The organism is Nostoc sp. (assembly GCF_036917615.1).
Classification (GTDB): Bacteria; Cyanobacteriota; Cyanobacteriia; order Cyanobacteriales; family Nostocaceae; genus Nostoc.
Map to the genome: position 1 here is coordinate 1 of NZ_JBALCZ010000078.1, position 108608 is coordinate 108608.

85 protein-coding genes and 7 pseudogenes are annotated in these 108608 nt (G+C 42.5%); 46 read left to right on the top strand and 46 right to left on the bottom strand.

Features of this window, described 5'->3' with window-relative positions; translation table 11 throughout:
* From V7K85_RS36695 to V7K85_RS28285, 4 genes are all read right to left on the bottom strand, one after another.
* Nucleotides 1–132 (bottom strand): FG-GAP repeat protein (locus tag V7K85_RS36695; protein WP_442940630.1); only part of this gene is annotated, 132 nt, incomplete at its 3' end.
* 506 nt (nucleotides 133–638) lie between these two features.
* Nucleotides 639–1577, bottom strand: a complete 939-nt coding sequence (locus V7K85_RS28275) for a methylenetetrahydrofolate reductase (RefSeq protein ID WP_442940629.1) — start codon at nucleotides 1575–1577, stop codon at nucleotides 639–641.
* A gap of 39 nt (nucleotides 1578–1616) precedes the next feature.
* Complete coding sequence (gene trpS / locus V7K85_RS28280; RefSeq protein WP_334818735.1) at nucleotides 1617–2627, bottom strand: tryptophan--tRNA ligase; 1011 nt, start codon at nucleotides 2625–2627, stop codon at nucleotides 1617–1619.
* Nucleotides 2628–3516: 889 nt separating this feature from the next.
* The gene (locus tag V7K85_RS28285) at nucleotides 3517–3642 is read right to left on the bottom strand and encodes a hypothetical protein (RefSeq protein WP_334818737.1); all 126 of its coding nucleotides are present in this window, start codon (nucleotides 3640–3642) and stop codon (nucleotides 3517–3519) included.
* 475 nt (nucleotides 3643–4117) lie between these two features.
* Here V7K85_RS28285 and V7K85_RS28290 point away from each other — a divergent pair, with 475 nt between their 5' ends.
* On the top strand, nucleotides 4118–4876 hold the full coding sequence (locus tag V7K85_RS28290) for an acyl-CoA desaturase (protein ID WP_334818880.1): 759 nt from the start codon (nucleotides 4118–4120) through the stop codon (nucleotides 4874–4876).
* 203 nt (nucleotides 4877–5079) lie between these two features.
* Here the strand turns inward: V7K85_RS28290 and V7K85_RS28295 are convergent.
* Together V7K85_RS28295 and V7K85_RS28300 are read right to left on the bottom strand one after the other, a co-directional pair.
* Nucleotides 5080–5208 (bottom strand): annotated as a pseudogene (locus tag V7K85_RS28295) (chorismate synthase); the annotation flags it as partial.
* A gap of 85 nt (nucleotides 5209–5293) precedes the next feature.
* A complete protein-coding gene (locus V7K85_RS28300; RefSeq protein ID WP_334818741.1) occupies nucleotides 5294–6427 on the bottom strand; it encodes an SAM-dependent methyltransferase in 1134 nt (377 codons plus the stop codon).
* Between the two features lie 209 nt (nucleotides 6428–6636).
* Between V7K85_RS28300 and V7K85_RS28305 the strand changes: the two genes are divergently transcribed.
* Nucleotides 6637–6921: a DUF4070 domain-containing protein gene (locus tag V7K85_RS28305; RefSeq protein WP_334818882.1), complete on the top strand. Its 285-nt coding sequence runs from the start codon at nucleotides 6637–6639 to the stop codon at nucleotides 6919–6921.
* 33 nt (nucleotides 6922–6954) lie between these two features.
* Here V7K85_RS28305 and V7K85_RS28310 read toward each other — a convergent pair whose 3' ends face one another.
* Nucleotides 6955–7821: a calcium-binding protein gene (locus V7K85_RS28310; RefSeq protein ID WP_334818743.1), complete on the bottom strand. Its 867-nt coding sequence runs from the start codon at nucleotides 7819–7821 to the stop codon at nucleotides 6955–6957.
* A gap of 76 nt (nucleotides 7822–7897) precedes the next feature.
* Nucleotides 7898–9157, bottom strand: coding sequence for a glycosyltransferase family 4 protein (locus tag V7K85_RS28315; RefSeq protein ID WP_334818745.1), 1260 nt, complete (start codon nucleotides 9155–9157; stop codon nucleotides 7898–7900).
* A gap of 151 nt (nucleotides 9158–9308) precedes the next feature.
* On the opposite strand from V7K85_RS28315, the pseudogene V7K85_RS28320 reads away from it, so the two are divergent.
* A pseudogene (locus V7K85_RS28320) lies at nucleotides 9309–9413 on the top strand (DUF429 domain-containing protein); the annotation flags it as partial.
* A gap of 299 nt (nucleotides 9414–9712) precedes the next feature.
* Complete coding sequence (locus V7K85_RS28325) at nucleotides 9713–10216, top strand: hypothetical protein (RefSeq protein ID WP_334818747.1); 504 nt, start codon at nucleotides 9713–9715, stop codon at nucleotides 10214–10216.
* 339 nt (nucleotides 10217–10555) lie between these two features.
* Here V7K85_RS28325 and glgP read toward each other — a convergent pair whose 3' ends face one another.
* Nucleotides 10556–13120: an alpha-glucan family phosphorylase gene (gene glgP, locus V7K85_RS28330; RefSeq protein ID WP_334818749.1), complete on the bottom strand. Its 2565-nt coding sequence runs from the start codon at nucleotides 13118–13120 to the stop codon at nucleotides 10556–10558.
* A gap of 562 nt (nucleotides 13121–13682) precedes the next feature.
* A complete protein-coding gene (locus tag V7K85_RS28335) occupies nucleotides 13683–14006 on the bottom strand; it encodes a hypothetical protein (protein ID WP_334818751.1) in 324 nt (107 codons plus the stop codon).
* Nucleotides 14007–14616: 610 nt separating this feature from the next.
* Between V7K85_RS28335 and V7K85_RS28340 the strand changes: the two genes are divergently transcribed.
* The 4 genes from V7K85_RS28340 (at nucleotide 14617) to V7K85_RS28355 (ending at nucleotide 19828) form a co-directional block, all read left to right on the top strand.
* Nucleotides 14617–14745 carry a hypothetical protein gene (locus tag V7K85_RS28340; RefSeq protein WP_256091202.1) on the top strand — a complete coding sequence of 43 codons (129 nt, stop codon included), beginning with the start codon at nucleotides 14617–14619 and terminating at the stop codon, nucleotides 14743–14745.
* 656 nt (nucleotides 14746–15401) lie between these two features.
* Nucleotides 15402–16097: an acyltransferase gene (locus tag V7K85_RS28345; RefSeq protein WP_334818753.1), complete on the top strand. Its 696-nt coding sequence runs from the start codon at nucleotides 15402–15404 to the stop codon at nucleotides 16095–16097.
* A gap of 366 nt (nucleotides 16098–16463) precedes the next feature.
* Entirely contained in the window at nucleotides 16464–16580 is a 117-nt protein-coding gene (locus V7K85_RS28350; RefSeq protein ID WP_334818884.1) for a photosystem II reaction center protein I, read from the top strand.
* Nucleotides 16581–16717: 137 nt separating this feature from the next.
* A complete protein-coding gene (locus V7K85_RS28355) occupies nucleotides 16718–19828 on the top strand; it encodes a DUF3769 domain-containing protein (RefSeq protein ID WP_334818755.1) in 3111 nt (1036 codons plus the stop codon).
* Between the two features lie 277 nt (nucleotides 19829–20105).
* Here V7K85_RS28355 and V7K85_RS28360 read toward each other — a convergent pair whose 3' ends face one another.
* The 3 genes from V7K85_RS28360 to murJ all read right to left on the bottom strand — a co-directional run bounded on the left by V7K85_RS28360 (nucleotide 20106) and on the right by murJ (nucleotide 23068).
* Nucleotides 20106–20390: a hypothetical protein gene (locus V7K85_RS28360; protein ID WP_334818757.1), complete on the bottom strand. Its 285-nt coding sequence runs from the start codon at nucleotides 20388–20390 to the stop codon at nucleotides 20106–20108.
* Nucleotides 20391–20797: 407 nt separating this feature from the next.
* Nucleotides 20798–21310, bottom strand: a complete 513-nt coding sequence (locus V7K85_RS28365; protein WP_334818759.1) for an outer membrane beta-barrel protein — start codon at nucleotides 21308–21310, stop codon at nucleotides 20798–20800.
* A gap of 153 nt (nucleotides 21311–21463) precedes the next feature.
* On the bottom strand, nucleotides 21464–23068 hold the full coding sequence (murJ, locus tag V7K85_RS28370; protein WP_334818762.1) for a murein biosynthesis integral membrane protein MurJ: 1605 nt from the start codon (nucleotides 23066–23068) through the stop codon (nucleotides 21464–21466).
* 745 nt (nucleotides 23069–23813) lie between these two features.
* On the opposite strand from murJ, the gene V7K85_RS28375 reads away from it, so the two are divergent.
* Nucleotides 23814–26831: a GAF domain-containing sensor histidine kinase gene (locus V7K85_RS28375; RefSeq protein WP_334818764.1), complete on the top strand. Its 3018-nt coding sequence runs from the start codon at nucleotides 23814–23816 to the stop codon at nucleotides 26829–26831.
* A gap of 360 nt (nucleotides 26832–27191) precedes the next feature.
* On the opposite strand, the gene V7K85_RS28380 is transcribed toward V7K85_RS28375, so the two are convergent.
* On the bottom strand, nucleotides 27192–27698 hold the full coding sequence (locus V7K85_RS28380) for a pentapeptide repeat-containing protein (RefSeq protein ID WP_334818767.1): 507 nt from the start codon (nucleotides 27696–27698) through the stop codon (nucleotides 27192–27194).
* Between the two features lie 25 nt (nucleotides 27699–27723).
* Here V7K85_RS28380 and V7K85_RS28385 point away from each other — a divergent pair, with 25 nt between their 5' ends.
* Nucleotides 27724–27879: a hypothetical protein gene (locus V7K85_RS28385; protein WP_334818769.1), complete on the top strand. Its 156-nt coding sequence runs from the start codon at nucleotides 27724–27726 to the stop codon at nucleotides 27877–27879.
* Between the two features lie 10 nt (nucleotides 27880–27889).
* On the opposite strand, the gene V7K85_RS28390 is transcribed toward V7K85_RS28385, so the two are convergent.
* Nucleotides 27890–29407: an LCP family protein gene (locus V7K85_RS28390; protein WP_334818771.1), complete on the bottom strand. Its 1518-nt coding sequence runs from the start codon at nucleotides 29405–29407 to the stop codon at nucleotides 27890–27892.
* A 115-nt stretch (nucleotides 29408–29522) separates the two neighbouring features.
* On the opposite strand from V7K85_RS28390, the gene V7K85_RS28395 reads away from it, so the two are divergent.
* The 5 genes from V7K85_RS28395 to V7K85_RS28415 all read left to right on the top strand — a co-directional run bounded on the left by V7K85_RS28395 (nucleotide 29523) and on the right by V7K85_RS28415 (nucleotide 34695).
* A complete protein-coding gene (locus tag V7K85_RS28395) occupies nucleotides 29523–30587 on the top strand; it encodes a mannose-1-phosphate guanylyltransferase (protein WP_334818773.1) in 1065 nt (354 codons plus the stop codon).
* Between the two features lie 114 nt (nucleotides 30588–30701).
* A complete protein-coding gene (gene yidD, locus V7K85_RS28400; RefSeq protein ID WP_334818886.1) occupies nucleotides 30702–30917 on the top strand; it encodes a membrane protein insertion efficiency factor YidD in 216 nt (71 codons plus the stop codon).
* A 77-nt stretch (nucleotides 30918–30994) separates the two neighbouring features.
* Nucleotides 30995–32641 carry an ABC1 kinase family protein gene (locus V7K85_RS28405; RefSeq protein WP_334818775.1) on the top strand — a complete coding sequence of 549 codons (1647 nt, stop codon included), beginning with the start codon at nucleotides 30995–30997 and terminating at the stop codon, nucleotides 32639–32641.
* A gap of 256 nt (nucleotides 32642–32897) precedes the next feature.
* Nucleotides 32898–33878 carry an ABC transporter ATP-binding protein gene (locus V7K85_RS28410; protein ID WP_334818777.1) on the top strand — a complete coding sequence of 327 codons (981 nt, stop codon included), beginning with the start codon at nucleotides 32898–32900 and terminating at the stop codon, nucleotides 33876–33878.
* A gap of 28 nt (nucleotides 33879–33906) precedes the next feature.
* Entirely contained in the window at nucleotides 33907–34695 is a 789-nt protein-coding gene (locus tag V7K85_RS28415; protein ID WP_334818779.1) for an ABC transporter permease, read from the top strand.
* A 148-nt stretch (nucleotides 34696–34843) separates the two neighbouring features.
* Here V7K85_RS28415 and V7K85_RS28420 read toward each other — a convergent pair.
* The 8 genes and pseudogenes from V7K85_RS28420 to V7K85_RS28460 all read right to left on the bottom strand — a co-directional run.
* Nucleotides 34844–35446, bottom strand: a pseudogene (locus tag V7K85_RS28420) (hypothetical protein).
* Nucleotides 35447–35541: 95 nt separating this feature from the next.
* Nucleotides 35542–37269 carry a serine/threonine-protein kinase gene (locus V7K85_RS28425; RefSeq protein WP_334818781.1) on the bottom strand — a complete coding sequence of 576 codons (1728 nt, stop codon included), beginning with the start codon at nucleotides 37267–37269 and terminating at the stop codon, nucleotides 35542–35544.
* 118 nt (nucleotides 37270–37387) lie between these two features.
* Nucleotides 37388–38224: an alpha/beta fold hydrolase gene (locus tag V7K85_RS28430; RefSeq protein WP_334818888.1), complete on the bottom strand. Its 837-nt coding sequence runs from the start codon at nucleotides 38222–38224 to the stop codon at nucleotides 37388–37390.
* A 102-nt stretch (nucleotides 38225–38326) separates the two neighbouring features.
* On the bottom strand, nucleotides 38327–39247 hold the full coding sequence (locus V7K85_RS28435) for a bestrophin family protein (RefSeq protein WP_334818783.1): 921 nt from the start codon (nucleotides 39245–39247) through the stop codon (nucleotides 38327–38329).
* A 546-nt stretch (nucleotides 39248–39793) separates the two neighbouring features.
* Nucleotides 39794–40237: a VOC family protein gene (locus V7K85_RS28440; protein ID WP_334818785.1), complete on the bottom strand. Its 444-nt coding sequence runs from the start codon at nucleotides 40235–40237 to the stop codon at nucleotides 39794–39796.
* Nucleotides 40238–41140: 903 nt separating this feature from the next.
* On the bottom strand, nucleotides 41141–42001 hold the full coding sequence (locus V7K85_RS28445; protein ID WP_334818787.1) for an SIMPL domain-containing protein: 861 nt from the start codon (nucleotides 41999–42001) through the stop codon (nucleotides 41141–41143).
* A 669-nt stretch (nucleotides 42002–42670) separates the two neighbouring features.
* Nucleotides 42671–43048, bottom strand: a complete 378-nt coding sequence (locus tag V7K85_RS28450; protein WP_334818789.1) for a hypothetical protein — start codon at nucleotides 43046–43048, stop codon at nucleotides 42671–42673.
* 672 nt (nucleotides 43049–43720) lie between these two features.
* Nucleotides 43721–43837, bottom strand: a pseudogene (locus tag V7K85_RS28460) (NAD(P)-binding protein); the annotation flags it as partial.
* 116 nt (nucleotides 43838–43953) lie between these two features.
* Here V7K85_RS28460 and V7K85_RS28465 point away from each other — a divergent pair.
* The 7 genes from V7K85_RS28465 (at nucleotide 43954) to V7K85_RS28495 (ending at nucleotide 51236) form a co-directional block, all read left to right on the top strand.
* Complete coding sequence (locus V7K85_RS28465) at nucleotides 43954–44796, top strand: YaaW family protein (protein WP_334818793.1); 843 nt, start codon at nucleotides 43954–43956, stop codon at nucleotides 44794–44796.
* Nucleotides 44778–46145 (top strand): O-antigen ligase family protein, encoded by a 1368-nt coding sequence (locus V7K85_RS28470; RefSeq protein ID WP_334818795.1) that lies wholly within the window; start codon nucleotides 44778–44780, stop codon nucleotides 46143–46145. The genes V7K85_RS28465 and V7K85_RS28470 overlap by 19 nt, the downstream gene beginning before the upstream one ends.
* 438 nt (nucleotides 46146–46583) lie before the next feature.
* The gene (locus tag V7K85_RS28475; protein ID WP_334818797.1) at nucleotides 46584–46970 is read left to right on the top strand and encodes a hypothetical protein; all 387 of its coding nucleotides are present in this window, start codon (nucleotides 46584–46586) and stop codon (nucleotides 46968–46970) included.
* A gap of 597 nt (nucleotides 46971–47567) precedes the next feature.
* Nucleotides 47568–48089 (top strand): Ycf51 family protein, encoded by a 522-nt coding sequence (locus tag V7K85_RS28480; protein WP_334818798.1) that lies wholly within the window; start codon nucleotides 47568–47570, stop codon nucleotides 48087–48089.
* Nucleotides 48090–48287: 198 nt separating this feature from the next.
* On the top strand, nucleotides 48288–48413 hold the full coding sequence (locus V7K85_RS28485) for a hypothetical protein (RefSeq protein ID WP_334818799.1): 126 nt from the start codon (nucleotides 48288–48290) through the stop codon (nucleotides 48411–48413).
* 349 nt (nucleotides 48414–48762) lie between these two features.
* Nucleotides 48763–50028, top strand: coding sequence for an iron-containing alcohol dehydrogenase family protein (locus V7K85_RS28490; RefSeq protein ID WP_334818801.1), 1266 nt, complete (start codon nucleotides 48763–48765; stop codon nucleotides 50026–50028).
* Nucleotides 50025–51236: an aspartate aminotransferase gene (locus V7K85_RS28495; RefSeq protein ID WP_334818803.1), complete on the top strand. Its 1212-nt coding sequence runs from the start codon at nucleotides 50025–50027 to the stop codon at nucleotides 51234–51236. The genes V7K85_RS28490 and V7K85_RS28495 overlap by 4 nt, the downstream gene beginning before the upstream one ends.
* Nucleotides 51237–51444: 208 nt before the next feature.
* On the opposite strand, the gene V7K85_RS28500 is transcribed toward V7K85_RS28495, so the two are convergent.
* From V7K85_RS28500 to V7K85_RS28510, 3 genes are all read right to left on the bottom strand, one after another.
* Nucleotides 51445–52254, bottom strand: a complete 810-nt coding sequence (locus V7K85_RS28500; RefSeq protein ID WP_334818805.1) for a metallophosphoesterase family protein — start codon at nucleotides 52252–52254, stop codon at nucleotides 51445–51447.
* Between the two features lie 178 nt (nucleotides 52255–52432).
* Nucleotides 52433–56485 carry a PAS domain S-box protein gene (locus tag V7K85_RS28505; RefSeq protein WP_334818807.1) on the bottom strand — a complete coding sequence of 1351 codons (4053 nt, stop codon included), beginning with the start codon at nucleotides 56483–56485 and terminating at the stop codon, nucleotides 52433–52435.
* A 1-nt stretch (nucleotide 56486) separates the two neighbouring features.
* Nucleotides 56487–56807: a helix-turn-helix domain-containing protein gene (locus V7K85_RS28510; RefSeq protein WP_334818809.1), complete on the bottom strand. Its 321-nt coding sequence runs from the start codon at nucleotides 56805–56807 to the stop codon at nucleotides 56487–56489.
* A gap of 517 nt (nucleotides 56808–57324) precedes the next feature.
* On the opposite strand from V7K85_RS28510, the gene V7K85_RS28515 reads away from it, so the two are divergent.
* A complete protein-coding gene (locus V7K85_RS28515) occupies nucleotides 57325–58383 on the top strand; it encodes a 1-acyl-sn-glycerol-3-phosphate acyltransferase (protein ID WP_334818811.1) in 1059 nt (352 codons plus the stop codon).
* On the opposite strand, the gene V7K85_RS28520 is transcribed toward V7K85_RS28515, so the two are convergent.
* The 3 genes from V7K85_RS28520 to V7K85_RS28530 all read right to left on the bottom strand — a co-directional run bounded on the left by V7K85_RS28520 (nucleotide 58331) and on the right by V7K85_RS28530 (nucleotide 62667).
* Nucleotides 58331–58690, bottom strand: coding sequence for a hypothetical protein (locus V7K85_RS28520; RefSeq protein ID WP_334818813.1), 360 nt, complete (start codon nucleotides 58688–58690; stop codon nucleotides 58331–58333). The two genes, V7K85_RS28515 and V7K85_RS28520, sit on opposite strands and share 53 nt — an antisense overlap.
* 755 nt (nucleotides 58691–59445) lie before the next feature.
* Complete coding sequence (locus tag V7K85_RS28525; RefSeq protein ID WP_334818814.1) at nucleotides 59446–61335, bottom strand: transketolase; 1890 nt, start codon at nucleotides 61333–61335, stop codon at nucleotides 59446–59448.
* An 870-nt stretch (nucleotides 61336–62205) separates the two neighbouring features.
* Nucleotides 62206–62667, bottom strand: coding sequence for a GNAT family N-acetyltransferase (locus V7K85_RS28530; RefSeq protein ID WP_334818816.1), 462 nt, complete (start codon nucleotides 62665–62667; stop codon nucleotides 62206–62208).
* Nucleotides 62668–62994: 327 nt separating this feature from the next.
* On the opposite strand from V7K85_RS28530, the gene V7K85_RS28535 reads away from it, so the two are divergent.
* Complete coding sequence (locus V7K85_RS28535) at nucleotides 62995–63393, top strand: helix-turn-helix domain-containing protein (RefSeq protein WP_334818819.1); 399 nt, start codon at nucleotides 62995–62997, stop codon at nucleotides 63391–63393.
* Nucleotides 63394–63501: 108 nt separating this feature from the next.
* Nucleotides 63502–63948: a transposase gene (locus tag V7K85_RS28540; RefSeq protein ID WP_334818821.1), complete on the top strand. Its 447-nt coding sequence runs from the start codon at nucleotides 63502–63504 to the stop codon at nucleotides 63946–63948.
* A 124-nt stretch (nucleotides 63949–64072) separates the two neighbouring features.
* On the opposite strand, the gene V7K85_RS28545 is transcribed toward V7K85_RS28540, so the two are convergent.
* A complete protein-coding gene (locus V7K85_RS28545) occupies nucleotides 64073–64246 on the bottom strand; it encodes a hypothetical protein (protein ID WP_334818822.1) in 174 nt (57 codons plus the stop codon).
* Nucleotides 64247–64494: 248 nt separating this feature from the next.
* On the opposite strand from V7K85_RS28545, the gene V7K85_RS28550 reads away from it, so the two are divergent.
* The 11 genes and pseudogenes from V7K85_RS28550 to V7K85_RS28600 all read left to right on the top strand — a co-directional run.
* The gene (locus V7K85_RS28550; protein WP_334818824.1) at nucleotides 64495–65175 is read left to right on the top strand and encodes an SDR family oxidoreductase; all 681 of its coding nucleotides are present in this window, start codon (nucleotides 64495–64497) and stop codon (nucleotides 65173–65175) included.
* A 113-nt stretch (nucleotides 65176–65288) separates the two neighbouring features.
* On the top strand, nucleotides 65289–65909 hold the full coding sequence (locus V7K85_RS28555) for an alpha/beta hydrolase (protein WP_334818890.1): 621 nt from the start codon (nucleotides 65289–65291) through the stop codon (nucleotides 65907–65909).
* Between the two features lie 153 nt (nucleotides 65910–66062).
* Complete coding sequence (gene isiD, locus V7K85_RS28560; RefSeq protein WP_334818826.1) at nucleotides 66063–66275, top strand: protein IsiD; 213 nt, start codon at nucleotides 66063–66065, stop codon at nucleotides 66273–66275.
* A gap of 193 nt (nucleotides 66276–66468) precedes the next feature.
* The gene (gene coaBC, locus V7K85_RS28565) at nucleotides 66469–67659 is read left to right on the top strand and encodes a bifunctional phosphopantothenoylcysteine decarboxylase/phosphopantothenate--cysteine ligase CoaBC (protein WP_334818828.1); all 1191 of its coding nucleotides are present in this window, start codon (nucleotides 66469–66471) and stop codon (nucleotides 67657–67659) included.
* Between the two features lie 146 nt (nucleotides 67660–67805).
* Entirely contained in the window at nucleotides 67806–69326 is a 1521-nt protein-coding gene (locus V7K85_RS28570) for a restriction endonuclease-related protein (RefSeq protein WP_334818830.1), read from the top strand.
* Nucleotides 69310–72723, top strand: coding sequence for a hypothetical protein (locus V7K85_RS28575; protein ID WP_334818832.1), 3414 nt, complete (start codon nucleotides 69310–69312; stop codon nucleotides 72721–72723). The genes V7K85_RS28570 and V7K85_RS28575 overlap by 17 nt, the downstream gene beginning before the upstream one ends.
* A gap of 2 nt (nucleotides 72724–72725) precedes the next feature.
* A complete protein-coding gene (locus V7K85_RS28580) occupies nucleotides 72726–75872 on the top strand; it encodes an RNaseH domain-containing protein (RefSeq protein WP_334818834.1) in 3147 nt (1048 codons plus the stop codon).
* Between the two features lie 525 nt (nucleotides 75873–76397).
* Nucleotides 76398–76754, top strand: coding sequence for a hypothetical protein (locus tag V7K85_RS28585; RefSeq protein WP_273767601.1), 357 nt, complete (start codon nucleotides 76398–76400; stop codon nucleotides 76752–76754).
* Between the two features lie 104 nt (nucleotides 76755–76858).
* Nucleotides 76859–77881 carry a spore photoproduct lyase family protein gene (locus V7K85_RS28590; protein WP_334818892.1) on the top strand — a complete coding sequence of 341 codons (1023 nt, stop codon included), beginning with the start codon at nucleotides 76859–76861 and terminating at the stop codon, nucleotides 77879–77881.
* Between the two features lie 815 nt (nucleotides 77882–78696).
* Nucleotides 78697–80178: a site-2 protease family protein gene (locus tag V7K85_RS28595; protein ID WP_334818836.1), complete on the top strand. Its 1482-nt coding sequence runs from the start codon at nucleotides 78697–78699 to the stop codon at nucleotides 80176–80178.
* Nucleotides 80179–80187: 9 nt separating this feature from the next.
* Nucleotides 80188–80808 (top strand): annotated as a pseudogene (locus V7K85_RS28600) (TonB-dependent siderophore receptor); the annotation flags it as partial.
* Nucleotides 80809–81188: 380 nt separating this feature from the next.
* Here V7K85_RS28600 and V7K85_RS28605 read toward each other — a convergent pair.
* The 3 genes from V7K85_RS28605 to V7K85_RS28615 form a co-directional block, all read right to left on the bottom strand.
* Nucleotides 81189–82451 carry a glycoside hydrolase family 10 protein gene (locus V7K85_RS28605; protein WP_334818838.1) on the bottom strand — a complete coding sequence of 421 codons (1263 nt, stop codon included), beginning with the start codon at nucleotides 82449–82451 and terminating at the stop codon, nucleotides 81189–81191.
* 100 nt (nucleotides 82452–82551) lie between these two features.
* Nucleotides 82552–83682, bottom strand: coding sequence for a hypothetical protein (locus V7K85_RS28610; RefSeq protein ID WP_334818840.1), 1131 nt, complete (start codon nucleotides 83680–83682; stop codon nucleotides 82552–82554).
* Nucleotides 83683–84279: 597 nt separating this feature from the next.
* Entirely contained in the window at nucleotides 84280–84783 is a 504-nt protein-coding gene (locus tag V7K85_RS28615; RefSeq protein ID WP_334818842.1) for a hypothetical protein, read from the bottom strand.
* Between the two features lie 647 nt (nucleotides 84784–85430).
* Here V7K85_RS28615 and V7K85_RS28620 point away from each other — a divergent pair.
* The gene (locus V7K85_RS28620) at nucleotides 85431–85820 is read left to right on the top strand and encodes a DUF2267 domain-containing protein (RefSeq protein WP_334818844.1); all 390 of its coding nucleotides are present in this window, start codon (nucleotides 85431–85433) and stop codon (nucleotides 85818–85820) included.
* Nucleotides 85821–85870: 50 nt separating this feature from the next.
* Entirely contained in the window at nucleotides 85871–86536 is a 666-nt protein-coding gene (locus V7K85_RS28625) for a phosphoribosyltransferase (protein ID WP_334818846.1), read from the top strand.
* A gap of 88 nt (nucleotides 86537–86624) precedes the next feature.
* Here V7K85_RS28625 and V7K85_RS28630 read toward each other — a convergent pair whose 3' ends face one another.
* The 8 genes and pseudogenes from V7K85_RS28630 to V7K85_RS28665 all read right to left on the bottom strand — a co-directional run bounded on the left by V7K85_RS28630 (nucleotide 86625) and on the right by V7K85_RS28665 (nucleotide 91820).
* Nucleotides 86625–86828: a hypothetical protein gene (locus tag V7K85_RS28630; protein WP_334818848.1), complete on the bottom strand. Its 204-nt coding sequence runs from the start codon at nucleotides 86826–86828 to the stop codon at nucleotides 86625–86627.
* A gap of 302 nt (nucleotides 86829–87130) precedes the next feature.
* Nucleotides 87131–87532 (bottom strand): hypothetical protein, encoded by a 402-nt coding sequence (locus tag V7K85_RS28635; protein ID WP_334818850.1) that lies wholly within the window; start codon nucleotides 87530–87532, stop codon nucleotides 87131–87133.
* A gap of 30 nt (nucleotides 87533–87562) precedes the next feature.
* Nucleotides 87563–87811, bottom strand: coding sequence for a tetratricopeptide repeat protein (locus tag V7K85_RS28640; RefSeq protein ID WP_334818894.1), 249 nt, complete (start codon nucleotides 87809–87811; stop codon nucleotides 87563–87565).
* Nucleotides 87812–87901: 90 nt separating this feature from the next.
* Nucleotides 87902–88318 (bottom strand): annotated as a pseudogene (locus V7K85_RS28645) (Uma2 family endonuclease); the annotation flags it as partial.
* A gap of 45 nt (nucleotides 88319–88363) precedes the next feature.
* Entirely contained in the window at nucleotides 88364–89407 is a 1044-nt protein-coding gene (gene speB, locus V7K85_RS28650; protein WP_334818852.1) for an agmatinase SpeB, read from the bottom strand.
* An 86-nt stretch (nucleotides 89408–89493) separates the two neighbouring features.
* A complete protein-coding gene (locus tag V7K85_RS28655) occupies nucleotides 89494–91086 on the bottom strand; it encodes an FAD-dependent oxidoreductase (protein WP_334818853.1) in 1593 nt (530 codons plus the stop codon).
* A gap of 105 nt (nucleotides 91087–91191) precedes the next feature.
* Nucleotides 91192–91609 (bottom strand): annotated as a pseudogene (locus V7K85_RS28660) (retroviral-like aspartic protease).
* On the bottom strand, nucleotides 91602–91820 hold the full coding sequence (locus tag V7K85_RS28665) for a hypothetical protein (RefSeq protein WP_334818855.1): 219 nt from the start codon (nucleotides 91818–91820) through the stop codon (nucleotides 91602–91604). Before V7K85_RS28665 ends, V7K85_RS28660 begins: the two are co-directional and overlap by 8 nt.
* A gap of 224 nt (nucleotides 91821–92044) precedes the next feature.
* Between V7K85_RS28665 and V7K85_RS28670 the strand changes: the two genes are divergently transcribed.
* Together V7K85_RS28670 and V7K85_RS28675 are read left to right on the top strand one after the other, a co-directional pair.
* Nucleotides 92045–92377, top strand: a complete 333-nt coding sequence (locus V7K85_RS28670; protein ID WP_334818856.1) for a hypothetical protein — start codon at nucleotides 92045–92047, stop codon at nucleotides 92375–92377.
* A 272-nt stretch (nucleotides 92378–92649) separates the two neighbouring features.
* The gene (locus V7K85_RS28675) at nucleotides 92650–95541 is read left to right on the top strand and encodes a COR domain-containing protein (RefSeq protein ID WP_334818858.1); all 2892 of its coding nucleotides are present in this window, start codon (nucleotides 92650–92652) and stop codon (nucleotides 95539–95541) included.
* Nucleotides 95542–95772: 231 nt separating this feature from the next.
* Here V7K85_RS28675 and V7K85_RS28680 read toward each other — a convergent pair whose 3' ends face one another.
* Entirely contained in the window at nucleotides 95773–98073 is a 2301-nt protein-coding gene (locus V7K85_RS28680) for a glycoside hydrolase family 65 protein (RefSeq protein WP_334818860.1), read from the bottom strand.
* 727 nt (nucleotides 98074–98800) lie between these two features.
* On the opposite strand from V7K85_RS28680, the gene V7K85_RS28685 reads away from it, so the two are divergent.
* Nucleotides 98801–101482: an ATP-binding protein gene (locus V7K85_RS28685; RefSeq protein ID WP_334818861.1), complete on the top strand. Its 2682-nt coding sequence runs from the start codon at nucleotides 98801–98803 to the stop codon at nucleotides 101480–101482.
* A gap of 176 nt (nucleotides 101483–101658) precedes the next feature.
* Here the strand turns inward: V7K85_RS28685 and V7K85_RS28690 are convergent, their stop codons facing one another.
* Both V7K85_RS28690 and V7K85_RS28695 read right to left on the bottom strand, forming a co-directional pair.
* The gene (locus tag V7K85_RS28690; RefSeq protein WP_334818863.1) at nucleotides 101659–102003 is read right to left on the bottom strand and encodes an STAS domain-containing protein; all 345 of its coding nucleotides are present in this window, start codon (nucleotides 102001–102003) and stop codon (nucleotides 101659–101661) included.
* 192 nt (nucleotides 102004–102195) lie between these two features.
* The gene (locus V7K85_RS28695) at nucleotides 102196–102591 is read right to left on the bottom strand and encodes a hypothetical protein (protein ID WP_334818865.1); all 396 of its coding nucleotides are present in this window, start codon (nucleotides 102589–102591) and stop codon (nucleotides 102196–102198) included.
* Nucleotides 102592–102692: 101 nt separating this feature from the next.
* Between V7K85_RS28695 and V7K85_RS28700 the strand changes: the two genes are divergently transcribed.
* The 5 genes from V7K85_RS28700 (at nucleotide 102693) to V7K85_RS28720 (ending at nucleotide 107273) form a co-directional block, all read left to right on the top strand.
* Nucleotides 102693–102950 carry a hypothetical protein gene (locus V7K85_RS28700; RefSeq protein WP_334818867.1) on the top strand — a complete coding sequence of 86 codons (258 nt, stop codon included), beginning with the start codon at nucleotides 102693–102695 and terminating at the stop codon, nucleotides 102948–102950.
* A 505-nt stretch (nucleotides 102951–103455) separates the two neighbouring features.
* A complete protein-coding gene (locus tag V7K85_RS28705; protein ID WP_334818869.1) occupies nucleotides 103456–103596 on the top strand; it encodes a hypothetical protein in 141 nt (46 codons plus the stop codon).
* A 164-nt stretch (nucleotides 103597–103760) separates the two neighbouring features.
* Nucleotides 103761–104114, top strand: coding sequence for a hypothetical protein (locus V7K85_RS28710; RefSeq protein ID WP_334818871.1), 354 nt, complete (start codon nucleotides 103761–103763; stop codon nucleotides 104112–104114).
* A 265-nt stretch (nucleotides 104115–104379) separates the two neighbouring features.
* Nucleotides 104380–105732 (top strand): histidine phosphatase family protein, encoded by a 1353-nt coding sequence (locus V7K85_RS28715; RefSeq protein ID WP_334818873.1) that lies wholly within the window; start codon nucleotides 104380–104382, stop codon nucleotides 105730–105732.
* Between the two features lie 203 nt (nucleotides 105733–105935).
* Nucleotides 105936–107273: a dihydroorotase gene (locus V7K85_RS28720; RefSeq protein WP_334818875.1), complete on the top strand. Its 1338-nt coding sequence runs from the start codon at nucleotides 105936–105938 to the stop codon at nucleotides 107271–107273.
* 220 nt (nucleotides 107274–107493) lie between these two features.
* Here V7K85_RS28720 and V7K85_RS28725 read toward each other — a convergent pair whose 3' ends face one another.
* Together V7K85_RS28725 and budA are read right to left on the bottom strand one after the other, a co-directional pair.
* Nucleotides 107494–107895, bottom strand: coding sequence for a VOC family protein (locus V7K85_RS28725; protein ID WP_334818876.1), 402 nt, complete (start codon nucleotides 107893–107895; stop codon nucleotides 107494–107496).
* 23 nt (nucleotides 107896–107918) lie between these two features.
* A complete protein-coding gene (gene budA / locus V7K85_RS28730) occupies nucleotides 107919–108539 on the bottom strand; it encodes an acetolactate decarboxylase (RefSeq protein ID WP_334818895.1) in 621 nt (206 codons plus the stop codon).
* Nucleotides 108540–108608 lie beyond the last annotated feature (69 nt).

The following is a 108608-nucleotide window of genomic DNA, read 5'->3' on the forward strand; positions in this document are numbered from 1 at the left end:
ATTAATATTGCCTGTTTCGTTCCAAATTAAGTCGGTTAATCCATCGCCATTCACATCGCCTGTTAGAGTTTTATAACCATTCCATCCACCTTCTGGGCGGTCTTGTGCTGGTAAAAAAGTAAAAGTAGACATAGCTTTCAATAGTGTTGATTTTTGTATGCAAGTGTGACTGACGTAAAGTATCCCAACCGGCTAGGCTCTCAGTTGGGGTTTGCAATCTCCTTGAAATTTAATATACAGCAGAGTGTTTCCAAAGATAAAGCGCAAGACTCAAGCAGCACCCAATATCAGCCAGACTGATTCTCAGCTACTTGCTGTACTTGCTACATTGTCAAATCTAGAGCTACCGCCACTTGTTCTACACTCAACGCCAAGGCTAACAGTCGGGGTACAGTTTCTAAAGATGTTTTAAAAATCTAAATTTATACTTGCCTTGGCGATTGGAAATCGCGGCTACACAGACAAAACCCATCTCCGTAGGTTTAAAACCGTTGATTTTTCATTAGTCCGCGCAGGCGGACTTCGCTTTTGTAGCCGCGACTAAAGTCGTTAGGTATTTTTGCAAGAAGTCTAATAAGGAGATTAAAAAAAGCAGATGGTTGCTTCCATCTGCTTTAATAATAGATTCGTTATTTCCTTTACTTGGATACCAACTGATTAACTGGAGCAACCCCAGCTAAATCTAAAATTGACGCGATCGCATCTTCACGCTTCACCGCCATCATATGGACTCCCTGACATAATTGCCGCGCTATTTGCACTTGCTCGGCGGCAATTTTTATCCCTTCCTCAAAAGGGTCTTTGGCTTTCGCCAATCTATCAATAATATGTTGGGGAATATTTACACCCGGAACACACCTATTAATAAACTGAGCATTTTTCGCCGATTTCAACAGAAAAATTCCTGCCAAAATCGGTTTTTTATAGCCAGCGGCAATGGTGTCCATAAACTTTTCTAGCATGTCAAAATCGGTAATCAATTGACTTTGGAAAAACTGCGCTCCTGCTTCGATTTTGCGTTCAAATCGACTTTGCAAACCAGACCAACTCTTACATTGCGGGTCTACCGCTGCACCAACAAATAAATCTAGCGCTCCATCAGTCAAAGGTTTCTCGTTGCAATCAACGCCTTGATTCATCTTCCGAATTAGTTGCAGCAGTCGCACAGCTTCCAAATCAAATACTGCTTTGGCATCTACATGATCGCCTGCTTTTACTGGGTCACCAGTCAAAGCTAAAATGTTACGTATGCCCAAAGCATCAGCGCCCATTAAATCAGCTTGTAAACCAATGCGATTGCGATCGCGGCAAGCAACTTGACAAATTGGCTCTACGCCGTTTTGTAATAAAATCACCGACGCCATTAACGAAGACATCCGTAACATTGCACGGCTACCATCAGTAACATTGACAGCATGAACCCTCCCCTTAAGAGTCGCCGCCATTTGAATCATGTGCGCTGGATCTCCCCCTTTCGGAGGTGCTACCTCGGCGGTAACTAGAAATTCACCTGCTTGTACAGCTCTCTTGAAGGCTGTGGAGCGATGGGTGTGATGCATAAAATTAAGACTTTCCATTTCTTCAATGGTATAGCAAATCACACCTGAAGGGAAAACTTATAGAGGAAGAGAGTAGCCTAAAGCAGCCTTTACTTGTGATAAAGTTTGATTTGCGATCGCTCTAGCTTTTTCCCCTCCATCGCGTAACACAGACTCCAAATAGGCTTTGTCTGCCGTTATCGCCTGATATTTTTCTTGAATTGGTTTCAGGGACTCAATTATCGTGTCCGTCAACAATGGCTTAAATTGCCCCCACCCCATATCTTGACACTCAACTGCTACATCTTCCTTTCTCTTGCCAGAAAGCAATGTATAGAGCGTTAACAAGTTATTACACTCTGGACGCGCTGGATCATCAAAAGTCAAACCACGAATCGGATCGGTTTTACAACGCTTAATCTTGTATTGAATCTGTTCTGGTGAATCTAGCAAACTGATCCGGCTTAACTCTGAAGGATCAGACTTCGACATTTTGCGTGTACCGTCCGCTAAACTCATCACCCTTGCCCCTTCCTTGCGAATCAAAGGGTCTGGTAACTTTAGAACTGGTTGATCTGGTTTACCAAATTGGTGATTTAACCGAGCTGCAATATCCCGTGTCAATTCCAAGTGTTGCTTTTGGTCTTCACCCACTGGCACTTTATCGGCTTGGTAAAGCAAAATATCAGCTGCCATTAGCACAGGGTAATCTAATAAACCTGCACTCACATTTTCTCCCTGCTTGACAGCTTTTTCCTTGAACTGGATCATATCTTGCAGCCAGTTTAGAGGTGTAATGCAGTTGAGCAACCAGGTGAGTTCACTGTGGGCCGAAACGTGGGATTGGACAAAGATGGTAGAGTGATTTAAATCAAGACCACAAGCTAGATAGAGAGCAGCGAGGGTGTAGGTATCAGCGGCCAACTGTTTTGGGTCGTGTGGCACTGTAATCGCGTGCAAATCAGCTACAAAAAGGTAATTTTCGTATTCGCTCTGACCTTCTACCCAGTTGCGAATGGCTCCCAAGTAGTTGCCTAGATGGTAATTGCCCGTTGGTTGAACTCCAGAAAGAACACGTTGCTTGCCCATAAATTTCAACTTAGTTATCTCAAATCCGCGCTATGTAAAGTGGCGATATCTGGCGACAAGTCGCTTCTCTACGAGACGCTACGGGTAGCTTGCTTCTCGGTAGGAGTATGCGCCTACGCAAAACTCATTTAATTTTGACATTTTCCAAGTCAACTCGCCGTTGTGGATTAGAGATTTTAACTCAACTCCGATTCCTATAGAAACTCTTCACGAAAAAAAACGACAACTTAGTGTAGTAATGGCACAACTTTGTGTAGTAACAATAGATTGTGGGGTGGGCATTGTAATGTCTTACTGTAGTCTGCTGTAAATAAAAAGTCGATACAATCGCATTGTAAGTCGATACAATCGCATTGTAAATCGATGCATTAAGAATGCAGAAGGTTGCGTTTAGATGGCACGGCAATAGAAATACTAAACCGCAAGACCCTGTAAATAACAATACTTTTTCTCTTCATCTGAGCGCTTTATGTATCTTTAATTTATAGAAATAGACAAAATTTAAGTTTTTGTCAGAGGAAGTAAGATTAACTTAGAAATTGTAAGTTAATTTTTCCACTCCGGGAAATCTGTTAATGAAAGCTTTACTACTCTAGTCCATAATGGAATGGCACTGAGAGAAGGTGAAACCTTTGTCTGGACTGGCTGTAGGGTGTAGGGAATAATAAAGAAAAATATAAATAAGTGCAAACATCAATAAATCTTTGACTCACTACACCTCAAACCCTCTCATCCCTCTAGATAATGGATTCGCTCAAATTTTAGTGCTATTTGCTCATCAGCTTGTTTCCAGCTTGTTATCGAATCCAATCACATATCTAAAATTGTTTGAATTTGCTGGTATAAATAGCCTTGATAAACCAACTTTACCGCTAGGTCTTTTCTCAGTTTACGCATATTTTGACGCAGAGTGATAAATTCTTGCACTTGATGCGATCGCATCAAGTGTGTCTTTGACTATTGTTCGCTGAACAACTTCAGAAGTAGCTGTTGCGGTTTGTAGATGCTGATTCATTATTGTTTGCTGTTTGACTTGTATACCCCACAGTATTTTGGCTAGTCAAACCTGGGATGGGATTCAAAATCAATTCCTTTTTCAAGGAGTTTTCTGACCTCAACAAGTTTTTGCAACACAACCCCCGATAACCCATAGAGCGCAAACAGTCTAAGCTTAAAGGATTGTAAGTGTAACCAATGGCTAGACAAAAATTTCAAGCGAATTGTGCCAAGATATGCCTGTAGTGTTAACGCTGGCAACGGTGGGCGTTATGCTGTCCGCGAGCTTGACTGCGGTGAAAATGTGGTGCATTTCTATTTTGAAGCTTAAGGACATTAAAAGACTAATGAAGCAGTACTCTCAGCTGACGATTATTTCTTACATATTAGGGCCTACTTTGATCGTCGTGAGTCATTTAGGATCACTACTCATTATTGTTACTGGCTTATCGTGGGGTGCTGCCTTGTGGGCCCTATTGTTATATGTAATACGAATGCTTGCAACTACTGGCATCTACCATAGGTTACTCACCCACAAGAGCTACCAGGCTCCAACCTCAGTTCTATGCGTTGGAAGCATCGTGGCTGCTTCAGCTGGGCAGATGGGGCCAAGTTGGTGGAAAGCTCACCATATGGTCCATCATCAATGCTCAGACCAAGAAAAAGATCCTCATTCCCCCTATATGCCTTTCAAAGGGATAAAAGGATTCTGGTGGTCTCAAGCTGGATGGCTATTCTCGCCACAGTTTTTTCCCTCGAAGCTTCCCACCGATGTTGAGAGTAATGTGGTTTTGAAGATTGTTGACCGTTTGCACTTCATTCCCACCGTTGCTCTCGGTGCGCTCTCGTACTACATCGGTGGAACTGAATATCTCGGCGCTTTTTTCCTCAGCACGACTGTCCTCTTCCACTGTGTCGCCACGGTCAACTCACTCAGCCACATACTCGGTGAGCAACCGTTCATAACCAACGACTATAGTAAGAACCATTGGCTCGTCGCGTTTCTGACTTTGGGTGAAGGCTGGCATAATCTTCATCATGCATTCCAGTCGTCAGCCCGGCATGGCATAACCGTGCGAGAGGGTCAGGTTGCCTATCTTCCAGACCCAACATTTTGGTTTATCAGAATGCTTCAGTTCCTAAAGCTAGCGTCAAAGATTAGAGTGCCTTCTGAAACAGAACTTCTCGCTCGCGCCAGAAACCGAAACTGTCATAACTCAGTGTTCAAGGCGGAAGCAAAGATATCCGTCTGATATTCTGGTTGACAGATTGGTCAAAAGAAAAGTCTCTTCCTTGGCGTCTCAGTCAAGAATCCAAGGGCTTAACACAATGAAGATGTTTTTCTGAAGAAGGCATCTTCAGCCAATTAAATAAGGACGGACAAGATGTCCATCCCTCAACATACCATCTTTGAAGCGTGGGCATTACGTCGGAGCGCTTCCCAGCATTCGAGTTATCAGCTCAGTACCCCACACTCACCTTGATGCCGCAATAAATGATCGCAAAGCACCAGCGCCACCATCGCTTCCACCATCGGCACCGCTCTGGGCAAGACACAGGGGTGATGCCGTCCTTTCGCTGCCAGCTAGAGGTGTCAAACTAAGCGAGGAGGAATGTAATTGACACTATGCCCTTCAACCCCTAGCAGGAGAAACTCTAGCTTTGTCCGGCTAGGCATGAACCATTAAAAATTGACCATTACCATTATATTCTCCATCACAACTAGCAAAATTGCGAATAAACCATATCAAATAAAACCTCCATATCCGGCGAAACCTGGCATAGTCCATGCCATAGTTTAATGTTTTTATTGTTGTCTGGTTGTCGTCAAAATTTTGTAACCAGTTAGTTAGTGTTTTAGAGTAATTAAAGCCATTGAGATACCATTTTTGAATTGTTTTGAGGTCTTGGTTATGGCTGGGAACTGCATTGTAATTCCAGTAACGACCGTGTGGAAAAATATATTTGTGGGTGTAAACGCTGGACATATTGTTAGGGATGCGGACTGTGATGATGTGAATCAAAACTTTGCCATCATCTTTCAGAAACGAAGCTAATTTTTTAAAGGCTTCTGTTAAGTTACCAACATGACAAAAAACACCAATCGAGAGGATTTTATCAAACTTTATCTCGAAATTTGCATTATTCAAATCACCTTCATATAGGGTAAACCGATCTGAACTGAGATAACTCTCAGGATCTTGCATTTTGTGGCGGATATATTCACATTGCTCGTGGCTCAAATTCAGACCCGTAAACTTGACATTGGGGAACTTAGAAAGAATGTAATTAGGAACACATCCCCACCCGCACCCAAAGTCTAAGATATTGTCTCCGTCTTTGATGTCTAGCTTTTCAATTACATCATCAATCATCTGCATCTGGGATTGCTCAAGGTTTAATGCTCCTTTTTCCCACAATCCCATGCTGTACTTAGGATAAATGAGTTTCCCGTCCCCCAACATAGTATTCAGCATGGCTTGAGGCAAGTCGTACTGAATTTTCATTAGTTCTCGTGCTCCTACGGCGACATGATCAGTTTCTTTTAATACCCATTCATACGGTGCCAGGAGGGATGGAAAATACTGAAATAAAATTGGCATACAGGTATCAAAAAGCGATTCTAGGACGGAATCAGGAACTTCTAATCCGTTGATATAAGCCTCTGCCACTGCCATCTGGACTGTGTTGACTACCTCAACCGCCCCACGAGTTGCTTGGTATGCTAATGGACTCTTGATATTTATATCTCCCACAATAGGGATATACTTTTCTATTTCTTGCAGCAGGGTACTAGTAGTCATAGTCACACTCCGTAACAATCATTAAAATAACGCTAGATTAGCTACATTAGTATTAGTCTAAGAATTGGATTGTTTTAGTTTTTTAATCCTAAAGTGTTATAAGTTTTAACATACATTTATGAATATTTATCTTCAAGACACCTTCCGGCACTTTAACTTGATGGAAGTAACGTCCTATAACTTGGCATGAACTGCGTTTATTTCCGATAATTTTTTGGCGTCAGGGTGTTGTTCGCTCAACTCCTTTCCGTTTCTGGTGGCAGTTGGTTGCGATCGCCCTCCAAAAACCGCATTTATTGTATGATTACTTTGTAGCATTGAGTTTAGGTGAACACTTCTTCAGCTTCCGTCATCAGGTGAAGGTGCAACTGGAAACACAACTGGAAGCGTTAAAGCAACACCAGCAAACACAGGAGACAGAAAAAGCAAGTTATCAGTTGTCACCTGTTAATCGGTTTTACGAAAGTGACTCTAGCAGTTTGCAATTGAGTTAACGATAATTATTCAGCTAAACTCTTAAATTCGATTTACCTTTCTGCTAAACCCACCTGTCCTCCAATTAGCCCCAGAAATCCGGTTCCAAAGTGCTGAATCTCCAAAAAACTTGCTTGCTCCGGTGAGGTTTTGTAAATTCGGAATGTCTTCATAATTCCCAAAGTAGCAGCACTTTCTAGAGGCCCAACAAAGCTAATATCGCGGTCAAGAAAATAAGTTTGACTAGCCCATTGAGCCATCTGATTTGCATTCAAAAAGTAGCAGCCTGCATGAGGATTGAGGGCACGACGAAAGGTAATTGGTGCATTCATAATTGTACCGCTGAGTTCTTGTTGCTCCTGTACCTTTTGAAAGGGAGCAGTTACTCGTAAAGCCAAATCCCCATCAATGTAAGCTTTGTCAACCAAACCGTGGGGCGAGACTTCATAACGATTTGGCTGGAGCAAGTTTAAGTCACCAGCTTGTTGGGTAAACCAGTTTAATTTTATAAAAAACCAAGGGTCATAGATAATTAGATCATCTTCCAGAAAGCAGTAGTAATCATACTGACCGAGACAACTTTGCAGAACAGCTTGGCACTCAAACCCCAAAAGTAGAGGTTCTGCATTGCTAGAATGATGCCTATATAAATGGGATGGTAGGGGAAGCTGATTTAGAAGATGATTATCTTTGGTTGTACAAATAACAATATCTAGTTCGTGCGACTGCGGCTGATTAGCAGGAAAAGCTAGTCGTTGAGCAATGTTGATGATACTTTGAGATTTACCAAATGATTGGTGTAAAGCGGTAAGGCTTTTAGTTAACGCCTGCAAGCGGGGTTGCGGGTCTTTGCGTTGGGAAGCATGACGACCCTCACTGCTAGGTTGGAAAAAATGGGCAATGGTAAAAATAATTCGCATTTTAAATATCGCTTTTATATTTTTCTGTTATTTGTCCTTTTGTTGGTTGTAACTAATGACTAATGACTAATATCATCTAATTTCTGCCAAATCCTTTAGAATTTGGCCGCTTTTTCAAGCTATTAGAACTTTTTCCAGCAAACATCCATTGCAAATGCTGTGGTAACAGTTTCGCTAAATCATAACGCTTCAGAATTGTCTCTCGCGCATTCGCACGAATTGCTTTCATCTCCTGAGGATAATTCAGCGCCTCTTCAACCCGATTAGCAATATTCTGGGGAGAAAAGAAATCTACCAGCAGTCCATTCACCCCATCCTGTACGACCTCCAATACTGGCGGAGTCTTAGAAGCTACTAGTAAACATCCTGCTGCCATTACTTCTAACATCGACCAGGATAAAACAAAAGGACGGGTTAAATAAATATGAGCAGAAGAAGCTTGCAAAACCTGAAGGTACTCATTGTAAGGAAGCCTATCTGTAAAGTGCAGTCTCGATAAATCCAAAGATAATTTTTCTAGCATTAATTGTTTATAAGTTTGACCATCGGGGAGATTCTTCCCATAAGCCACCCTATCTTCTCCCACAACTACCACATGACACTTAGGTCGTCGCTGCTGAATTAGCGCCACCGCTTCCATAAACTGCGGAAAACCTCTATAAGGTTCCATCCCCCGTCCCACATAAGTTACCAACTCTTCAACATGGGAAAGGTCAAGATTTATTCTTGGTAAAACTAATTTTGCGCCTGGTTTGGGAGCAAAAAATTTGGTATCAACACCATCATGAATTACAGTCAGTTTGCTATGATACTCTTTAGGAAACTGCTGCCGCTGCCAATTCGTCGGAGAAAGACCGCGATCGCAACTATATAAATCAGTCAAAATCGGCGTATTTTTCACACGGATGCGGCATTCATCATCAGCAGTCATTGGTTCATTGGGATCAAAGTCTGCATCCGAACCGTGAGCATGGTAAAACCACTCGAAATAACACAATAATTCTGCTTTCGGGAAAACATCTTTCATAAATAAAGTTGGCCCCCAACCAGAATGACCATAAACTATATCTGGAACGAAACCCTCGGCTTTTAATTTTTCTGCCACGCGATAGACAGCCTGCGCGGTGAGAACAGCATTTTCCAGATTGCGAACATAATGGTGGGTTTGGGGAGCAGCTTCACGAGAAGGAGTGTAAATAGCTTTATAAACGCCAGGTATTTCCCCTTCACGACGATTTGTCCCAAAGACAACTTGGTAATTAGCATCTTTACCTAAAACTATCGCTAGGTTGCGAAATTGCGAGGGAAAATTGGGATGTAAAAATAAAATTTTCATTGGAATAATCTTGATTAATTTATTGCCAGATAAAATAAATTAAGACAAGCTACTTAAGATTATAAGATTATTTATCACAATTTTTAGCAAGTAAATTTAGGTAAATAGTTGCCCGAAAATGCGAAAATAATCGCAAATTTGTGTTATGAAAATCAAATTTCTTGGTATTGATTTAGGCTGAAAATCGCAACCAAGTGGACTGTGCTGCTTAGAATGGATAGATGGACAACTGCAACTACTTAATTTAGATCGCAAATAAGCCATTGCAGACATCCTCACCTGGATCGCTCAGAGCGTACAATAGACATCTGGGAAAATTAATTATGCGTTCACTCAAACCCTTGTAGAGACGCGAAATTTCGCGTCTCTACTTTTCACAGGATGTAGAAAGTCAGAAAGTATCACAGATGACAAAACTTTTCTCAATCACCGCACCCAAGAAAACTTTTCGAGTTACTCAAGACTGATAAGATTGATTCAAAGATTTGTGGAATCTGCTTTTCCTAAACAGACTGGACTTGTATAAATTACTATCAACAACTTTCGACTCACATCATGAACCGCTTTACCTCTATTTTTCTCGCAGGCTTGATAGCATCTGCTTCTGCTTTGGCGATTTCTCCAAAAGCTGATGCTAAGACACCAGTGTCTTATATTGCTGAGTTAGATAACTACAGCTATGATCGCAACGATGATGGTAACTACGAACTTCAGAGTCGTCATCACAGAGATGATGATTATGACCGCGAGAACAACCTTCGCAACATTCGTGACAATAACTATCGCAACATTCGTGACCATAACTATCGCTATGAGCGCGATCATAACCGCCGCTATGAGCGTGATCATAACTATCGCTATGAACGCGATAATAACCGTCGCTATGAGCGTGAAAATAATCGCCACTATGACCGCGATAATAACCTTCGCAACATTCGTGACAATAATTATCGCTATGAGCGTGACAATAACCGCCGCTATGAGCGTGAAAATAATCGCCGCTATGACCGCGACAATAACCGTCGCTATGAGCGCGAGCGCGATTGGGGTCGTGGTTAATCCTCCGCCTTCATTTATTAAGCTTGGTTCCAGGTGAACTGAGCATTGATTCTACTTGGCGGTAGGATAGACACAATCTCTTTTTCCACTCATTCCAAAACCTGACTTTTCACTCGTATCTGGAAAACCTGGCTTCCATTCCCTAGTAAGAAACCTTGCTCAGGGATTAGGTTTAGCGTTAACTTTTCTACATGACGTGAAAAGTCAGAATATTGTACTTATATTTTAGAACAGCTACTAAATATTAATTATCTACCTGAAAACTTATAACATAAAAGGCGTTGCTAAACTTAAATCAGCAACGCCTGCTCTTGAGTATTCAATAACTACTCAGCACTCTTATTCTGCCCAAGCAATTAATCTTGGTTCATAGGGATTAGCCAGGTATTGATTTTTCGGCAATACACGCAACGACAAGCCTTGCAAACCAGAGGCGGTATAGGTGATATTACCCGTGTAAATACCCAATTGCTGTGCATCCTCCCCTTGGTAATCCATCACCACTGGCACAGCATTGACAATCTCACCATTAGGATCGATCGCACCTTGATATAGCTCCACCTGCACATCATCATTCGTCAAAGTTGCCAAGTCAACCTTGACTTTGACAGCAACGGTTTGATTAACCTCAATCTCTGAAACTGCAGATACGTCAATATCTTTGATTTTGATGTTGAACCAGTGTTCGCCTAGTTTTGCTTTCCAAGCAGCTAGTTCTTTAGCTGGGGCATAGTTATCAACAGTCAGGGTATGATAGCGATCGCTGGCCGGGAAATAAGCCCGCCCGGAATATTCTCCTACCATCCGCGCTGTATTAAAGAATGGACAATTCAACCGAATTGCATCCTTCATTTTGGCAACCCACGGACGAGGCAAGCCATCACTATCCCGATGGTCATAAAATAGCGGTACAACTTCCTTCTCTAACAACTCGTAGAGAGCGTTTGCTTCTACTTCATCCTGGTAGTTAGGATCGTCGTAATTCTCTCCGTGTCCAATTGCCCAGCCCGTGCGGACGTAATCAGCTTCATCCCACCAGCCATCTAGTACACTTAAATTTGGCAATCCATTCATTGCTGCTTTCATCCCACTGGTACCAGAGGCTTCCCGTGGACGACGCGGTGTATTTAACCAGATATCGCAACCTGCAACCATCAGCCGGGATATGTGAATGTCGTAATTGGGAACAAACACTACCTGTTTTTCTAAATGTTGTTCGCGGATAAAGTGATTGATCTCGCGGATCAGTTCTTTACCGGGAATATCCTTGGGATGTGCTTTACCAGCAATCACGAATTGCACTTTCCGGTCTTTGTTAGCCAGTAAAAGCCGCTTAATGCGTTCCAAATCACGCATCCAGAGGGTAGCGCGTTTATAGGTGGCAAAGCGACGGGCAAAGCCAATGGTGAAAGCGTAAGGATCTAAAACTTCTTGGGCTTGGGTAATTTCGGAGGCGGAAGCGCCGCGATCGCGCAAATGCTTGACCAAATGCTCCCGGACAAACAAAATCATATCTAAGCGGCAGCGTTCATGATTGCGCCACAACTCCTCATCGGGTATGGCGTCCATCCGCTCCCACAATGGGCTATCTGGTGGTGCTGATGACCAGTTTGGCCCCAGGTAGCGATCGTACAATTCTTGAGTCGATTTCGCAACACAACTCCGAGCATGGACACCGTTAGTAATTGCTGCGATCGGCACTTCCTCTACGGGCACATTCTTCCACAAGCCCTGGAACATTTGCCGTGATACCACACCATGCAGTTGTGCTACACCGTTAGAAAATGTTGCCATCTTCAGCGCCAGCACCGCCATACTGAAAGGCCCAGATAAATCGCCTGTATTTTCGCGTCCCAGTCCTAAAAATTGCTCTTTAGGCAACCCAAATATCTCTGCATAGTACCCCAGGTAGTACAACATTTTGTCGGGAGCGAACAAGTCAATTCCCGCTGGTACTGGTGTGTGAGTTGTAAAGATATTACTGGAAGCCACCACCTGTTTAGCTTGGGCATAATTCAATCCCTCTTCCTGAATCAGCAAGCGGATGCGTTCTAGGGCGGAGAAGGCGGCGTGACCTTCATTCATGTGGTAAGCGGTGACTTTCAGCCCCAAAGCTTTGAGCATTTGCACACCACCGATCCCCAGCATGATTTCCTGGTGGATACGCATATCGATGTCGCCACCGTACAGTTGATCTGTGATGTCGTGGTCGTAAACATTGTTGGGTTCAATGTTGGTGTCCATCAAATATAGGGGCACCGTTCCTACCTGTACACGCCAAACTCTGGCATACACCTTGCGTCCTGGATAATCTACCGCAATCCGCAGTTCTGAACCATCGGGATTGCGCTCTAGATGCAAGGGCATATTGTAGAAATCGTTGCTCAGGTAGCGTTCCTGCTGCCAGCCATCGGCATTGAGATACTGGGCAAAGTAGCCTTGCTGATACAGTAAACCTACACCTACAAGCGGTAGACCCAAGTCACTGGCAGATTTGAGGTGATCCCCCGCCAGAACGCCCAAGCCCCCAGAATAGACGGGCAAACAATCTACAAGTCCAAATTCTGCGGAAAAATAGGCGTAGGTTTCTTTTGGTTTCTGCTCCCGTTGTTTCTGATACCAGGTGCGCTCTTGCAAATAATCTTCTAACTGACGGTCAGCTCGATCCATTTGCGCTAGAAAGCCTTCATCTTCCACAACTTCCAGAAGCCGCGATTGAGAGATAGTACCCAACATTAACACCGGGTTATGATGGCTAGACTCCCAGAGGTCAGAGTCTAAGCGACGAAATAAATCTTTAGTATCAACGTTCCAATCCCAGTGCAAGTTATATGCCAGCCGCCGTAGTGGTTCGAGTCGCGGCGGTAGTGAAGGGGATACGTTAAATGTGCGAATTGGCTGCATAGGTTGGCAAAACTCCAAGTTTAGCTATGGTTATTGTTTACTCTCTTTACCAATGTTGCCAATTCTTTATACTGTATTTTGTGAAAAAGCGATGACTTTGTTAAGCATTGAGAATTATTTTTAACCTCGTTGCTAAAGTTTACACCAAGGTGTTTCTAATTCTATGCTTACCTTCAGCCATGTACTTGGTATATTAAGATTTAATCATTTACTGGCATCTATCACTTAAAAAAATCCAGTTCTGAATAAATAATTTATATTTTTTTTAGTATTGCTTCCGGGGATCAATTCTACGATCTTGGCTGAGGGTGAAAATTCCTCATAGCTGTTTGCAGTCAAGTTAAATTTTTAATTATTTTTTAATAAAATGGCGCTGGTAAAGAAGCAGTGTAAGAAGGCAGGGGGCAGAAGGCAGAAAGTAAATCCCATAAATAATCGGATGAAAATCGTACCAAGCAGTTAACCAGGAAAAGCGATGCCTGCTGTTCTTGCTAGCCGACGCTAACTACTTGGTATTAAACATTGATACTAAATCAGGTAAATAACATGTCACGGTGTAATTTTAAGCACCTAATGAAGGCTGATCTTTAGTATTTTTTGTCATCGTCAGAGCTACAGCTGCTGCATAAGCAATCTCCGCTGCCATTTGATAAGCAAGTTTGATACTCGATGAAGCGTCTTTAGCTTTAGGAGAGAGGGAAGCTTTTTTTCGGCGCGACTCTTGTTTGACATCACCTGCCACAATGGCTCGTTGTAAAATGATCCAGGCATCTAGGTCTTCTGAGTCATAATTACTTTGAAGTTGCGATCGCAGTTTATCTTCGGCTACAACACTCAAATAGCCGGTAGTTAGAGCTTCTTCGACAATTTCTTTAATTAAAGCCATAATTTGAACCAAGTATGTGAGTTAAAACCGATACCTCAATTTGGGCAGTTGATGTTGTTTTGTGGACTTCTCCTGGAAAATAAGCTACGTTTTAGCTTTCTTTCAATAAAATTTATAATAAGTAGTGCCAAGCACGCATCACCCGCTTGGCTCACCCGAATGGGTGATTTACAAACTTTTAGATATAAGTAATGGGGAAGAGGAATATTTTTAGCTTTTTTTATAAAGAGGTGTCATAAGTATAGTAGATATTATTCTGAATTTAACGCAAAATCATAAAATTATTTGGACAAGCAACAGTAGAAATATGAACATAAATGCCAATTAACTGTTTACAGCATTTTTTCTCGGCTCGTCCTAAATAGATTTTATCTAAGTGTATAAAATTAATAGATAGTAGTGTAGGCTTTGCCCGCCGTAGGCATCGCACCAGTAAAAAACTTAACTGATTTCCAGCATTCTAATCAACAAGCAACCTGGAAATAAACTTATTTCATCAGAGTGTTCCACTAAAAATAAAATGTGTTATCGTTAGAAACAATTGTTATTAAAAGCAATTCATGTAATTACAAGCGTGAATTGGTTCGTCTGTAAATCATCCGTGTGCAACATGATTGGAGCAGCATACTCTAGAAATTCGTTGCAAGAAAGCCGTCATAGCAGTCGGGGAAGCGCTTACTTGTTTGCACCGATGGTTAACTTCAATGTGATGGCTGATGTGGGAGATAATCCACCCTAATTGGGTTTTGTTTGGGCAAAAATACCCAGAAAAATCCAACAATAATTACATTGTCATGCTAGGCATAAATTTTATCTAAATCTTTGAAATAGTCTAGTTAAATGTATTTTTTGTTGCAAAATAGCTTGTGGAACTGAGTTGTTTCAAAAGACTAAAATCGCTTGAGAAAAAGTAGCCTCAAGCTAAATAACTCTATCCCTAGTTGCGTAACAAGCTTTGCAAATTTGCCGGATAACCAAAACAGTAGCCTATCTAAACCAGCAAATTTTCCCATCAGACAATTTAATAGTCTGAGTTTTGAACCTGCAATGCACTGAAATTGTTTTGTTAATTTAGCTAGTGAAAAAGAAGCAAAATTTTTTCGTACCCTGACTGGTACAAAAGCTTTTAGCGACTTAACGCAATTGTGCATATCAATTGAGTGATTCTACCAAACTTCAGTTAAAGAATTGCTCACATAGTCAAAGCCAGATTTTTAGATGGTTTTTCAAATGTTGAAAAACCATCTAAAAATCTGGGGAGATTTCGGTGATACTGCCAATTAGCTATGTACGTATTAATACATGCATAAATAATTGGGATTGGTAGAAGATTAGGATACAGCCAAAAAAAGTTTCAATACTGTCAACAACAATTGATTGAAGAGATATGTAGCTATGCATAACGAGCAATATTTTTCAAAATTGCAGCGCGTGCAAGAACTTTTAGTAACTACTGTGTTAGGAGATATTCCGACACTGATTCTGGGACCGAAGTTGCGTAATTTGGGATATCGTAGTATTTTTGCCCAGATAGGCAGCCTAGTGTATATTCAAAATGGTGTTGAATTTAACGGTACTTCTTGTATTGAGATAGGCAGTGGAGTCTATATTTTCAAGGGTGTACGGATGGATGCAAGAGGACATAAAAATAATAGAATTCATCTAGGAAATAGAGTCGCTATTGAGCGTAACGTTGATATAGGGTCTTTGGAAGATACATGTATATATATTGATGAAGACACCTTCATTGGCCCTAACGTGTCTATTGAGGGGCCAGGAGACATTAAAATTGGTAAACACTGCATGATTGCCGCCCACTCAGGGATATATGCCAATAATCATAATTTTGCCGATCCGATGGAGCCGATTAAATACCAAGGTGTTACTCGTAAGGGAATCGTGATTGAGGATGATTGTTGGCTAGGGCATGGAGTAACAGTATTAGATGGCGTTACTATCGGCAAAGGCAGTGTTATTGGTGCTGGAGCAGTTGTCAATAGAGATATTTCTCCTTTCTCTGTTGCTGTAGGCATACCTGCACGAGTAATCAAAAACCGAATTGGCAAAGACTTAAGCATTACTTCAAACTGAGAAATAGGACATTGGGCATAGTAACTATCTTCTATAACCTGTAACCTGTTCCCTTTTTTGGGAAACTTTTGCCGTCAGTCAACGTCACAGGAGTAAACGAGTCTGTGAGTTATTTCTTAAGGGCATCTAAAAGTCAGACAACTGACATTTTGCACCATTCTCAATAACTCTAGGGTAGGCACTGCTAGTCCCTAATCTCCAAGTCCCCATGTCCCTAATCCCCACTCCCTGGGGGCCCCGAGTTCCCCAGTCCCCAGAGTCCTCTAAAAAAGGGACGAGATTTGGGTAATATAAAGGAGCTATCTTTTCTGCATGGCAGATCCTGAAAGAAAAGATATCTTTGTCTTACCCGTTGGAGATATTTCTATGCTGACTTTAAAAATCGCTGTTTATATTGTTGTTGCCTTCTTCGTAAGTATCTTCATCTTCGGATTTTTGTCGAACGATCCAGCTCGTAACCCCGGCCGTCGCGACTTAGAGTAAAAGGGCGATAAATCATCCGCAACTCCGGAAGGCGGAAGATACTAAACGCCACGGAAACTTACTAAACTTTCACCTAGTAAGTTTCCTCCTCCAAGTGGCTTGCTGCAAGTAGCAGAAGGCGACAGTCGGAAGGCAAAATGTGTGATTTATCCTTCCGTCCGTCATTTGGCTGTTTGTTAGCCCGATTTTGCTCAAATATGCTTCATCCAGTTCTGCCGCCCGCGCCGCCTCCTATCGTCGAATCTTCACAACCAGTAAATCCCCCCTCATCTGCTAGTCATACAAAGTTTCTTTCAGGTGTAGAGACTGGAATACAGCAAAAGACAGACAAATCCAAGCAGCCTAAGGATTTGGCTCAATTGGCAATTGCGACTGACACCAAGAGTGATCGATTATTGCCAACTTTGATCAACTCAAGTCAGGATGACTTGGTAGTTGCCGAAACTTCCTCTGTACCTGATTTACCAGAAACCTTTCCACCAGCAATTTCCCCGATCATCGGCTCTGGAAGTGCTGCACTTTTGGGACAACCGCTGGTGATTGGTTATCCCACGCAAGAGGTTAAAACCTCTAATCGCCAAGAGAAAGAGGACACAAAGACAAGTCCGAGCGTAGGCATCCGCCGCTCGGAACTTCTCCTCAGATCGGCGCTGCACAAAGGGGAGACGCAAAGAGAAACCACTGCGTTGCCAAGAAAAGTTGGAGCGGAGCGCAAAGTCGAGCCAGCACGAATAAAGCCTTTCCCGTCGCTCTGGTCTGGCGTCAGAGGGGAGGCTTCCGACGCTCACGGACTCGTTGGCGCAGCCCAAGGTAGAGAAGAGGCTGCGCCAACGGATAGCGCAGCCCGCCGCAGGCATCTGAACTTTGTAACAGAGGCTTCCGACCTAGAGGCAAAGCGTGAACCTGCTGAAAAACTCGGTGAGCGCTCGCAAGATCCAAACTCTAGTGGTGAAGAAAAACAAACCTTTTTGGACTCTGGTAGCTTTAGCTATAGAGTTTCCCCAAGTCCCCTTGTCGCCCAATCTCCGCGTCTTCTTCAAGTTGCCCCAAATGTCACAAATAGCCACAAGTTAGTCGAGTCCAAAGCTGAAATTTTAGCTGAGAAGTTAACCCAACGAAAACAGCAAAGTCATATTACTGCACAACAGTCTCTAGGAGGAGACAATATATCTGTATCTGCTGCTGATCTGGCACCGAGTTCTCAATCAGTACAAAATTTTATCACATTCAAGTCTCGCAGCCCGACAAACCAACTCTCAACGCCGATCACTGTAGAATTCAATTCCCAAGTCCAACAACAAACTCAAGCACCAACACCAACACCAGAGGTAAATACCACTAATAATCCACAAGGTCAACCATCTAGTACAACTGCGCCAGCTAGCACGCCCCCAGCCAGACCGAAAATTGTGGAAGTCACTTCAGATCGGCAAGAATATGACGAGCAAAGGCGAATTATTACAGCTGTTGGTAATGTAGTTGTGCGATTTGATGGGGCGGTGGTGGATGCCGATCGCCTGCAAGTCAATTTGGACAACTTGATCGCTGCGGGGGAAGGCAACGTAACTTTAACACGGGGTGATCAGGTACTGCGTGGACAACGCTTTACCTATAACTTTGTTCAAGATAGTGGGGAACTGGAAAATGGTAGAGGAGAAATTTACGTACCCTCAGCCCAAACAGATTTTGCTTTCTTACCCACGGATGTAAGTGCTGGTGGAGTCCCAAAACGTCCGCCCAGCGATCGCATTCGAGCCAATCAGCCCGTTTCCGGTGTGAGCAGCCCTGGAGGACTTGATGTGACAATTGGTGGTCAGACAGGCGCTACCAACATCCCGCCGCCGAAAACAGGGGGTATAGTCAAGCGGCTCAGGTTTGAAGCTGAACACATTGACTTTTATCCCCAAGGCTGGCAAGCAAGCGATGTTCGGATCACCAATGATCCTTTTTCGCCCCCAGAACTAGAATTACGCGCAGATAAAGTAACTCTGACACGAGAATCACCCTTAGTAGACCGGATTAGGACACAGCGACAGCGTTTGGTATTTGATCAAAAGCTCTCCTTACCAATTCCTATGAATGAGCAGACTATTGACCGCCGGGAGCGGGACGTTACACCTGCAATAGTCTCCCCCGGCTATGATGGAGACAAGCGGGGTGGTTTGTATATTGAGCGTGGCTTTCCAGTGATCACTACAGATCAGACTCGCTGGACGATCACACCCCAGTTATTAATACAGAGAGCTGTACAAGAAGGCACAGGTGACTTAGGCGGATTGTTTGCTGTGAAGACAAAGATAAATTCTATTTTGAGTCCACGGGCAGTAGTTGAGGGGACTGGGGAGTTAACCAGTTTTGACTTAAACAAGGTGGAAGACAATTTGCGAGTGAATTTGGGATTGCGCCAAATATTAGGGACTTCCCTTCCCCATATCTTGAATCTGCAATATAACTACCGCGATCGCCTCTACAACGGTACTCTCGGCTTTCAAACCGTCCAGAGCAGTCTTGGCGGCATTATTACCTCTCCTGTGATTCCTTTAGGAAAAAGTGGTATCAACCTTACCTATCAGGCAAGCGCTCGATATATCGATGCCAACACCGATCGCCAAGACTTACTAGAACCACAGCGGGAAAACGATCGCATCTCACTAGGTCGTTTACAAGCCAGTGCTTCTCTGAGTAAAGGGCTGTTGCTATGGCGAGGAAAACCATTACCACCCACTGCCACTGAGGGATTACGATACACAGCTAACCCTGTAGTTCCTTACTTGCAAGCGATCGCTGTTCTTACAGGCACTACCAGTTATTACACCAATAGTGATAACCAAAGCACCCTAACTGCTACAATTGGACTACAAGGGCAAATTGGTCATTTTTCTCGACCTTTTTTAGACTATACTGCTTTTAATATTAGTTATTCTCAAGGCTTAAATAACGGATTATCACCCTTTTTGTTTGATCGCTTCGTTGATAGCAAAGTGTTGAGCGCTGGGATATCACAGCAAATCTACGGGCCTTTTCGCTTAGGCTTTCAAACATCTGTTAACTTGGATACTGGTAGAGAAGCTAGCACCGACTACATTTTGGAATATAGCCGTCGCACCTATGGCATCACCTTACGTTACAATCCAGTGCTGGAGTTAGGTGGCTTCAGCATCCGAATTAGTGATTTTAACTGGGGTGGTGGCACTGATCCATTTTCGGAAGTTAAGCCAGTAGTAGGCGGCGTGCAACAGGATTATTAGTCAATCGATTTTGGATTTTAAATTTTGGATTTTAGATTTATTCCGCCCACTCTTTTACGGGGCATGGGAATGCGATGATTTTGGATTTTGGATTTATTCCGCCCACTCTTTTACGGGGCATGAACCAAATAATTCTTTCTTCTTTAATTTAAAATCTAAAATCTAAAATCTAAAATTGGCAGTCAAACAGTTATCAGTTAGTTGCCCTACTTGATACTTGATTCTCTAACCCCAATGGATACTTTCTATTTACAGATTTTCTATCTTTTGCCCAGGCTTAAGGACTTGGGACGACTCGACAGCCGATTGCAGAATTGGTTGATGCACGACCAGGTATTCTCAGGTTGGCATAGTCGCCGCTTAGTTGAACACCTGACGGTGGTTGGTGTAGGGTTGCACAGCATCTTTGCACTGCGGCTTGGTACTCTCGCCATTGCTTACGGATTGCTATACTGGCGGCATCGTTACCTAAGTCTGAAAATCTTAGCCCAGCTCGAATCAGCCAAGATTCCACGTCAGTTGTTTCACCAAATATTTCTGGAATGGGATTAATCTTTTCCATAAGGAATATTTTTTATGCATATTCAAAATTAGTTATTTAACTTTAAGAAAAACTACTGATAATAGCCAATATAATTGGTTATCAAAATCATAAATAAAAATGATTAAAAAAAATATAGCGCTTCTGGGTTGAGTCCAATACAGACCTAACAAGAACAGCCCCTTCCCTACAAGGGAAGGGGGGTAAGATTCAAAGCCTCTGACGCCACGTGCTTCAAGTCGGCAGAGCCGCCCAACGCAGTGGCTCCTCCTTTTAGGAGAGAGGTCAAAGTGTATTGCATACAAACGAGAAGCGCTATAGTTCATATCTGAGTATCCATACTCAGATATGACAGAAGGAATTACTATTACGGCTGGCAAACATCATTGCTTTAGCTTGCAAATAAGCTGTTTTTTAGCTCGTAATTACTAGAAGCGATAGCCTAATCCAGCTTGGAAGCTGACGGCATCAGCATCACTATTTCTGTAAGCGTCAATGCCCCATTTAGTATCGCCATAGGCAATGACATTGTTGCTAACTTCTGATTCAACACCAAGGGTAACTACAGGTGCATTCTGATTGCCCAATGGGGTTTTTTGACCTTCATCAGTTACAAAAGAATAACCACCACCGATGTAGACGTTAGTATTTTTGGCGATCGGCGCATCGTAAGTCACTATGGGCATAATTGCGGCAGCATCACCACCATACAGCACAGAACCCCGCAGAGAAAGAGGTGTTTTGGGAACGGCGTATCGTCCTTGGATATTGCCACCAACTTGTGCCTCATCGTTTCCTTGTCCGCCACTGGTTGCACCAACTGCAATACCAGCACCGATGTAGTTACCGTTTGTACCCGCAGTTTGAGCAGAAGCAATTCCGGCTGAAAGGACAATGGAAGCAACAGCAAGGAAAGAGGCAGCTAATTTTGTAAGTTTCATAGAATTATTCTCACCAGAGTTAAGTAAAATCAATGTTCTCTAGTACTAGAATCTCTTTTTTTACAAAATGTAACCTCGCACACCTGGCTCACCCAAGTGGCTGAATTATTTATCACCCACTTGGGTGTACCAACTGAAAAATTCAAATAACAGTTATTTCTTCAAAAAGCGCTGACGTAGACGAGATATAAAAATATTCATCTCTGGTATTTTCATCAATGAAGCGATCGCAGCAAACACCGCAATCCCCACGAAGCCAGATACACACAACTGCAACACCAGAATCAGTAAACCTTCTTTACCTAAGAATTGCTGAGAAGCAACCAAAGTCCCATAGCTTGCTATCCCAGATACCACACTACCAGCAATCAAACCCAGAATCGGCAAACTCCACTCACGCCAAGGTAAACCATTGAGTTTGCGATCGAGCAACCATAACAGCATTAACATTGAGCTGCAATTTACACCCACTGTTGCCAACACCAAACCGGGAGCGCCAAAAGGTTTAACGAAAAACCAATCTAATAAGATGTTGAGCAAGATGTTAAAAATACTAATGCGAAAAGGTGTCTGTCCATCGCCTAAAGCATAAAATACCCGCACCAAAACATCACGTCCCAAATAGACAAACATCCCAATCCCATAAGCGATTAGCAAGGATGAAACTAGCTGTGTAGCTTCTGGCTTGAAAGCACCGCGTTCATATACCACCTGCACAATGGGTACAGATAACGACACCATCAGCGCCCCTAGCGGTAGCATGGTGAAAGCAGTAAGTAGCAGTCCTTGGCCAATGCGTAATTTTAGCTCCTGCCAATTTTCTGGGCCGGCTAGTTTGGCAAATATAGGTAATAGGGGCAGCAAAATGATATTAGAAATAATCCCTAAAGGAGTTTGTACTAATAGATTCGCATAGTTAAATCCTGCCGCAGCACCAGGGATAGGACTGGCAAAATAAAGGTCAGTGGCGACATTAATTGGCATCATTCCAGAGGAAATTGTTGCCGGAGTCATGATTTTAATGACTTCTTGAACACCAGGAGATTTAAACTCAAACCGCAGGCGTAATGTGCCTAATCCTAACCGCCACTGGACAATTAGCTGCACTAACCACTGGAGAATTGCTCCTGCCAAGGTTCCCCAAGCTAACACCATTCCACCGATTAAAGCGTACTCTGGCTTAATAATGTCCTTGCCCAGTTCCATAGCCAAGATAGCAAGGCCGGCAACAACGGTAATACTAGATAATAGGGGACTAATGGATAATAACCAATATTGATTGGCTGTATTGAGAGTACCAAAGCCAATGCCAATTAATCCTGAAAATAAAGCCATCGGCGCCATAATGCGGAGCTGTTGAATTGCGATCGCTCTGGTTGTCTCTTCCAAGCCATGACCGACTAAATCAACGATCGCATCCGCAAATAAAATCTGAGCAAATGTCACCAACAACAGCAATCCAGCCACCAGCGTTGTCACGGTTTCTACTAAAGGAGCCGCTTCTTCTCGCCGACGCTTGGCTAAAACGCTGACAATTGCACTGTGTAATGGCCCATTTACACCACCGAGTAAGATCAATAGAAAACCAGGGATAATATAGGCATAACTATAGGCAGTGGCAGCAGCACCAACACCAAAAGCGGCAGCGATCGCTTGCTGCCGCACTAAACCAAAGACTTTACTAATTAATGTGGCTACGGCAACAATGCCAGCAATTCCAGCGAAAGAACGAGAGGGTTTTTGGTCTTGTTGTGTCACGAATAATACCCGACAACTCTTGCAGAGTGCATATCTTAAAACATTTAACCTGAAATCCCGCAGTTTGTCAGGCAAATTTTGACAAATTAGTTATTAGTTTTTAATCTCATATAGCAATCCTAAATCATTTGTGAAATTCTCTGTTTCTTTTCTTCTCTTCTCTACGAGAGGCTGCGCCAACGAGACGCTTCGCGAAGGCGCTCTTGGCGGCTTCTCTGCGAGACGCTGCGCGAAGGCCGTTCAGGCGGTTCGATAGTTTTCACAACTCAAATAGGATTGCTATAGCAATCATTTTAGGTGCGATGCCTGCGGTGGGCAAAGCGATCGCCGCTCAAAATGAAATTTCTGAGATTGCGATAATAGTATGCATTTTAGCTCTCATTCCCTCTTATTTTCAGGTAAAGAGAGGAACTCTTGCACAAAGATACACGAGAATCATCACTCTGAATCACGGGTTTATTGATTCCCAGCCAATCAGAACGACTCAAAAGGGAAGGGGTTAGATTGCTTTTCTGATTAGTCTCGGCAACACTAATTTAATCATGTCTTCTGTTCTGTACAACCCAAGATTATTTTTTAACCCATTACGAGGATAGATCCAGAAAGGGGAACTATAACAATAACCATCTTCTGGGAAATAGTTGAACGCTGCAAAAATTTGCAGTTTGTCATATTTTTGACACTCTTTAACCCCATGAAGTTTGGGATGAGGAACCCTTGTATAAAAACGACATAATCCAGAGCAATGGAACCCAATTCAAATTTCACGGAAAATCAACTTCTTTTGTCAAGCGCTCAACTTGAAGAGCAACTAGAGCAACAAAAGGCTCTGGCAAGTGTAATTGTCCGAATTCGCGAGTCTCTGGACTTAGAAACAATTTTTCAAACGACCGTTACCCAAGTGCGTCAGTTGCTAAATGCTGACCGTGTAGCAGTCTTCCAGTTTGACCTGGAAAAAGATTGGCAAGGGGAATTTGTTTGTGAGGATGTTGCACTTGGCTGGAACTCAGCAATGGCAATAAAAGTTTACGACCACTGCTTTGGAGAACAATTTGCTTCCAGTTATCAACAAGGTCGAGTGCAAGCAGTAGCAGATATTTACAAGGCAGGACTGAGTGATTGTCATGCCGCAATTTTGAGTAAATTTCAGGTACAAGCCAACCTCGTTGTCCCTCTATTGCGGGAGAAGGAACTGTGGGGATTGCTTTGCATTCATCAGTGCAGTCAGGCTCGTGACTGGAAAGAATCGGAAATTGAGTTTATTCGTCAAATTTCTGACCATCTTGTCGTTGCGATTCAACAAGCGAAGCATCTCCATGAAGTTCAGTTGCAAGCGGCAAAATTGGCTCAAGCAGTTCAACGCGACCAAGTAATTGCTCAGATTGTTGATAAAATTCGCTCACCTCTTGATATTGAAACCATCTTTAAAACCACAACTCAAGAAATCCGCAAGCTGCTGCAAGCTGATCGAGTTGCCATCTTTCGCTTCAATTCAGATTGGAGTGGTAACTTTGTTGCTGAATCATTTGCAGAAGGTTGGACTCCTTTAGTTGGCGTTCAGCTTGCGATCGCTGATACTTATTTGCAACATACGCAAGGAGGACGTTACATTGACAACCAGACATTTACAGTCAATGACATTTATCAAGCCGGATTAACAAACTGCCATGTAACCCTGTTGGAGCAATTCCAGGCAAAAGCCTTTGCAACTGCCCCCATTCTCCAAGGAGATCAACTTTGGGGAGTCATTGCTGCCTACCAAAATGCCTCACCCAGACAGTGGCAATCCTATGAAGTCGAATCACTGACAAAAATCGGCACACAAATTGGTGTGGCACTACGACACTATAAGTTGCTGGCACACGCTCACTACCAAGCAGAGCAACAAAAGACATTAACTAGCGTGATTACTCGAATTCGGGAGTCCCTAGATTTAGATACAATCTTCCAGACTACCGTCACCGAGGCTCGACAAATGCTGCAAGCAGATAGAGTGGCAGTCTTTCGTTTCGACCCTCAAAAAGATTGGGAAGGAGAATTTATTTCTGAGGATTTTGTACCTGAGTGTAATTCGGTAATGGCAGAAAAAGTTTATGATTATTGCTTCGGTGAAAACTTTGCACCCCTTTACGCACAAGGTCGAGTAAATGCGATCGCTGACATTTATCAAGGAAAGTTTCCAGGTTGCTACGTCCAAATTCTAGAAAAATTTCAAGTGCGTGCAAATATGATCGCACCTCTATTGAAAAAAGGTGAGCTTTGGGGATTGCTGTGTATTCACCAATGCAAAGCTCCTCGTGACTGGCAACCCTCAGAAATTGAATTTACCAGTCAAATAGCCGAGCAATTGGGAGTCGCATTAAAACAAGATTCTTATTTAAAGCAAGTTCAAATGCAGGTTGTCCAATTAGCAAAAGCTACCGAACGCGAGAAAGCAATGGAACGGCAAGAATTGCTGGCTGCAACCATTGATAAAATCCGCCAGTCACTCGATATTAAAACTATTTTTAGAACTACTACTCAAGCTGTGCGAGAGTTGCTCGAAGTCGAGCGAGTTGCAATCTACCGCTTCAACCAGGATTGGAGCGGTAAATTTGTGGCAGATTCCTTTAAAGATGGTTGGAAACCTATTGCACAAGCTCAACCAATGATTATAGAAACTTTTGAGGATACAGACGACGATAATGAACTTCCACGTAACGAAACTTTTGTTCCGATTCGGGAAGGTGAAAAATTATGGGGATTATTAGTTGCTTATCAAAATTCGCAACCGCGTTATTGGAAAGAGGAAGAAATCAATTTACTAGCTCAAGTAGGGGTGCAATTTGGAATTGCAATTCAGCAAGCGGAATTACTCGAACAAACTAAACGTCAAACCTTAGAAATTACTCAAGCTCTGCAAGAATTAAAACAAACTCAGACCCGGTTAATTCAGGGTGAAAAAATGGCAGGTTTAGGACAACTACTTGCTGGAGTCGCGCATGAAATCAACAATCCTATCACTTTTATTTTTGGTAATCTCATCCATTTAAATGAATATACTCAAGAACTGCTAAATGTAGTGAAACTTTACCGTCAAAACTCCTCACTATTGCCAACTGTCCAAGAGCAAATTGACAAGACTGATTTGGACTTTCTCATCGAAGATTTACCCAAAACCCTTGAGTCAATGAAAGTAGGGACAGACCGGATTGGCGAGATTGTGCTATCACTGCGAAACTTTTCTCGTACAGATGAGGCTGAGTTGAAGCCAATAGACATTCAGGAAGGATTGGATAGTACTTTGCTGATCTTAGGGCATCGGCTCAAAAATAATAGTGAACGCCCAGCTATTGAGATTATTAAAAAATATGGTGTTTTACCTTTATTTGAATGCTATCCCGCGCAATTAAATCAAGTGTTTATGAATCTTTTGAGTAACAGTATCGATGCATTAGAGGAAAAGTTTAAAACTATACAGCAAAGGTATTTGAAATTATCTCAAACGTGTCCGAGAATACCCTTAACTATCTGGATTAGTACGCAAGCCGTTAAGAACCAGATTGTAATTAGAATAGCTGATAATGGTCTGGGGATTCCAGAAGAGGTGCGAGCGCACATTTTTGACCCCTTCTTCACCACTAAAGCACCAGGAAAAGGTACGGGGTTAGGATTGTCTATCAGCTATCAAATAGTAGTTGAAAAACATCATGGACAAATTAAATGTTCTTCTAAATCAGGAGAAGGAACAGAGTTTTTGATTGAAATCCCTAGCAGTAATTAGAGGCGACTGATACCGCAAGGCGGAAGTCAAAAGTCAAAAGTCAAAAGTTAAGAATATTTGTAGGTTGGGTTGAACGAAGTGAAACCCAACAAGCCCTGCAAAATCAATAAAGTTTTATGTTTTCTTGCTAGTCTCAATTTTAAAGTTGAATGGCATGATAGAATGAACGATGTATAAAATTACATCAATTACATTGCTAAATCTAAAAATACTAATATTGACTCTAGAAACACGGATTTTCTAAAAGAGAAAATAAAGTATTTTATTAATTCCCCCTATAAATGGTAGTGTTTGTTATCGCAAGCCTAGCATACCGATTTTAAGGTAGTTGGTGCGTTACGTTATCGCTAACACACCCTACTATCGACAACCCAAACTATCTCGCGTTGGCACATCTGTAATCGGATTTACCCCATTTGCCCTTTCACACAATAGCGACACTTGATAACGGTCAACCAAAGCATCTGTAAAATCAGCACCAGTAATATCAGCATCGTAAAAGCGACTGCTCGTCAAAATTGCTTCTGTAAAAATGGCATTTTTTAGGTTAGCACTATCCATAGTCACGCGATCAACTAAAGCGCCGCTCAAGTTCGCACCTTCTAGATTTGCTTTTAATAAAACTCCTTTAGTGAGAATTGCGTTGGTTAAATTTGCTCCTTGGAAATTCGCCCCTCGCATTTCTGCTGCTACAAAAGTCACACCTGCCAAATCAGCATTAGAGAAGTCACGATTTTCTAAATTTATATTGTTGTAGTTGATTGTGTTGAGTTGAGCAAAAGCAGGCTTGGGATTAAGTATTATCCAGCAAAATGCTAGTATCAAAATCACAATCAAACCAAAAAAGCGCAGTAAAATCTTTTTCATAACTTTATTATTTATCAGTAGTCTTTTGTCATTAGTCCTCTCTTACAAAGTTCTGATGCCTTGGGCGGGCTACGCCAACGGAGGAGACCTCCGCTCAACGCCAGTTCGCCCAAGTCGGGAAACCCGCCCAAGCGACTGGCTCGACTTTGCGCTTTGTCCTTTGTTAGTTAACAATGACTAATGACTAATGACTATTTCCAATCTTTACCAATCCGAATTGTGAGGTCAGATTCTAAATCACCAATCGCCGACACCTCGATTTGACCTAAGCCTAAGACTTTTTGCAAATCAACTCCAACTTGCCGATTGCCTTTTTGGACAACAATCTGAGTTTGACGTTGGGTATCTGGCCAATCAGGCACTTTGTAAATATTAGTAAAGCCTTTCTGTTTGAGATAAGCAATAACTTTTTCAGTTAGCTGAGGTTGATTGGAAGCATTTTGAATAGCAATTTTGAGGTTAGGAACCCGGCGCATATCTGGCTTCAAACCAGGCACATTTACCCCAACATAATCATTCAACAGGCTCTGTTGTCCAGTCATATTTAGCCAATAGCTATCAGGGTCTTTGCTAAAACGGCTAAACGTACCAGGCAACACGGTCATTTGGAAATTATCCCGATCTAGGTTGAGGCCGAAGTTCACCAACGCCATCATTTCTTCCATCTTCAGGTTGGTATCAAAGTATTTTCGCATCAAGCGAGTTAATTGAGGCAACCTGGGTATGACGGTAGGACTATTGAGGCGTTGCAGCAGGGCTGCTATTAGTGCTTGCTGACGCTGCACTCTCGGCAAATCTCCCAAACCTGGTTCGCGGAATCGGACAAACTGTTCTGCTTGTTCGCCGTTGAGGGTTTGCCAGCCACTGACTAAATTAATCGACAGCCGACTGCTAGAGTCTTTATACTCCATTGATTGGGGAACAAAGAGCTCTACTCCGCCTAACTGATCGACTAACTGCCGTAAGCCGCTAGTAGAAATGCGGATATAGCGATCAATTGGGGCATTGTTTAAGGTACGGCTAACTACCCGTGCTGCCAAGACTGGGCCGCCTTTGGCATTGGCATCCGATACCTTAGTTAATCCCTTTTCTCCCTTTTCTGGGATGGCAATCATCGTATCTCTGGGAATCGAAAGCACCCGTACAGATTTTTCACTAGGGTTGAGCCGTACCAGCAGCATGGTGTCGCTTTTGCCAGCAAAGCTTTCTGGTGAACCATCAACGGTATCGCTGACTGGTTCAATCCCCATAATTAAAATATTCATCGGTCGTGAAAGCTGGTACTGGGAGAGTTTGCTCCATAACTCTCCTGGTAGTGGTATTTTTACCTCGTCTTTAGCAGCAGTTCCTGAATCTTCATCTGTTCGATCTAGATTGCTCCACAAAGGAGTCCACAGTGCTAACGTTGACACCAGCAACCCAGATAAGATAATGCCGATGACAATCGTCATGATCCACAACAGCCATCGAGGCATGGTCAAGCCCAGTCTCTCGTAAAGCTGATTGGGAATTGCACCCACTGATTCCACGACGCTACGGTTGGGATTCGTTGGCGGGTTTAGTTCTACCTCCTCCTCCTCTGAGTCTGCTACTGGTGCAGGCGTTACCTGATTTTCCGTGCGTTGAATTTGCTGCGATCGCACCTCAGTTTCAAATGCTACTTGCTGAGATGTAACCGGATTTTCCGACCATTCGACTTGTTTTATCACAATTATCTCCCCACTCAACCACTCCCTAAAAGTATGTTAATGCAAGCTACAAATATTGCCAGTGGAAAAGCTCACTGTAAACTTGTAATGTTCTTCGGTAGGCGTGTATGACAACATGAATACTTTATTGTTCCCCGTAATCCTTGCTGGTGGTAAAGGTGAACGTTTTTGGCCCCTGAGTCGCAAAGACCGACCCAAGCAATTTTTAAGTCTTGATGGTAGCTCTAGAAGCTTATTACAAGCAACCGCCGATCGATTGATAGAACTCGGTGGCGGGTGGGATTTATTGTGGGTAATAACTTCTAATCAGATAGCTGAAGGGGTACGACAACAATTACCTGATCTACCATCTCAAAACTTACTGATTGAGTCGGAAGGAAGAGACACTGCCGCAGCCGTTGCTTGGACAAGTTTAGAAATTAAACGGCGCTATGGAGAAGACGCTGTTATTGGCTTTTTCCCTGCTGACCACTGGATTGCTGACCAAGAAGCGTTTGCACACACATTAAGCGCGGCTACGCAACTGGCAGCAAGCACAGCAGCGATTGTTACACTGGGGATCAAGCCTACTTTTCCATCAACTGGTTACGGCTACATTGAACAAGGTGAAAAAATAGGTAGCTTTAATGAGTTGCCAGCTTATCACGTCAACCGTTTTACTGAAAAGCCCAACCGTGAAACAGCAGAAACTTTTTTATCTACGGGACGCTTTAGCTGGAATAGTGGCATGTTCGTTTTTCGGGCAGGGGTTGTTCTCAAGGAACTACATACCCATGCTCCAGAAATTATCGAACCTTTAGAACAACATGGCCCTGATATCTATCCCCAGTTGCCTAAGAAGAGTATAGACTATGCGCTAATGGAAAAGACAACTCTAGCATACGTTTTGCCAGTTGATTTTGGTTGGGATGATTTAGGAGATTGGAATGCGATCGAACGCTTACTGAAAAAAGAAGAAACACCCAATGTAGAACTTGCTACCCACATAGGGTTGGATACGCAGGGGGCGATTATTTATGCCTCAAATCCAGAAGATGTTGTTGTTACTATTGGTTTAGAGGACGTGGTGATTGTGCGCGATCGCAATGTCACCCTCGTTGTCAAAAAAGAACGTACCCAGGAAATCAAGCAGATCCTCAAAATTCTCCAAAGTGACTCCCGATTTACCGACCTGCTATAAAAGTTAAAACCCTTGGCAGAGGCGAAAAAGTTGATTTTTCCATTATAACTTGACTGTCTGTTATTCTATCTGACAGTTATGGACATTATTAGCTTTGAACCTCTCGCCAAGACAATGTTAATCGAGTCTATTACTGCCGATCAAAAATATATTTCTCCGTCCAAGGGATTTTGTTGCTTCCATCGCTTATTACACGGCGGGGATTTTTGCTCTAATTACCTCAAACGGATGCTAAGTCAACAAAAGCTCCACCAAGCCGTACAATCATCCATAAAAAGATTCCCAGACTGTGCCACAGCTAGCAAAACTTGTGACTTGCACCAAAGCTAGAGCCAACTTCCATTGTATTTTCATCCCCTGCTGCTTACCTCTTTAACTCCTCTGCATCTTTGCAGTTCTTTACAAAAATGTTCCTCACCCAAACTGTTCCCCGTCAACGAGAAATCCTTGAAGTATTCCTTCGCAATGGCTGGGACTATATGCGAAGGCTACTTACTGGTGGCAAAGCTGATGAACCCCAGCTACCTACACCTGCGGTTTTAAAAAATATCCTGGTGGACTTGGGGCCAGTTTACGTTAAACTTGGCCAGCTAATGTCTACGCGTCCAGATTTACTGAACGCCGCCTACATTGAGGAACTATCAACCCTGCAAGACGAAGTACCGCCAGTTCCTTGGTCAGAGATAGAAATAATCCTCCGTAAAGAATTAAAACGTCCACTAGCAGAAACCTTCAGCACAGTTAACCCGATCCCCGTAGCGGCGGGATCAATTGCCCAGACACATCGCGCCACATTAGCAGACGGTCGAGAAGTCGCTTTAAAAGTGCAACGTCCGGGAATTGATCTGACTATTGCCCAAGATATTGCCTTAATTCAAGGTATTGCCGATTTAGTGGCGCGTACCGATTTCGGGCAAACCTATGAAATCAAATCCATCGCTGAAGAATTTACCAAAGCGCTAGAAGCCGAGTTAGATTTTACACGGGAAGCGGGTTTTACAGACCAACTGCGACGCAATTTATCTAAAAGTCGCTGGTACGATCCTACACAAATAGTGGTTGCGGAAATTAACTGGGAATTGACCACAGAGAAATTACTGGTGATGGAATGGCTGGATGGAGTACCGTTTTTGTTGGCAGATTTGGACAACAACAATAATGGTAAAGACCCTGCTGTAAAGCGTAAAGAAATAACTACTTTGTTGTTTCGGGTATTTTTTCAGCAACTATATATTGATGGCTTTTTTCATGCTGATCCCCATCCAGGAAACTTGTTTTATCTCAAAGATGGTCGTGTTGCCCTCTTAGACTGTGGCATGGTGGGAAGACTTGATCCGCGTACACAGCAGATATTAACAGAAATGTTGTTAGCGATCGTTGATTTAGATGCTCAAAGGTGCGCTCAGTTAACTTTGCAGCTATCAGATTCTGCTCAACCAGTGATTTTGTCGCGGTTAGAAAATGATTACGATCGCATGTTACGAAAATATCACAACGTCAGCCTCACGCAAATAAACTTCAGTCAGATAATTTATGAAGTTTTACAAGTTGCCCGCAACAATAAAATTAGGTTACCTAGCAATATGGGTTTGTATGCCAAAACCCTAGCGAATTTAGAGGGTGTAGCGCGGACATTCAACCCGGAGCTTAATTTTTTTGATGAAGTTAAACCATTAATTACAGACTTATTTCGTCGGCAATTACTGGGCGATAATCCTGTGCGATCGCTCCTCAGAACAGCCTTAGATATTAAAAGTCTATCTCTCCAATCTCCTCGCCAAATCGAACTGTTATTAGACCGAGTTACCTCAGAAACCTTACAGTGGAATCTATCGCTGCGGGGGTTAGATGGCGTGCGGCGCACTATGGACGATGCGGCTAACCGACTATCTTTTAGTATTTTAGTGGGTTCGCTGATTATGGGTGCAGCAATTATTTCCACCAGAGCGCAGACAACTCAGCTATCTTTTTTAAGCACCACCCTGTTTGCAGTCGCCAGTTTATTGGGTTTATGGTTAATTATTAGTACATTGCGATCAGGACGTTTACGGTAAAGTCTATGTGTTGTGCTTGAGTAATGCCCACCACAGGAAATCATCATATATCACTGGTAAAAATTCCGGCTTTAGTATTTAGAACCACAGATAAATAGCGCTAAACAGCAATGATTTATCTGTGTTTACCTGTGTACATCTGTGGTTCTAATACAACGTTTTTCAGGTAAATGAGGTACACAGGTAGGGGCACAACATTGTTGTGCCCTTACAATAATCTGTACCTTACTAAGTTGCAATCTGCTGTATAAAAAATATGTCAATCATCATTGCTGAAAATCTAAGTAAATCTTATCCAGTGGCAGTTAAAAGTCCGGGTATTAAAGGTACAATCACCCACTTTTTTCGCCGTACCTACCGCTCAATTAAAGCAGTTCAGGATGTTTCCTTTGAAATTGCTCCTGGTGAAGTAGTGGGGTTTTTGGGCCCAAATGGAGCTGGTAAAACTACTACACTCAAAATGCTCACGGGGCTGATTCATCCCTCTAGCGGTACAGTCACAGTAGCTGGACAAATTCCCTTTCGTCGTCAAGAAGCATTTTTGCAAAAAATTACCTTAGTAATGGGGCAAAAGCAGCAGCTAATTTGGGACTTACCAGCGCTGGATTCTTTAAAAATTAATGCCGCTGTATACAACATCTCTGATAAAGAGTTCCAACGGCGGGTGGGAGAATTAACAGAAATGCTTTCTCTAGAAGGCAAACTTACCCAACCAGTGCGGAAACTATCTTTGGGTGAGCGAATGAAGGCAGAATTGCTGGCGGCACTTTTGCACCGTCCCCACGTATTGTTCCTAGATGAACCAACGCTGGGATTGGATGTAAATGCTCAAGCAGCAGTGCGCGAGTTCTTGCGCGAGTACAATCAGCTTTATCAGGCTACAGTGCTATTGACGAGTCATTACATGGCTGACATCACAGCTTTGTGTCAACGGGTGCTGTTGATTCATGAGGGGAAGCTGATGTATGACGGTAGCTTAAATGGACTGCTGGAACGTTTTGCCCCGTACCGGGAAGTCCATATAGAGTTAGCCCAACCTCTACCAATAGAAAAACTTATGACCTATGGGGATGTGCAACTCTTAGAAGGGCGAGCAGTGCGTTTTATGGTGTCGAGAGAGGCGCTTACCCGCACTGTATCTCAGATTTTAGCGGATTTGGAGGTAATTGATTTAACAGTTACCGAACCGCCTGTAGAAGAAGTGATTGGACGAGTTTTTCAGGCAGGTGTTGTCTAGTTAGTGCTAAGGGGAGAATGCACCATAGATGAAGAAAATTATTAGAAAAGCCCTGACTTTGCTGTCAGTATACTACGCCTATATGGTTGAGTATCGAGCAGAACTAATCTTATGGGTTTTGGCTGGGTCTTTGCCGATTATCCTCATGGGTGTCTGGATACAGGCGGCAAAAGGAGGACAGTTTGGGCTATCACCTGTGGATTTTGCGCGTTACTTCATCACGGTTTTCATTATCAGACAACTCACTGTTGTTTGGGTAATTTGGGACTTTGAAGCAGAGGTAGTGGAAGGCAAGCTTTCACCCAGGTTGCTACAACCACTCGACCCAGTATGGCATCATGTTGCAAGACATATTTCTGAAAGATTTGCTAGACTAACGTTTGCTTTTCTATTAGTGGGATTATTTTTTATTCTTTATCCCCAAGCTTTTTGGTTACCAAGTTGGAGTAGATTTTTGCTGTTTACATTGGCGGTGGTGCTAGCTTTTACTTTGCGGTTTACGATTCAGTACACTTTTGCTATGTTCGCCTTTTGGACAGAACGGGCTAGCGCTTTAGAAAATTTCTGGTTGTTGTTTTATCTATTTTTATCTGGTTTGATAGCACCTTTAGAGGTGTTTCCAGAACCTGTGCAGAAAATAGTGATGTTTACGCCTTTTCCCTATTTGATTGATTTTCCTGCAAGTCTTTTGGTAGGGTTACCCGTGGATATAGGACGGGGATTTGGGTCAATGGTGGGATGGATATTAGTGTTTTTGGGTGTGAATCGTTTGCTTTGGCGTATGGGTTTGAAACGGTATTCTGGGATGGGAGCATGAACAATTAATAATTCTATAATTGGAAGTTTACAACCATAGAGTTTGGCTAAGTTGAGGTAATTTAAAACTTTCTTGATCAAAGAAAGATTTCTCGAACACTGACATATCCCACCTCAGGATTTGCCAAACTCAAGGAAGTTCCATTACTTCAAATGAATTGCCCTAATTCATCTAGAGTATTCACGCTCTTAATTCCCTGTTGAATTGCTTTTAATCTATCTAAATCGGAAATTTGAGAGATTTCTGGCATCAGCTGCAATCCCTCAGTGCCAAATTTTATCTCCAAAGCGAGTTCAATACCTGACAGTATCTCTTCTCGCCGTCCTTCTCGCCGTCCTCGTTCTTCCCCACGTTGTTCGCCCTCTCTCAAAATTTGCTGATACCAGGGAGATTCGCGTAACACTGCCATATCCCACCTCATGATTTGCTGAACTAAAGCGTTGTCTAATACGAAGGTAGCAAAAAAAGCCATGACGGTTTCTAACTGGCTCACTGCCAGTGCTGCGTATGCTCGCATCCGTTTGGGCATTTCAGGTTTGTAGCGTAATTGTAACTCGTTGAGTACAATAAATTCGCCATATTGGGGACTGGTGGCGCGGACTAATACATCACTTTCACGGCTAATCCACTGGAATTCGGAATTGAGAATTTCTCCGCATACAATATCAGGAATTTTCGTTACCCATTTTACTCAATTTTCGGGTGCGAGGCTGATTAATCTCTTGGTGCTAATATCTGCTGCTTTAGCCATAGGGGATGTAGATGACCATAGTTGTAGTTTATGGCTAAAGTGGCGATAGTCTACTATGGGCTACGCCTATGCACTGATGTACTTTGCTATAGATTTTATAAATTACTTGGTATCGTCTTAAACTTTTCCGCTGACCCCAAAGAATAATCTTCTAACTTAAAATCAGCAAAAGGCTTCTTTTCTAACCTATCCCGTAATGCCTCATCCAGAATTAAACCTGGTGATTGTTTTTTAACGCCAATGATTATAATACTTCTCTGATATTTAGTTAAATCCTGATTTGCCTGACAATCACTTCGTTGAAATTGCCCTAAATTTAATATGCGATAACCTTTGACACTTGGTGTATTAATAAATAATTTTTGCACTAAAAATTGTATTTGTTTGGAACGTTCTAAAGCTACACGTTCTTGAACTGCCGTATCACCCTTACAAGAAGCTGTGCCTACAGAGATAATCTCAGTGGGAGCTTCCATTATATTCTCTATACCTTCTTGTTCTAAGTTCAATTTTAAAAGGTCAAGACTAATAATTTCATCATTATATTTAATTTGAAAATTGCTACCTAAAAGCCATTTATATTCTAGTGATAAAACAGCTATATTAAATTTTGCTACTTTCCCCTGACTATCCCTACCTTCTTGATAAGGAAAATAATCAATTTTACCTTTTTTTTCGGGAGATTGTCCGTAATTTGACCTGAATGAGAATTTTGATGTGCGCGTTGCTAAAGCCACTATACTAAGTAATCCTAATATCACTAGCAGCGCTGCAAAAAATTTTAGTAGTGATACTTCTTCGGTCTGTTCTTGTGGAGAAAATGAAGTTTTAATAATTGGTGGTGGCAATTGCTCAATGTTATAATCACCTACTAAATTAATATTTTGAGGAGGAGTTTCTATTAGTTGGGTTTCAATTTCTTCTAGGCGTTGCAAAATATCCTGGGCATTAGCGGGACGCTTTTCTATATCCGGTGCTGTTAGCCAATCAATTAAATTTAATAGTAAGGGTGAAATATGGATGGCATGATTTTGCCAGTGCAACAAATTGTGCTGTATATCATACATATCTAAGGGATGGTATCCCGTAAGTAAAAATACAAATGTGCGTCCCAAGGCAAAGAAATCTGATTGCGGTACTGCTTGAGCATTCATTTGTTCAGGAGCGCTGTAGCCAGATGACATAAGTGCTGTCATCCCCTCACCATTGCTGAGTTTATCTGGGTAAGTTCTGTCAATTTCAGTGGCGGTGCCAAAATCAATCAGTACCAAATCCCCCCAACCCTTCCCAAGGGGAGAGCGAATCATGATATTAGACGGCTTAATATCTCGATGCAGGTACTGTTTACCATGCACTAAATCCAAAATTTCTACCAATTGTTTTAACCAGGCTACAGCTTGTTCCTGCGAAATAGAGTAATTCTGTTGCTGCTGCTTTAACCACTGTTCTAAGTTGTTACCATCGATTTTTTCCATTGCTATGCAATGCAACACTAAACCATTTCGGGTTTGATACTGAAAGTAACTATCTTCGTTGGGAATACCGGGATGCTTGAGTTGTCCCAATACTGTTATTTCTTGCTGAAATAGTTCTACAGCTTTGGCGTCGCCTGATAGTTTTTCTTTGAGTATCTTGAGGATTTTGGGGGTATCTTGTTCGTATGCCTCATAAACTTTACTAAACCCTGTTTTGTCACTCAACAGGCACGTCACCCGATAACGCCCTAGCAATTCCAAATGGGAACCACAACTTTGACAAAAGCGGTTTTGATGATTATTCGGGTGATTTGGTTTAGGGCAAACGGGGTTGATACAAAGGCTCATGACTGGCTTATCCGTACTTGAAGAGGAGCATAGACGCAAAAGCGTTTGTCGCTAGACATCACTCCTATTAATTCTTCTGTTGCCGGATGATAATCCCGTCTAATAATAATCAGATTTTCTATCTGTGTTCTGCCAAGAAAGCTGCTACAGTTTGGTTAAATGCCTCTGGTTGTGTCAAAAACGGCCAATGATTGCCAGGAACTTGGCAGATGCGTAGGTTTTTGAGATAGGTTTTGTAGGGTTGGATTTGCCAATCTTGGGGATTTAGACCTTGTTCTGGTTGGATAAAGAGGGCATGGGTATCAAGGGGGATTGTAAAACCACGCACTTGCATAACTTCCTCAAAAATCCCGTCGCGGGCGGCTATAGTAAATTTGCTGCCCCAACTACCATCGAGTTTTTGTTCTATTCCTGCTTGGAAGACTTGCTGCTGTAAGGAACTCCATCCTTGATATTGCTTTAACTGCCGTGCTTGTTGTTCGGCTTGTTCATGACTAGCAAAGGGGCCCATGCTTTTGAGAAAAGGCAAGAAGCGATACAACATCGGAAAAGTTACCTTGAAAAGGCTGGGCATTTTCCAGATGAAAATCGGATCGACCAAAATTATACTCCGCAAACGCTTTGGGTTTTGCCTTGCCCAGATGGCGGTTAATTTGCCAGTCCACGAGTGACTGACAATATGGGCAGATGTCCATCTGAGATTATCCATGAGTGCTTCGAGGTCTGCGATCGCATTTTCAAAACTATAATCTCTCTCAGGCTTACTACTTTGGCCATGTCCACGCATATCTGGTGCAACTATGTGGTAGTCTGCCGCTAAGTAATCTCCTAAACTAGACCACACTAGAGCATGGTCGCCTAAACCGTGTAGCAGCAGTAAAGGTTCTTTACCTTGGTTCCACTCTAAGTAAGAAAGTTGGATATCAGGCTTTGATAAAGTTTGACGTACAGGCATCATTGCACATCCACCAGTGAAGAGATAGTTTCGCGTTTATATATTACTGCGAAAGAAGATGGGGGAGCGATGGGAGATGGGACTTGACAGCTATAACCAATCTTAACTTTTCTCATAAGTAAAATTATTTAGATGCGATCGCGCATTTGGAGTTAGAGTAATTAAATCGTCAATATTGCGTTTCATTGTCTCGCAAATCGTATCTAGAGGTAAGTCGTTAGGATCATAACCAAAGGGGTTTTCTATCTCCAAGCCGATGGCTTCAATGCCAAATACTGTAAAACCAACCAAAGCCGCAATTAAACCTGTCCACCAACCCAGACTCTCCACTATTTGAAAAGGTAACAGGAAACAATATAGTAACAATAATTGCTTCAGATGAATGGAATAAGCTAATGGCATAGGTGTTTTTAAAATCCGTTCGCAAGCACCTAAATTATCCACAAGATTATTCAATAATTCTTGCATAGATGTTAACTGGTAGCTATTAAGGCAATTGCGATGATATTGCTCCTGTAAATAATCTCCTATCCAAAAGGCAACCTCTATGGGGGGATTATTCATAATCTTCAGTTTTATATACTTACTAGATGGCATTAAATCTTCTAACTCCCTATTGACTGCTTCTCCCCGCAAATGTAATTTAGTTGTCACAGCAAAAGCTACCAATAAATTTAAGGCTGTAATTTTATTGTCTTTATCTTCTGGTGATATTTCATCAATTGATACCCAAATTTGACGGGCCAGATTTCGGATGTTATTTACTAAAGATCCCCAGCATTTTCTCCCTTCCCAAAATCGATCATAAGCAGTGTTTGTGCGAAATACAAGTAACAAACCTAAAACAATACTAGGAATAACACTTCCTAAAATAGGTTGGGATACAGGCATCTCAAAATGGTAAAGTATAGAAATCAAAAATCCGAAAGCTCCGCACCATAAAATATGTTTGTAAATTGCTTTCATCACCGAACCTTTAAGTTGTAATTTGGTGCGTAGCCATGTGAGTTTTTCGGCTGTCATGCAGTCACCCTAAGAGAATATTTAGTGAACCGATAGATTAAACATCGGTACTTTAAAAATAATAACTATAGAAATAGCACAATTGGCAAAAAGGATACTGTAATAAGTAGTGTTGGGAAGATAACAGGATATGCTGGCGGTAATTACTGTATCCTACCTTCTGTTACAATCCGCTGGAAGGTAAGGGGATGCTGGGAGAGAGAAGGCTTATCCCAAGCGTATTACCTTGGGTTATATAAAAGTTAATAGCGATACCTACGGTGGTGACTGAGCTTGTCGTACCCTTACTCTTAAGCAAGCTACGCGCAGCGTCTCGTAGAGAAGTGCTGGCTACGCTTACACGGCAATTGTAAAGAAATGTAAATATTTCTCAGTGGCTGCATAAATCCCGCGCCTTACCCCGATAAATCTATAGAAGAAAAGGTACATGCCTGTCGATGATGTCCATACACCATTAATCGGTATCATCTACCCCAGTAAATCAAAAAGTTCTAACCTGTACAAATCCTACCCTGTAAATTAAACCTTTAGACATAACTAAATAAGTTATGTCTTTTTTTTGTGGTTAGTCTCAAAACGTTGAATTTCAATCAAATAACCACTGGGATCACGTAAAAAACAGTGGTAAATATTGTACTTTTCATTTAGTGTAGGTGGCTTTTCAAATTCGACGCCACGTTTTTTGAGATATTCAAACCATTCATCCACCTGCTGTGTTACCAAGGTAAAAATGACACTTGATTGCTTGTCGGCTGGAGGAGTTGATATTTCGCTTGCTTGACACAATCCCAAGTATCCAGAGCCACTAACAGTATAAATACGACAGGTTCCTTGGTCAAGCCACAATTCCAAGCCCAGCTTTTGTTGGTAAAATTCTGTGGACACATCGAGATTATGAGTATAAAAAAAGGTAACCTGCTGTTCAATTGGTGGATGATCAGACATAAAATACATTTGAGTATATACCCCAACGACATCTGGCGATCGCATAGGTAAGAATTGATTGATGTTAGAAACCTGTTACTACTCCAAATGCCTTAAGCGCATCTGGAGTTTCTTTTTGGAAAAAGCGATGTCTACGACGGGCTGCGCCTACAAAATTTTCCAAATCATCCGGATATGCCAAAACACGGCTGAATACGGATGCATACTGAATTATCTATATCTAAGACGGGGCATCACTGTTGATGTACCCCTCCTACCAAACAACTCTCACAAAACAGCCTCAGATGAACTGAGGCTATTTTGCGTACTTCCGTACTTCCAACAGAGAAGGTGTGTAAACAAGAAGCAAAGTGGCTTATTCTCAGACATCCTTAACTGTATTTGAGTGTATACCCTGATGACGTAGGATTCTCTCAGGGTGAAAATTTGGATATAGGTAAATGCGTATCTTTCCTGACTCCAGATTTGCCACAAACATTTCTGGAGTTTTTTAATTATTGCAGTTTAAAATTACCCATCTAGTCTAAACTCCAGTGAATATTTTACCTTTATTATGAACACGCACACTATAGCTGTGCGGTAAAATTAATATAAATTAGGAATTGTTATAAAAATTACTGAGAAAGTATGGAAATCTCCAATTCTACTCCTCAGAAAGAAAACTTACAGCTACAAGCTTCTGAAACATTACGAGCAAGATAGAGTATGGCAGGAATTACAGACAGGAGACTTGATTGATTATTAGATATCCTGCTCCTAATCGAGGTAAGATTTATTGTTTCTCGTGTATTAACTGATAATATCCCATAATTAAAGGAAAGTTAAATTTAATTTATACAACTCACGAAAAGGCAAAATAGTTAAGCGATCGCACTCCTAATTTTGACTAAATAAAAGTGCGATGTCTGACGACAAGTCGCTGTGCCTCTACACACTGAATATAAGTGTTTATTTTGTTGTATATGTCACAAAAATATCCTTTTTCATCTCTACTTCCGCCGGAGCGTCTGGATTATAAGTAGGTGATAATAAAAAACTCGCAAAAGACGGTAAAGGAATTCCAGTTTTGGAACTACATGAGGGATAGAATAATGTGTAAAATGGCTCGGCTACAGAAGGAGTACCCAGTTTAACACCCATAGCAGTTGCTAAAGCCTGAGCGCGACTTTGAGCGTCTTTCATAGCTGATTGATAAACTGAACTCTGCAAACCTTGACAGTCATTGACTGCGTACTCAACGCCCACACTCTTAACGGAAATATTTTCAAGTTGGCTCGTGGACTTGTTCGCTGTAGCAACAATTTCTTGAACGCGATCGCGTGTTGGTTTTTCTAATCTCACTAATATTTTGGCGTTATTTTCACTAGAATTAGTGTTAATTTGCACTTGAATTTTATCAACACTAATCCCTTTGGCAACTAGGCTATTAACTACAGGCTGGAGAGTTGCTTTAGTTAGTGATTTTTTGCTTGGTAGAGATTCTGCTGCTGTTTTGTAATTTAACAGTAGAGTCGGTGAGGATATACGGCGGGTTTCCGGTAGAGATGATGGTTTCGTTTCCAACTGATCATTGCTACCTCCGCTACTGAATACCAATTCAATATCTGCTGTATCTGCTGCCACTCTCACCACCCCTTGACCGATTACCATTAATGAATGGCGATCGCTTGCTGGTGGATAAAATAATTGGGCATTAGTGACTTTGGGCGTTAATGCTCCCACCCCGACAGTCACGGTAATACTTACCAGCATTAGAACTGTTATTTTTCTCATGTCCTGGGAATGTCCTTTGAACTTAGTAATTGTCAAAGTTTACACCTCAAGAGCAATATACTGAATCCTTCATCCAAATAATTCAGGACTTACGCACTCAAAACCTGAAACCTCGTTCGCGTAGCCTACGCGAAGCGCAATCCTCCCTAACCCCAGTAAAAAAAGCGGGATCTCAAGAGCCAACTTTTTAACGGGGTTGGGGGATCTCTTATCTGACTTTTCAGGTATCTGGAAAACCTCTCTCTAAATCTCTCTCCTACAAGGAGAGAGACTTTGAATTTTCCCCCTTAGAGCATCGGGAAGGGCAGGGTGGTTTCATACAAGCAGAGAAGAAACTAAAACTGGGTTTAAAAGCCTCTCGACCTTTCGGGGAGAGGAATGGAAGCGGGGTAAAAAGCCATGTCACAAAACGAGAATCAAGACTTATATATTTTTCTTTCTTCGTATGAAACCACCCTGCTTAGAGCATCGGGAAGGGGGTTAGGGGGTTAGGTTTTTCGTGGCCCTTTCCATACAACGTGAAAAGTCAGATCAGCAGAGAGCCAAATCTTGTTAGAGGTATTTAGGACTTACGCAAGAACCCTTTAAAACTCCATTCCTTTGTGTCCTTCTCTACGAGACGCTACGCGAATGCGTCCTTTGCGGTAGCCTGCGGCAAGCCGCTCCGCGTCTACGTTTTTTCATAATTTTGCGTAAGTCCTGGTATTAACCAAACCAGTGGGAAGGTTCAGAAGCTGGTTCAACTGTTTCACAAAGATGATGGCTAATCCAATCTGACTTTTCTTGAACGATTAAACAAATGCCTTGGTGAATCAAATTTTGTAAATGTAGTTGCTGCTCCAAGGGTTTACGAGGCAACTTGTAATAAGCCAAGCTTCCTTGTTCAGCCTCTGCTAGCGGAATTTGTCCGTCAGACATCACGCTATAAAAGGAGGGAATGCGGTTGAGGACGAAAGCAATTAGCTCTTGGCGTAAGTCAGGAATCGCAAAGGCTTGTTGATATGGATCGGATGGATATGTATCCAAAACGCTTTCAATCTCTCCTACTACTGATTGCTGTGTTACATTTACTACCGATTTCATGATTTTTGAACTCCTTTTTTAATCCAGTCAATGGTTGGTGGAGAAAACAACTTTTTTAGATGCCAACGTCGTCATGGCAATCAGTTAGAAGTAATTCAACTGATAGATGTAAGACACCCCGAAACTAGCTTTTTATTTTGGTAGAATATCAGACATTTAGCTTTGCTTATTTTAGTTAAAGTTTATACTGTTTCACAGTATGACTTATTAAAACAGTATCCAATAAGCTGGTAAGTTGCCGACATTTTATATTTATAATCCTAATTATTTCAAATTTATGCCTATTTGGCAGAAATGTACATAAAACGCAGCATGAAAGCTAGGGGATCAAGATTAACGACAATAAAACAACTTGAATCAGGAGCCAGTTTTTGAGGAAGTTAAGCTTTGTTGGTAATTTACATCACTTTTTAGGTTTGCTGCAAAATTTGCTGTTTAATCTAAAAAACTTATTTGTTGCACGTTCGTTTAGTAAGTCATAAAAATAGCAACTCACTTTATGTAAAAATCAGTCTAGCGACAGATGAAATCAACTAGTAAAAAATTTTAAAAAGTTCACATTATCTAAAGGTAGATGAACCAACTGATTATTAATTTCATCAGCCGCAGCTAATCCAGAAAGCATTGCACCTTCCACAAGATTGCCGGTACACGAATCACCACAGCAAACTATCTGACTCCCAAACCACGGGATTTTTCCACCACTAGCACCGAATATTCAGCTTGACTTAACTGCTGGGCACAGACTAAATCGGCTATTCCGGCACCAATCACTGCAATATCAGTCATGAGTCAATAGTCCCTAGTCATTGGTTATTATCAAAGGACAAAATTACTACTAATGACTGCTGAAAGCTAATAGTAGAATAAGGTACAGAAAGCTGCACGGAAGGGAGGAAGGGAAATTGGATGAAATGAGGGCGGCGCTAGAGTTAGCGACCGAAGAAGAATTGCAAGACTTAACGGCAATTCTATTTAGTCGTAAGTTCAATCCCCTAGACTATGTACACACACCCGAACCCATCGAAGTACAAAGCCAAGACCGTAAAGCTTGGTTAGATGCACTAGAGGGTCGCTTTCGTTTTTTAGCGGCAGATGGGATCACGGTATTGCGGGGACGCACAGGCCAGGTAACTTACCGGCAAGCTTTAGTTCAAGTATGTAAGTATCTAAAAATTCCTTATTCTAATCAGCTAGCAACCGTTGATTTAGAAGCAGAAGTATTTTTGCATCTGCTAGGACAGGTGTGGAAAAAATTGCCTGAACAGGAAAAGCAAAAGTTGACTGTAGGGGTGCAGCGTCAACTTCTCAAATCAGAACTAAAACAACCGCTACCACTTTTATTACAACGTGACCCCTTGGGGTTACTTTTCAAAGGCGGTAGTGCGATCGCTGTTACTTCCATGCTCCAGCCACTTGTACTTAAGCAAATTGCCCGTCAATTTGCCATCCACTTTGCTAGCTATGAAGTAGCCAAACAAGCTGCGATTAAAGGCTCAGAAGCAGCTACAACGCAATTCCAAAGCTATGTAGCGATGCAAATGGCTCGACGGGGTATGACTGTGAGTGCAGCTCGTTATGGGGCAACGCGCAGTATGTTTGCTGTGATTGGGCCGATAATGTGGGGTTGGTTTTTTGCGGATTTAGGGTGGAGAGCGATCGCCACTAACTATGGTCGGATCATCCCTACCATCTTTGCCTTAGCTCAAATTCGCCTCACTCGTGAGGAATGTTGGGAGCCAGCTTGAACAAAGCTTTTTACTATTTCAAATCTCGTTGGCAATCTTCTTGGAACTACTCTCTATGGGCACTGTTAATTTTCCCATTGAGTCCTTTTTTGGGAGCGGTGACTATCGGTTTTGTCTCATTAATAACTTTGGGGCGACAATACCGCAAAATTAGCCGCCGCCCCCTGAACTGGGGATTTGCCCTTTTGAGTGTATTGCTGATCATGACTGCTGGGGTTGCCGATCACAAGACAGAAGCTTTTCTCGGCTTATTTAATTTATTACCGTTCTTTTTAGTTTTCGCTGCCCATAGCACTCTGATTCAAACATTTGCTCAATTGCGGCAAATGGCTTGGATTTTGGTGATCGGTTCTATGCCAGTAGTAATTATCGGCTTGGGACAGTTATTTTTAGGCTGGAGTTTGAAGTTCGAGATTTTGTGGATTGTCTTAGCTGGGACAATCAGACCAGGAGGAAATCCACCAGGTCGCATAGCCTCACTCTTCTTGCACGCTAACACCTTCGCTGCTTATCTAGCAATAGTTTTCATCCTGGGCTTAGGGTTGTGGCTCGAACAATGGCGATCGGGGAAGGTGGGGCCCCCTCTGGGGATAAGGGGTAATGGGTATCGAGGATTCAGTATTGGAAAGAATTCAGTCCCCTTTCTGTTTCTAACCGTGGCGGTGATCACAAATTTCATCGCCTTAATTTTCACCAGTTCGCGCAATGGGTGGGGGATCGCTATTTTTGCCTGTTTAGCTTATGCACTCTACCAAGGTTGGCGCATTCTTGTGGGTGGCGTCGCTGTGATCGTCTCTAGTGTGCTTTTGGCAGCTTTTGCTCCCTCGCCAGTCGCTCAATTTTTTCGTCAGTACGTTCCTGGCTTCTTTTGGGCAAGGTTAAATGACGATATGTATCCAGGTAGACCAGTCGCTTTAATGCGAAAAACTCAGTGGGAGTTTGCCTGGTCTTTAGCTCAGGAACATCCTTGGACTGGCTGGGGCTTACACAGTTTTAGTACACTTTATAAAGCCAAGATGCAGATTCACTTGGGTCATCCCCATAACTTGTTTTTGATGTTATCTGCTGAAACTGGTTTTCCTAGTACTTTTTTATTTTGTGGCTTACTCGCTTGGATTTTGATTACAGGCGTGCAATTACTGCGAAAGTCAAAATATATAAATACAGAAGACAGACTGATATTTTTCAGTTATCTTCTGGCTTTTGTGGGGTGGGTTCTATTGAATACAGTCGATGTAACCCTATTCGATTTTCGGTTGAATACGTTTTCATGGTTAATTTTGGCTGCCATTTGTGGAGTAGTACATCGTTATAACCAACATGACAGGCTTGCATCTCATCCAAATTAGTTAGCAAATGACAAACAGCAACTTAAAATAGCCATCAGTTTCTTTTCCGTGTATGCACTGGGTACATTTATAGTTTTAAGTTAATAAGATTACTATATTCACGTCTGTGAGTGTGACTAATACCTAATTAGTTACTGTTGCTGATTGTTGGGAAGGTGTAGGGACAACCTTTTGGGGTTTTCCTGCATGACGGGCATCTCTTGTAGATGCCCTTTTGTATATTTATTATTTTTGGACGATTTTAAAGAATATTGAATTTGACGGAATATCTGAAAAATTTTTATCATTCATAAAGGAATATCAAACATGGTTACTGAAATTAAATTAGGTCTTTGCAACCCGCCAGAACCTATCTATTTGTATGTAAAAAGAGGAGAATTAAGCGGATAATCCTACCTATGGTATAACTACGATATCAATAATAAAATAACTATTCCTGTGCAAAAAACAGGGCTGACTGGATATATATCCGAGCTTAAATTAACGACGAAAGAATTTAGAGAAAAGGACAACATTAAGTTAGATATCGTTGTTAGAGCCGATGAAATTTATATTGTTACGACTGGAATAGAAACGAACTTTGCTAAAAGTTTCCTTTTAGCTGTATCCCTAGTCCAGGACTTTTCCAAGCCCCTGATTATCGCTGCAACTGCTGGAGAAGAAAATGTGGTTTTTTGTAACCTCTACGACGCAGCAACTAAAACCCGGATTGACTCAAAATGGAACAAAGATGCTGATTTGCTGGCAATCATTGATAATGTTCAAACTAAGTTGCAGACATCTAAAAATTCCCATATCGTCTCTGGTGAGGCAATACATTTCTGAAAAATTCTAGTACTTACGCATTCACAGGAAAAACCAAATATAGATAATTTGGAAAACCACATCTGTCGTCGGGGCAATATCCCTGCCCATTGGTGTCAATTTAAGGTGAAAGCCAGTCTATAAGCAGCTTTTAGAGATTGCCTCGTCAAGAGTCTCTGATTCTTAATGCCTAATGGGAGGCTTCGCCTCTGGACTTGCGGCTCTGCCGCAATGAGGAGCATTTCCAGCCAGAGGCTGGAAACGAGGTTTTAAAGGGGTTTGGGCTTAAGTTGACACGCATGTACCCTGCCTTAAGCCGCGAATGCGTCTAGATGAATTGCCCTAAGGGACTTCCAAATAAAAAATACTCAATTACTTCTTGTGGGGTGGGCGACACGAAAGCCCATAGCCAAGGGCGGACATGATGTCCACCCCACAAGATTGGATAATCTATTTCTTGGAAGTCCCTAAGAAGAAAATCACAGTTTTGGGTATTGTTTGCGTAAGTCAAGACTTATTTAGCGCTGACTGTGATGACTGCAATAACCCTTATGGTGTAAGCTCTCGGTAAAATGGGTGTGTCGGTAACGAAAAAAAGACGCCTCCATAACCAACCTTATGCTCACAACAGCTAACTTTCTTCAGTACACCCAATGGTCAGGCATAGCTAGCTTGGTATTTGCTGCCTTAACAGTTTTGGCTTTTATCCTCAAATGGGGCATCCGCTTTCGGTTGGTAGGTACGACTGGCTTTATGCTGGTGCTGACGGGTGGTTTATTTGCACTCTCGATAGTCCCCTTGAGTCGGACTGTGATTCCAGGAGCAGTCCGCTACACTCTAGTTTATGACAATGGGTCAACACAAGCGGTGATTGCCACATCACCCCAAATTACACCCACACAATTAGAAGCAACTTTACGTCAAGCAGCTAGTAATCTCTTTTCTTATGGTCGTTCAGGTACACAAGAAGACGACAAGTTGACAGTTCGTGCCCGTACCATTATCCACCCGGAACCAGGGATTTCTGTACCAGTTTACTTGGGTGAGGTCAAGCGATCGCTCGTTTCTCATCAAAATTCCCCAATCACAATCGAAATTTACACAGACAATTTCGCCCAATTGCCAAAACCTACTGCTTAAGAGGAGCAGGGGGCAGAGGAGCAGGGGGAATAGATTGTACAATTTTTCTTCAGCCCTCACCCTCTTCCCTTTATCCTCCTAGAGGACAAAATAATTTACCTGTTATCAGAATAACAAAATTTATTTTGTATTTACTGATACATTAATAGTTGTTTTTAGATTAAGATATTCACACTTTCGTGATTCCACTGTGGAAAAATGTCAATCAGCGTACAAATAATGGGTACTGACAATGGTGATTTGTCAGTTGTTATCCTGATTACTACTGTTGCCATTTCCACAATCTTTGCGGCAAATGAATCGGCTGTGGGGGCGTACAGATAGATGTATGGCTCTACGCACCTATCCATAGCTGGAATGACCATCGACGCATTATTTCAGTTCTCAATCACTTTTCCTGAGAATCTGAGAGTGGTAATGTTAATTAATAATACGGTTATTCAAAACTTTGATAGTTCGGAATTTCAGACTAATGGACATCACAGATTCAAGCAATGTCGTCAAATTGCTTAACCAGTTGGCGATGGGCTTTGTCTTTTTGATTACATCGGTTAAAACTTAGTTGAGTCAGATGCTTTGTTTGTAGCCATCCTGAAAGCTGCGTGGCAACAACTATTCCTGACTGCAAGTCTATTAGATTAAGAAATATCAAGGTTTTGGCAAACTAGATTATATGACCAATAAATTTTCTACTCAACCTTCTTTGTCTACTCAAACCTCTAGTTCGTTATTTACGCTCACAGTTGCCCCAGCAAAAGTAATCCGTGGTTCTGGGGTGTTGCAAGCAGCCGCAGCAGAGATCGCCTGTTTGGGAAGTCGTCCCTTAATTGTGGCAGGTGAGTCTACTCTCGCCATCAGCCGAAAAAATTTGCAACCAGTTTTAGAAACGCAACAGTTACATACTGCCCAAGTTTCCTATGGTGCAGATTGCTGCGAAGCTAGCCTGAAATCTTTACAGAAAACGGCAAAAGAACATAAAGCTGATCTAATTATCGGTGTTGGTGGCGGCAAAGCCCTAGATACAGCGAAATTAGTTGCACAGCAGTTAGAGTTGCCAGTGGTGACAGTTCCTACTTCAGCGGCTACCTGTGCAGCTTGGAGTGCCTTGTCGAATGTTTATTCAAAAGACGGGGCGTTTCTCTACGATGTGGGGCTGTCTCGTTGTCCCGATTTATTGATACTCGATTATGACTTGATTAAAACTGCACCACAACGGACTTTAGTAGCTGGAATTGGTGATGCGATCGCTAAGTGGTATGAAGCCTCAGTTAGCAGTGGGCACTTACAAGACACTTTAATTATTGCTGCGGTGCAACAAGCACGAGTTTTGCGAGATATCCTCTTGCAAAAGTCAGCCTCCGCACTGAAACAACCAGGTAGTGAGGTTTGGCGAGAAGTGGTAGACGCCACTGTTTTACTCGCTGGGGTAGTTGGGGGACTTGGAGGGGCGCAGTGTCGCACAGTTGCTGCCCATGCCGTGCATAATGGTTTAACTCATATTTCCGGACATGGCAGTATTCATGGCGAAAAGGTTGCTTTTGGGATTTTGGTGCAACTGCGTTTAGAAGAAATGCTACAAGGCAATCAACTAGCAGCATCAGCACGACAACAGTTGTTAAAGTTCTATGCAGAAATTGGACTACCCCAAAAATTAAGTGATTTGGGATTGGGCAATATTACATTAGGCGAGTTGCAAACAGCCGCTGAAATTGCTCTAATTCCTAATTCTGACATCCATCGACTACCGTTTAAAGTCGTGCCAGAACAGTTAATGGCGGCAATGGTTTCCACCACTGCACCTATAGATAGTAGAGAGACTACGGCAGTCGCCTCAACGGATAGCGGAGCGTTAGCGAGTCATCGAGCGTCGGGAACCTCCGCACGGCACAGCCTTACAAATCGAGTTTCGCCCAAGGGAATGAGTGACGAGGTTTTATGAGTTTAAATTGGATTGTCCCAGCAGAACGTATACAAAAACTGCCACCTTATGTATTTGCCCGTTTAGATGAACTGAAAGCTAAAGCACGCGAACAAGGGTTAGATTTAATTGATTTGGGTATGGGAAACCCCGATGGTGCCACACCAGCACCAGTTGTAGAAGCAGCGATCGCTGCTTTAAAAGATCCCGCTAATCACGGTTATCCTCCTTTTGAGGGGACTGCTAGTTTTCGCCGGGCGATTACCAACTGGTATCATCGCCGTTATGGTGTGGTTCTCGATCCCGATAGCGAAGCCTTACCACTGCTGGGTTCTAAAGAAGGATTAACCCATTTAGCGATCGCCTACATTAACCCAGGTGATGTTGTTTTGGTTCCTTCCCCAGCTTATCCCGCCCATTTTCGGGGCCCAGCGATCGCCGGCGGCAAAATCCACAGTTTGATTCTTAAACCAGAGAATGACTGGTTAATCGATTTAGCTGCGATTCCTGACGAGGTTGCTAAACAAGCCAAAATTCTCTATTTCAACTATCCCAGTAATCCTACTGCTGCCACCGCACCCCGGGAATTTTTTGAAGAAATCGTCGCTTTCGCCCGTAAATATGAAATTTTGCTGGTGCATGATTTGTGTTATGCCGAGTTAGCTTTTGATGGTTATCAACCCACTAGCTTGCTAGAAATTCCTGGCGCCAAAGATATTGGTGTGGAATTTCACACCTTATCTAAAACCTACAATATGGCTGGTTGGCGCGTTGGGTTTGTCGTGGGTAATCGCCATGTAATTCAAGGTTTACGGACGCTGAAAACTAACTTAGATTATGGCATTTTTGCCGCTTTACAAACAGCAGCCGAAACAGCTTTACAACTGCCAGATGTGTATTTGTACGAGGTACAACAACGCTACCGTACCCGCCGCGATTTCCTGATTCAAGGGTTAGGAGAGTTGGGTTGGGATATCCCCAAAACTAAGGCGACGATGTATCTTTGGGTTAAGTGTCCCGTTGGCGTTGGTTCCACAGATTTTGCCCTGAACCTGTTGCAGCAAACTGGTGTTGTTCTTACTCCAGGTAATGCCTTTGGGGTTGCAGGTGAGGGTTATGTAAGGATCAGTTTGATTGCAGACTGCGATCGCTTGGGTGAAGCTTTACATCGCTTCAAGCAAGCTGGCATCCGCTATCAACCTGAAGCTGTAGTCTCTGCTTCACAATAGAGATAGCATCCCCAGTCTAGTCAAGGTTATCTGAATAAAAGCTGAAAGCCAATCTCAGTAGTGATTGACTGGTAAGAAAGTAGATTTTCTTCTCCAGTCATTCAAAATTTTCCTGTAATCCTAAATAAGTCATATTTCTATCATATTAATGAACCAGTATGCCTCCTGAAAATGCAGTGTGATCGCCCAATCATATAGGGACTTGATATTATTTCTTCGCCTGAAGTACGATAACACGACTATCTGCTTTAATGACTTGGATACCATTTTCTAAAGCGATCATTGGAATTTTCCAATAAGAATGACCACAGATAACTAATAAATTATCAGTTAGATTAATTTTTTCTAACTCTTTGCGGATAGATTCTTTCCCAACCAAATTACCTTGTGGGTAATCGGGCCCTTCATGTAAAATTAAAATATCTGGTGACTGCTTTAGAAGTTCCCGAATTACTTTAATAAATTCTTTCTCAGGGCGTCTGAAGGGTTTAATTTTTTTGCCAATAATACCAGAAATCCCGGCAAGATTAAGCTCACCATTTCTTCTGATCTCACCATCAAGATAGTAAATCCTGCGATTTTGTTTAAAAATCTGAATTTCTTCGGGTGTATTTCCCAAACTATCGTGATTTCCAGCAACACCAGCTACCCAACGAAATCGTCGATTAAAAGCTTGCCAAATTTCTCGGATATCCCCTACTACTCCACTACGCCTATTGACCTCTGCATATAAATCACCTGCTAATATAATGCCTGTATTTTTTAGGGAGGGAATTTTTCCGATCTCTGCCAAATTCTCTAATTCTTCTATAACAAGATGACCGAGAAGTTGTTGGTTTTTAGGGTCAATTCCTTGTAAATCACTAGTAATAGTAATTGCCTCTAAATTGTTAGGTAAATAATCAACTTCTCCTAATAAAACTGGTAAATATCTCTCAACAACACCAATACCACCAGAAGCGGCTGTAAGATACTGTATTTGATGAATGGGGAAATTAGAGATTGATATAATGTGCATCTGAGTAAAAAATAGTCCTGTTCAAGCGCGATCGCACCTAAAGGGCAATCAATTGAAACTTTTTGCTGCGTTCGAGATGAAGTTAAGGAACGAGTTGTAAAGTTAATTGAGAGACTCAATTAACTATTGGTATCATCAATCCAATCCAGATGCCCAATTTCTCAAATAAGTCGGGGATCTAACGCAGATTGCTACAATTACAAATCAGGTTTGCGATCGCTCGAATTAATTTAGCTGGCTCCACAGGCTTGGTGATATGCTGTCCAAATCCGGCAGCAATTGCCTGTTGATAATCAACCTCAGCTGCATAAGCTGTGAGGGCGATCGCTGGAATTTGCCCTCCAAGTTCTGGTGACATGGCTCTAATTTGACGTATCAGCATATAGCCGTCTACTTCCGGCATTCCAATGTCGCTTAACAGCAGATTTGGCTGGAACTGAGGCATAACTTGTACTGCTTCCAAAGCAGATGCAGCCTGAGTTACTACCGCGCCAGATTGCTCCAGAATGAAAGCAATTAACTCTCGCGTATCACGCTCATCATCCACAAGCAGAACCCTCACCCCATTTAGATCAGGCGAATCATCAGGTTGTCGATCAATTTGATGGCTATTTAGATGAATCTTGATCAGCGGTAGGATGACTGTAAAGGTTGCTCCCTGTTCTTCACCCAAACTTTCTGCCTGAACTGTGCCGCCATGTAGCTCTACAATGTGACGAACAATAGCTAATCCTAATCCCAGTCCCCCAAATTTCCTGGTAGTTGCACCATCAGCTTGTCGGAAGTAGTCAAAGACATAGGGTAAAAAATCTGGGCTAATTCCCTTACCTGTATCACGGACTCGAAGTTGAGCCTGAGAACCAAGTGACTGTAAACTGATTTCTACCTGTTCACCTTGGGGTGTAAACTTAATAGCATTGGAAAGTAGATTCCAGATAACTTGCTGCAAGCGACCGGAATCACCAGTTACTTGGAATTTTGGATTTTGGATTTTGGATTTTAGATTGTCAGGTTGCTTGTTAAAATCGATAGATTCTAAATTTCTGTTAGAATTTTCTAATCCAAAATCTAAAATCGTAAATCGCAAATTGATAGATTTGGCTTCAGCCGCTAGACGTACAGTTTCTATTGCTGCTGCGATCGCAGTTTCCAGATTCACAGGAGCAATATTCAGGCTGAGTTTACCTTGCAAAATCCGAGAGACATCCAGCAAATCTTCAATTAGTTGCGTCTGAAGCTTGGCATTGCGCTCAATTGTTTCCAGGGCGCGAGTGGTGGTTGCTTGATCATACTTTTTAGTTTGCAGTAACTTCGACCATCCCAAGATCGGGTTTAGCGGCGTGCGAAGTTCGTGGGAAAGAACCGCCAAAAATTCATCTTTGATCTGGTTAGCTTGGATTAATTGCTCTTTTTGCTGCTGTAACGAAGCCATCAACTGAGCGCGTTCCAGAGCAACCGCCACCTGATCGGAGGTTGCTTGCAGTAGAGCAATTTCCCCAGAAGTGAAGTGGGTACGGGTGCGACTGGCAAAGGAGAGGACACCAAGCAGCTTTCCCTGAGCAATTAACGGTTGACCGGCATAGGCTGTTATTCCAAAAGGATGAAGGATTTGGGCATTTGGATGACGAGAGTGCAGTACATCATTGACGATAATTTGATGGCGTTCTTGCGCCACTAGTCCGCACATCCCTTGATTAAATTCCAGGTATTCAATTGTTTTAAATACTTCATCAGTAATGCCGTTCCAAGCTACTAACCGAAATTTCTGCTTATTTTCGTGTGTATCAATTAGATAGTGAAAGTAAAAATGCAAATCCATCTGCGCCGAAAGTTTGCTGAACAAGCTGTTCATTAAATCCAAGGGGCGCTCAGTTGAAAGCAAATCGCTGGTTGTTTCAGAAAGCAGTTTGAGTCGTTCACTGCGCTCTTGCAAGGCAAGTTCAGCAAGCTGGCGTTCACGAAGGGCGCGTTCGCGTTCGGTGATGTCAACTGCAACCCCTCCTACCAGGCGTTGTCCAGATGCATCCGCAATCGGAAACTTATATACCAAAAATTCCCCCAAGGTGCCATCTGTGCGTGGCGCAGACTCGATCGTTTCAACAACCTGATTCGTCTCGGCAACCATTCTAATGTTATCGAGCAGGGGTTGAGCGATTTGGGCTGGGTATAGGTCAAAAATATTTTTATTAATCGCCTTATTTGTTGCTAAATCGAATGTGCTCAGATAAGTTGGACTGAGGTAAAGTACACGTCCGTCTGCATTCGTAATCCATGCTGCGGCTGGAATATTATCCATAAAAGCTTGAAATTGCTCTTGACTCTGACTCAGCGCTTTTTTAGCTTGTTTGAGATCGCTAATATCCAGAATGAATGCGACTGATTTCTGCCGAGATTCTCCTAACAGAGAGTAGCCAACTACAACTGGGACAATGGAACCATCCTTGCGAATACATTCCTTTTCATAGGGAGTACAAGTTCCCTTCGCTCTTGCCTCCGCAATAGCCAGTTCATCTAAATATTGGTACTCAAGGGGCGTGATCTCAGTCCAGCGTAGTCTGCCTGCCTGGATATCTTCCTGGGTATAGCCGACAATTCGCAAGAACTCGTCATTGGCTTCAGTGATACCACCATTCACATCACCAAAGAGAATGCCAACTATATTCGCTTTCACAAAACTCCTGAGGCGTTCCTCAGTTGCTTGAACTGCCTTCTGAGCCTGCTTGCGATCGCTGATATCTGTAGTGCTGCCAACTAAGCGGACTGGTTTTCCATCAGCATCTCGCTGCACCACTATCCCCTGATCCAGTACGTAGATATACTGATTATTCTGGTTGCGAATCCGATACTCAGCAGAAAAGCGATCGCCATTTGCCAAAGCGATCGCCGCCGCCTCTTGTACACGCTGCAAATCCTCTGGATGCACAAGTTGACGCCACCAATTACCAGTTGGTTGGGCAATGTCGAGGGAATAGCCTAAAATTCGGGTTAACCCCTCGGTTCTTTCAACGGTATCTTGCTCTAAATTCCAGTCATAAATCAAACAGTTGACCGCAGCAGATGCTAACTCAAAACGCTCGTTAGCTAACCTCAGGCGTTCCTCTTTCTCCCGCAAAGTTTGTTCTACTTGCTTGCGTTCACTGATGTCACGGAAGAAAATGTCAAGACCATCCTCACTAGGGTAGGCGTGAATCTCCAGCCACAGGTCATACTTGGACGGGAAGTAGTAGTGATGCTCGAAGTTGACGGGAATTTGTTCTGCCATCGCCCGTCGGTACTGGCGTTCTACATCAGTGCCTACTAATGCAGACCACTCCTCCCACTGCGACTTACCGATAACCTCTGTTCTGAGTTTGCCGTTAATTCGCTCTGCTTCGGCATTTTGGTAGATGATTCGCCAGTCCCGGTCTAAAGTAATAAATGCATCACTCATGTTTTCCAGAGTGCGTGTATTCCGGTCATTGGCTTGCTGTAATGCCGCTTTTGCTTGTTTGCGTTCGCTCAAATCAACAACGAAGCCAATAACTGTTTCTTGAGTGTCTCCCACAAGCACAGAACCGAGCAGAACGGGAATGCGATCGCCATTTTTACAAATGTATTCCTTCTCAAAGGGCTTACATACTCCGGTCGTTCTAAGTTCTTCCACTGAACCCTCACTCAAAAGAAGATACTCAGGTGGGGTGAGATCGCGCCATTTCATTTGGTTAGCGGACAAATCTTCTCGCGTATAGCCGACCATCTTCAGAAAAGCATCATTGGCTTCCATGATCGAGCCGTTGTTGATATCAGTTACAATCACCCCAATGATGTTGGATTCTGCCAGTCGGCTAAATCGCATTTCGCTATTTTGCAACAACTTTAGACTTGTCTCTGCCTTGCGTCTAGCAGTTCGCAACTCTGAGGAGAGGGCAGTAATTAACAAGGATACTAATGAGAACGTGGTTAATCTTACCAAGACATTCGAGTTGAGGAAACCGAATGAGTAGACTGGCTCGATCAAAAAATAAAGCGCAGTTGTAATAGACAGGGCGATCGCTAATACTCCAAGTCCCATGCCACCATACCAGGCACTAATTGCTACGGCAGCATAAAATAATGTAAATACGCTCGGATCGAAGACTGGCAACAACAGTCGCGTCAGCAGCAGCGCCGCTATGACCGCCAGAGTCATCACACCATAGTTTAGTAAGCAAGAGCGGATCATCAAAATTTTTCCGGGTACTTTCACGATCATCTTAGGAGTCCTGCCGTTGCTCCGCTTTTGGGAGATACTCGTTCAGTAGTCTTTTGCCTGGTTTGCCCATTTTCTGTAACATTTCTTCAATTAGCTTTAGTGCCATCTGTGAAGGCACTGTAGATCCGTTCTCCCAACGATTGACTGTTCGTAAGGAAACTCCCAACTTAGCTGCAAACTTTTCCTGAGAGAGATCGAGTTGCTGCCGAAGTTCACGGATTAAATCTGAAATTTTTAGTAGCTTTTCTAGTTCCATAATAGGAAGAGTAGGACAGGTGTCTCGCCATTTGTCTCCAGCTTCAGAAAGAATTTGAACAGTCATCAGTTGTTATCAATTTCATCTTTTGGCGCATACCGATATCAGTTATCAGCCGTCATTGGTTACTCTTCACTGATTTAAGCCCCTCACCATACTTCAGATAATTGTTCACTGTTTTCAGGTGATGCCACAAAAACTTGCTGATAGAAAAGAACTGGAGAAAGGATCTATAAAATAAATATTAAATTTTGTTGGTATGTGATGCATAAATAGTATTATATTAAGCGCTTTGATGATTTTAAAGGCTCACACACCGCCAAAAATTTATGGATGGTGCATTACATTGTCATGCTTGGCAACTTCACTCCTTAATATTTTATAAGATATCCTAAATACATAAGTTTTATCTAATACTTTGTATTTATAACTTTTTCTAAATTCTCGCTAATTTTGGCAAAACTATCTGAAATAATTCTCAAAATATGTAGTTAATTTTACTTTTAAGCTAAGAGTCCAATGGCAAAGCTGTAAAGCTATGATAAGATTTAAATCAAATTTTTGCCTAAACCAGATCACTGTTTTGATTAATCAACACTCCGAAAACCTTTTAAACACTCAACTGGAAAATCTACCAGGTGAAGGCTATATATTTAGCTGGTTTGATTGGTTTTGTCTTTGGTATCCTCCAGGCTGGCTAATTTTATTTAACCGCCATTGGCAGCACTATCACGTCGATCCAGATGGTTGGAATTGGCCAGAATATGGATTATTTTTAATTCCTGGCGGATTTTATCTGGCGCTGCTGAGTCGTTGGTTGCGTCTTGGTTTTCGTTCACCCCGAAAAGAAGTTGGTGAATTTGATCCCAAATATCAACAAGCTTTTCGTGAAGAACTTCTTGGCCCGATCGTTAAATACTATTTTCGGGGAGAATTGCAACAAGTCGAAAACTTGCCGCCAACAGGACCATTGATTGTAGCAATGAATCACGCAGGGATGTGTTTTCCTTGGGATTTTTTGACTTTGGGTTATTTATTAAGTGAAGCTAGAGGATGGGTGATACAACCCGTAGCAAGTCCGGCACTATTTGACCATCCTTGGGTGATTTGGTGGCTACCATCTAAATGGTCGCAGGTTTTAGGTGGTGTGCGAGCCGAATTAGATGACTTTGAGACAGCTATCGCCCAAGGTAAAATTCTCTTATATGCACCCGAAGGTATCCGTGGTCCTCTGAAAGGTTGGAAAAGACGCTATCAACTAGAAAAGTTTGATGTGAGTTTTATTAAATTGAGCGATCGCTATCAAATTCCCATTCTCCCAGTAGTTTGCATCGGTAGTGAATTTTTACATCCTTGGAGTGTTAATTTGCAGAAATTGCAACGACTAGTCAAATTACCATTCTTGCCTTTATCGCCTTTAATGCTTGTCTTAATTCTGTTTCCTTCAATGGGAATTTGGGCAAGTAGAACTCGCTTGCGTTACTTTATTGAACCTTTGGAAACAGCAGAAATGCACAAATATTCAAACAAAGGGCGTACAGTAGCTTACCAGCAGGCACAACAATTACGAGAGAAACTGCAAATTAAAATTAATCAGTACCCTTGGCACCCTTGCCACCCTTGCCACTCTTCTCGCCTTTAATGTCGTCGTAGCCGTTGCCACCGTCGCCGCCAGTACCGATGCCAGAAATAGTGTCTTCTTGGTTCCCTGCATTCAGTTTGCCACTGTTAGCAATGCCAGTGCCAGTACTGCCGTTACCGCCAGTACCGGTGCTGCCGATATTGCCAACACCCGTGCCCTCAATAGTGTCCTTTCCTGAGCCTGTATTAATCAAACCTGGAGTTAAAATATCAATTCCAATTGCTACAGATGCATTTAACTCTTCCCCTACTATTTTGTCCGCATTGGCGGTGCCAGTGAAATTGGGTGGAATGGTTAGTCTAGCCATGATCAAAATCCTCTCAATGTATGTTAGTTAGTACGGTTAGTTTGCTGATTCAAAGTTCACAGAAATAAAATGCACATCAAGTTGTAAAATGCATTATTGCTGTATGTTTACCTGGGTAAAAGAATGTAGTTTTCTCAATCACTCAGTATGTGTTTTTGATCGCAGATTTAAAAAAACTGAGGTATTTTATGATGTCCAGAGAATATCTGCGAACACATTTTTTTTGTCCGAAGTCCAAATCTGGTATCTGCTTAGTAACATCTTAATAAGCGGATAGAAAATAACTCAAAAAGATTATATGTATAAAAAAGTACTTATATATAAAAATTATATTATATTGAGCAAAAAGTCTGCATTTCAGTAAACGTATGTAAAGTCAATACTTTTTTTTCGATGATTTTTGGGGGATTTTTTGAAAACGCCGATTTTGGTGAATTTGTATTTATCATTTTTTGCCATCAAAAAAGATTAGAAATTTGAATATAAAATCAAAGGTTTTAGAAGACCGATTCAGTAAGGGACTTCCAAGGAATAAATTACTCAACAAAAATCAAGAGTCCACATTTAAGAGGTTTTACTATGCAAAACCGTCCCTCTCCGACGGGGAAGAGGGACAGACTTGAACTGAAGTTCAAGGCAGGGAGAGGTTCGTCGAACTCATGTTAAACAATCAATTCTTTCTTAAGAACTGCTCCTCCTCCCCTGCTTCAAGAGCTCACCTCAACAGATAACTTTGTTAACCAAACCGTATTGTCTTATACCCCTACTGGCTGTCTGACTTGCGATTTCACGGCTTCAACAATGGCATCTGCGTCAATTTTGGCAGCATGGAGCAATTCTTCTGGAGTGCCGGAACCTGGCATATCAAGCACTGCCAACTTAATTAACCGCAGTTGAGGCCCATTGTAAGTAGGAATACTACTAGTACCAGCAAAGGCATCAAGCACAGCCGCACCTAGTCCGCCTTCCATCCAGTGGTCTTCAACCACGACTAAATTACCCTTGGTATCGCGTGCAGCTTGATGAAGTGTCTCTACATCAATGGGTTTGACCGAGTAGGCATCTATGATCCGCACAGTGATGCCTTCGTTTTTTAGACGATCGCCAGCCTTAAGTGCTTCATATAAAGTAATACCAGCGGCAATCACAGTGACTTGATCTTGCTCGGAGCTACGGATTACTTTGCTACCCCCAATGGGAAATTCCTCATCAGAGCCATAGATTACAGGTGTGCTTTCCCTGGTGGTGCGCAGGTAAACAACGCCATTGTGATCGCTCATCTGCGCCACTAGTTTAGCCGTCTGATTGCCATCACTGGGATATAATACAGTACTATTCCCCACCGCTCGGAAGGCTGCTAAGTCCTCCAGTGCCATCTGTGAAGGCCCATCCTGACCAATGGATACCCCAGCATGAGAACCCACTAATTTAATATTGGCACGAGAGACAGCCGCCATCCGTATAAAGTCGTAACCTCTACTCAAGAAAGCCGCGAAGCTGGAAGCAAAGGGTTTATATTTTCGTACCTGCAAACCCACCGCTGCTGCAATCAGTTGTTGTTCAGCAATGTACATCTCAAAGTAGCGCTCAGGATAGACTTTGGCAAAATCTTCGGCATAAGTGGAATTACTCACCTCGCCATCAAGGACAACTACATCGGGTTGAGCGGCTCCCAATGCCACTAAAGCGTCACCATATGCTTTACGTGTTGAAACCTTTGCACCTTTTTCATAAGTGGGAAGTTGCAGTGGTTGAGCATTCCCTGTTGTAGCAGGTTGGCTTTGCTCTTCAGGTTTGTTGACTTTAATTATCATCTGGCGCTCACCACCTAACTCCGCGATCGCCTCTTTCTCTTGGTCGGGTTTGAATGCTTTACCATGCCAACCACCTATATCTTCCACAGAAGCTACACCTTTGCCTTTCTTCGTGCGGGCAATAATTACCGTGGGGCGATCGTTGATGCTCAAAGCAGCGTTAAAGGCTTGGTCAATCTCTGTCAAGTCGTGACCATCAATTTCAATTGCCTGCCAGCCAAAGCCTCTAGCACGCGCAGCATAGGCTTGTGTGTTCCAACCCAGTTCAGTCTCACCGCGTTGCCCTAGTCGATTGACATCGATAATGGCGATCAGATTGTCTAGTTTGGAGTGTGAGGCATGATCAAAAGCCTCCCACACAGACCCCTCAGCTGTTTCGCTATCACCCAGTAATACCCAGACATGGTATGGAAGTTGATCTAGATATTTACCTGCTAAAGCTACCCCTACACCAATTGGTAATCCTTGTCCCAATGAGCCGGTCGCCACATCAACCCAAGGTAAAACTGGTGTGGGATGTCCTTGTAGACGGCTGCCAAATTGCCGTAGTGATAATAACTCCTCATCAGTAATTGCCCCTGCTGCTTTATACATGGCATAGAGTAGAGGTGCAGCGTGTCCTTTAGAGAGAAGGAAGCGATCGTTATTAGGGTTATGTGGATCATCAAAGTCGTAGCGGAGATATTTGGAAAGTAAAACCGCCATCAGATCAGCAGCTGACATGGACGAGGTAGGATGACCTGAACCAGCAACAGTTGTAGCGCGAATACTATCGATACGCAACTGTTGTGCTAGTTCATGCCATTGGTGTAGTTGCTCTTGTGTGTTCATAGTGATATTCCTAAATGAAAATCAAGGGTGTTGCGGCGAATCCTTTGTTTCATCACTCGTGTTTTGGCTAGACTTGGCCATCTTCCCTAAAAAAAATGCTAATACGCTCTAGGTAAAAGCAAAGGTAAAAGGAAAGATTATGTTTTTGGAATTTGACTTTGTTATGAATAGTGTCTTTTTTAACCACAAGCAGACACAAATCCAACTAAACACTTGTTCAGAGATTTATTTCAATATCCCTAAGTTTACTTTAGATAGTAAGAGCGACAGTGGCTTCTTTCTAATGGAATAACTAAGTTTTATTTCTTAGGGTATACAAGACTAATTACACTAGGTTCAGTATTTTGTTTATTGAGCAACAAAAAAATCGAGATTACAGCGACAGAAAAAACCTCGTCCTTGTTTGAAATACTTAAGTTTTCTTAACAACTAATGGCTGAATAAGCTAGAGGTCAGCCCCAACTCTTGGAGACGCTACGCGAACGGGGAAGTCAAAAGTCACCCATTCAAAAGTCACTCATTAGAACCCCATAAATAAATTTAGTTGCTCTGAGTCAACTGACGTAGTATTTCTTGTACTACGTGTCTCGAAATACATTTTTTTATTTTCCATAAATAAATTTAGGCGATGCACGCTCGCCGAAGTGGGCTTGTATCCTTCTCTACGAGAGGCTGCGCCTTAAGCGAAGCTATGCCGCAGGCTTTACGGTTACGCTCAGGGTAAACCTTTTTCTTTCTGGGTCATTCATTTTTCTAAAATGATTTGCTTGTAGTAAACGGCTCCAGCCCTTATTATATGAAACTTAAATGCTCTTTAGCGGATTACACCCGTCGAAACTACTGTTTTGAATTAAACCCATTTAGTAATTACTAAATCGATTTTTCCATGACAAAGTTTATCAATTTTTGCCCTCTACGTTCTACCTTTTGCTGTTTTATAACAATAAAATTCTGGCTTTCAAAAAAAGGTTTAGCTGTGATACTGGCTTCTGTAAATAACTTTTCAATCCCTAAAGTCTTTGTTTTTGATTCAAGCTGTTCTAAGATTTTATTACCAATCCCTTTTCTTTGAAAATCTTTATGACAGTAAAAACGGTCAATATGACCATTAACCTCTAATTCCCCAAAACCAATAATTTTGCCCTGTTCCTCTGCTACATAAGTAAACTTACTTTCTAAACCTTTAATCCAAACGTCAATATCCATATTTGCTGGTGCCCAAGCATCTATTTCTTCTTGTGTGTAATCGTGAATATTTACCTCATGAACAGTATCGTAGAACAATTTGATAATTTCTTTGGTATCAGCTATTTCGTATGTTCGTAATTTCATAATGAAGGTAATTAATGACAAATAACTCTCCTAAAAATCTGATCAGCCGTGGTGAGTCTGAGTATTCCCACAGTCAAGCCCAGACCAATCGGCGGCGCTATTTTAGCTTGATCATAATTTATCAGATAGTGAATTTAACTTAATAATATATATTTCGGAAAATTTAAATAATAATGTTAAATATTGTCACGCTGCAAGCTTGGCAGTAAATATGCAGATGCGATCGCTTAGTTCTCACTCAGATATGAATACTTCTCAATTACAGCGATTTTCAGGTAATTGAACTACAGTTTCAGGTAAACTGAAGAGATAGTATTGTACGAATAGATGCCAATATCTTACTCAAAGGATTTGCGTGAGCGTGTGATTATGGCGTGGGAAGGGAAAGAAGGCTCTCAACGCCAGTTGGCGCAAAGATTCAAGGTCAGCTTGTCATTTGTGAGAAACCTACTGCGTCAGTATCGGACAAATGGACAAATCGAGGCGAAACGACGTGGAGGATACCAAAAGCCGACAATAAGAAACGAGCATCTGAGCATTATTCAGTCTTTGGTTGAGGGAAAAAATGATTTATTACTGAGAGAATTATGCGATCGCTATGCAGAACGCACAGGGATTAGTGTAAGTATTACAACAATGCATCGTGCGGTAGAAAAATTAGGCTTACGGTGTAAAAAAAAAGTCTTTACGCCAGCGAGCAAGATACCCCAAGAGTACAAGAGTTAAGACATGACTATCGCCGAACTTTAGATAAAATTGATGTCAGAAACCTCATATTTGTCGATGAAGCGGGATTGAATTTATCAATCGCTGCGCGGCTTGTTTGCTAGAGCAGTGGATGGCGAAAGAGCAGTTGGTAGTATACCTGGAAGCAAGGGTGGAAACGTTTCTTTGATCGGTGCTTTAAGCTTTGATGGACTGCTTGCAGCGATGACTGTACCAGGAAGTACAAATACTGATATATTCCTCACTTATGTAACCGAGATATTAATACCTCAGTTATGGAAAGGGGCGATCGTGGTCATGGATAATCTCCGGGTTCATCACGCCGAACGTGTCAGAGTTGCCATTGAGTCGGTCGGTGCAAAAGTCAAGTTTTTGCCCCCCTATTCTCCAGATTTATCTCCCATAGAACTGTGTTGGTCGAAACTGAAGCAATTTCTCCGTTCCTGTGAGGCACGTACACTGGAATCGCTCGACCAAGCAATGGCTCTTGCTGTCAATTACATTACTGAAGATGATGCCTTCGGTTGGTTCAATCACTGTGGTCTATTTACCTGAAAATCGCTGTAAGCTCTAAGCAGTGCTGATCATAGAAAATTTGAGTTGTTGAGAATAATTTTTAGTTCCTCTATGAACTGGTTTTTTGGATGGAGACTTTGAGTGAATTTTTTTGACAATGGGATTAGTTCTGCCCTGACGCTCTGCAAGCAAGTTCATCCCAAATTTCTAATATCAGCCATTTCCAAAAAATTGCGATCGGCTGTCCAGCCGCATGGGCAAAGCGGACTGGCGTCAATTGGCGTGGGTTAGGGGGATCTTCAAAGACTAGGGTACTTAAGGAGAGGTTTGAAAACACGCCTTAGCCCTTTGAAGCTATCTCTTTTTTTGTATCTGTTTAACAGACAAGACCTAGCCTTTTTTCTAGGTTTTCTTGCCTACGACTTCGTGAGAGGATTGACCCAGTATTTAAACAAAGCTTAAGCATACTGTTTTTAAATACATCCTAGATCCCCAATTCCATAGGAGTGGCTAACAGTGGTAAATAGCGAACTGAAGAATAAAGTAGCCTTGATTACTGGCGCAAATAAGGGTCTATGACTGGAGATGAGTCGTCAACTGGGACAACATGGATTGACGATTCTGATCGCAGCCCGGAATTTAGAAGCAGCAAAAACCGCAGCCACTAACTTGCATAATGAAGGAGTCTCAGCTCAGGCGATCGCTTTTGACGTAACTGACAGTACTCAAATTCAGTCTGCTTTTCAAGAGATTAATGACACTTTTGGTAAACTGGATATCTTGATTAATAATGCAGGTGTGTTTCTAGATGGCGACTGGTTAATCAGTAATGCCACTTCTGTTTCAATAAACATTATTCGACAGACATTCGACACCAACTTTTTTGGCTTGGTAGAACTGACTCAAGTACTGCTACCATTAATTTTAAATAGTCCTAGTGGTCGAATTGTCAATATGTCTAGTATTGAAGGCTCATTGACGCTTCATGCTACTCCCAATTCACTAACTTATGACTCTAAACCATTTGCTTATAATGCTTCTAAAGCAGCAGTCAACGCATTCACCATCCATTTAGCCCATGAGTTACGCAATACTCCTGTGAAAATTAATAGCGCTCATCCAGGTTGGGTGAAAACTGAATTGGGCGGTGAAGGCGCAATGATGGATATCACAGGAGGGGCAAAAACGGGCGTTGAGTTAGCGATGCTTCCTGACGATGGGCCCAGTGGTGGCTTTTTTCATCTTGGTGAACCAGTACCTTGGTAAAAAGTTTAGTCAATAAGCTGAGTGTCTCTGTGGAAGTGGCATCCGCTTCCTAATATTAAGTCTACTTCAAGAGATAGGATCTACTAGAACAGTAGGATTTTAGGAGTAGACCTCTGTCTTTACAATTTATTAACGTTTCCACAGCAAGTTCTCAACCCCCCGCAGGCTTAATTGTCACTTTGCATGGTTGGGGAGCTAATGCTGAGGATGTAGCATCTTTGTTACCTTTGATCAACTTACCTGATTACCAGTTTGTATTACCTGATGCACCTTTTCCTTATCCCTATTCCCCTGTAGGGAGGGCATGGTATGACCTACGGGTGGAGAATATGTATCAAGGGTTGGCAGAAAGTCGGCAACTGCTAACAGATTTCTTGGAATCTTTAGAAAGTAGCACTGGCATACCTTTGTCACGCACCATTTTGAGTGGGTTTTCTCAAGGCGGAGCAATGACTTTAGATGTCGGATCAAAATTACCCCTAGCAGGTTTAGTTGTGATGAGCGGGTATTTACATCCGGATGCAGTAATGGCAGCTAAAAGTGGGATTCCCCCGACTTTAATTACCCACGGGAAATATGATGAAGTTGTTCCACTGCAAGCCGCCTGGAAGGCACGAGAAACTTTAAAGTCTCTGGGAGTGGCGATAGAATACCACGAATTTAATATGGGGCATGAAATACATCCACAAACGTTAGAGGTGCTACGGAATTTTGTTGTAAATGTAATTGGCTAGTCAGCATTACGAATTTTTTATAAATTCTGGTATAAATGCGGAAAATTTTCACGAAATCAATGACTTCTAATGAGTAATATATATAGGGTGGCTGCGTTCAGCGCAACTTAACCCATGCTGAAGGCGAGTGCTGCATAAGGAGGGGCGAACATTATGACAACTCTAAGCATTTCCAAGAAAGAAATTGCTGCCATGACGGTGGCAGAAGTAGAAGAATTGGCTAAACGTCTGGAGCTAGATAATTATAGTAATGCTTTTGAGGGTTTAAATGATTGGCATCTATTGCGAGCGATCGCATTTCAGCGTCCAGAGTTAGTTGAACCCTATATCTACCTCTTAGACTTGGAACCCTACGATGAAGCGTAACAATTTTAGATTTTAGATTTTAGATTTTAGATTGGGGTCAACTGGCTAAAATCGGAGATTATCAGGGTTAATGTATCACTTGCTTAATCCGAAAGTACCAATGGAATCTCCTTTAAATCCAAAATCCAAAATCCGTATTGAAAAGTTTGCCACGGAGGGAAACCCTCCTTACAACTTTTCGCAAAATCCAAAATTGAACAGGGTTCTAATTGCTGTAGGTGGCGGTATCGCCGCCTACAAAATCTGTGAATTGGTTTCGACGCTGTTTAAAACTGGGGTGAAAGTGCGAGTCATCCTCACCCGTTCGGCGCAAGAATTTATCACGCCTCTGACTTTATCAACCCTTTCTCGTCATCCTGCCTACACAGATGATGATTTCTGGCAAGCAACTCACTCTCGTCCGTTGCATATTGAGTTGGGTGAATGGGCAGATGTTATGGTAATTGCCCCTTTGACGGCTAATACATTGGCAAAGTTAGCCTACGGGATGGCAGATAATTTACTCACAAATACCGTGCTGGCTTCTACTTGTCCGGTGCTGTTGGCACCCGCAATGAATACGGATATGTGGGAACAGCTATCAGTGCAGCGAAATTGGCAACAGCTATTGATAGATAGCCGATATCATGGGATGGGTACAGCATCAGGTTTATTAGCGTGCGATCGCATCGGTGCTGGTAGATTAGCAGAACCTCCAGAAATTTTGACTCACATCCAATCGTTGTTACACACTCAAGGCAAACGAGATTTAGTCGGTAAACGAGTGTTAATTAGTGCTGGGGGAACGCGAGAGTTTCTTGACCCAGTGAGGTTTATTGGTAATCCTTCCACAGGTAAAATGGGATTGGCGCTATCGCAAGCCGCACTTCACCGAGGTGCAAGTGTTACCCTGGTGCATGGCCCAGCTAATTGGGATGTACCATTGGGAGTGCAAGCAATTCCCGTCGTTAGTGCCGAGCAAATGCAGCACGTCATGGTGGAATGTTTAGCCAACGCTGATCTAATTGTGATGTCAGCAGCCGTGGCAGATGTGAAGCCAAAAGATTATAGTATAGAGAAATTGCCCAAGCGATCGCTCCCTCAAGCTTTACCCTTAGAACCTGTACCAGATATAGTTGCCCAATTAGCAAAACTTAAACAGCCACATCAGATATTAATTGGCTTCGCTGCACAAACTGGAGATATTGTCAACCCTGCCTTAGAAAAGTTACAGAGTAAAAAATTAGATGCTATTGTTGCCAATCCCATCGATCAACCTGATAGTGGTTTTGGAAGTGATAATAATCAAGCGATATTTTTAGATAGCCAAGGAAATCAGGTAGCGATCGCACCTTGTTCTAAATTAGAAATGGCGCATCAATTATTTGATTTTGTCCTATTTTGACCAAGTTCCCTAATCTCTAGTTCCCAATACCCAGTAACGTGCTAAGACACAAAAATTTATCTTTGCGTCTTTTGAATGTATTGACATTTTAAATTACATCATTTAGTGTAAACAAGAATTGATGTAAAAAATATCCGATTACAGTTATGTACTTTGAGGACGTGCGTCAGTGGCAGGGAACTGCGGAGGCTCTGACAAAGGAGTTAAAACGTCAGATTGAACAGCTTGAACTGTCTATAGAATCACCTGCCCTACGTACCGTTCGGTCGTGGAGAACGAAACAACTTTTATCACAACCCAAAGGACAAGAATTTGGCTTTCGTCAGGTTTTGGAAGGATTGGTAACTGCTCTCCTATTGAAGAAAGGTTGGACACTTGCAGCAATTACTCAAGTTTTGCCTTCTTTCTCTGAAGATGCTTTAGAGAAGCAAATTATTGCAGAGGCTCAAGGTCAAGACCCCACATGGCTACCCGCAATCACTGCAACCTCTTTGCCGTTACCTACTGGACACAGACCAGCAATGGATCTGGCTGAGGATGCTGTAGTTTTGTTAGCCCAAGGAATTATTCGCCAATATGAACGAGTGCTACCAGGTAAACAAATAGTTCGTCAAGACGATAGTATGTTGCCACCAGAACTCTATCAAGCAATGTGCAAATTGGGTCGTCTATATATTGAAGAAGGATTAAGCGATCGCGCGGCTTGTGTGCATACTGTTTTGGACAACGCTCGATACTCTCTTGGTTGCGCTCGTTGGAAGCTAGGGGTTTTTAGCCAATCAGACTTTCGTTTTTCTAGCGTTACCTTAATTGATCCAGATTTACGAGTACCCACCTCAGACTGTGCAGAGATTGCCAACCTAAGCGGAGCTTTTGGCGAAGACAATGTGATTGAGCATCGCTTATATACTGACTTATGCCAAGCAACTGAACGACTAGGCGGCCGTCGCCAACACAAAGCTTACACCGCTCTGCGGGAGTTATTTGGCAGGTACTCTCTGATAGGAGAACGGCAACTATTAGATTACTTGGTTGACAATGACTTAACTCCTTTGCAGGGAATGATTATTGAGAAATTCTTCGACTCAGTACCAGATATCTGGCTAGTTGATGGACTAGCACATCGCTGCGCCCACTGTGGCACACTGATGCGATCGCATCCCAACAAAAAACTTTTTTCACAAGGGCGGTGTCCGATTCGCCAGTGCATTGGCCACGAATTGCCAAAAGTATCTGAAAAACTAGATCCCACCAAAGATATTTTACGAATTGCCGAGCCGCGAATTCTCACCTACTGGACAGGCCCAGCAATTGACGAATTAGCCATTTTTGATACAGCCCGACAAAATAAGCTCAACGCTGAACTTTACCCAGAGTCTGATTTATGCGATGTGGCAATTAATGAACGGGCAATTGGAATTGATGCCAAATCTTACACAAGTCCGGTTACTCTGGCTTTGCGTCTCAATCGTAGTATTGGCGGGCTGATTCACTATCGCCGCCGGATTCTTGCTGTGAGCGATCGCTTAATCGAGGACAATCCAAGCTACATTTCTACCCTCATCTCAACACTAGATAAAAAGGGTGATCCTGCCAGTTTAGAAATTATGTCGGTTTCCTCTGTAATTGATTTTTTAAAGAAGATGCCTTATGCGAACCAAACCTAATTTTTGGAAAGGTGCAGACCGAATTTGCTGGTTTTGCGTCTTGATGAAGGAGTTTATTAATACTGATTCACTGGAATACGCGCCACTAGTGATGTCAGGCATGGCAAGCATTTTGAATGCACCTGCATTAGAGCCTGCCCGTCAAGCCATTTTCAATATGCGTCAGATGTCGCTGACTTTTGTTACACAGCCGTCAGTTAAACACGCAATTGCTCTCTATAACAATCATCATTACTGCAACCACACTAAAGGGACGTATGAGATTGATATTGAAACACTTCACTTTAAAAGAACAGACCCTTTAGAAGATTCTTTAATTACACAAGCGCGTCAAATTCTTAGTACCCCTCTGCCATACGACTCCTATGGTTTTACATTTGCCGATCCTCGTCAGCAGATGGCGGTTGCATTAGGTGAAGAGTCAACAGCAGTAAGGATGCCGATCGCTCCGATTACCGCCCCGATTGCTGCACGTCGTACACATTCCCTTAACCGCCAACCAAGAGGAAAAATTCGCATTCCCCTAAGTGAACTGCGTGATCTGGCTATTGAGATGGACGAGCGTGAAAGGCAAGATCCTGAGCGACGATCTGGTAGTTGGGCAGATCGTTTTGAACGCTTTGACCTCATGGTATCGGAGGCGGGAAAGGGGCTGCGGAAAGAAGAAGATGTGTTGGAATTAGAAGACATCAAGCACTTAATTGGTTTGCCAGGGTCAGGTAAAACAACTATTCTCGTGTTGATCGCTATCTGGCTGGGACTACATGACTATAAAGCAATGTTTGTGTTTCCCTCCATTGAAGTTGCTAGACAGTACATGGCTGAGTTGGCATTTCATCAGGTAAAAGTCGGAATGCTGGTAGGTCAAGGCGATGAAACTCGTCGTCGTCATGCAGACAATATTGCTGAAGCGATCGCAACAAAAGGTAATGGTGGCTTTGCTCACACCTTAGAACAGGCAGAAGTTTTTGGGATGAACTGTGTCCTACCAACCTTTTCAACTGCTGATATGTCCCTGTGGGGCTTTGGTTACGCACCTTGCAACGAGATATTGCAAGGCGGAGGGAAACAGGGAAAGATGAAGAAATGCCTGTGTCCTTTATGGACAATGTGCGGTCGAAACAAAGCACCGCGAGATTTGTTGGATGCTAATATTTGGGTTGGTCATGTGCGATCGCTCGATACTGAAATATCACCTCACGCGATTCAGGAACAAGTACGATATTTTGAATTAATTGCCCGTACCTTCGACGTAGTTGTTTTTGACGAAGGCGACATGGTGCAATCAGTGTTAGATGGTTATGGGGCAGCAACCTTAAGTATTTCAGGCTCAGAGCGATCCATTCATCGGGTAATTCTAGAACAAATCCATAACCGCTTTGCTCGTGGCGAGAACTATCGATTATTTGATCGGGATGTAGAACTTTACAGTCGTGACTTGTCAGAATTTGGCAACCATAATACTTCCTTAATTACCACCCTTCAGAATATGTCTAAGTCGCGGGTGGGAGAACGCTACGAAAATCAATTATTGACTGTATTACGGATTGTTAGCGAACTGTTGAATACTTTAAAGAAATCCTCTCAGCAGAATGACCTTGATGAACAAGAGGTCGAGTTAGGCTTTAGTAAAAGTCGGGCGCTGACTGAATTTTGGGAAGCGGCAGCATATAACGCCTTTTACGATCGCACAGGTGTTGAGAACCCTCAAGACTTTAAAGCCGATTTGTGGCCTCGGATTTTAGGCTACAACCGTGAAACCCTTGAAAAGCAATGGAAAACTCTCATTAGTCATTTCCGCCGTTATCTGGCTGAAAATCTAATTAAGCGACGTGATGCGATCGTAGAAGAAATTGCCAAATTATTTCTCAAGCTCTGTTTTCCAGATCATTCACCAACAATAGAAGCAGAAGATTTAGCTAAATTACTTATAACTGTTACTTTCGTAATTGTGGGCTACCAGCGAATTGTACCAGGAACTAGAACGATGGTTGCAGAGGGATTCATTCGTGAAACCATTGGAGGGTCAACTGCATCATCAGAACTCCGAAAATTTATTCCAGAAAGCATTTTAGGTTCATTTTCTGGAGTGGAATACAGTTTTTTCAAAGCACAAACAACACGTACCGCCGCCAAAAATGTGCAATTGTCCTACATTACATTTGTTGGTGCGCCTCGAATGTTAATGCATCGCTTTCATCGGTTGTTAGACGCAGATGATGGACATCCCAGCCCAGCCGTTTTAATTACTTCAGCAACTTCATTTTTAGAAGCTAGTCCCGCCTACCACATTAACGCTGGCCCGCATTATTTACTAAAACCGCGTCAGTCAGAACATAAACCAGAACAGAGCGTTTATCGTTTCAAATGGTTTCCAGATAGTGAACGTGGTGATGAACCCCTCAAATATAGCGGTGCTGGCGACCTTCAAAACCATAATCTTAAGCGGATGGTGAATGCTCTTGTACGCGGAGGAATTACTAAATCTGAAATTTACAAGTCCATGCGTAATTTTGATGTCAAGTTTGGTATTCGTCGTAAAGCTGCTTTAGTTGTCAATAGTTACGATCAGGCTCGCACAATCAAAAAGTATATCAATGACTATCATCCTGAAGTTGGGCGGCATACAAAAGCAATTGTTAAATCCCTCAGAGATGGAGAACAACCGACGGATTTTATCACCTCTGCTCAGTGTGAGGCATTAGGAGACGATGAAAACTGTGATATTTTAATTTTTCCTATGTTGGCAATTAATCGAGGTGTGAACATCGTTTTCACCAAAGGAGACAGGATACTAGATGCGGCAATTGGCTCGATTTACTTTCTGACTCGTCCTCATCCGACAAAGAATGATATGCAGCTTTTGTACAGCTTGGCAGGACGGGCAACACAAGAATTTGATAGTCGAGTTTTTAGTGAAACAGAAGATTTAAATGCGATCGCAACTTCTTGGCAGCAATCCAGAAAAGACCTTTGGAGAACAGGCAATAGATTGTTACGTGAACCCTTAATGGCTAGCCGTTTAGGCCCTGAACTATTCAAATCCTTTACAGCTAATCAAATGGTTGCGATTTTGCAAACAATTGGGCGAGGAATGCGGAATGGATGCCCAGTATCAGTTTACTTCGTGGATGCAGCTTGGGCTAAAAATTCAGCAAAAGGAGAAAGCGATTCTGGGCGAGATAGTATGCTGGTGCAGATGCGAATCATTTTAGAAGAATGTGTCAACCATCCCGATCCTGTAATTCGGGAAATTTATCAAGAACTTTACGGCGCATTTCTAACACCTTTACAACGCATTAAAGGAGTAAAATACCCAGATGAATTAGCTAATTCACAAGATTTTACGGATGAAGAAGACGGTTTCAATGATTTTTCAACACTATTGGAGATGTAAAAATGAGCGACAATTTTTCTGATGAAATTGAACTTGAAGAAGATTACTCTGAAGAAGAGGAAGATGAAGAAACTGATGGTAATTTAGTTTCAGATAACTTTTATATTCAGCAAGGTAATCCTAAGTTAATAAAGCAATTTCCCCTAGCCTTCACTGTACCAGATAATCTACCTCCCGTAATCGTAGAGGGTTTTACTCTTACTTGGACAAAGGCGGCTTTGCTAGATTTTGCAGATATTCAAAAAGGAACTAATCTCAAAAATCTCCCCTATGCCTCATTTAGAGGATTTCTAGAAGCAGTATTAAAAGATGCAGCGCGAATTGAACCAGATGTAGGTCTTACGAAGTTTGCATTGAATAATGCTAAAAGGGGAAGCGATCCAGAACCTTTTGTTTACCTAAATGGTGGTGATGAAGAAAATATCAATCAAATGCTTCGCCCAATTATTAACGATTGGTTTACAAATCATCTCAGACCTTTTGCAAAAAAAGAAGACATATCAACCGATATTGTTGACCGCTTGCAAGATTTACAGGAAAGAGGAGAACTTCTGAAAATTTCTCCATTTAAATCTCAAGTATTCCCTTGGAATTGGTCTAAACAGACAGGTACAACTCAGCCAAAAGATCCAACAGATAAATATGCCTATCGTGCGATAGTAGATTACGTAGCTCGTCAAATTGCTGGACAAGAGATTTTTCCAGATTTAGGGCCGATAAAACGTATTATTTCCAGAAATTCTGGGATTGTAGAATTGATGACCGATCCGATAACCTTACCTGACACAAAAGGTAAATTCAGTTTGGTGGTGAGCTTAGAAGCTTTAACTTATCCATCTTTACCTCAACCTTTGGTGAAAGTTGAGATTTCCAAACGTCGCTGGTTTACTCAGTTAAAAGATCCTAAATACGATCGTAGGGATATTAGCGGTTTCATATTTTCTCAAGACTATCCCGATCGCGCCTTTAGCTATCGAGTAAAATGCGAACAAGATAAAAATAACAAGCAAGAGAAGAAGAATTTGCGTTGGGTGATAGATACAGATTTTGAAATCCTGCGGAGAGAATTGAAACTGCCTCTGGAATCTTTTGATGGGCAACAAATCGCTTTGGGCAAAGCCTCTACTGATAGCTGTGAGGTTGTTTTAACTTACCGTAATGGACTTCAAGATAATTCAGAAGAAGACGAAAATAGTTCAGAAGGATACGGGATTGAAACAGGTGTACCAGAGATTGATAAATTAGATACCTTAGAAGCGATCGCTAAAATTATTAAACCATTAGGAATCCAAATATTCGATAAATACTCTTTTGTAAAATACAGCCATAATCTGGATGAGGCAAAGAAAGTATCACGCATGATTAATCTTCCTACACTGCTTCGTGGTGTTTTGGAAGCTCTCGAAACAAATCCCAACTTGGAGTTTACCGCGAAATACCTCGATCAACTCGACGACAATCAAATCGATAGCTTGCTACGCAAACACTTTGACATTCGTTTAGAAGAGATTGAGTGGGGAAGAAAAGCTCTTCAATTTAATAAATTTACGCCGAATCAAACCAATGATCTCCAAAATCTCATTCAGGCAAACCAAGCAGCGATGCAGCGATTATATCCTAATGAGCAACCGAGACTGTTTATATTTTATGAAGCTGATTTGGAGACAGAAGCAAAGCTATTGCAGAAAATTACTAAAGTTTTGTGGGGAAACACGCTCGAAATTCTTATTAATCGCTTGCCAGCAAATACTCACGGGCCACGAGAGGTTTTACCTGGAAAAGACTTGAAAAATAAGGAGCGATCGCGCCAACGAATTGAAGCATGGAAATCCACTGCAAAACAGATTAAAGACCCCAATAAGCCAACTTTCTCCTTGATAATGGCACGGCAATTTTACCCAGATCCTACTGGTCAAAAATCTCCTAAGCATGATGATAAAGTTAATAAACCTTCAACCCGCCAAGCACTTGCAAAAATTGGTAGTGGCGTGCAATTTCTTCTACCCATTACAAAGACACGTAAAACAAAGCATCTCAAACTCGCAGACTTCTCCCATCGGATGCAGTCGGCTCTGAAAGATTTGTTCTCGGCTCATTCTGGTCGGATTGATGGTATAAAAGAAAAGGTTAACAAGTACTTGCAAAATATCCCACCAGAAGCTAGACCAAAAGAAATTTTAGGGTTCACAATCGTCCGTAAACAAAGGGGTCGCTTTCGTGGTGTTATTGAGAATACATTTTTAGCAGTGGTAATGCGCCTCAACGTAGATACAGGAAAATGTGAGCTTTGCTGTGCTTACGAGAAAGGAAATTTAGAAATCAGCCTGTGGTTTAGCTTTTGTGATGCACTAGCTTTTATTGCCCAACTTACTCCAATCAAACTGGCTGATAAGCGTAATGTGTCTAAAACTCGATTCATGGACTTTGTAAAACAGATTGTTTCTAACTCTGTGGAAGATGGGATGCAACCATTGGTTATGATTGATTCTTCCAACTGCGTCCAACTGTGGGATTGGCTTGCTGATAGCAGAATTAATGCTAATCAAATTAACCTTGGCCAGCAGTTTGAGAATATGCAGGATGAATGGCAAGGCGCACGTCTAATTCGCATTCGCCAAGAACTTGCCCCTGGAATAATTGAGAAAAAAGCCCGACATTTAATAGAGACTTCTTTAGAAGATACCAGAACTAAAGAAGAACTAAACAAACTGCCGCCTACACTTAAAATAGATTCAGCATCTAGTTCGACTGGGTTATTCCGACTCAGCGCTACTAACCAAACTGGATGTGTGGCTTATCTATCTGTGGCGCGTGAAGCACCACATCAATATCTACGTGGGCAAAGTTGTTATCGTTCAACCCAGACCCTAGATAAAAAAACTGCGTTCAAGATAAGTCAACTCTCCACAAAAGCTCCATTTGTGGGTCGCTGGCCTTCTCCAAATCCCCTAGAGATTGTTGTTACGTTGAGACAACCAGAAGATAATCCTGATGATCTAGCTGCCCTTGTAGAGTCACTGCCCTATGGTTTTGGTCACTATAGCGATTGGACAGGTTTGCCTGCTCCCCTATTTTTTGAGCGTGTTGTACGGGACTATATCAGTGATTTTGCGATCGCAGATGAGGACATTGAATCAGAGCCAGATTAAATATCCCGCCAGTGAAAAAAGAGCCTACCAATAAATTTACAACTTCGAGGAGATATTATTCGCATTCAAATTCGCACAAAGATGACTGCTAGAATGCATCCCGATGCATTGGCATTGTAAAGGAATGCATTAACATTGTAAAGGAATGCATTAACATTGTAAGGGGACGCATTGACATTGTAAGGGGACGCATTAACAATGCGGGCGACGCATTGGCATTGTAAGGGGATGCGTTGGCATTGCAAGGTATTACTGAATTAATTCGCTACAAATTAATGAAATGCTGTACTTAGCAACCCAGCTTAGGACTCCAACCTAAAACTTGAGTTTATTGAGCTTGGTGAAATCTCAGAACAAGCCCGAAAGCTGGTAAAAATAGTATGACTGATACCAGAGATATCAAGCAGGAATTGGGACAGGAAACTACTACTTTAAATTGGGTATAAACCGTATGGGCTATGGCTTTCAGTTCACTATTTTAGATTTTACAATATAAGTAAGACTTAAAAATTACGCTTCAATTATATGAAAATTCTCTCATCAGAACTAGTTCATTTGGGATTTGGCAAATATGTGCGTTCTGACCAAGTAACAGCAGTTATACCAATAGAAGAGGAGCGTGGACCAGGGCGACGAACCTTTGTTCACATTCAAGGGCAAAGTGATCCAATTATCGCCTCTCGCGCTGAAGATACCATCGTGCGTGATTTAGTACAGGAGCCACGCGAGGTTACCCAAGCCCGTCAGCAGCAGGAAATTCTTCAAGATTTATTGGTAAATTTAGGTAATGTTAATTCGACTGTGCGTCGAATTAGCCGTGATGAAAGCAGTTTGGATCTTGATTTGTTAGAGCGCCGAATTAAGCAAGTCCTTGAAAATTAATTGCAGAAATCAGCAAACTTTCATAACGGAGAACGATATTGCTGAATACAATTACAGACCAGGTTTCAGTATCAGAGACACAAACAAAATCACCACGGTTGTGGATACCTGAACGGGTACTGTTTACACCTGCTGCCCTAGATGAGGTTTGGGGGCAGCAGATTCTTGCACGTGTGCAGTCACTCAACTTACCGATTGAAGAATTATCACAAAACCGCCTGAAGGGACTGCGCGGTGAGTCTGAGCGGGATACTTACAACATTGCCAAGCGTACCTTAGCAGTGGTTACTGCACCACCCAGTTCTTTTAAACTGAGTCCCATCCCACCTTCTGCGGATTGGCAGTTTCACCTTGCCGAAGGTTGTCCCGCTCACTGTCAATACTGCTACCTAGCTGGTAGCTTGTCGGGGCCACCTGTCATCCGCGTTTTTGCTAACTTACCGCAGATATTAGAGAATTTAGGTAACTACGAGCAACAGGGGAAAACTACGAGTTTTGAAGTTAGCTGTTACACTGACCCATTAGGCATTGAGCATTTAACTGGAAGTCTGGCTGAATGTATCCGTTACTTTGGCACTCGTAGCAATGCACATCTACGTTGGGTATCGAAGTTTGATGCTGTGGATGGACTACTCAACTTACCACACAATGGGCATACCCGTTGTCGGATGAGCGTTAATGCAGCACCGATTTCTGGTAAGTTTGAAGGCGGTACAGCATCCGTAGCATCCAGACTTAATGCATTGCGACGGTTGGCGCTACCATTAGAGCGTGGCGGTGGCGGTTATCCAGTTGGCTTGGTGATCGCGCCAATTATGCCGATAGACGATTGGCAGATGCACTATAGTTATTTGTTTGACCAGATAAACGAGGCACTGGATTTTGACTGTGACCTTACTTTTGAACTAATCTCGCATCGGTTCACACCTGGGTCAAAAGAAGTGTTACAAACTTGGTATCCGCAATCAAAATTAGAGATGGATGAGGCAAAACGCAGTGTCAAGCGTAATAAGTTTGGTGGGACAAAGTACGTTTACGATAAGGACACAATGAAAGCGTTGCGTTGCTTTTTTGAGAGTGAGATTACTAGGCGCTTTCCAAATGCTGAAATTCTTTATTGGACTTAGTACAGTATTTCATTAATTCGTAGCGAATTAAATTTGGCAATATTCTGCAATGCCAATGCATCGACTTACTTTGTTAATGCATCGGCTTGCTTTGTGAATGTGTCGGCTTGCATTGTGAATGCGTCGGCTTACAATGCCAATGCGTCGGTTTACAATGCTAATGCGTCGGTTTACATTAGACCTCTTGCAAAAATCCTTGAATCACCCCTCCCCAACCCTCCCCTTATAAAGGGGAGGGGGCAATATTTCAAGTTTCCCTCCGTTGTAGCAAGTGGCGTGGGATAAAGGGGGGTCTATTCGACTTATGCAAGAGGTCTATTGTTAATGCGTTCTCCAGCATTAAAAACGCTACGTTTTTATGCAAAACTGTACTTAGAAGACGACTTCGCTCAAATACAGTTTGAGCAAATTACAGCTATTTTTAGCTAAATAGACCACGCAGTAGGGGATCTTGGCCTTGCGCCCCTACAACAGATGTGGTTCAAAAAAATGAAACAGGCTGTAATTATTGGACAAGAGAGCGATCGCATAATATAGCAAGGGACTGGGGACTGGGTGAAAAGCCTTTTTGTGTCTAAGTTTTATCATCTGTTAATGTCCTAATCACCTTGGCTGTTGCTATATATCAATGATTTTTAAACGCTTGGGCGCTAACAGATGGGCGGGAAACAACGCGATCACTTTTCACTGGGTTGGGCTATTCGGCATCGCAAAGCGGGATAATTTGGGCAGATTACAGGCGGCGTTATACATTAATAAGTGTATCTGCAATACCGGACTTGTTCTGGCTCAGTCTCAATAGCAAAGGTTTGGAGATGTTTACTTTATCAGAAACTTCTATCCTGGCGGTAATCCTACTGGTAGCTTTAGGCATTTTGGGCTGGGGCTTTTATCGCGCCAGACCTTTTGGGAAGCTGGGAATCTTAGCCTGGTTACAATCGGTGGTGTTGATGACTCCCTGGCTGCTGTTTTTTGGATTGTTTGCCGCAGGGATTTACATAAATATAGCGGGTATATTGTTCTTAGTGGTGACTTCCGCTGGATTGTACATCTTCTTGGGCAAACAGTTACGTGCAGCTGGGCAAGATGCCATCCTCAAGCAACGCGCAACAGAAAGACTCGCCGCGAATTCCTCAGTTGAAGCAAATTCCCCACAATTAGCAGTCGCAGAACTGAAACCGGAGATTCCGCCAATACCGGAAGATGACTTAAATTCAATTAAAGGTATCTTTGGTATCGATACGTTTTTCGCCACAGAAACGATCGCCTACCAAAATGGAGCTATTTTCAAAGGCAATTTACGGGGAGAACCAGAAGAGGTTCACAACCGTCTAACTGCAAGTTTGCAACAACGCCTTGGTGATCAATATCGCCTGTTTTTAGTGGAAAATACAGATGGTAGACCAGTAGTGATTGTCCTGCCAAGCCGCAATGATCCCCGCCCGATGTTGTTATCGCAAAAAGCTTTTGCAGGTGTGCTATTGGTAGCAACTATTGCTACAAATTTAGAAGCTGCGGGCTTATTGCTGAATTTTGATTTCTTTGGCAATCCAGGGCGATTTCAAGAAGCTTTGCCCATAGGCGCTGGGATATTTACGATTTTAGTAGCTCACGAAATTGGTCATTGGTTACTTGCACAGCGTCACCAAATCCGCCTTAGCTGGCCCTTCTTTTTACCAGCAGTGCAAATTGGTTCCTTTGGTGCAATTACCCGCTTTGAATCTCTGTTGCCCAGCCGCAAGGTATTATTTGATATTGCCTTGGCAGGGCCAGCCGCAGGTGGTATCGTTTCTTTGTTAATGCTGATCACTGGCTTGCTGCTTTCCCACCCAGGCAGTTTATTTCAATTGCCAAATCAGTTTTTTCAAGGGTCGATTTTGGTGGGAAGTTTGGCGCGAGTTGTCCTTGGTTCGGCGTTGCAGTCATCCCTGGTAAGCGTTCATCCCCTAGTGGTGATTGGTTGGTTGGGGTTAGTTATCACAGCTTTGAACTTAATGCCCGCAGGACAACTAGATGGTGGGCGCATTGTCCAGGCGATTTATGGACGCAAAACCGCAGGACGGGCAACAGTAGCAACTTTAATTTTACTGGCGCTAGTGTCTCTGGGTAATACTATTGCCATGTACTGGGCGATCGTGATTTTCGTCTTGCAACGGGATCAAGAACGCCCCAGCTTGAATGAAGTTACTGAACCTGATGATGCTAGAGCCGCTTTGGGGCTTTTGGCTCTATTCTTGATGATTACCACGCTTCTACCCCTGACTCCTGGCTTGGCTGGGCGTTTGGGAATAGGATAGTGTTCTGATTTTAATGGCAATCTATTCCAACCCGAACGCGGTACTCAGTATGAAGTTGGAGTCAAGGCAGATTTGAATGACCGACTTTCAGTAACCCTTGCCTTTTATGACCTGACCCGTACCAATATCTCAACGCCGGACACTAGACCCGGTGTACCACCAGGTCAATTTTCGATTCAGATTGGGGAACAGCGTAGCCGGGGTATTGAACTGAATATGGCAGGTGAGATATTGCCAGGATGGAACATCTATGCAGGCTATGCCTACACCGATGCCCGAGTTACAGAGGACAACACCCCAATTGTGGCTAATCAATTGTACAATACGCCGGAGAATGCCTTTAACCTGTGGACAAGCTATAAAATTCAAAAAGGTTTTTTGCAAGGCTTAGGGTTTGGTGTGGGATTTTTCTTTGTGAAACACAGGCAGGGCGATTTAGAAAATACCCTTAAGGTGCCCAGCTATGTGACTAACGATGCTGCCATTTTCTATAAACGAGGGCAGTTACGCACACAGATCAATTTTAAAAATCTGTTTAATGTGGACTACTTTGAGGCTACCCGTGACAATCTGCGTGTTTTCCCCGGTCAGCCATTCACCGTGCAGGGCACGATTTCGTGGGAGTTTTAAAAAAAGTGAGGGCAATGCAGGGCGCTCATCGGCTGAACAACTTGCCCCCATACAGTTTTAATTTGTAGACAGCTGGCTCAAATCCTCAAGTGTCTCTATTGGGGGATTTCCAAACGCCTGCATTGGGAAAGCAGAGTCTTGGAATTACTAGGAATACTAGTACTCAAACACCACAAGTCGAAGAATAGCCAGCACTTCGTACACCGCAAGAGGAACCAGCAGCGCAGCAGGATGAACCGATTGAGTTGGTGGTGACGGGTGAGCAGGGGGCAATGGGAAGGCAAATTGAGTAAGTTAGTGAAGCGATGTGTTTATTGACAAGTTGTTAGATACTTACGCACTTAGACGTAAAATTGCGTAAGTTCTAATTGTTAGGAAAATTAACTGAACGGTTTCCAGCCTGCTAGTAAATTCGGGTAAGCTACGGGTGTGGGGAAGATTTTTTGTAAACCAATCTGGCGTTCTTGGGGCTTTTCTTTGCTCATGTTCCAGAGGCTTTCATAGAAAAAGAAGGAGACTCCAGCAAAATTGCGATCGCGTGCTTTTTGCACTTGTGTCTGAATCTGTTGCATCGGTACAGATTTGTTTTTCAACCCAGCCATAATGCCCACACTCACTGGAATATGTCTTTTTGCCGCTTTCACTTCTGGATACTCTAATTCACTAATAAAAACATTCAAGTCATCCCGATATAGCTGCAAAACTAAGTCTTCAATAATTCCCAGCCGTTCCCACTTCTGCCAGTCTGCTAAAGAGAAATCGTAGGAAAAACGCTGGGGATTAGGAGCAATGGAAACCAGGCAATCTTTTTTAGTAGCTTTGATGGTTTTGAATACCCGTTTCATAAACTCGGTGATTTTGTTAGCTCTCCAACTTACCCATTCTGGATCTTGAGAGTCTTTGGAGGGAACTTTTCCACGGTGTTCTTTTTTGTAAAGTGCCACTGTATAGGCATCGTACCCTAATTCTGATGGTAAGCCAAAATGGTCATCAAATTGAATGCCATCAATATTGTAATTTCTAACAATTTCAACGATTAAATCTTGGATAAATTGTTGAACTTCTGGGCGAAAGGGATTTAGCCAAACGCGATTATGTGAGCCTTCTTTGACAATCCGAGTCCCGTTGCTGCGACTGGTGAGCCATTGGGGACGATTTTCGGCTAATAAGGAATCCGCTGGTGCCATGAAGCCAAATTCAAACCAGGGAATAACTGTTAACCCTTTTTGATGTCCCACATCAACAATTTCTTTGAGGATATCTCGCCCTTGTAGTCCGGGTGTGGGATCGAGCGATCGCCCGATAACTTTGGCTGCAACTTTGCTAGGATACAATGTATATCCCCAATTCCAAACTGCTGGATATATGGTGTTAAAATTGAGTTGCTCAAGGCTTTGCAAAGATCCTTTGAGGCGATCGCGCTCAAATAATACATCACTATCAATATTTGTTAACCACACCCCCCTTAACTCAGATGCGGGCGATCGCGGCAGATTAATTTGAGCATTCAAGGGGAATGATAGCATCACCGTAGCTACCACACTCAAGGTAACTATAACGGCAAACAAAAGAGACTTTCTGCTTTGGCGAATGTTCCACCACAAATGAAACTCAACACACCACTTTACAAACCTTTTTATCATTTGCTACAGACATGATCAAATTATGAACAAAGCATGAATAGCGATCGTTACAGCTGTAAGGGCTAAAACAATCGCTATTTAATCTCATCACTGGGGTTTACTATTTGGCGCTGGCTGCGAGCTGATTCCAAGCTTTGACTATTGTCTGTAAACTCTTTGGCAGGTTATTTAGAGAAATATCGTTGTACTGAACCGTACCCTCTTGGCTGGTGAGAGTGTAGGTGATATAATCAGCAGAACCGCTGGGGGCTGGATAACTCAGATTCCGGAACTTACTAAATTTAGAAAGTTCTAAAAATCTCTGAAATTGTTGCACCTGTTGCACAGAAACGCGGCGAACACTACGCTCAGAATCATTGGCATCACCAATCCGCACCCGAATCAATCGCCCATCTTTGAGTAAAACAGTCTCATAAGTTCTGCCAGCAAAACCACCACTGGAAATTTGCCTAAATACTACATATTGAGCTAATGGTGGTGGTAACTCGCTGACTGGAATTTGCACAGGGGTCAGTGGACTTGAGCTAGCCTTTTGATTCAGCCTGATTGCAGAACCTGTTTGATTGGTATGATAAACCAAGGTTTGTTCACCTCCACTAACAACCACCCGCCAACCTGACACCAAAACTTGGGTACAGAATTCATCAGCATTAGGTAATTCTAAGCAGCCATCTCGCCAAGTTTGCTGTTGAGCCTGAATGATGGTTAGCTGAGAAATTAGCTGTTGCAAACGTTTGGAGGCGGCTTGCAAAACAGCATTTTTTACAGACGCAGGTAATTTATCTGAAGAAGTGTTTGTCGAAGCTAAACGTAGCGATCGCCCGTTACTATTGGTATGATAAATCCAGTTTTGTTTGTCATTAGACACCACAAGCCGCCAACCAGGAACTAACGCTTGGGTACAGAGTTCATCAGGTTGAGGCAGTTCCAAGCAACCATTGCGCCAAGTCTGTTGATTATAATCAATAATTTGCACTTGTCTGGTTAAAATTCTCTGTCTGCGGCCTAAATCTTGCAGTACCGCGTTAGCTACTGGACGTGGTAAGCGGTTTGGTTTAATATTGTCTTTGAGAACTTCATTGCTTGTTTCTAGCGATAACTTTGCAGTCGCGCCCGTAGCACCTTTGATAAGTGTTAAAGTGCTAGTAACAGACAAAATTCCAGTTAAAATCAAAGCAGCGAAAATTCGCGTTTTATTGGGGTTAAAGTAGTCTTTCAGCATGAATTTCATAGTAATATAGAGATGTTAGTCAATAGTCATAAAACTCATAAATAGTATCCGGTCAATAATATACAATCAAGTATATAATTCCAGAACTTCACCAGTTGAAATTAATTTAGTATCTCTCCCCTGAAACAGATATAAAAACAGACGCTGATGTACTGATTGTTTGTTCCTTATACAAATTCTAGATGAAAATGCACTCAATCAAAACGCCCTATAGTCCTACAGGGATCAAGTAAGAACTCAGAAGCTCAGACTTGATTAAGTAGGTGGGTTGAATTAAATATAAAAACGCTGTAACTGTAGCTGTAGGGGAGCCATTGCGTTGCCCAGAGTTGTTGGAGCGGAGGCTTCTGAGGCTGGATAGCGTCTTTGATAGGAGAAGGGCGTTGTGTTACGGCTTCCTTAACGCACCCAAAACCTATACCATCTTCTAATTTGGAAAATAGCTTGCGAGCAAACCTTGCAACGCTTTTTGCCTCACCTTGGGAAGCCAGAGTTCAATAAAAGTAATTTTAGGAAAGAATCCGACAGAACCGGAGCTGAGGTTTTGCTTGGCTCAACTTAGCATATACAATATTTTGAAAATAATCTTAAGCAATATTAGGTGCTGATGGCTTGTTGTTCAGACTCAACTAACTGATTGTGAGCTACATCAAATCTAATAGTACTGGCTGCCCAGTCTTTGAAATCGGGTGCTAGCCAGACTAGCTTACGCAGAATTTCATCATTCACCCACAACACTAAGGGAAACCGAAACTGTTTGCGAAACTCATCTCGCATGATGTTGGTATTGATGATTAGTTGGTTAATTGCCACTACTGATTCTAAACCCCCTACCATCAAAGCTTCGGGTTGAGTAGCACCGATTTCAGTTGTAATAGCTGTGTACAGTTTGTCAGCCGCAGGTGAGAGCACGACTTGTTGGATATCTGCTGATGAAAATTCTGTTAACACATTCAGCACTTGCTGCTGCTTTTGAACACAGTTACAACATGCTAATAACAGTGAAAACTCTCCAGCAGAAACCATAATCGCCCTTGCCAGCCTTTTAGTGGCTGCTGTGCTGCTAACTGTACTGTTTTCCGAATTACTTAAACTGATCATTAAAAAATCCTGCTTCTAATTTTAAAATATCTGAGTAATATTCAGTGATTCTACCCTCTTAATTTTTACTCTAAAGTGTTAAACGAGTAATTGGAATGAGGTTTTTTCTCTAATACCAAGCATAATACTACGCATTGTCTAACGAAGGAGGATATCGTGCTATTATGCCACATTTACAATTAAGGGATAATGTAAAGGTAGTATTAACACAATGTAACTAAAAAGGGGTAGACGAAGGATTAGCAATTGCATGATCACTGTATTCTCATAGATTTTCGCATCTTCCAGCAATTAAGTAATTCTTTTTAAAAATAAAGTTAAAAAAATACTCAGTAATAGTTTAACAACAAACATTGGGAAGGGGGAGAAAACTTAACTGGCTACTGTTTCACTGTAGCCTACCTTAAGCTGCCTACAAATCATTTTCCCTTGCCAAACCATTTCGGGGCGAGTGTGGAGTAGTGAAATGGTATCAGCCCAAGATGCGAAAATCTCCCTCCAGAAAAATTAACTCATCCGTTTGATAGAGATCTAGATTGAAGATATCGCCTCGTTAGTCAGAGGACACGGAATTTTTGGCTTTCTAAGATCAGTTCAGAACATTTGAAATATAACAAGTCATGGATTAAAACAAATCTGGAGGGAAAATGCAACAGGATGAGTTTATTGGACAGGTGCAAAATCGCGCCCTTCTCAGTTCGCGTAATGATGCAGAACTTACAACCCGTGCTACTCTGGAGACGCTAGCGGAACGCCTTGCTGGAGGTGAACCTTTCAATGCTGCTGTCCAACTGCCAAGAGGCATTGCAGAATATCTGCCAGATGAATATACAGAATCTGGAGAACGCTTCTCTCTAGATGAATTTTTTGGGCGAATCAGCCAAAGAGAAGGTGTAGAGCTTCCAGATGCTGTTGATCATGCCCGTGTTGTCATTGAAGTATTGAGTGAAGGGATTAGCAGTGGCGAGATCAATGATATTCGCTCTCAATTCCCATCGGGATTCGATTTGTTGTTTGAGGCGAGCAGCCAAGGGTAAATGCGTGTAAATACTTAATTTTTTTGAAAACTAATCAGGAGTGTCACACCATGCTATTCAAAGACCGGAGGTTTGCGGGTCAAGTTTTGGCTAAGAAGTTAGCCGCTTATGCTAACCGCCCAGATGTTCTAGTATTAGGGCTACCAAGGGGTGGCGTACCCGTTGCCTTTGAGGTTGCAAAAGCGTTAAATGCTCCCTTGGATGTTTTAGTGGTACGTAAATTGGGTGTGCCTGATCAAGAAGAACTAGCTATGGGAGCGATCGCTTCTGGTGGTGTGCGGATACTCAATGAATATATTATCAGTCTGGTGAAGATATCCGATGAAGTAATTGCTAGGGTTACGGTGCAAGAAGAACGGGAGTTAGAGCGGCGGGAACGGCTTTATCGCCCAAATTGCCCCTTAAGAGATTTACAAGGACGCACAGTGATTTTGGTAGATGATGGTTTAGCCACGGGTGCAACTATGTGGGCTGCAGTTGTGGCTGTGCAAAAACAGCAACCGGCTCAGATTGTGATTGCTGTGCCTGTGTCCGCACCCGAAACTTGTCAAGAGTTGGAAGCTGAGGTGAACGAAATCGTTTGTGTCTCCACACCCAACCCTTTCTACAGCGTTGGTCTTTGGTACGAAGACTTTCCCCAAACTACGGATAAAGAAGTCGGCGACTTACTCGCAAAAGCGGCAAAGAACGGTCAACCAATATCTATCGGCATGTAGATAAGCTTTGATGTTGAAATTAGGTATTAGAAAAAGATTTTCCCAGTCCCCGGACATCGCTATTTTTCACTCAGAGCTTAAAAATTGTCTAGCCTATTCCAGATATTTGATCACCTGGTAACTCTCCAGATTGAAGCTGTTCAATAATTGGCTGGATATCGTTGCGAATACTCCGGTACTTCTTTGCCAAAATCTGCAAGTAGCGTTTGAATTTGGCAGTTACCTCAACCTGAATTACAGCAGAATTCAAGTATTTGAACCACATCTGTCGTAAGGGCACAGCAATGTTCATAGGTGTCAACTTAAGCCCAAACACTCAATTTCCCGTTCTTTTAGATCCCCCAACCCCCTTGAAAAGGGGGCACTCGATTCTAGTTCCCCCCTTAAAAAGGGGGGTTAGGGGGGATCAAAATCTAGGTGGTACATCGAAAAATTTTCACTCTTCTTATCAGACTAGGCTTTCACGTTAAGTTGACACTAATGAGCAATGCTGTGCCCCTACCGTGTGGTCTATTTACCTGAAAATAGCTGTAAAGGCGAGTCATTCTGCATCCATTCTTTCCCACAGTTGAGACACAGGTAAAGTGTTTTCAGTCATGGCGTCGTAAATGCAGCCCTTTTGACTCGACAATTTGTGTTCTGATGTGCAAGGTTTGAGTTCAGAAGTGGAATGATCAGGGTTTGAGGTGGAGCGATGTCAAAGGCGGGCTGCGCCAACACTCTTTTTGCTCGACAATTGCTGTTAAAAGGTGCAAGCTTCGAGTTCAGAAGTGGAATGATCAGGATTTGAGGTGGAGCGATGCCTGCGGCAGGCTGCGCCAACACTCTTTTTGCTCGACAATTGCTGTTAAAAGGTGCAAGCTTCGAGTTCAGAGGTGGAATGGTGAGGCTTTTAACTCGACAATTGGTGTTAAAAGGTGCAACCTCCGAGTTCAGAGGTGGAATGATGAAGCTTTGAGGTGGAGCGATCGCATCGTAAACAGCAGGCGATCGCACACTGTTTAGATGAATAAGACTGAGAATATTTTACCCACTAAAGAAACGCCCCCACAAACCCTTCTTCTTATTTTTATAAATCTCTAAGTTGTCACGAAACCGAGTGCTACTAGGATCGAGGCGAACAGCTATTTCTAGTTCGGCGATCGCTTCTTTCAACTTCCCTTGCTCGGACAGCGCATTCCCCAGGTTATTGTGAACGTATGCATTGTTTGGGTCGAGGCGCAGGGCTTGTTGGTAGGCGGCGATCGCTTCTGACAACTTCCCTTGGTGGATTATTACTTTACCTTCTCACGCTTTATTTAACTTTTTTGGAAAAATAAAAACTGGGATGCTCCCGATTAACCATCCTAGCTGAGTACCATGTTAAAGGCAGTGCAAAATATTACTGATAACTTTAGTAGCTCTCTGCTCAGGTGAGAGAATTTCTACAGTCCAGTCGGGATAAATTTCAAAAGTATTGGGTACTTCGCCATCAGCTTCAAAAGGAATTCGTTCCCAAATAAAGGCGGCAGCATCGGGAATAATAGAACGTCCACCATAGACGCTCGAAGAGCGGCTTCCCGCAGGGTAAGTACAGCGCAATTCTGGAAAGGCGAGGGCAATTTCTGATGTTTCTGCAACTTGATTTACAGCATCACAAAACTTGAGTTGCAGGCGAGAGTGTTTGCCAGCAGGCATAGGTTTTTGGTAAATTTGACCGTCAAGAAATTCACTAGCAGGCTTGGTTTCTGGCAGTTTGAGGAATTCTTCGAGGGTGAGAGATGAAGGAGTTGCTGTTGTCATCGCCTTGAGTTCAGTATCATTGCCACTCTGCCCACATTTTACCGTTTATATTTTCTGTTGAGACAAATCCATCAAATTTGCCAGCTTGTAAACTACCCGTGCCCCAACATTACCATCCCACTCCGCATCACCGACTTCGCAGATATCAAAGCCAATAATTTTTCTCCCACTATTGACCAATTCCCGGAACAGACAAAAACTTTGCTCTAATTCCAACCCACCTGGAACAGGAGTACCTGTACTCGAACAGAGTTTTGGATCTAGACCATCTGCATCAAAGCTAATGTAAACATACTCAGGTAAATGACTGATGATTTCTCGGCATAAATCAATCCAAGTTGTTCCAGAGTAAAGCTTTTGTTTAATGGCTGGGTCGTAATAAGCAATAATGCGACTATCAGATTGGTCAATCATTTGCACTTCATCATGACTAATATCACGCAAAGCTACTTGCACTAGCTTGGAAATTTGCGGTATTTTCATCGCATTAAACATAATAGACGCATGGGAAAACTCAAATCCCTCATAGGCATCGCGTAAATCTGCGTGGGCATCAATGTGCAAAATGCCATAGTTTGCGTACTTAGCCGCTAAGGCTTGGAAATAACCTAAAGGCGAACTGTGATCTCCACCAATGACTGCAACTCGCTTACCATTGTTAATTGCTTCTTGACAATTTTCAAACAGCCATTGATTAACCTGTTGACAAGCCTGATTAATTTCTCTCAGGACAGGTGTTAAATCTGGTGTATCTGAGAGTTGTTTACCTTGGGCTAATCGCTCGATAATTTTTGCTGCCAAGGCGCGGTAGTATGTGTTCTTCTCTAAAATATCTTGGGGAATTTCCACCATGAAAATCCCCTGCTTCCAACCATCAGGGTTATCGAAATCGAACAAATCCAGTTGAGTCGAAGCATCGAGAATTCGCTGTGGGCCGTTAGCAGTGCCTGCACCATAGGAAACAGTGACTTCCCACGGCACACCAAAGACAATCAAGTTTGCAGACTCATAATCGCAGGGCAAACCTAAGAGATTGCCATTTATTTCACCTACGCCGCTGGGATTGTAGTCTTGTAGTTGATTACTCATCGCGTATCTTCTGGATTTACGTGGATAGACAGCACGCCGCCTAGTGGACATCTGCATTGTAATCAAAATTTTTCACACGCGGTAAACTACAGCGCCTCTATTACTTGGTCGAAATTGCGGCGATACACCTGTTGGGCGTATTTTTGCCACTCTTTGTCTGACGAGTAGGGTGAGCGTTTTAATGTTGCCTGTTGGACGTATGCCATCAATGGGCGACGAAGACACTCATATTTCTCGAAGGCTTTGGCTATAGCTTGCAGATTATCCCAGTTATTCTCCTCGGCAATTTTAGCGATGAGTGTTGTAACTACTAGCGCATCTTCAAATCCTTGATTAACTCCTTGAGCCATGAAGGGAGGCATTCCGTGCGCGGCATCGCCAACTAATACGATTCGCCCTACACTCCAGGCTGGTGGAATTTTGGCAGGATCAGCTTCAGTATTGAGGTCAGTTGGGTTAGAAACTTGTGGAGAACCCGAAATGGTAGCGTGGTGAATATAGTATGGACGCTGCTGCATCTTGGCAGGAGGAGATATACGTACTAATTGCTTGAGCGCATCAGGAAAGCCTGCCTTCTCCAACTCTTGGAGAGCTAAGTCAATTAAAGAACTTTCAGACTTTCCTTGTAACGAGTCTAAAGCCAAAGCAAGATGTATTATGTACCCTAGTTCACCACTTGGTCTGCGAAATAAAATGATCCTGATGTTATTTATACAAACAGAATTTCCACATATTTCATCATTAGTAATTGTTACAAGTGTTGAGTTTTGAAAGAAATCTTCTTCTAGTTTCGTCCACAGTTCCTTTGCTACCTCAGCTATTTCCCAACAAAATATAGCTGCAAACCCAGAGTATTCAGGTCGGGCAAAATCATGGTATTGAGTATCTGTGTAAAGTAGCCTCCGAACTGTAGAATTAATCCCATCTGCTGCAACAATTAGTTTTGCTCTAATCGATTTTGTTGCTAATTGTTGGGGGGCAACATCTGAGTTTTGGGGCTGCGTGTCATTATGTTTCTGCGCCTCTGTCCAATACGCATAGGGGTTGGCTTCTATTCTGGTGTCAGCTACACAATCTATCCGGACACAACCTTTTTCCGGCTCATTCACAACATTAATACAACGGTGATTAGCTTTAACTCTGTCTTGGGGAAGTAGCTGTCTGAGGGTTGTCTGCAAATTGTACCAAGAAATTGACACTCGACCCTCGCCATAATCTTTAAACCAGTCATCGAAACTAAGCGATATTGACTGAATTATCTGCCCCTGTAAATCTTTGTAAGCCCATTGGGGTGAAGTCTTTGTCGGTTGTTGCTCTTGAGTAGGTTCAATAGTTTTCTGGCCATTAGACTGCTTGGGATTTAATAAACCAAGTCCAGTTTTTTTGACTTCTTCGTAAGCGTTAGGATCTAAATATTTCAGAGCTTGTAATCCATTGGGGTAAAGATCCAATGCTTGTCCAATTTCACGAAAGGCGCGAGTTTGATCGACGATAAGCACATTTTCAATACCACGTTTACGTAAGCCAATAGCAGTTGCTAACCCAATTGGGCCAGCGCCAACCACTATAACATCGTAGATTTCCTGAGGAGCAGAAGAGGAAACAACAGAGTCAGCCAAGGTATCAGCTTTAGTTGATGTGTTTGTATGTGTATGAGGACTTGATTTAGTTTCTGGCATATTTATATACAGGAATCTTGGATAGAAGCTGGGCAATTCGACAGTTCGTGTAAAAAGGTGCAAGCTTCGAGTTCAGAGATCAAGCGATCGCATGATTGCTCAATTTTACGACTTAGGAGACAGTTCAAAAGCCATCTGTGAACGATAAAAACAGACATCGAATTCCAAGAAAAATATTCATGCGTCCTAGAAGTAACGGCAGATCATCGGTAAAACTCCAAGCAAATACCAAGCGAACTGGTGCAAAACTGGCTATTTGAGCAGATAAAATTAACCCTTTTGCTTCAACTGTTGCTAAATTTCCAGCCAGTTGCACTGAGGTTGTTAGTTCTTCCCATGCCGCTTCTAACTGAATACCTACACTGTAAGGTAAAACATTAATACTAGCTTTAGTATCTAATAAACCCGAAACGTTAACGACGGAATTTTGATAGCTTAACGTCAGAGGTAATATTGGTACTGCATCAATATCCCCAAACACATCACGATTTTCAATGAAGAGAAATCTTTGTGAATTAAGCATCGTTTACCTGTTTGTCTTCTTCTAGGAGTGCAGCTAGTTTTTTAGCAGCTTCATGAGAATTATAGGGAGACCACACATGATAAGTAACTCCTGGCTGTAACGATAATGCTTCTTCTTCAGTCGCCAGTTCTTGAACTAAAAACTGCATGACCTTGAGTTTATCTGCACGAGATAGCTTGTGTAAGGTTGGGAATAAATCTGCTGCGCTCATATCAAGTTGAAGATAACGACTAAATACTTTTTATATTTTTACAATTACTATAAGGTGGTTACAAAGTTTATGGCGATCGCTATTGGTCAATTCTCAAAAAAGACAGAGCGATGTCTACGATGGTCACTGAGCGAAGTCGTTCGCGCACTTGTGCTGAGCGTAGCCGAAGTAGCGTCTCGTAGAGAAGTGCGAGCTACGCCAACGCCCTTTTTGCTCGACAGTTCGTGTTCAGAGGTGGAGCGATCGCCCTTTTTGCTCGACAGTTGGTGTTCAAAGGTGGAGCGATCGCTCTTTTTGCTCGACAGTTGGTGTTCAGAGGTGGAGTGATCGCTCTTTTTGCTCGACAGTTGGTGTTCAAAGGTGGAACGATCGCTCTTTTTGCTCGACAGTTCGTGTTCGGAGGTGGAACGATCGCTCTTTTTGCTCGACAGTTCGTGTTCAAAGGTGGAACGATCGCTCTTTTTGCTCGACAGTTCGTGTTCAAAGGTGGAGCGATCGCTCTTTTTGCTCGACAGTTGGTGTTCAGAGGTGAAATGATCGCTCTTTTTGCTCGATAGTTAATGTTCAAAGGTGGAGCGATGCCTGCGGCAGGCTGCGCCAACGCTCTTTTGACTCGACAATTGGAGTTTTGATGTTGAATGATGCAGGTTTGAGGTGAAGCGATGTCTTCGACGGGCTACGCCTATGGATCTTTTACACTGCTTACGAGCTAAATTGGCAAATAGTTTGATTTATCTTTCTCTAGCGCCCCGATGCAACCCTTGATACAAGCTAAATTAGTAATTAGCTGAATCTTTATGCTGCGAGTATTTTAGTCAAAACCCTGCCCATGACTAATGAAGAACTGCTGCAAATCATTAAAAAAGCTGCCAGAGACAAAATGACAGAATTAGACCTTTCTGGCAAAGACTTAACGACGCTGCCAGCAGAGATTGGTCAACTCTCCAACCTCATCGAGCTTGATCTCAGGAACAATCAACTGATAATGCTGCCAGCAGAGATTGGTCAACTCTCCAACCTCAGCCTACTTGACCTCAGCTATAATCAACTGACGACGCTGCCAGTAGAGATTAGTCAACTCTCCAACCTCAGCCAGCTTGACTTAACCTACAATCAACTAACGACGCTACCAGCAGAGATTGGTCAACTCTCCAACCTCAGCCTACTTGACCTTAGCTACAATCAACTGACGACGCTACCAGCAGAGATTGATCAACTCTCCAACCTCAGCCTACTTGACCTCAGCTACAATCGACTGACGACGCTGCCAGCAGAGATTGATCAACTCTCCAACCTCAGCCTACTTGACCTCAGCTACAATCGACTGACGACGCTGCCCGCAGAGATTGGTCAATTCTCCAACCTCAGCCAGCTTTCTCTGAGATCCAATCAACTGACGACGCTGCCAGCAGAGATTGCTCAACTCTCTAACCTTAACCAGCTTGATCTGAGATCCAATCAACTGAAGATGCTGCCAGCAGAAATTGGTCAATTCTCCAACCTCAGCCAGCTTTATCTGAGATCCAATCAACTGACGACGCTGCCGGCAGAGATTGGTCAACTCTCCAACCTCAGCCAACTTGATCTGAGATCCAATCAACTGAAGATGCTGCCAGCAGAAATTGGTCAACTCTCCAACCTCAGCCTGCTTGATCTGAGATCCAATCAATTGAAGACGCTACCACCAGTGATTGGTCAACTTACTAACCTCAGCGTCCTTGAATTTATTGGTAATCCCCTAGAATCAGTTCCACCAGAAATCATAACGGGAGGATTGAGAGCAATTCTGAACTTTTGCAGGCAACAGCTAGAACAAGAAAGCGATCGCCTCTACGAAGCCAAGTTACTGATTGTAGGAGAAGGTGGTGCAGGTAAAACTACTCTAGCCAAAAAAATTCAAGACCAGAAATCTACGTTACGGCAAGATGAAATTTCCACCGAAGGTATTGATGTTATTCAATGGAAGTTCTTGCTCGACAATGATAGAGAATTCAGGGTCAATATTTGGGACTTTGGTGGTCAAGAAATTTACCATGCCACCCACCAATTTTTCCTCACGAAACGCTCTCTTTATGCCTTAGTTGCTGATACCCGCACAGAAGACACAGATTTTTACTATTGGCTAAATGTGGTTGAATTGTTGAGCGGTAATAGTCCTTTGCTAATTATAAAAAATGAAAAGCAGGAGCGCAAACGAGAAATCAACGAGCGAGAGTTCCGGCGCGAATTCACCAATTTTAAGGAAACACTGACTACAAATCTTGCCACTAATCGCGGTCTGCTAGAAATCCTGAAAAAAATTAAGCATTATATTAGCAACTTACCACATGTAGGAACAGAACTTCCCAAAACCTGGGTCAAGGTGCGGGAAGCGTTAGAACACGACTCCCGCGAATATATTAGCTTGGAAGAATATTTGAGCATCTGTAATAAACATGGTTTTACTAGACAGGAGGACAAACTCCAACTCAGTGACTATCTGCATGATTTAGGTGTATGCCTTCACTTCCAAGACGATGACTTTTTAAGAAAAACCGTGATTCTTAAGCCCACTTGGGGTACAGATGCCGTTTACAAAGTCTTAGATAATCCACAAGTCATTGAAAAACTGGGTCAATTTGATCGCAATGATTTAAAAAATATCTGGCATGAAGATAAATATACCGATATGCAACCAGAGCTATTGCGGCTAATGATGAAATTTAAACTGTGTTACGAAATTCCTAGTCGTCATGGCACTTATATTGCACCTCAATTACTCTCTGCCAACCAACCTGATTTCTATTGGGATGAATCGAACAACCTAATCCTGCGCTATAAATATGACTTTATGCCGAAAGGTATTCTCACCCGCTTTATCGTCGAAATGCATTTTTTAATTGAACAACAAACCCTCGTTTGGAAAACAGGTGTTGTTCTCAGTAAAGACCAAACCCGTGCCGAAGTGATTGAATATTATCATCAACGAGAAATTAAAGTCCGCGTAGCAGGTAATCGTAAGAAAGAACTGTTAATAGTTATCACCCATGAACTGGAAAAAATCCATAGGTCTTACGAACGTCTGCAATATCAAACACTTGTTCCCTGCAACTGTGAAAGCTGTAAAAATATTCAAATGCCTCATTCCTACCCTCTAAATGTGTTATACAAATCCCTGAACGTGCAAAATTATCAAATCCAGTGTCAGAACAGTTTTTGTATGGTAGATGTCCGCAGACTAATTGACGATGTTTTACCGACGTCACCAAATCCACAAATACCTATATCTGAACCTGTAACCAGAAATAAAGTTTTTATTAGCTATAGTCATCAAGATCTGGAGTGGCTTACCAAACTCCAGAAACACCTCAAACCAATGATTCGCAATCAAAATATGGACGTGTGGGACGATACCAAGATTCAACCCGGTGCTGAGTGGCGCAAAGAAATTGAAAATGCTTTAGCAGCAGCAAAAGTGGCAGTATTGTTGGTTAGCCCAGATTTTTTAGCATCAGACTTTATTGCTGATAATGAGTTACCCCCATTGTTGGATGCGGCTGAAGCCAAAGGACTCACGATTATTTGGATAGCGTTGAGTTTTTGCAGCTATGACGAAACAGAAATTGAAAAGTATCAGTCAGCGCACCCTCCTAATCAACCTTTAGACAGCCTGAACTCAGCACAAGAAAATAAAGCTTGGGTGGATATTTGTAAGAAGATTAAAGCAGCAGTTCCTCGGTAGAAGAACCTCTCCCTGCCTTGAACTAAAGTTCAAGTCTGTCCCTTTGGGAGTCGGAGAGGGACGGTTTTGCGTAGTCAAACCAGGGAGAGGTTTCTTTTGTAAAAGCGATAGCTGCGCCAACGTCTTCTCTACGAGACGCTGCGCGTAGCTTGCTTCCCTGTAAAAGTACGGCGATCGCAGGTAAACTCTTAACTATCGGTTAAAACTTCATCCAAGTCGAAGATAACCTCACTAATTTTCGAGCGTGTATTCTGCCAAGGTGGGAATTTTAACTTCTGTTTTGGCTTGTAAATCGAAGTCATACCACTCGTTACGCCATTGCAGGCGAAACTTCAAACGTGTCCAGTTAGGTGGTAGATTGGGACAGGCAACGGGGCCAAATTGAGTCATCCGAATCCCGCCAAACCCGAAAACTACCGCTTGCCATACTCCTCCAGCACTGGCGGCGTGAATTCCTTCGGCGGCGTTCAGCCTGACATCCTCCAAGTCTACCAAGGCCGATCGCATAAAGTGCATATAGGCTTCGGTTGGTTGATTCAGGTCGCAAGCTAAGATGGCGTGAATGGCTGGGCCTAGTGAAGAACCATAACTGTGGTCGGTGCGTTGGTTGTAATAATTCCAGTTGGTGGCGAGGGTGTTATAGTCGTAGCGTAAACGCGGAGCGTCTTGTCGGCAGACATCGCGCAGTAAGTACAGAAGCATCAATACATCCGGCTGCTTGAGAATCTGCTTTTGGCTTGTGGCTTCAATTCCCAAAAGATTTTGCAGAGATTTGCTGCGCGGTTCGTAATCAGCGAGGTTAACATCTTCTAGCTGGAAAAAGCCTTCAAACTGCTCAATTAAACCTGTTTGGGCATCTTCATTCACAAATAGACGCTGTTGAATTTCCATCCATCGGTGCAGACGCTCTGTGGTTAAGTTGAGTTTTTGCCCCAGTTGTGCCGAGGTTTCAGGGTAAGCTTGTTTGAGCCAGTCCCACAGCGCCAAAGCTGACTGCAAATGCCACTGTACCATGACATTGGTGAAGGCATTATTATCGACGCGATCGTGATTTTCATCAGGGCCAATCACGTCTAGGATGTCGTAGCTGTGGCGCTCTTGGTTCCACTGCACGCGACTTTCCCAGAAAACAGCCGTATCAAGGATAATTTCCGCGCCATAATCCCGCATCCAATCATCATCGTTGGTAGTTTGCCAGTAGTGTAAAATTGCATAGGCGACATCTGCGGTAATATGCACTTCAATGTCACCGCACCAGATGCGGACTAATTCACCGTTAGGAGCTGGTACCCAGCGAGGAGTCACTTCATCACCAGTGGTAGCACTTTCCCAAGCAAACATCGCTCCTTGATAACCTGCTTCTTGAGCTTTGCGTCTAGCTCCTGGTAAGGTGTGGTAGCGGTAGGTGAGCAAGTTACGCGCTAGGGCTGGTTGAGTTAAGGTGAGGAAAGGAAGGATGAATATTTCCGTATCCCAAAAGATGTGTCCGCTATAGGCAAAACCGGAGAGGGTTTTCGGAGGGATGCTGACTCGGCTATCGTGACGCGGTGTGACAGCTAGTAATTGGAAAAGATTGTAACGGACGCTTAACTGAGCCAAGCGATCGCCTTCTATAATAATGTCACTGTCTTGCCATACTTGATCCCATGCAGCAATGTGAGCTGCCAATAGGGTAGTATATCTGGGTTCATCAGCGAGTCTTTCTAAGGCGGCTGCAACGGGGATTTCTGTCTCTCGTGAAGTAAACAGGGTGACAATCTTTTCGACAGTCGCCGTTTTTCCTGGATATAACTCAAAGATGGTTGTCAAAGTGGGAGAACTAGAAGCATTTTCGATGCACACGGGTGTAGTCTCATCACCATCTACCACTAACTTAGCTGCCATCCCAAGTTGAATATCTGAGTGGAGAGTTTGACTATTTAGCCAGATAATCTGATCTATGCCACCTTGGTTTAAGGTTCGCCAATGTTTGACGCCTTGAGTATCTGGTTCGCTGTCAAATCCTGCTTCGATGGTAATTTCACCCTCAAAGTCTACGGATGTAATTTGAGCGCGAATCGCCAAAACATGTTGATCTGCTAAACTGGTGAAACGCTCGAAGTGAAAATCTAGGGTATGACCACTAGGACTACGCCACCGCACATCACGGCTAACTAAGCCTAAGCGCAGGTCGAGCCGACGTTCATACTTGAGAATCTTACCACTGTCCATGCGAAAGCGTTCGCGTAGCGTCTCCGTAGGAGATTCGCCTGCTACTTTCACCATCAATGGCAGCCAGTTAGGACAGTTTACAAGTTCAGTATTAGTAATTATCACATCATCATAAACACCGTGGATGAGTGTAGCTGGAAAATCCTCGGAATATCCTTCTTCAAACGTACCCCGCACTCCTAATAATCCATTACCAAGAGTGAAGACGGTTTCTTTGTGATGTAACTGCGTCGGATCAAACTCCGTTTCAATAACGTTCCAGTCAGTAGTGTAAATCAGTTGTTGATTTTGTTGAGAATTGTGAGTGGATACGTTGATCATGAGTAATAAAACCTATGTCTTAGGGCTAGTTGTGAGCAGGATACAGTAAAATTACGAGCATTAAGTGATTAACTTCTTTTCTCTAGTGCCTAAACTTGAATATTGCCTAACCACCAAAATAAAGACGTTTTAAATAACAATAACGTTTCCCATTTCATCTGTCTACAGGCATATTTATTTATGAACGCCAGTTATAACTCATAAATCTCAGCTAGCTACGAATTGATTCAGCTTTTCATAAATTTATTTCATATTTATCAGCCTCACAATCCGATTCATTGCGCTGATAAACAGGCAATGTTCGCTGAAATTATTTTTGTATTTTTGTTTTTTATTTTTAATTTATCGGACTTACGCATCAAGTACGAAATGTAGGGGCAATACCCTGCCCATTGGTGTCAACTTAAGCCAAAACCCCTTTCAAACCTCGCTTCTAACCTCCGGCTGGAAATGCTGTTCATTGGGCTGCTGCCGCGAGTATATTTTTGAATGAGTGACTTTTGGCTTTTGACTTCCGCCTTGCGGTACTAGCCCCTTTGAAGATCGCAATATTTGGCTGGTGAAATCTACAGGTGCAGTTAACTGATGTTTTGTTCTTTTGCCAGAAGTGGTATATTGGCACTTGACCCGACCGAGTATAAACTATGCATAAGCCCACAGGACAGCGAAGTCGAGGTATTGTACTCAGTACTATAGGACAATCAGGGGGAGCAGAGGGAGTGGGCAGATGAACAAAAATACTGGGCAAGGTAGTGTTTTTTCCCTAATTAAAGGCGTACCCCTAAGTCGCATCCTGGTAGCGTTGTTTTTGCTGCAAATCTTGTTAGCTGTGGGATTGACTGCATACTTATCAATTGGTAACGGACAAAAAGCAGTCAATGAGGTAGCTAGCGAATTGCGTCGTGAAGTCGCCAATCGAGTCGAGCAGAATTTACAGACTTATCTTTCAACCCCGCGTCAGGTACTACGCAGTAACCAAAATCTCATTGATATGGGATTGCTGAAGATAGAGAATCTTGCAACCTGGGAGTCATACTTAATCGAGCAGTTAAAGATTTTTCCAGATGCGTTGGGCTTAACGGCAAGCAATCAACAGCAAGAATACCTAGCAGTCCAGAAGCTCAACGATCGCCAATTTTTGCTCAGAAAAGCCGGAAAGTCAACTGGGTACGACCTCTACACCTACAGAATTGACTCTCAAGGTCAACGCACCCAACTACCAGAAGTAATTAAAAACTATGATGCGCGATCGCGTCCTGATTATCAAACAGCAGTTAGCGCCAGAAAATTCAGCTTTAGTCAAATTTATACACCCCTCACCGAACCAACCCTCCTGATTAGTGCTTCTCTTCCTATATATAACTCCCAAGGTGAGTTACTCGGAGTCAACAGCACTCTAACTCACCTATCACAAATTGGGGATTTGCTGCAAAATATCAAAGTTGGCAAGTCGGGGCAAATTTTTATTATCGAGCGATCGGGGCTATTAGTAGCAAGTTCCACAACCGAAGAACCATTCCGCTTCCAAAATGGTAAACCGATTAGGTTGGCAGCTTCCCAGAGCGGGAATGTCTTGACTCAAGCAACCGCTAAATATTTAGCAACTAAATTTAGTAACTTTGACCAAATTCAAAGTTTACAGCAACTAGATTTCTCCTTTAACGGCAAACGACAATTTTTAGAAGTTAGACCCTTACAGGGCGAACCAAATATCAACTGGTTAATTGTGGTGGCTGTCCCAGAAGCAGACTTTATGGGACAAATTGATCGCCACACTCAAACGATAATTTTTCTCTGTCTGGGAGCATTAGGACTAGCTACTATACTAGGGATTCTCACCGCCCGTTGGATAACTCAACCAATTCTCTATTTCAGCACGGCGACAAAAGATTTAGCCAATTTTACCAATGGCGAAGATTCAGTGCTGAAAGTACGGGGTATTAAGGAACTAGAGGTGCTGGGTGGATCTTTCAACGAGATGGCGCAGCAGTTACGCCAAACCTTTACTGCACTGGCTAACAAAAATCAAGAGTTAGAATTGCAACTTCAGCAGCGAACTCAAGAATTACAGCAAGAGATTCAAGAACACATCAACAGTGAGCGAAGACTGGGCCAGCATAGTCGGGTACTAGCAGAACTGGCAAATCACAAAGCGGTTTTTGAAGGAAATCTGGAAAAAGCATTCAAAGTGATCACAGAAAAAGCAGCGAATGCTTTAGAAGTAGAGCGAGTGAGTGTGTGGTTATTCAATAGCGATGCCTACGGCGGGCTGCGCCAACACACCAAACTACAATGTATAAATCTCTATGAACTTAGCAAACAGAGACATTCGGCAGGTTTAGAACGCAACCTTGCAGATTATTTGGTCTACTTTAGAGCTTTGGCATCTGCCCGTACCATCGCCGTCAGCGATACTCGCACCGATCCACGGGTACAAGAATTATGGGATGAACTGCTAGAACCAAAGAATATTGTATCCCTAATTGATACCTCCATTTGGGTTGGGGGCGAAGTGGTGGGAACGGTATTGTATGAGCAGGTTGGTATTTCCCGAAAATGGGAACTGAGTGAGCAAAACTTCGTTAGCTCAATCGCGGAATTTGTCGCCCTGACTTTAGAAGTATGCGATCGCAAACGAGCAGAATCCGCTCTGCGTGAGGCTAAAGAAGCTGCCGAAGTGGCAAATCGTGCCAAAAGTACCTTTTTAGGAAACATCAGCCATGAGTTGAGGAATCCCTTAAACTCCATTCTTGGAATTACAGAAGCATTCCAATATCAAGTGTACGGCCCTATGAGTGAAGAACAGCGCCAGTCCCTAAATATCCTCGAATCCAGCGGTAAGAACCTACTAGAAATGATTAATCAGATCCTTGAGTTTACCGACACCGAATCCAGCAAGATAGAACTGCAATTAGCTGCTACTTCGATTCGGGGATTATGTGACTCCAGCCTAAGTTTTGTCAAACATCTGGCATTCCAGAAAAATATCCGTTTGAGGGCACAAATACCTGAAGAACTCGAACCGATCCAAGTCGATGAACGCCGCATCCGCCAAGTATTTATCAACCTGTTGACTAACGCTATCAAGTTTACTAAAGAAGGGGGTGAAGTCTGGATTGAAGTCCAGCCAAATTCCACAAATGAATATATCTTTTTTAGCGTGGTAGATACTGGTATTGGTATGCTTTCCGATGACCTTTTCAAATTATTTCAACCTTTTGTGCAGGTTGAAAATTCCTCTATCGGTCGTTCCCCAGGCACTGGTTTAGGATTAGTGATGGTACAAAAAATTGTAGAGTTGCATGGTGGGACTGTCCATGCCGAAAGTCAGTTAGGCAAAGGTAGTCGATTTACAGTCAAACTCCCTTGGAAAAAGCTTGGGGATTGGGAAGTTAAAATTAATTATTAATTCATCGCCCTGATCATTGTACCTCACTGCGTAAATAGAGTAACCATTTAAAAACTCTAAAAATCCTATTCCATAATCCTTTTGAATGAGTGACTTTTGACTTCCCCGTACTCCTACGGAGAAGCAAGCTACGCGTAGCGTCTCCAAGAGTTGGGGCTGACTTCCGCCTTGCGGTACTAGCCCTTTTTGTCCCCCCTCAAGATTACCAAGACTTTGCGATCGAATTCCTCTTGGTCAGTCAAGATTTGAAAAATTCTATCCACTTTAGTGAGTTCAAACAACATCCTGACTTGAGCGCTAATAGAACAGAGAAAAAGTTTACCATTAGCATTTTGCACCATTTGCATTATTGAGACTAAAGCACCTAAACCAGTGCTATCGATCAGCTTTATTTCTTTCATGTCAAGCAAAAAAATATTGGTTCCATTTGCCAGAAGTCCACTAAGTTCACGATATAGTTCATTACCTCTAGTCTTATCTAAAATTCCCGACAATTGTAGTACCGTTACGCTCAGTTTCATGGTTTTTTACTATTATTTTTATTTGACTTTGGAAGTATGCGATCGCCAATGAGCAGAATTCTCTTTTCATTTATTTGAAACACAATCCTCTATAGGATTGCCCAGCTAGTTATGCTACCCTAGCTTATATTTTAATTACCTGAAAATTGCTATAAATTGGCATCAAAGAACATACTTTAAATACAGATAACACTATGCAGTTTTAGGGTTATTACTGGCTGGTTCCTCTGAAGTCGCCTTTAAGCGTGTTGCTGTGCTTTTGCGGATGCGATCGCTTTTGCGAACAGCACCCGCCATCTCATATTCACGGCTATCTTTGCCGTATTTGAAAGCAACTCCAATCAGCATTTTCTCAGTGATATCACTTAAATTTTTGTCCAATTCATTCATCTCAGTTCTACAAGAGTCAATCACAGCTAGAGCAGTATTATAAGCATCTATTTTGCTCCGGTACTGCTCAATTAGTTGTGTCATGTTTTGCAAGTTGCGAGCATCCCCAAAATCCATACTGGGATCAATTGCTTTAAGTCCCGCCGCTCTTAATTCAGCTTTTTCTAAAACGCGGTATGTACGTTTTTGACCAGACATAAATGTATCCTTTCATTATGCTTTAGAGCTAGTTTGCCTTACTAAAGCTATATTTTAGTTCAGTAAAATCCTCATAAATTAGTATCTGAGATAACGTAGATATGAGCATCTACCGTAAAAATCATGGTTTTGTTGATGAAAATTATGATTTTGTTGATGAAAATCATGATTTTGTTGATGAAAATTGTAATTTTGTTGATGAAAATTGTAATTTTGTTGATGAAAATCGTGATTTTGTTGATAAAAATCATGATTTTGTTGATGAAAATTATAATTTTATATTTAGAGCCAGTAGGGTGCGTTACGGCTTTAGCCTAACCCACCGCCAGACACTCAAAAAGAGTAGATATCACAGGTAGTGTGTATAAAAAGCAATACTGAAATTTCTAAATACTCAAAACACTCAGCTAACTCTAAATTTATTAACTTGGTAGCGGAATTTAAAACAAAAGCGGTGTGTTAAGAAGTAAATATCGCGCTTCTCGTTTGTATGCAATACACTTTCACCTCTCTCCTTTTAGGAGAGAGGCTTTGAATCCTACCCCCCTTCCCTAGTAGGGAAGGGGCTGGGGGTTAGGTCTGTATTGGACTTAACCGAGAAGCGCTATAGGATACACATAGTCAAGGCAGCACATGGAACCTTTAACTACTGCGGCGATCGCTTAAACAAATGTTGATTTTTATCTTTCGATGACCTTATTACCTGCGATCAGTTTTTTATTGAGTGCGATCGCTTAGATTAGAACTGTCAAAATTAGTTAGGATATCTACTGATAAAGGCTGATTAACCTGATTATCCCCGTAAATGCGTACTCCTGCACAGAAGCAAGCTACGTGCCAAGAGTTGCAGCTTGTGAGTAGACAATGATTGCCACCAAAGAAGGGAATGCCGTTGATTTACCTGATAACATCCCTGATCTGATGCTGGCATATCTCAACGAACCTAACTGCGATCGCTGGGAAACTGAACCAGATAACCTTACTGTTCAACTTGTGCAAATCTAAACAATACGAAGACACTATAAGTAGATTTGTAACAGCAGGAATCATTGACAACCTAAGTATATACGCAATACAATTATTGTAATAGAACCTAAGATAGAGTTAATTAAAATCATTTGCCCAGAGAATAAAGACAAGCAATATTAAAGATAATTTGGATAAAACAAATGAACACCAAAATTATTGCTTTGTTGGGAATTACGGCAGCCTTTGCAAGCTTAGGAAGCCCAGTATACGCCCAGTCACCAGCATCAATCTCAAATCGAGAACAATATAGATTAACTGGTGATTCCCTAATTGGAATTGATCAAAGAACAGCCCAAGATGACTTTGGAAGCTTTTTTGAGCGAACTAATCCAGCAAGCATCTCCAACAATAATAGAAGAGGTAATAAAACTCCAGTCCAACTCCGCTTTAACGAATCATTATCACTGCCAGACACTTCTGTTTTCTTAACACCAGCTCAGTCTGGGAATGAAAATGATGGATTGCAAGTGCAATTAGATATACAAAGAAAATAATCAGGTATAAAGGTTGAGGCTATAGTTTAAAGTGTAGATGCCTTATTTGCCTGATCATCAACAGTCCATGTGCGGGACGCACCTCAGCATGACTAAAAACACCTTTATTAGGAAATATTGTTAATACAAGGGCGGTTTTTGCTGATCATCTTGCCTCCCCTACGAGAATAGAGTTTTGCAACTGATTCAATCGGCGTTCCGGAGTCGATAATTCTGCAATCATTTTGCAGTAGAATTAATCGTCAAGATAGAGGAGGGCTTTGAGATGACTCGTGTCATCATTGTGCGCCACGGTCAAAGTGGTTATAATACCGAGCGGCGTATCCAAGGGCGCACTGATGCGTCAACATTAACCGAAAAAGGTGGTAACGATGCCAGTAAAGTAGGCAAAGCCCTCAATAATATTTTATTTAATGCGATTTACAGCAGTCCCTTGCAACGAGCGAAACACACAGCAGATATTATCCATAATGAGTTAGCTACTCATCCTGAACAATCTGCTGTCATCCAAGTTTCTGATTTGCTGCTGGAAATTGACTTACCTTTATGGGAAGGACTGCTGACTGCCGAAGTCAAGCAGAAATTTGCCGAAGATTACCGCACTTGGCACGAACGCCCCGACGAACTGCGGATGCTGCTTAATGATACAGAGGGAACAAGAGAACATTTTCCCGTTCTTGCTTTATACGAACAAGCACGGCAGTTTTGGCAAGAAATTTTGTCTCACCATCAAGGCGAAACTATTCTCATCGTGGGACATAACGGAATTAATCGCGCCCTGATTAGCACAGCGCTATCCATCCCTCCAAGTCGCTACCATTCAATACAGCAATCTAACTGTGGCATCACCGTACTAAATTTTGCTGGGGGATTGGGCGAACCAGTCCAGCTAGAATCTTTAAATCAGACGCAACACACCGGAGAATCTCTACCCTCATTGCGCCCAGATCATCAAGGAGTACGGTTATTATTGGTGCGTCATGGTGAAACCGATTGGAATCGCCAAACCAGGTTTCAAGGGCAAATTGATGTCCCTCTCAACGACAACGGTAGACAACAGTCGCAAAAAGCAGGCGCATTTCTGCAAGAGGTAGCGATTGATTTTGCCGTAAGTAGCACAATGCTACGTCCTAAAGAAACAGCAGAGATTATCTTAAAACACCATCCTAATGTAAAGTTAGAATTGCAAGATGGTTTAAGAGAAATCAGCCACGGACTCTGGGAAGGGAAATTAGAAATAGAGATAGAGCAAGAGTTTCCGGGAGAATTGCAGCGCTGGCGGTTAGTGCCAGCCCAAGTGCAAATGCCTGAAGGGGAAAACTTGCAACAAGTGTGGGAACGTAGCATTGCAGCTTGGCAATCGATTTTGCAAGCCGCATCAACCAATCAATTCAAAACTGTATTAGTAGTAGCTCATGATGCTACTAACAAAACATTGCTTTGTCACATTCTGGGTTTATCGCTGGAAAATTTCTGGAGTTTTCGCCAGGGTAATGGCGCAGTCAGTGTTATCGATTACCCCTGTGGAATCGATGGTTTACCAGTATTGCAAGCGATGAACATCACTACTCACTTGGGTGGAGGCGTACTAGATAAAACAGCAGCAGGGGCATTGTAATAAAGTTAGGAGTTAGGAGTGAAGAATAAAGTTAGGAGTTAGGAGTTAAAAGTGAAGAATAAAGTTAGGAGTGAGGAATAAAGTTAAGAGTGAAGAATAAAGTTAAGAGTGAAAAGTTAGAAGTGACGAATAAAGTTAGAAGTGATGAGCGAGGAACAAATAACTCCTAACTCCTAACTCCTAACTCCTAACTAAAAACTTTTATGACTGAACTGCTGCAACAAGTACGGGTGATTGACCCAGTTTCTGAAATCGACGGACTGTTTGATGTGCTGATTGCTGATGGTTATATCCAAGCAATGGCTTCGCGCATTTCTGATATCAGTTCCGATACTCAAATCAGAGATTGTCAGGGATTAGTTCTCGGGCCTGGGTTAGTGGATTTGTATAGCCACTCTGGTGAACCAGGGTTTGAAGAACGGGAAACCCTCTTGTCTGTTTTACAAGCTGCTGCTGCTGGTGGCTTTACCAGAGTTAACATTTTACCCGATACATCCCCAGTTATTGATAACCCTGCGCTTGTGGCACAGTTGCAGCAGAGGAGAGAGGGACAAGGGAAACAAGGGGGACAAGGGGGCAATTTTTCTCCCTTGTCTCCCCCCTCTCCCTTATCTTCTCCTCTCCCCCTGCTTCATCTCTGGGGTGCTATCACCCTAGATGTTGCTGGGAAACAAATGACGGAATTGGCAGATTTAGCGTCGGCTGGAGTTGTTGGTTTTACGGATGGTAAGCCCTTAGAAAATTTGGCGCTGGTGCGGGGAGTGTTAGAGTATCTCCAGCCGTTAGGTAAACCAGTAGCATTTTGGCCTAGCGATCGCCAATTAGCAGCAAATGGTGTAATGAGAGAAGGGCCAGATGCTCTGCGTTTCGGTTTACCCCCAATACCCGCCAGCGCTGAAACTACTGCGATCGCAGCTTTGTTAGAATTGGTTGCAACCATAGGTACACCAGTCCATATCATGCGTGTCTCCACATCTCGCAGCGTGGAATTAATCGCCTCAGCCAAGGCTGCTGGTTTACCCATCACCGCCAGCACCACCTGGATGCACCTTTTACTTGATACAAAATCAGTAAAGAGTTATAACACTAGCTTGCATTTAGACCCGCCTTTAGGTAATCCTCGTGATGTAGCGGCGTTGCGTGCAGGGGTACGTGCGGGTGTGATAGATGCGATCGCTATTGATCACACACCCTACAGCTACGAAGAAAAAGTCCAAGCTTTTGCCGAAGCACCTCCAGGAGCAATTGGTTTCGAGTTAGCATTACCCTTGCTGTGGCAGTATCTCGTTGAAACTGAGGAATTTACAGCTTTAGAATTATGGCGGGCATTGAGTAGCAGTCCAGCGGAGTGTTTGGGGCAAAAAGTCAGTGCGATGCCTGCGGCGGGCGGAGCCATCGTACCTGATCAACCAGCGGAACTTACTTTATTTGATCCCCAGCAAACCTGGAAAGTCGAACGGAAAAGTCTTTATACACTTTCACAAAATACACCTTGGTTAGGACAACAGTTGAAGGGTCATGTTGTGCAAACCTGGTGTTGAAAAATGCAAAACACTCTGAGATTCATAACATTTTACAGAGGTACTAAGTAAGTCGGCGATAAAAATTCAACAGATCTCTTGCAAAAATCCCTAACACCCCACCCCCAACCCCTCCCTTGAAACACTCTTTTTTGGGTTTTGCTTACTAAAGCGCACCTACACCTAAATCTGACTCCAATTCATGCTGAATTCTGACAGATGACACCTTTCTTCTTTTTTGTTAAACTTCTCTACCGCCTGTATGTGAGGAAGTCAACGTCAATAGATAGCCGTCTGGCCCGGTCAAGGTAAATGAACTGTGGATTCTACCTATTTCAATCTCAGAAACAGTCAGTCCCCACTTCCTAAAAGTCTCTCTGGTGACGGAAACATCATCTACCATCAGATCAAAAGGCGCATTCATTCCAGGAGCGATCGCCTCTGAACTTGTTCTCAAAACTAAGTGCGTTCCTCCCCGTAATTCTAAAACAGCTAATTGTTCTGATTGGACGATCGGCCGCAGTCCTATCTTGATGAAAAAATCGTTAGCCTCCGGTACATTACTCACATATAATCTCACATGACCAATCGCCACAGGGGGACGGGTATCCTTTTCTTTTGCAATAGTTTCTGGTAGTGACATAGGTTTAATCCAAAAATATTTAGTTACCGTTCAATTCTGTTGACTTCAGTAAGTTTGCCATCTCCCAAATCAGCTTGATCAAATTCAGCAGTTCTGGGCAAATTTATCTCAACATTTGATAGAGTATCAACTTCTACTTTAGCATTTTGAAATTGTCCATCTAAAATATGTCCTCCAGTTTTGCGATTTGCAGTTATGAAATGAAAGTGATAGCCATTAACATTTACTCCTTGCATATATTTAGGTGTCCGAAAACCCACTAAAGTACCATTAACGTTCCTTAACTCAAAAATTGATTGTTCTTTAAGCGCCTCTACCAAAGGACGATAGGGTGGGGTTTGTTTGGGAACTGTTCTAAATTTGAGATAAGGAAAATTACCTTGAATACGAATAGCATAAGGATAATTTTTAGTTGGTAAGTGCTGATCTAAGGACTGTTGCAATTGCTGATAATTAATTTGCCCTTCTAGATTAATTAATCTTTGTGGTTTAAAAAAGGTGACTGTAGCAAAAGGGCTTGTCATCGAATCAGGAATGACATAGGCAACTCCATCAGCTTTTATATGGTAAAAATTGCCATCTAATCCAATCATTTCTCCATCAAGAGAATTTACTGTTCCTAAGAGCTGATTCGTAAAGAAAATCTAAAGAGAATTAAGTCTCGCTTTACTCAGGTTATAGGCTAAACCGAGAGCAGTTATGTTATTGTCGAT

What these genes read in the sequence shown, in the direction of transcription:
- V7K85_RS28275 (WP_442940629.1), bottom strand. Translation starts at nt 1,577, where the DNA reads ATGGAAAGTCTTAATTTTATGCATCACACCCATCGCTCCACAGCCTTC.
- trpS (WP_334818735.1), bottom strand. Translation starts at nt 2,627, where the DNA reads ATGGGCAAGCAACGTGTTCTTTCTGGAGTTCAACCAACGGGCAATTAC.
- V7K85_RS28285 (WP_334818737.1), bottom strand. Translation starts at nt 3,642, where the DNA reads ATGAATCAGCATCTACAAACCGCAACAGCTACTTCTGAAGTTGTTCAG.
- V7K85_RS28290 (WP_334818880.1), top strand. Translation starts at nt 4,118, where the DNA reads ATGCTTGCAACTACTGGCATCTACCATAGGTTACTCACCCACAAGAGC.
- V7K85_RS28300 (WP_334818741.1), bottom strand. Translation starts at nt 6,427, where the DNA reads ATGACTACTAGTACCCTGCTGCAAGAAATAGAAAAGTATATCCCTATT.
- V7K85_RS28310 (WP_334818743.1), bottom strand. Translation starts at nt 7,821, where the DNA reads ATGCGAATTATTTTTACCATTGCCCATTTTTTCCAACCTAGCAGTGAG.
- V7K85_RS28315 (WP_334818745.1), bottom strand. Translation starts at nt 9,157, where the DNA reads ATGAAAATTTTATTTTTACATCCCAATTTTCCCTCGCAATTTCGCAAC.
- V7K85_RS28325 (WP_334818747.1), top strand. Translation starts at nt 9,713, where the DNA reads ATGAACCGCTTTACCTCTATTTTTCTCGCAGGCTTGATAGCATCTGCT.
- glgP (WP_334818749.1), bottom strand. Translation starts at nt 13,120, where the DNA reads ATGCAGCCAATTCGCACATTTAACGTATCCCCTTCACTACCGCCGCGA.
- V7K85_RS28335 (WP_334818751.1), bottom strand. Translation starts at nt 14,006, where the DNA reads ATGGCTTTAATTAAAGAAATTGTCGAAGAAGCTCTAACTACCGGCTAT.
- V7K85_RS28340 (WP_256091202.1), top strand. Translation starts at nt 14,617, where the DNA reads ATGATTGGAGCAGCATACTCTAGAAATTCGTTGCAAGAAAGCCGTCAT.
- V7K85_RS28345 (WP_334818753.1), top strand. Translation starts at nt 15,402, where the DNA reads ATGCATAACGAGCAATATTTTTCAAAATTGCAGCGCGTGCAAGAACTT.
- V7K85_RS28350 (WP_334818884.1), top strand. Translation starts at nt 16,464, where the DNA reads ATGCTGACTTTAAAAATCGCTGTTTATATTGTTGTTGCCTTCTTCGTA.
- V7K85_RS28355 (WP_334818755.1), top strand. Translation starts at nt 16,718, where the DNA reads ATGTGTGATTTATCCTTCCGTCCGTCATTTGGCTGTTTGTTAGCCCGA.
- V7K85_RS28360 (WP_334818757.1), bottom strand. Translation starts at nt 20,390, where the DNA reads ATGGAAAAGATTAATCCCATTCCAGAAATATTTGGTGAAACAACTGAC.
- V7K85_RS28365 (WP_334818759.1), bottom strand. Translation starts at nt 21,310, where the DNA reads ATGAAACTTACAAAATTAGCTGCCTCTTTCCTTGCTGTTGCTTCCATT.
- V7K85_RS28375 (WP_334818764.1), top strand. Translation starts at nt 23,814, where the DNA reads ATGGAACCCAATTCAAATTTCACGGAAAATCAACTTCTTTTGTCAAGC.
- V7K85_RS28380 (WP_334818767.1), bottom strand. Translation starts at nt 27,698, where the DNA reads ATGAAAAAGATTTTACTGCGCTTTTTTGGTTTGATTGTGATTTTGATA.
- V7K85_RS28395 (WP_334818773.1), top strand. Translation starts at nt 29,523, where the DNA reads ATGAATACTTTATTGTTCCCCGTAATCCTTGCTGGTGGTAAAGGTGAA.
- yidD (WP_334818886.1), top strand. Translation starts at nt 30,702, where the DNA reads ATGTTAATCGAGTCTATTACTGCCGATCAAAAATATATTTCTCCGTCC.
- V7K85_RS28405 (WP_334818775.1), top strand. Translation starts at nt 30,995, where the DNA reads ATGTTCCTCACCCAAACTGTTCCCCGTCAACGAGAAATCCTTGAAGTA.
- V7K85_RS28410 (WP_334818777.1), top strand. Translation starts at nt 32,898, where the DNA reads ATGTCAATCATCATTGCTGAAAATCTAAGTAAATCTTATCCAGTGGCA.
- V7K85_RS28415 (WP_334818779.1), top strand. Translation starts at nt 33,907, where the DNA reads ATGAAGAAAATTATTAGAAAAGCCCTGACTTTGCTGTCAGTATACTAC.
- V7K85_RS28425 (WP_334818781.1), bottom strand. Translation starts at nt 37,269, where the DNA reads ATGAGCCTTTGTATCAACCCCGTTTGCCCTAAACCAAATCACCCGAAT.
- V7K85_RS28430 (WP_334818888.1), bottom strand. Translation starts at nt 38,224, where the DNA reads ATGCCTGTACGTCAAACTTTATCAAAGCCTGATATCCAACTTTCTTAC.
- V7K85_RS28435 (WP_334818783.1), bottom strand. Translation starts at nt 39,247, where the DNA reads ATGACAGCCGAAAAACTCACATGGCTACGCACCAAATTACAACTTAAA.
- V7K85_RS28440 (WP_334818785.1), bottom strand. Translation starts at nt 40,237, where the DNA reads ATGCGATCGCCAGATGTCGTTGGGGTATATACTCAAATGTATTTTATG.
- V7K85_RS28450 (WP_334818789.1), bottom strand. Translation starts at nt 43,048, where the DNA reads ATGAAATCGGTAGTAAATGTAACACAGCAATCAGTAGTAGGAGAGATT.
- V7K85_RS28470 (WP_334818795.1), top strand. Translation starts at nt 44,778, where the DNA reads ATGTTGGGAGCCAGCTTGAACAAAGCTTTTTACTATTTCAAATCTCGT.
- V7K85_RS28480 (WP_334818798.1), top strand. Translation starts at nt 47,568, where the DNA reads ATGCTCACAACAGCTAACTTTCTTCAGTACACCCAATGGTCAGGCATA.
- V7K85_RS28485 (WP_334818799.1), top strand. Translation starts at nt 48,288, where the DNA reads ATGTCAATCAGCGTACAAATAATGGGTACTGACAATGGTGATTTGTCA.
- V7K85_RS28490 (WP_334818801.1), top strand. Translation starts at nt 48,763, where the DNA reads ATGACCAATAAATTTTCTACTCAACCTTCTTTGTCTACTCAAACCTCT.
- V7K85_RS28495 (WP_334818803.1), top strand. Translation starts at nt 50,025, where the DNA reads ATGAGTTTAAATTGGATTGTCCCAGCAGAACGTATACAAAAACTGCCA.
- V7K85_RS28500 (WP_334818805.1), bottom strand. Translation starts at nt 52,254, where the DNA reads ATGCACATTATATCAATCTCTAATTTCCCCATTCATCAAATACAGTAT.
- V7K85_RS28505 (WP_334818807.1), bottom strand. Translation starts at nt 56,485, where the DNA reads ATGATCGTGAAAGTACCCGGAAAAATTTTGATGATCCGCTCTTGCTTA.
- V7K85_RS28510 (WP_334818809.1), bottom strand. Translation starts at nt 56,807, where the DNA reads ATGACTGTTCAAATTCTTTCTGAAGCTGGAGACAAATGGCGAGACACC.
- V7K85_RS28520 (WP_334818813.1), bottom strand. Translation starts at nt 58,690, where the DNA reads ATGGCTAGACTAACCATTCCACCCAATTTCACTGGCACCGCCAATGCG.
- V7K85_RS28525 (WP_334818814.1), bottom strand. Translation starts at nt 61,335, where the DNA reads ATGAACACACAAGAGCAACTACACCAATGGCATGAACTAGCACAACAG.
- V7K85_RS28530 (WP_334818816.1), bottom strand. Translation starts at nt 62,667, where the DNA reads ATGAAATTACGAACATACGAAATAGCTGATACCAAAGAAATTATCAAA.
- V7K85_RS28535 (WP_334818819.1), top strand. Translation starts at nt 62,995, where the DNA reads ATGCCAATATCTTACTCAAAGGATTTGCGTGAGCGTGTGATTATGGCG.
- V7K85_RS28550 (WP_334818824.1), top strand. Translation starts at nt 64,495, where the DNA reads ATGAGTCGTCAACTGGGACAACATGGATTGACGATTCTGATCGCAGCC.
- isiD (WP_334818826.1), top strand. Translation starts at nt 66,063, where the DNA reads ATGACAACTCTAAGCATTTCCAAGAAAGAAATTGCTGCCATGACGGTG.
- V7K85_RS28570 (WP_334818830.1), top strand. Translation starts at nt 67,806, where the DNA reads ATGTACTTTGAGGACGTGCGTCAGTGGCAGGGAACTGCGGAGGCTCTG.
- V7K85_RS28575 (WP_334818832.1), top strand. Translation starts at nt 69,310, where the DNA reads ATGCGAACCAAACCTAATTTTTGGAAAGGTGCAGACCGAATTTGCTGG.
- V7K85_RS28580 (WP_334818834.1), top strand. Translation starts at nt 72,726, where the DNA reads ATGAGCGACAATTTTTCTGATGAAATTGAACTTGAAGAAGATTACTCT.
- V7K85_RS28585 (WP_273767601.1), top strand. Translation starts at nt 76,398, where the DNA reads ATGAAAATTCTCTCATCAGAACTAGTTCATTTGGGATTTGGCAAATAT.
- V7K85_RS28595 (WP_334818836.1), top strand. Translation starts at nt 78,697, where the DNA reads ATGTTTACTTTATCAGAAACTTCTATCCTGGCGGTAATCCTACTGGTA.
- V7K85_RS28605 (WP_334818838.1), bottom strand. Translation starts at nt 82,451, where the DNA reads ATGATAAAAAGGTTTGTAAAGTGGTGTGTTGAGTTTCATTTGTGGTGG.
- V7K85_RS28610 (WP_334818840.1), bottom strand. Translation starts at nt 83,682, where the DNA reads ATGAAATTCATGCTGAAAGACTACTTTAACCCCAATAAAACGCGAATT.
- V7K85_RS28615 (WP_334818842.1), bottom strand. Translation starts at nt 84,783, where the DNA reads ATGATCAGTTTAAGTAATTCGGAAAACAGTACAGTTAGCAGCACAGCA.
- V7K85_RS28620 (WP_334818844.1), top strand. Translation starts at nt 85,431, where the DNA reads ATGCAACAGGATGAGTTTATTGGACAGGTGCAAAATCGCGCCCTTCTC.
- V7K85_RS28625 (WP_334818846.1), top strand. Translation starts at nt 85,871, where the DNA reads ATGCTATTCAAAGACCGGAGGTTTGCGGGTCAAGTTTTGGCTAAGAAG.
- V7K85_RS28630 (WP_334818848.1), bottom strand. Translation starts at nt 86,828, where the DNA reads ATGAACATTGCTGTGCCCTTACGACAGATGTGGTTCAAATACTTGAAT.
- speB (WP_334818852.1), bottom strand. Translation starts at nt 89,407, where the DNA reads ATGAGTAATCAACTACAAGACTACAATCCCAGCGGCGTAGGTGAAATA.
- V7K85_RS28655 (WP_334818853.1), bottom strand. Translation starts at nt 91,086, where the DNA reads ATGCCAGAAACTAAATCAAGTCCTCATACACATACAAACACATCAACT.
- V7K85_RS28665 (WP_334818855.1), bottom strand. Translation starts at nt 91,820, where the DNA reads ATGAGCGCAGCAGATTTATTCCCAACCTTACACAAGCTATCTCGTGCA.
- V7K85_RS28675 (WP_334818858.1), top strand. Translation starts at nt 92,650, where the DNA reads ATGACTAATGAAGAACTGCTGCAAATCATTAAAAAAGCTGCCAGAGAC.
- V7K85_RS28680 (WP_334818860.1), bottom strand. Translation starts at nt 98,073, where the DNA reads ATGATCAACGTATCCACTCACAATTCTCAACAAAATCAACAACTGATT.
- V7K85_RS28685 (WP_334818861.1), top strand. Translation starts at nt 98,801, where the DNA reads ATGAACAAAAATACTGGGCAAGGTAGTGTTTTTTCCCTAATTAAAGGC.
- V7K85_RS28690 (WP_334818863.1), bottom strand. Translation starts at nt 102,003, where the DNA reads ATGAAACTGAGCGTAACGGTACTACAATTGTCGGGAATTTTAGATAAG.
- V7K85_RS28695 (WP_334818865.1), bottom strand. Translation starts at nt 102,591, where the DNA reads ATGTCTGGTCAAAAACGTACATACCGCGTTTTAGAAAAAGCTGAATTA.
- V7K85_RS28700 (WP_334818867.1), top strand. Translation starts at nt 102,693, where the DNA reads ATGAGCATCTACCGTAAAAATCATGGTTTTGTTGATGAAAATTATGAT.
- V7K85_RS28705 (WP_334818869.1), top strand. Translation starts at nt 103,456, where the DNA reads ATGATTGCCACCAAAGAAGGGAATGCCGTTGATTTACCTGATAACATC.
- V7K85_RS28710 (WP_334818871.1), top strand. Translation starts at nt 103,761, where the DNA reads ATGAACACCAAAATTATTGCTTTGTTGGGAATTACGGCAGCCTTTGCA.
- V7K85_RS28715 (WP_334818873.1), top strand. Translation starts at nt 104,380, where the DNA reads ATGACTCGTGTCATCATTGTGCGCCACGGTCAAAGTGGTTATAATACC.
- V7K85_RS28720 (WP_334818875.1), top strand. Translation starts at nt 105,936, where the DNA reads ATGACTGAACTGCTGCAACAAGTACGGGTGATTGACCCAGTTTCTGAA.
- V7K85_RS28725 (WP_334818876.1), bottom strand. Translation starts at nt 107,895, where the DNA reads ATGTCACTACCAGAAACTATTGCAAAAGAAAAGGATACCCGTCCCCCT.